108 protein-coding genes and 1 tRNA gene (1 of these 109 running past the window's edge) are annotated in these 111137 nt (G+C 68.0%); 51 read left to right on the top strand and 58 right to left on the bottom strand.

Annotated features, from left to right (window positions below):
* A partial coding sequence (locus tag CEF10_RS05380; protein ID WP_198586149.1) for a transglycosylase domain-containing protein occupies positions 1–633 on the bottom strand: 633 nt, incomplete at its 3' end.
* Positions 634–649: 16 nt separating this feature from the next.
* Positions 650–6112 carry an alpha-2-macroglobulin family protein gene (locus CEF10_RS05375; protein WP_101067094.1) on the bottom strand — a complete coding sequence of 1821 codons (5463 nt, stop codon included), beginning with the start codon at positions 6110–6112 and terminating at the stop codon, positions 650–652.
* A 137-nt stretch (positions 6113–6249) separates the two neighbouring features.
* Between CEF10_RS05375 and CEF10_RS05370 the strand changes: the two genes are divergently transcribed.
* Positions 6250–8448, top strand: coding sequence for a response regulator (locus CEF10_RS05370; RefSeq protein ID WP_101067093.1), 2199 nt, complete (start codon positions 6250–6252; stop codon positions 8446–8448).
* On the opposite strand, the gene yaaA is transcribed toward CEF10_RS05370, so the two are convergent.
* From yaaA to CEF10_RS05355, 3 genes are all read right to left on the bottom strand, one after another.
* Positions 8433–9197, bottom strand: a complete 765-nt coding sequence (gene yaaA, locus CEF10_RS05365; RefSeq protein ID WP_101067092.1) for a peroxide stress protein YaaA — start codon at positions 9195–9197, stop codon at positions 8433–8435. The two genes, CEF10_RS05370 and yaaA, sit on opposite strands and share 16 nt — an antisense overlap.
* A 35-nt stretch (positions 9198–9232) precedes the next feature.
* The gene (gene recQ, locus CEF10_RS05360) at positions 9233–11272 is read right to left on the bottom strand and encodes a DNA helicase RecQ (protein WP_101067091.1); all 2040 of its coding nucleotides are present in this window, start codon (positions 11270–11272) and stop codon (positions 9233–9235) included.
* 71 nt (positions 11273–11343) lie between these two features.
* Positions 11344–11631: a YggT family protein gene (locus CEF10_RS05355; protein ID WP_101067090.1), complete on the bottom strand. Its 288-nt coding sequence runs from the start codon at positions 11629–11631 to the stop codon at positions 11344–11346.
* Between the two features lie 127 nt (positions 11632–11758).
* Here CEF10_RS05355 and CEF10_RS05350 point away from each other — a divergent pair, with 127 nt between their 5' ends.
* The 8 genes from CEF10_RS05350 (at position 11759) to CEF10_RS05315 (ending at position 19903) form a co-directional block, all read left to right on the top strand.
* Positions 11759–12295: a thioesterase family protein gene (locus CEF10_RS05350; protein WP_101067089.1), complete on the top strand. Its 537-nt coding sequence runs from the start codon at positions 11759–11761 to the stop codon at positions 12293–12295.
* 54 nt (positions 12296–12349) lie between these two features.
* The gene (locus tag CEF10_RS05345; RefSeq protein WP_101067088.1) at positions 12350–13735 is read left to right on the top strand and encodes an MFS transporter; all 1386 of its coding nucleotides are present in this window, start codon (positions 12350–12352) and stop codon (positions 13733–13735) included.
* Positions 13714–14640, top strand: a complete 927-nt coding sequence (gene mepA / locus CEF10_RS05340; RefSeq protein WP_101067087.1) for a penicillin-insensitive murein endopeptidase — start codon at positions 13714–13716, stop codon at positions 14638–14640. Before CEF10_RS05345 ends, mepA begins: the two co-directional genes overlap by 22 nt.
* Before the next feature lie 322 nt (positions 14641–14962).
* Complete coding sequence (arfB, locus tag CEF10_RS05335) at positions 14963–15385, top strand: alternative ribosome rescue aminoacyl-tRNA hydrolase ArfB (RefSeq protein ID WP_101067111.1); 423 nt, start codon at positions 14963–14965, stop codon at positions 15383–15385.
* Positions 15386–15450: 65 nt separating this feature from the next.
* Positions 15451–16377 (top strand): methylenetetrahydrofolate reductase, encoded by a 927-nt coding sequence (locus CEF10_RS05330; RefSeq protein ID WP_157932961.1) that lies wholly within the window; start codon positions 15451–15453, stop codon positions 16375–16377.
* Between the two features lie 150 nt (positions 16378–16527).
* Positions 16528–17508 carry a membrane dipeptidase gene (locus tag CEF10_RS05325; RefSeq protein WP_101067085.1) on the top strand — a complete coding sequence of 327 codons (981 nt, stop codon included), beginning with the start codon at positions 16528–16530 and terminating at the stop codon, positions 17506–17508.
* 44 nt (positions 17509–17552) lie between these two features.
* Positions 17553–19253, top strand: coding sequence for a hypothetical protein (locus CEF10_RS05320; RefSeq protein WP_101067110.1), 1701 nt, complete (start codon positions 17553–17555; stop codon positions 19251–19253).
* Positions 19250–19903, top strand: a complete 654-nt coding sequence (locus tag CEF10_RS05315; RefSeq protein WP_101067083.1) for a DUF3726 domain-containing protein — start codon at positions 19250–19252, stop codon at positions 19901–19903. Before CEF10_RS05320 ends, CEF10_RS05315 begins: the two co-directional genes overlap by 4 nt.
* A gap of 14 nt (positions 19904–19917) precedes the next feature.
* Here the strand turns inward: CEF10_RS05315 and CEF10_RS05310 are convergent, their stop codons facing one another.
* Positions 19918–20307, bottom strand: coding sequence for a carboxymuconolactone decarboxylase family protein (locus CEF10_RS05310; protein ID WP_101067080.1), 390 nt, complete (start codon positions 20305–20307; stop codon positions 19918–19920).
* 247 nt (positions 20308–20554) lie between these two features.
* Here CEF10_RS05310 and gmd point away from each other — a divergent pair, with 247 nt between their 5' ends.
* Genes gmd through CEF10_RS05295 form a run of 3 tightly spaced genes read left to right on the top strand, consistent with a single transcriptional unit; the run spans position 20555 to position 23118 of the window.
* Positions 20555–21595 carry a GDP-mannose 4,6-dehydratase gene (gene gmd / locus CEF10_RS05305; protein WP_101067078.1) on the top strand — a complete coding sequence of 347 codons (1041 nt, stop codon included), beginning with the start codon at positions 20555–20557 and terminating at the stop codon, positions 21593–21595.
* On the top strand, positions 21588–22541 hold the full coding sequence (gene fcl / locus CEF10_RS05300; RefSeq protein WP_101067076.1) for a GDP-L-fucose synthase: 954 nt from the start codon (positions 21588–21590) through the stop codon (positions 22539–22541). Before gmd ends, fcl begins: the two co-directional genes overlap by 8 nt.
* Positions 22542–22563: 22 nt before the next feature.
* A complete protein-coding gene (locus tag CEF10_RS05295; RefSeq protein WP_101067074.1) occupies positions 22564–23118 on the top strand; it encodes a methyltransferase domain-containing protein in 555 nt (184 codons plus the stop codon).
* An 83-nt stretch (positions 23119–23201) separates the two neighbouring features.
* Here CEF10_RS05295 and CEF10_RS05290 read toward each other — a convergent pair whose 3' ends face one another.
* Entirely contained in the window at positions 23202–24314 is a 1113-nt protein-coding gene (locus CEF10_RS05290; RefSeq protein WP_232796408.1) for a polysaccharide biosynthesis/export family protein, read from the bottom strand.
* 276 nt (positions 24315–24590) lie between these two features.
* Here CEF10_RS05290 and CEF10_RS05285 point away from each other — a divergent pair, with 276 nt between their 5' ends.
* Entirely contained in the window at positions 24591–25271 is a 681-nt protein-coding gene (locus CEF10_RS05285) for an NAD-dependent epimerase/dehydratase family protein (RefSeq protein ID WP_232796406.1), read from the top strand.
* Complete coding sequence (locus CEF10_RS05280) at positions 25268–25891, top strand: sugar transferase (protein WP_101067070.1); 624 nt, start codon at positions 25268–25270, stop codon at positions 25889–25891. Before CEF10_RS05285 ends, CEF10_RS05280 begins: the two co-directional genes overlap by 4 nt.
* A 5-nt stretch (positions 25892–25896) precedes the next feature.
* Here the strand turns inward: CEF10_RS05280 and CEF10_RS05275 are convergent, their stop codons facing one another.
* From CEF10_RS05275 to CEF10_RS17050, 7 genes are all read right to left on the bottom strand, one after another.
* The gene (locus CEF10_RS05275) at positions 25897–26856 is read right to left on the bottom strand and encodes a KpsF/GutQ family sugar-phosphate isomerase (protein WP_101067068.1); all 960 of its coding nucleotides are present in this window, start codon (positions 26854–26856) and stop codon (positions 25897–25899) included.
* A 96-nt stretch (positions 26857–26952) separates the two neighbouring features.
* Positions 26953–28137 carry an amino acid aminotransferase gene (locus CEF10_RS05270; RefSeq protein WP_101067066.1) on the bottom strand — a complete coding sequence of 395 codons (1185 nt, stop codon included), beginning with the start codon at positions 28135–28137 and terminating at the stop codon, positions 26953–26955.
* Positions 28137–28994, bottom strand: a complete 858-nt coding sequence (gene sseA, locus CEF10_RS05265) for a 3-mercaptopyruvate sulfurtransferase (protein WP_101067064.1) — start codon at positions 28992–28994, stop codon at positions 28137–28139. Before sseA ends, CEF10_RS05270 begins: the two co-directional genes overlap by 1 nt.
* A 71-nt stretch (positions 28995–29065) precedes the next feature.
* Entirely contained in the window at positions 29066–29329 is a 264-nt protein-coding gene (locus CEF10_RS05260) for a hypothetical protein (protein WP_101067062.1), read from the bottom strand.
* Positions 29330–29357: 28 nt separating this feature from the next.
* Positions 29358–29834, bottom strand: coding sequence for an SsrA-binding protein SmpB (gene smpB, locus CEF10_RS05255; protein WP_101067060.1), 477 nt, complete (start codon positions 29832–29834; stop codon positions 29358–29360).
* Positions 29835–29880: 46 nt separating this feature from the next.
* Positions 29881–30507, bottom strand: coding sequence for a TetR/AcrR family transcriptional regulator (locus CEF10_RS05250; protein WP_101067058.1), 627 nt, complete (start codon positions 30505–30507; stop codon positions 29881–29883).
* 80 nt (positions 30508–30587) lie between these two features.
* Positions 30588–30761 carry a hypothetical protein gene (locus CEF10_RS17050; RefSeq protein ID WP_198586148.1) on the bottom strand — a complete coding sequence of 58 codons (174 nt, stop codon included), beginning with the start codon at positions 30759–30761 and terminating at the stop codon, positions 30588–30590.
* Between the two features lie 176 nt (positions 30762–30937).
* Between CEF10_RS17050 and mbfA the strand changes: the two genes are divergently transcribed.
* The 12 genes from mbfA (at position 30938) to zapE (ending at position 41338) form a co-directional block, all read left to right on the top strand.
* Positions 30938–31915, top strand: a complete 978-nt coding sequence (gene mbfA, locus CEF10_RS05245) for an iron exporter MbfA (RefSeq protein ID WP_101067056.1) — start codon at positions 30938–30940, stop codon at positions 31913–31915.
* Between the two features lie 58 nt (positions 31916–31973).
* Positions 31974–32906, top strand: a complete 933-nt coding sequence (locus tag CEF10_RS05240; RefSeq protein ID WP_101067054.1) for an AEC family transporter — start codon at positions 31974–31976, stop codon at positions 32904–32906.
* Positions 32907–32936: 30 nt separating this feature from the next.
* On the top strand, positions 32937–33770 hold the full coding sequence (fghA, locus tag CEF10_RS05235; protein WP_101067052.1) for an S-formylglutathione hydrolase: 834 nt from the start codon (positions 32937–32939) through the stop codon (positions 33768–33770).
* 3 nt (positions 33771–33773) lie between these two features.
* Positions 33774–35231, top strand: coding sequence for a Si-specific NAD(P)(+) transhydrogenase (gene sthA, locus CEF10_RS05230; protein WP_101067050.1), 1458 nt, complete (start codon positions 33774–33776; stop codon positions 35229–35231).
* Between the two features lie 129 nt (positions 35232–35360).
* On the top strand, positions 35361–35639 hold the full coding sequence (locus CEF10_RS05225; RefSeq protein ID WP_157932960.1) for a hypothetical protein: 279 nt from the start codon (positions 35361–35363) through the stop codon (positions 35637–35639).
* Positions 35640–35727: 88 nt separating this feature from the next.
* Entirely contained in the window at positions 35728–36126 is a 399-nt protein-coding gene (locus CEF10_RS05220; protein ID WP_157932959.1) for a hypothetical protein, read from the top strand.
* 20 nt (positions 36127–36146) lie between these two features.
* Entirely contained in the window at positions 36147–36596 is a 450-nt protein-coding gene (locus tag CEF10_RS05215; RefSeq protein WP_101067045.1) for a YaiI/YqxD family protein, read from the top strand.
* Positions 36597–36684: 88 nt separating this feature from the next.
* Positions 36685–37647: a DMT family transporter gene (locus CEF10_RS05210; protein ID WP_101067043.1), complete on the top strand. Its 963-nt coding sequence runs from the start codon at positions 36685–36687 to the stop codon at positions 37645–37647.
* Positions 37648–37656: 9 nt separating this feature from the next.
* On the top strand, positions 37657–38277 hold the full coding sequence (locus tag CEF10_RS05205) for an HAD family hydrolase (RefSeq protein WP_101067042.1): 621 nt from the start codon (positions 37657–37659) through the stop codon (positions 38275–38277).
* Entirely contained in the window at positions 38274–39191 is a 918-nt protein-coding gene (locus CEF10_RS05200) for an ornithine cyclodeaminase family protein (RefSeq protein WP_101067040.1), read from the top strand. The genes CEF10_RS05205 and CEF10_RS05200 overlap by 4 nt, the downstream gene beginning before the upstream one ends.
* Positions 39188–40129: an alpha/beta fold hydrolase gene (locus tag CEF10_RS05195; protein ID WP_101067037.1), complete on the top strand. Its 942-nt coding sequence runs from the start codon at positions 39188–39190 to the stop codon at positions 40127–40129. The genes CEF10_RS05200 and CEF10_RS05195 overlap by 4 nt, the downstream gene beginning before the upstream one ends.
* Positions 40130–40273: 144 nt before the next feature.
* On the top strand, positions 40274–41338 hold the full coding sequence (zapE, locus tag CEF10_RS05190; RefSeq protein WP_101067035.1) for a cell division protein ZapE: 1065 nt from the start codon (positions 40274–40276) through the stop codon (positions 41336–41338).
* Between the two features lie 4 nt (positions 41339–41342).
* Here zapE and CEF10_RS05185 read toward each other — a convergent pair whose 3' ends face one another.
* The 5 genes from CEF10_RS05185 to CEF10_RS05165 form a co-directional block, all read right to left on the bottom strand.
* Complete coding sequence (locus CEF10_RS05185) at positions 41343–42743, bottom strand: TRAP transporter large permease (protein WP_101067033.1); 1401 nt, start codon at positions 42741–42743, stop codon at positions 41343–41345.
* A 12-nt stretch (positions 42744–42755) separates the two neighbouring features.
* Positions 42756–43388, bottom strand: a complete 633-nt coding sequence (locus tag CEF10_RS05180) for a TRAP transporter small permease subunit (protein ID WP_101067108.1) — start codon at positions 43386–43388, stop codon at positions 42756–42758.
* Between the two features lie 89 nt (positions 43389–43477).
* A complete protein-coding gene (locus CEF10_RS05175; RefSeq protein WP_101067031.1) occupies positions 43478–44494 on the bottom strand; it encodes a C4-dicarboxylate TRAP transporter substrate-binding protein in 1017 nt (338 codons plus the stop codon).
* Positions 44495–44638: 144 nt separating this feature from the next.
* Positions 44639–45199 (bottom strand): 16S rRNA (guanine(966)-N(2))-methyltransferase RsmD, encoded by a 561-nt coding sequence (rsmD, locus tag CEF10_RS05170; RefSeq protein WP_101067029.1) that lies wholly within the window; start codon positions 45197–45199, stop codon positions 44639–44641.
* A complete protein-coding gene (locus tag CEF10_RS05165) occupies positions 45196–46407 on the bottom strand; it encodes an NAD(P)/FAD-dependent oxidoreductase (protein ID WP_101067027.1) in 1212 nt (403 codons plus the stop codon). The genes rsmD and CEF10_RS05165 overlap by 4 nt, the downstream gene beginning before the upstream one ends.
* Before the next feature lie 98 nt (positions 46408–46505).
* Here CEF10_RS05165 and CEF10_RS05160 point away from each other — a divergent pair, with 98 nt between their 5' ends.
* Complete coding sequence (locus tag CEF10_RS05160) at positions 46506–46994, top strand: peroxiredoxin (protein WP_101067025.1); 489 nt, start codon at positions 46506–46508, stop codon at positions 46992–46994.
* A 10-nt stretch (positions 46995–47004) separates the two neighbouring features.
* Here CEF10_RS05160 and CEF10_RS05155 read toward each other — a convergent pair whose 3' ends face one another.
* The 5 genes from CEF10_RS05155 to pdxR all read right to left on the bottom strand — a co-directional run bounded on the left by CEF10_RS05155 (position 47005) and on the right by pdxR (position 55053).
* Positions 47005–47871: a dimethyl sulfoxide reductase anchor subunit family protein gene (locus CEF10_RS05155; RefSeq protein ID WP_101067023.1), complete on the bottom strand. Its 867-nt coding sequence runs from the start codon at positions 47869–47871 to the stop codon at positions 47005–47007.
* 2 nt (positions 47872–47873) lie between these two features.
* Positions 47874–48626 carry a 4Fe-4S dicluster domain-containing protein gene (locus CEF10_RS05150; RefSeq protein WP_101067107.1) on the bottom strand — a complete coding sequence of 251 codons (753 nt, stop codon included), beginning with the start codon at positions 48624–48626 and terminating at the stop codon, positions 47874–47876.
* 103 nt (positions 48627–48729) lie between these two features.
* The gene (locus tag CEF10_RS05145; RefSeq protein ID WP_101067021.1) at positions 48730–51570 is read right to left on the bottom strand and encodes a molybdopterin oxidoreductase family protein; all 2841 of its coding nucleotides are present in this window, start codon (positions 51568–51570) and stop codon (positions 48730–48732) included.
* 124 nt (positions 51571–51694) lie between these two features.
* Positions 51695–53470 (bottom strand): sulfoacetaldehyde acetyltransferase, encoded by a 1776-nt coding sequence (gene xsc / locus CEF10_RS05140; RefSeq protein ID WP_101067019.1) that lies wholly within the window; start codon positions 53468–53470, stop codon positions 51695–51697.
* 128 nt (positions 53471–53598) lie between these two features.
* Positions 53599–55053 (bottom strand): MocR-like pyridoxine biosynthesis transcription factor PdxR, encoded by a 1455-nt coding sequence (gene pdxR, locus CEF10_RS05135; protein ID WP_101067017.1) that lies wholly within the window; start codon positions 55051–55053, stop codon positions 53599–53601.
* Between the two features lie 125 nt (positions 55054–55178).
* Between pdxR and CEF10_RS05130 the strand changes: the two genes are divergently transcribed.
* Entirely contained in the window at positions 55179–55526 is a 348-nt protein-coding gene (locus CEF10_RS05130) for an antibiotic biosynthesis monooxygenase family protein (RefSeq protein ID WP_101067015.1), read from the top strand.
* A 91-nt stretch (positions 55527–55617) separates the two neighbouring features.
* On the opposite strand, the gene CEF10_RS05125 is transcribed toward CEF10_RS05130, so the two are convergent.
* The 4 genes from CEF10_RS05125 to gpmI form a co-directional block, all read right to left on the bottom strand.
* A complete protein-coding gene (locus tag CEF10_RS05125) occupies positions 55618–57000 on the bottom strand; it encodes an aminotransferase family protein (protein ID WP_101067013.1) in 1383 nt (460 codons plus the stop codon).
* Between the two features lie 197 nt (positions 57001–57197).
* A complete protein-coding gene (locus tag CEF10_RS05120; protein ID WP_101067011.1) occupies positions 57198–58538 on the bottom strand; it encodes a S41 family peptidase in 1341 nt (446 codons plus the stop codon).
* A 3-nt stretch (positions 58539–58541) separates the two neighbouring features.
* Positions 58542–59672, bottom strand: a complete 1131-nt coding sequence (locus CEF10_RS05115; protein ID WP_101067009.1) for a murein hydrolase activator EnvC family protein — start codon at positions 59670–59672, stop codon at positions 58542–58544.
* The gene (gene gpmI / locus CEF10_RS05110; protein WP_101067007.1) at positions 59669–61186 is read right to left on the bottom strand and encodes a 2,3-bisphosphoglycerate-independent phosphoglycerate mutase; all 1518 of its coding nucleotides are present in this window, start codon (positions 61184–61186) and stop codon (positions 59669–59671) included. The genes CEF10_RS05115 and gpmI overlap by 4 nt, the downstream gene beginning before the upstream one ends.
* A 182-nt stretch (positions 61187–61368) precedes the next feature.
* Here gpmI and CEF10_RS05105 point away from each other — a divergent pair, with 182 nt between their 5' ends.
* A complete protein-coding gene (locus CEF10_RS05105; RefSeq protein ID WP_101067005.1) occupies positions 61369–62352 on the top strand; it encodes a hypothetical protein in 984 nt (327 codons plus the stop codon).
* Between the two features lie 9 nt (positions 62353–62361).
* On the opposite strand, the gene CEF10_RS05100 is transcribed toward CEF10_RS05105, so the two are convergent.
* The 4 genes from CEF10_RS05100 to CEF10_RS05085 all read right to left on the bottom strand — a co-directional run bounded on the left by CEF10_RS05100 (position 62362) and on the right by CEF10_RS05085 (position 66185).
* Positions 62362–63249 carry a DMT family transporter gene (locus tag CEF10_RS05100; protein WP_101067002.1) on the bottom strand — a complete coding sequence of 296 codons (888 nt, stop codon included), beginning with the start codon at positions 63247–63249 and terminating at the stop codon, positions 62362–62364.
* A 78-nt stretch (positions 63250–63327) separates the two neighbouring features.
* On the bottom strand, positions 63328–63615 hold the full coding sequence (locus tag CEF10_RS05095; protein WP_101067000.1) for an HU family DNA-binding protein: 288 nt from the start codon (positions 63613–63615) through the stop codon (positions 63328–63330).
* Between the two features lie 132 nt (positions 63616–63747).
* Positions 63748–65199: an AMP nucleosidase gene (locus CEF10_RS05090; protein ID WP_101067106.1), complete on the bottom strand. Its 1452-nt coding sequence runs from the start codon at positions 65197–65199 to the stop codon at positions 63748–63750.
* A gap of 110 nt (positions 65200–65309) precedes the next feature.
* Positions 65310–66185: a LysR family transcriptional regulator gene (locus CEF10_RS05085; RefSeq protein WP_101066998.1), complete on the bottom strand. Its 876-nt coding sequence runs from the start codon at positions 66183–66185 to the stop codon at positions 65310–65312.
* A gap of 113 nt (positions 66186–66298) precedes the next feature.
* On the opposite strand from CEF10_RS05085, the gene CEF10_RS05080 reads away from it, so the two are divergent.
* The gene (locus CEF10_RS05080) at positions 66299–67054 is read left to right on the top strand and encodes a class II aldolase and adducin N-terminal domain-containing protein (protein ID WP_101066995.1); all 756 of its coding nucleotides are present in this window, start codon (positions 66299–66301) and stop codon (positions 67052–67054) included.
* A gap of 28 nt (positions 67055–67082) precedes the next feature.
* Positions 67083–68204: a TauD/TfdA family dioxygenase gene (locus tag CEF10_RS05075; RefSeq protein WP_101066993.1), complete on the top strand. Its 1122-nt coding sequence runs from the start codon at positions 67083–67085 to the stop codon at positions 68202–68204.
* A gap of 16 nt (positions 68205–68220) precedes the next feature.
* Here the strand turns inward: CEF10_RS05075 and CEF10_RS05070 are convergent, their stop codons facing one another.
* On the bottom strand, positions 68221–68709 hold the full coding sequence (locus CEF10_RS05070; RefSeq protein WP_101066991.1) for a lytic transglycosylase domain-containing protein: 489 nt from the start codon (positions 68707–68709) through the stop codon (positions 68221–68223).
* A 124-nt stretch (positions 68710–68833) separates the two neighbouring features.
* Here CEF10_RS05070 and CEF10_RS05065 point away from each other — a divergent pair, with 124 nt between their 5' ends.
* From CEF10_RS05065 to CEF10_RS05045, 5 genes are all read left to right on the top strand, one after another.
* A complete protein-coding gene (locus CEF10_RS05065) occupies positions 68834–69694 on the top strand; it encodes an SDR family oxidoreductase (RefSeq protein ID WP_101066989.1) in 861 nt (286 codons plus the stop codon).
* Between the two features lie 95 nt (positions 69695–69789).
* The gene (gene pstC / locus CEF10_RS05060; protein ID WP_101066987.1) at positions 69790–71166 is read left to right on the top strand and encodes a phosphate ABC transporter permease subunit PstC; all 1377 of its coding nucleotides are present in this window, start codon (positions 69790–69792) and stop codon (positions 71164–71166) included.
* Complete coding sequence (pstA, locus tag CEF10_RS05055; RefSeq protein WP_101066985.1) at positions 71159–72466, top strand: phosphate ABC transporter permease PstA; 1308 nt, start codon at positions 71159–71161, stop codon at positions 72464–72466. Before pstC ends, pstA begins: the two co-directional genes overlap by 8 nt.
* Positions 72467–72471: 5 nt before the next feature.
* Positions 72472–73284 carry a phosphate ABC transporter ATP-binding protein PstB gene (gene pstB, locus CEF10_RS05050; protein WP_101066983.1) on the top strand — a complete coding sequence of 271 codons (813 nt, stop codon included), beginning with the start codon at positions 72472–72474 and terminating at the stop codon, positions 73282–73284.
* Positions 73285–73335: 51 nt separating this feature from the next.
* Positions 73336–73884: a manganese efflux pump MntP gene (locus CEF10_RS05045; RefSeq protein ID WP_101066981.1), complete on the top strand. Its 549-nt coding sequence runs from the start codon at positions 73336–73338 to the stop codon at positions 73882–73884.
* On the opposite strand, the gene CEF10_RS05040 is transcribed toward CEF10_RS05045, so the two are convergent.
* Positions 73881–74807, bottom strand: a complete 927-nt coding sequence (locus CEF10_RS05040) for a histone deacetylase family protein (protein WP_101066978.1) — start codon at positions 74805–74807, stop codon at positions 73881–73883. The two genes, CEF10_RS05045 and CEF10_RS05040, sit on opposite strands and share 4 nt — an antisense overlap.
* 205 nt (positions 74808–75012) lie before the next feature.
* Here CEF10_RS05040 and rsfS point away from each other — a divergent pair, with 205 nt between their 5' ends.
* Entirely contained in the window at positions 75013–75420 is a 408-nt protein-coding gene (gene rsfS / locus CEF10_RS05035) for a ribosome silencing factor (protein WP_198586147.1), read from the top strand.
* On the top strand, positions 75421–75891 hold the full coding sequence (rlmH, locus tag CEF10_RS05030; RefSeq protein WP_101066976.1) for a 23S rRNA (pseudouridine(1915)-N(3))-methyltransferase RlmH: 471 nt from the start codon (positions 75421–75423) through the stop codon (positions 75889–75891). It abuts the gene before it with no gap.
* Positions 75892–75901: 10 nt separating this feature from the next.
* On the opposite strand, the gene aroC is transcribed toward rlmH, so the two are convergent.
* The 3 genes from aroC to CEF10_RS05015 form a co-directional block, all read right to left on the bottom strand.
* Entirely contained in the window at positions 75902–77005 is a 1104-nt protein-coding gene (gene aroC, locus CEF10_RS05025) for a chorismate synthase (protein ID WP_101066974.1), read from the bottom strand.
* Between the two features lie 106 nt (positions 77006–77111).
* Positions 77112–77187, bottom strand: a tRNA-Ala gene (locus CEF10_RS05020).
* An 84-nt stretch (positions 77188–77271) separates the two neighbouring features.
* Entirely contained in the window at positions 77272–77598 is a 327-nt protein-coding gene (locus CEF10_RS05015) for a TIGR02300 family protein (protein WP_101066972.1), read from the bottom strand.
* A gap of 121 nt (positions 77599–77719) precedes the next feature.
* Between CEF10_RS05015 and CEF10_RS05010 the strand changes: the two genes are divergently transcribed.
* From CEF10_RS05010 to CEF10_RS05000, 3 genes are read left to right on the top strand one after another with little or no spacing between them, the layout of a single operon-like run.
* Positions 77720–78412 (top strand): M48 family metallopeptidase, encoded by a 693-nt coding sequence (locus CEF10_RS05010; protein ID WP_101066970.1) that lies wholly within the window; start codon positions 77720–77722, stop codon positions 78410–78412.
* 31 nt (positions 78413–78443) lie between these two features.
* Positions 78444–79091: a GntR family transcriptional regulator gene (locus CEF10_RS05005; protein WP_101066967.1), complete on the top strand. Its 648-nt coding sequence runs from the start codon at positions 78444–78446 to the stop codon at positions 79089–79091.
* Between the two features lie 35 nt (positions 79092–79126).
* A complete protein-coding gene (locus CEF10_RS05000) occupies positions 79127–80290 on the top strand; it encodes a cation:proton antiporter (RefSeq protein ID WP_101066965.1) in 1164 nt (387 codons plus the stop codon).
* Between the two features lie 9 nt (positions 80291–80299).
* On the opposite strand, the gene CEF10_RS04995 is transcribed toward CEF10_RS05000, so the two are convergent.
* On the bottom strand, positions 80300–81262 hold the full coding sequence (locus CEF10_RS04995; RefSeq protein ID WP_101066963.1) for an acetyl-CoA carboxylase carboxyltransferase subunit alpha: 963 nt from the start codon (positions 81260–81262) through the stop codon (positions 80300–80302).
* Between the two features lie 76 nt (positions 81263–81338).
* Entirely contained in the window at positions 81339–81947 is a 609-nt protein-coding gene (locus CEF10_RS04990; RefSeq protein WP_101067104.1) for a LysE family translocator, read from the bottom strand.
* Between the two features lie 82 nt (positions 81948–82029).
* On the opposite strand from CEF10_RS04990, the gene CEF10_RS04985 reads away from it, so the two are divergent.
* Positions 82030–82473: an Lrp/AsnC family transcriptional regulator gene (locus CEF10_RS04985; RefSeq protein WP_101066961.1), complete on the top strand. Its 444-nt coding sequence runs from the start codon at positions 82030–82032 to the stop codon at positions 82471–82473.
* Between the two features lie 70 nt (positions 82474–82543).
* The gene (locus tag CEF10_RS04980; protein WP_101066959.1) at positions 82544–83800 is read left to right on the top strand and encodes a M24 family metallopeptidase; all 1257 of its coding nucleotides are present in this window, start codon (positions 82544–82546) and stop codon (positions 83798–83800) included.
* A gap of 20 nt (positions 83801–83820) precedes the next feature.
* Here the strand turns inward: CEF10_RS04980 and CEF10_RS04975 are convergent, their stop codons facing one another.
* Positions 83821–84522: a response regulator gene (locus CEF10_RS04975; protein ID WP_101066957.1), complete on the bottom strand. Its 702-nt coding sequence runs from the start codon at positions 84520–84522 to the stop codon at positions 83821–83823.
* Entirely contained in the window at positions 84519–85016 is a 498-nt protein-coding gene (locus CEF10_RS04970) for a MarR family winged helix-turn-helix transcriptional regulator (protein WP_101066955.1), read from the bottom strand. Before CEF10_RS04970 ends, CEF10_RS04975 begins: the two co-directional genes overlap by 4 nt.
* Before the next feature lie 166 nt (positions 85017–85182).
* On the opposite strand from CEF10_RS04970, the gene CEF10_RS04965 reads away from it, so the two are divergent.
* Entirely contained in the window at positions 85183–86049 is an 867-nt protein-coding gene (locus tag CEF10_RS04965; protein WP_101066953.1) for a branched-chain amino acid aminotransferase, read from the top strand.
* 136 nt (positions 86050–86185) lie between these two features.
* On the opposite strand, the gene CEF10_RS04960 is transcribed toward CEF10_RS04965, so the two are convergent.
* From CEF10_RS04960 to eutB, 10 genes are all read right to left on the bottom strand, one after another.
* The gene (locus tag CEF10_RS04960) at positions 86186–87361 is read right to left on the bottom strand and encodes an ABC transporter permease (protein WP_101066951.1); all 1176 of its coding nucleotides are present in this window, start codon (positions 87359–87361) and stop codon (positions 86186–86188) included.
* A gap of 5 nt (positions 87362–87366) precedes the next feature.
* Positions 87367–89145 (bottom strand): ABC transporter permease, encoded by a 1779-nt coding sequence (locus CEF10_RS04955; protein ID WP_101066949.1) that lies wholly within the window; start codon positions 89143–89145, stop codon positions 87367–87369.
* Positions 89142–89432 carry a DUF1330 domain-containing protein gene (locus tag CEF10_RS04950; RefSeq protein WP_101066946.1) on the bottom strand — a complete coding sequence of 97 codons (291 nt, stop codon included), beginning with the start codon at positions 89430–89432 and terminating at the stop codon, positions 89142–89144. Before CEF10_RS04950 ends, CEF10_RS04955 begins: the two co-directional genes overlap by 4 nt.
* A 96-nt stretch (positions 89433–89528) precedes the next feature.
* On the bottom strand, positions 89529–90650 hold the full coding sequence (locus tag CEF10_RS04945; RefSeq protein ID WP_101066944.1) for an extracellular solute-binding protein: 1122 nt from the start codon (positions 90648–90650) through the stop codon (positions 89529–89531).
* A 107-nt stretch (positions 90651–90757) separates the two neighbouring features.
* A complete protein-coding gene (locus CEF10_RS04940) occupies positions 90758–91861 on the bottom strand; it encodes an ABC transporter ATP-binding protein (RefSeq protein ID WP_101066942.1) in 1104 nt (367 codons plus the stop codon).
* A 229-nt stretch (positions 91862–92090) separates the two neighbouring features.
* The gene (locus CEF10_RS04935; protein WP_101066940.1) at positions 92091–93461 is read right to left on the bottom strand and encodes an aspartate aminotransferase family protein; all 1371 of its coding nucleotides are present in this window, start codon (positions 93459–93461) and stop codon (positions 92091–92093) included.
* A gap of 111 nt (positions 93462–93572) precedes the next feature.
* Positions 93573–95048 carry an NAD-dependent succinate-semialdehyde dehydrogenase gene (locus CEF10_RS04930; RefSeq protein ID WP_101066938.1) on the bottom strand — a complete coding sequence of 492 codons (1476 nt, stop codon included), beginning with the start codon at positions 95046–95048 and terminating at the stop codon, positions 93573–93575.
* A 120-nt stretch (positions 95049–95168) separates the two neighbouring features.
* Positions 95169–95651, bottom strand: coding sequence for an Lrp/AsnC family transcriptional regulator (locus CEF10_RS04925; protein ID WP_101066936.1), 483 nt, complete (start codon positions 95649–95651; stop codon positions 95169–95171).
* Between the two features lie 2 nt (positions 95652–95653).
* Positions 95654–96646: a cyclodeaminase gene (locus CEF10_RS04920; protein ID WP_101066934.1), complete on the bottom strand. Its 993-nt coding sequence runs from the start codon at positions 96644–96646 to the stop codon at positions 95654–95656.
* On the bottom strand, positions 96636–97637 hold the full coding sequence (eutB, locus tag CEF10_RS04915; protein WP_101066932.1) for a hydroxyectoine utilization dehydratase EutB: 1002 nt from the start codon (positions 97635–97637) through the stop codon (positions 96636–96638). The genes CEF10_RS04920 and eutB overlap by 11 nt, the downstream gene beginning before the upstream one ends.
* Positions 97638–97804: 167 nt before the next feature.
* On the opposite strand from eutB, the gene CEF10_RS04910 reads away from it, so the two are divergent.
* Complete coding sequence (locus tag CEF10_RS04910; protein ID WP_101066930.1) at positions 97805–98989, top strand: M24 family metallopeptidase; 1185 nt, start codon at positions 97805–97807, stop codon at positions 98987–98989.
* On the opposite strand, the gene modC is transcribed toward CEF10_RS04910, so the two are convergent.
* The 6 genes from modC to CEF10_RS04880 all read right to left on the bottom strand — a co-directional run bounded on the left by modC (position 98979) and on the right by CEF10_RS04880 (position 104226).
* The gene (gene modC / locus CEF10_RS04905) at positions 98979–100088 is read right to left on the bottom strand and encodes a molybdenum ABC transporter ATP-binding protein (protein WP_101066928.1); all 1110 of its coding nucleotides are present in this window, start codon (positions 100086–100088) and stop codon (positions 98979–98981) included. The two genes, CEF10_RS04910 and modC, sit on opposite strands and share 11 nt — an antisense overlap.
* Positions 100085–100762: a molybdate ABC transporter permease subunit gene (modB, locus tag CEF10_RS04900; RefSeq protein WP_101066926.1), complete on the bottom strand. Its 678-nt coding sequence runs from the start codon at positions 100760–100762 to the stop codon at positions 100085–100087. The genes modC and modB overlap by 4 nt, the downstream gene beginning before the upstream one ends.
* Positions 100763–100766: 4 nt before the next feature.
* Positions 100767–101519 carry a molybdate ABC transporter substrate-binding protein gene (gene modA / locus CEF10_RS04895; protein WP_101066924.1) on the bottom strand — a complete coding sequence of 251 codons (753 nt, stop codon included), beginning with the start codon at positions 101517–101519 and terminating at the stop codon, positions 100767–100769.
* A 60-nt stretch (positions 101520–101579) separates the two neighbouring features.
* Positions 101580–101978 carry a winged helix-turn-helix domain-containing protein gene (locus CEF10_RS04890; RefSeq protein WP_101066922.1) on the bottom strand — a complete coding sequence of 133 codons (399 nt, stop codon included), beginning with the start codon at positions 101976–101978 and terminating at the stop codon, positions 101580–101582.
* A gap of 46 nt (positions 101979–102024) precedes the next feature.
* A complete protein-coding gene (locus CEF10_RS04885; RefSeq protein ID WP_101067103.1) occupies positions 102025–103422 on the bottom strand; it encodes an aspartate aminotransferase family protein in 1398 nt (465 codons plus the stop codon).
* Positions 103423–103518: 96 nt separating this feature from the next.
* Positions 103519–104226, bottom strand: a complete 708-nt coding sequence (locus CEF10_RS04880; RefSeq protein ID WP_101066920.1) for a GntR family transcriptional regulator — start codon at positions 104224–104226, stop codon at positions 103519–103521.
* A gap of 132 nt (positions 104227–104358) precedes the next feature.
* Between CEF10_RS04880 and CEF10_RS04875 the strand changes: the two genes are divergently transcribed.
* From CEF10_RS04875 to CEF10_RS04855, 5 genes are read left to right on the top strand one after another with little or no spacing between them, the layout of a single operon-like run.
* Positions 104359–105444, top strand: coding sequence for a polyamine ABC transporter substrate-binding protein (locus tag CEF10_RS04875; protein ID WP_101066917.1), 1086 nt, complete (start codon positions 104359–104361; stop codon positions 105442–105444).
* Between the two features lie 59 nt (positions 105445–105503).
* The gene (locus tag CEF10_RS04870; protein ID WP_101066915.1) at positions 105504–106628 is read left to right on the top strand and encodes an ABC transporter ATP-binding protein; all 1125 of its coding nucleotides are present in this window, start codon (positions 105504–105506) and stop codon (positions 106626–106628) included.
* 3 nt (positions 106629–106631) lie between these two features.
* Positions 106632–107522, top strand: a complete 891-nt coding sequence (locus CEF10_RS04865) for an ABC transporter permease subunit (RefSeq protein ID WP_101066913.1) — start codon at positions 106632–106634, stop codon at positions 107520–107522.
* Positions 107519–108337, top strand: a complete 819-nt coding sequence (locus tag CEF10_RS04860) for an ABC transporter permease (protein WP_101066911.1) — start codon at positions 107519–107521, stop codon at positions 108335–108337. The genes CEF10_RS04865 and CEF10_RS04860 overlap by 4 nt, the downstream gene beginning before the upstream one ends.
* The gene (locus CEF10_RS04855; protein ID WP_101066909.1) at positions 108334–109662 is read left to right on the top strand and encodes an NAD(P)/FAD-dependent oxidoreductase; all 1329 of its coding nucleotides are present in this window, start codon (positions 108334–108336) and stop codon (positions 109660–109662) included. Before CEF10_RS04860 ends, CEF10_RS04855 begins: the two co-directional genes overlap by 4 nt.
* A gap of 5 nt (positions 109663–109667) precedes the next feature.
* Here CEF10_RS04855 and CEF10_RS04850 read toward each other — a convergent pair whose 3' ends face one another.
* Positions 109668–110594: a DMT family transporter gene (locus CEF10_RS04850; protein ID WP_101066907.1), complete on the bottom strand. Its 927-nt coding sequence runs from the start codon at positions 110592–110594 to the stop codon at positions 109668–109670.
* 112 nt (positions 110595–110706) lie between these two features.
* Here CEF10_RS04850 and CEF10_RS04845 point away from each other — a divergent pair, with 112 nt between their 5' ends.
* A protein-coding gene (locus tag CEF10_RS04845; protein WP_101067102.1) for a malonate--CoA ligase crosses the window boundary here: on the top strand, positions 110707–111137 show its 5' portion. It continues 1108 nt past the right edge of the window; 431 of the gene's 1539 nt are visible here — the first part of the coding sequence; the start codon lies at positions 110707–110709; its stop codon lies beyond the right edge, outside the window.

The raw sequence follows: 111137 nt of genomic DNA, 5'->3' as shown, positions 1-111137 counted from the left end.
CTCGGGGGCCTGCGGCAGCGCGACCAGCAGCGCGGCCTGCGCCGGAGTCAGCCGCGCCGGCGGGGTGTCGAACCACGCCAGGCTTGCCGCCCGGACCCCCTCGAGGTTGCCGCCGAAGGGCGCATGCATCAGATAGAGCCGCAGGATCTGCCGCTTGCTCAGCCGCCGTTCGAGCGCAAGGGCCACGCGCATCTGCCGCAGTTTGCCCGCGATCGTGCCGGTCGTGCCGTCCTCCAGCAGCCGGGCAACCTGCATGGTCAGCGTCGACCCCCCCGAGACGATCCGCCCGTGCCACACCGCCTGCGCCGCCGCGCGCATCAGCGCCACAGGATCGACGCCCGCGTGATCGTGGAACCGCTTGTCCTCGTAGGCCAGCAGCATGTCGATGTAGCCCGGATCGACCGCCTCGGGCGCGACCGGAAGCCGCCACAACCCGTCCGCCACGGTGTAGACGCGCAGCAGCGTGCCATCGCGGTCGCGCACCTCCGTCGAGGTCTCGGCCACCAGAACCGGCAGATCCGTGGCCGCCACCCAGCGATCGAGCGTATCCCGCGCGAGGGCCGCCGAGAACAGCACCAGCGCCACCGCGAAGATGGGCCCCGCACGCAGGCGCGGCGTGCGGCTGGCCGTCATGGCAGCGCCCCGACCTTCATCGCGTGACCTCGATCCTGCCGGTGCCGGTGCGCGCGTGGTAGCGGGGGCGGTACATGTCCTCGACCGTGGCGGCCGGGTGGTGATACCGCCCCGGCGTCACCGCACGGACGATGTAGGCCAGTTCGAACGGCTCCGCCTTGCGCCAGTCCACCGCGGCAATGAACCGGTCGCTGCGGAATTCGCTGTGGCGCGCGCTGGCCGGGTCCAGCCAGCCCAGAGAGGCGATATCGCCCGAGCGCAGCAGGTTGGGATTGTCGATCTCCAGCCCCGCGGGCAGCGGATCGTCGATGATGAGCCGCGATTCGGCCTTCTCGAACGGCGTCACCCGCAGCACGGTAACCAGCCGCGTGCCGGCCTCCACCGTCGCCGGGTCGACCCGGTTGCCCTCCATGTCGAAATACCGCCGGGTGATCCCGAAGCCGTAGCCGCCGGCCTCGGGCGCCACCCGCGGCACGCCCCGCGTGGTCAGCGTGATCCGCGCGGGCCGGGCGCCGGTGTTGCGCAGCGTGCGCGAATCCCCGTCACCGGCCTGCAGGGTCCGCACGAAGGGGCCGGGCACGGGCTGGCCGTCCACCGTCAGCCCCGCAACGGTGACGTCGGAGATGAGTGCGCGCGCGGCCAGCAGCGTCCAAGCCTGTTCCTGCGTGGACATCTCGGGCCCCGCGGACGTAAGCGGCGCGGCCAGCGCGCCGGGGTCCACGGCGTCGCTGCCCGACTGCACGGCCAGGGCAAGAACACCCGCGCGGTCGCGCAGGGCCGTGCCATAGTCGGCGCGCCAGACCGGGCGTTCCCGCGTCGGGCCGTCGCCCAGCATGGCCCGTGCCTGGCGGAACAGCCGGTCGGCGCGCGTGGACTCCCCGTAGGCCGCCAGTGCCGCGCCAAGCTGCGCGGCCGCCAGCGGCGTTGCCAGCGCCTGCGCCTTCACGTCGGCGTAGTAGCGCAGGTCGCCCATGCGCGCCGCACCTTCACGGGCCAGCACCATCAACGCATAGGCGATGTCCTCGCCCCCCTCATCGAAATCGGGGGCATAGTTCACGCGGTTGCGCAGGTTGTCCATCGCCATGGTGAAGGCGCGGTCGGGCACGGCATACCCTTCGGCCCGCGCCCGCGACAGGAAATCTGTGACATACGCGTCGAGCCAGAAGTCGCCCGAGCTTGCCCGCCACAGGCCGAAGGAGCCGCCGGAACTCTGCCGCGTCAGGATTCGGTCGATGGCCTGCTGAACGCGTGTCTCGCGCGCCTGCGCGTCACCGATCCCCAGCGCCTGCGCCACCTGCCCGAAGTAAAGCAGCGGCATCGCCTGCGAGGTCACCTGCTCGGTGCAGCCATAGGGAAACCGGTCGAGCGCGCGGATCAGCGCCGGCGCGTTCATCCGCGCAAGGGGACCGGCGGAAACGACGGCCGAGCCGGTGCCCGGCCGCAGCCCCGCGAACACCTCGTCGTCCAGCGTGAAACCGTCGCCCGGGGCAAGGGTGAAGCGGCGCGTCTGCGCCACCTCGGGGTCGTTGCGCCGCACCGGAAGCGTCAGCGTCTTGAGCAGCTGCTTGCCCGCGGGCGTGGTCAGCGCCACGCGCACCGCGTGATCGCCCGTGGCCTCGGCGTGCAGCGGCACGCTCAGGCGGTGCGTCTCGCCCTCGGCCAGATCAATCCGCGGCGGGATGCCCGCGCCCAGCGTCACGCCCGCGCCCGCCGTCACGTCGATCCCGACACGCCCCGCGGGGCCGTCGGCATGGGTGATCTCGAGGGTCAGCCGGCTTTCATCGCCGGGTGCCAGGAACCGCGGCAGCGTCGCGGTGGTCACCACCGGATCGCGCACCAGAACGTCACGGTCCGCTTGCCCGACACCCCCCCGGGACCACGCCACGGCCATGAGCCGCACGGTGCCGTTGAAATCGGGGATATCGAACCGTGCCGTCGCCGTGCCGTCGGGGCCCACCGTCAAAGGTCCTTCGAAAAAGGCGACGAGTTCCTCGGTCGGTGGCGGCGATTGGCGCTCCATCCGGCTGCCCGCGTCACCGCCGGAGCGCACGCGCCCCTCGGCGCCGCTCATGCCGTCGATCAGGCGGCCGTACAGGTCGCGGATCTCGACGCCCAGCCGGCGCTGGCCGAAGTAGTGGCCCGCCGGATCGGGCGCCTCGAACCCGGTGAGGTTGAGGATGCCCACATCCACCGCCGCCAGCGTGACGTGGCCGGTGTCGCCCTCGGTCAGCCCGTCGACCTCGACCGTCGCCTCGAGCGGGCCGCGCGGCCGGATACTGTCGGGGGCGTCGATCGACACGTCGAGTCGTTTCTCGCCCGGGGCGATCTTCGCGTGCGACAGCCCCAGCGACCGTGCCGGGTTGCGCCCCTCGGCCACGTCCATGGGGCGGATCACCTGCGCCGTGACATAGGCGCCGGAGCCCCAGTCATCGGTGACCGGCAGTTCGATCCGGTTCTCGCCCTCCGTGACCTCGACGGCGGTCATGTCGATGACCCGGTTGGACAGCACCGTCACCAGCGCGGTGCCGGCGTGGCGCGGCACCATGCGCAATGTCGCGGTTTCTCCGCCGCGATACCGCGGCTTGTCGAGCGACATCTCGAGCGTGTCGGGCGTGCGGGTGGCGTCGGCGGGCGCATGCCAGCCGGCGTGGAAATCGACCGAGGCCGCGGCATAGGGGCCGTCGACCCGTTCGACCACCAGTTCGTAGCGGCCCCAGTCCACCGGGGCGGACACCCGCGCCGCGCCCTCGCCCAGCGTGGTTTCGCCGGTGGCGACACGGCGGCGGGTCGTCACCGGCTCCCAGTTCCAGTTGCCGTAGCGTTCGTACCACTGGTAGCGCGTCTCGATCCGGTTGAGCGTCCACTTCACCCGCATCGGCACCGGCGCGAGATCCGGCCCCAGCGCGCGCAGGTCGAAGGCGGCCTCGGTGCCCTCGGGCACCACGCCGTCGAATCCGGGCCTGATCCCGATGACCGGGGCCGCGGGCGCCAGCATCCGCGTGATCTCGCGCTCCACGGGACGGCCCGATCCCTCCTTCACGCGCAGCACCACCTGCGCCTCGTAGGGGCGGGCGGGGCCGTCGGCCTCGGGGATCTGCACCGGAAGGGTCAGGCGGCCGTCGTCGCCCGTTTTGCCGCCCTGAAGGTATTCCACCCGCGGTGTCTCGGCGTCATCATGCCGGCCGAAGAGATACCCCGGAAACTGTTCGAGCTTCCGCCTGGGCCGCAGCGTCACCGAGCCGTCGGCCTTAAGCCCCGCCCCCGGGGCGCCGAAAAGATACCGCGCCTCGACCGTCAGCGGCGGCGTGTCACCGGGGCGGATCGCGCCCTCGGGCAGCGACATCTCGAAGTCGATGCGCTCGGGCAGGAAATCCTCCACCAGGATCTGGCGGCTGGCCAGCGCGGGGGCGTCCACGTCGCCCTTGACCTGCAACTGCCATGTGCCGCGCGGCGCCGTTTCGCCCACCGGCATCTCGAAGACATGGCCGCCGGCGGTATCCTCGGCCGACAGGTGGCGCGAATACTCCACCCCGTCGGGGCGCGTCAGGATCGCGGTCAGCGGCATGCCCGAGACCGCCTGCGCCTGCCCGTCGCGCGCCAGCGCGGTGGCGCGGATCACCTCGCCCGCACGGTAGGCACCGCGGTCGGTGGTCAGGAACACGTCGACCGGCGGCGCGGGCGCGCGGCCCGAGACCCCCCGATCGGACAGGTCGAAGGCCGGATCGGTCAGCGACAGGAAGGCAAAATCCTCCGCGCCATCACGCTCATCACCGTCCGCACCGTCCGTGCCCGCGCGCGCCAGCACCATCGCCGGCGCCGCGCCGCCCGTGCCCCGCGTCAGGCCGGGGGCGAAACGCGCGTGGCCCCGTGGGCCCGTCCGCGCCGTGGCCAGTTCCCGGTTGGAGCGCGACAACAGGGTCAGCGTCACCCCCTCGCGCGCTTGCGCGTCCGCGAGCCCGCGCACGAAGACGTGCAGCCCGTCGGTGCCCTTCATCGTCGTCAGCCCGAGGTCGGTGAGCACGAACCACTGCGTCGCCCCGCGGCTGTCACGGCGCGCACGCCCCGGAACCCGCGCGGTCAGCGCGTAGATGCCGGTGGGCTGGTCCGCCAGCGCGGACTCCAGAGGCAGACGGGTCGTCATCGTCTTGTTGAGCGTGTTCTCCACCTGGCCCGTGCCCGTCCAGACCGTTTCGGCGATCTCTCCGTCGAACAGGTCGGACTGGTACCGCGACAGCGGCCGACCGAAAAAATCCTCCTGGATCGTGCGCAGCAGGTTGCGGTCGCTGATCCGGCGCAGGGTCAGCGCGACCTCGTCAATGTTGACCGTCTCCACCGGCACCGCGGCGCCGGCCGCACGCGGCAGAACATAGGTGCGGCCCGGAAAGCGGACCTCGGGCGCGCGGTCGCGCACGTAATGGGTGATCTCGACGTCCTCGTGCAGCTTTTCGCCGCTCGCCGCCGGCAGCCCGCTGCGGAACGTGAACGAATAGCGCTGGCCGTGCTCGACCCCGTCGATGCACAGCTGGCGCTTTTCGGCCTGCACCACCAGCCCGGCGTCGGGCAGGCGCACGTATGGGGTGTAATCGGTGCCCGCGCGGACGAGCGGTTCGGAGAATTCCGCGCAGATGCGCGGCGTGGCACTGTCGCTGTCCACACGGCTGTCGGTGGTGCGGAAGCCGTACTTGGCCACGGCCTCGTCCAGCGCCTCTGCGACCTGCTGGCGCGGCTGGATGCTCTGGGCAAGCCGCAGTGCGTCGATCATGTCGCGCCCGCGGTTGCGCCGCTCCAGCGCGCGGGCCATGACGGTCAGCGCGTTGACCTGCGCCGGCCCGCCCGGGGCGCGCAGGTAGCCGTTGACCGACGCCGACAGCGCGCGCGCCGCATAATTGCGCTTGTCGCGCGACTTGTCGGTCTTGATCGCCAGCGAAAGGCGCCCGTATTCGACCCATTGGTCGGCGGCGTCCGTCCGGGCCACGGCCGCGCCCATCCAGCGCATCGCGTTGCGCATGTCGCCCTTGGCGCGCCGGTCCTGCGCGGCCCTGAGAAGCGCATCGGCGTCCCAGTCCCCGCCCGGGTGCCGCGCCCCGATCCCGCGGGCCTGCGACATGGCCGCCTCGATGTCACCGTCTGACAGGAAATCGAGCTCGGCCGCGCGCGTCTGGCCCCGCGACACCACCTGTGGATCGGTCCGCAGCACGACCGCCGACAGCGCCCCGTCGTAGGGCTTGCGCTCGGACACGCCCTTCTTGGGGAAACAGGCGTTCTTGCGGGTGTTGAAGGTCAGCGCGCGGCACTTCGGGTTGCTCAGGCAGGCGCGCTGGCAGGCCTCGAAACTGGTGTCGAACAGCGGCTGCAGGTCGGCGCCGAAGAAATCCACGTCACGCGAGACAACCAGCCGTCGCTCGGGCACGGGCGATTGCGCGGCGGCCTGACCGGCAAGGGCGCAAAGAACGAGGGGAAACAGAAAACGGCGGAGCATGGCAGCCTCCCTTGACACCGCGAGCATCGTGCCACGCCCCCGGCGGGCTGGCAACGATTCCGGATTAAGCGGTTCTTCACCGCGATGGCGCAACCTGCGCCGCGATCTGCCAGCGCGCCGCATTCGGGGGACCCGGCATGAGCCTTGCCAACAAGCTTGCCGAGGAACGGCGCGGACGCCTTGCCGCCGAACGGCTGCTCGAGCAGAAACAGGCCGAGCTGCAGGCGGCAAACCGGAAGCTGGGGCTGCATGCGCGCGCGCTGTCCGAGGAAATCGTCGAGACGCGCGCCGAGGTGCAGACCGTCCGCGACGAGAACCAGCGCGTGAAGTCCGACCTCACGGAGGCCCACCAGAAGGTCGAGATCGCCGAGCGCCGGCTTTGGCATTCCATCCAGACGATCCAGGACGGTTTCGCCGTCTTCGACGCCGACAGCCGCCTGATCGCGGCCAACGATGCCTACCTTTCGGTGTTCGACGGGCTTGAAGCGGTCAAGCCCGGCGTCCGCTATGTCGAGATCCTGCAATTGCTGACCGAGGAGGGCATCGTCGACATCGGCGACACGACACCGGCCGAGTGGCGCGAGATGATGCTGGACCGCTGGCAGGGCGACGCCCCCGGCCCCCGTGTCATCCGTCTTTGGAACGGCCAGTACATCAAGCTGATAGACCGGCGCGGCCACGGCGGCGACGTCGTGACGCTGGCGCTGAACATCACCGACACCGTCCACTACGAAAAGGAGTTGAAGGCGGCCCGCCGCAAGGCCGAGGCCGCCAGCCGCGCGAAATCCGCCTTCCTCGCCAACATGAGCCACGAGATCCGCACGCCCATGAACGGGGTCGTCGGCATGGCCGAACTGCTGGGCGACACCGAACTGACCGGTGAGCAACGCATGTACGCCGACACCATCAGGAACTCCGGCGAGGCGTTGCTGGCGATCATCAACGACGTGCTGGACTATTCGAAGATCGAGGCCGAGAAACTCGTTTTGCATCCCGAACCCTTCGACCTCGAGCGGTGCATCCACGAACTGGTCATGCTGCTCCAGCCCAGCGCACGGGACAAGGGGCTGGACCTGCTGGTGGATTACGACATGTTCCTGCCCACCCGGTTCGAGGGCGACCCGGGGCGCATCCGGCAGGTGTTGACCAACCTGCTTGGCAACGCGGTGAAGTTCACGACGGAAGGCCACGTCCTGGTCCGCGTGGTCGGGATGGAACGCAACCCGGGCGATCCGGCACAGGTGCATGTGACGGTCGAGGACACCGGCATCGGCATCCCGCCCGACAAGCTCGATCACATCTTCGGCGAGTTCAACCAGGTGGACGGCGACCATTCGCGCGCATTCGAGGGCACGGGGCTCGGCCTGGCCATCTCGAAACGGCTGATCGACCTCATGGGCGGGCGAATCTGGGTCGACTCGCGCGAGGGGCACGGCACCTGTTTCGGCTTCTCGATCCCGCTTCCCGTGGCCGAGGAAACAGCGCCGGAAGACATGAGCCTGCCTGACTGGCTGCGCCGCGCGATCGTGGTCGACGACCAGCCGGTCAACCGTGCGATCCTCGAACGCCAGCTCGACGCGCTGGGCATCCAGGTGACCAGTTGCGCGGAAGGGTCCGACGCGCTTGACCGTCTGGAAGACACGGACCTGGTGCTGACCGACCACAACATGCCCGGCATGGACGGGTTGGAGCTTGCCGCCGCGATCCGGGACGCGGGCCACGACGTGCCCATCGTGATGCTCAGCTCCAACACCGGCTTTGCCGAGCAGGACCCGGCCCGCCGCCACCTTGCCGCCTTGCTGCAGCGCCCGGTGCCCCGCCGCACCCTGTTCGCCGCGCTGCGCGGCATCGGCAGGGCGGGCACGCACGAGCAAACCGCCCCACCGCCCGAGGTTCCGGCGCCGCACACCGTCCCGACGGTGCAGCGTGCCATGCGCGTGCTCGCGGCCGAGGACAACAGGACCAACCGGCTGGTGTTCTCGAAAATGGTGAAGGACCTCGACATCGAGCTGGAATTCGCGGCCGACGGGCAGGAGGCCGTCGCGCTGTTCCAACGCCTCGCGCCGGACATCGTGTTCATGGACATCTCGATGCCCGGCATGGACGGCTGCGAAGCGACGCGCCGGATCCGCGCGCAGGAAACCGGCGGCCGACGGGTGCCGATGGTGGCGATGACCGCACATGCCATGGACGGCGACGCCGACGACATCCTCGCCGCCGGCCTCGACCATTACCTGACCAAGCCCCTGCGCAAGGAAGCGATCACCGAGCGGATCCTCGCGGCCTGCCCGGCAGATACCCGCCCGCCGCTGCCGGCGGTTCAGACCTCGGGCTGACCTCGGCGGAACACCAGCGTGTCACCCTCCGACATGCCGGGGTCGAAACGGTAACCGCCGGTGTCGAAATCCTTCAGCGCCTCGGGGTCGGTCAGGCGGTGCTGGATGATGAACCGTGCCATCGCGCCGCGTGCCTTCTTCGCCCAGAAGCTGACGATCTTCGGGCCGCCGGCCTTCTCTTCCATGAACACCGGGGTGATCACCCGCAGGTTCAGCGCGTCGGGCTTGACCGCGCCGAAATATTCCTGGCTGGCACAATTGACCAGAACATCGCTGCCCAGCGCCTCGGCCTGCGCGTTCAGGGCCCGCGACAGTCGGTCGCCCCAGTAGTCGTACAGCGTCCTGCCCCGGTCGGTCCGCAGCCGGCTGCCCATCTCGAGCCGGTAGGGCTGGATCGCGTCGAGCGGGCGCAGAAGGCCGTAAAGCCCCGACAGGATGCGCAGGTGGTCCTGCGCCCAGGCCATCTCGTCGGCGTCGAGCGAGCCGGCCTCCAGCCCCTGGTAGGTGTCGCCGGCGAAGGCCAGGGCCGCCGGTTTCGTTTCCATCTCGCCGAACCGCGCGAACCGCTCGGCGTTCAGGTTGGCCAGCGAATCGCTGATCTTCATCAGCTTGCCCAGCTCGTCCACCGACAGCCCGCGCGCCACCTCGGCCAGCGTGCTCGCGTCGTCGGCGAAGGCGGGGCGCGTGGCCTCGATCCCCTCGACCGGGTCCATCTGGAGTTTCTTGGCGGGCGACAGGACGACGAGCATCGCGATTCACCTTTGGTTGCGCAGACCCGTGTTACCTAGTCCGCCGTGCGCAGAACGTCCAGAAAGGCCGGGCCGAAGCGTTCGGCGCGCTTCTCGCCCAGCAGACGGGCAAGCGCCTCGGCGTCGGCCGGGCGGGTGGCGGCGACGCGGGCCAGTTGCGACGCCGAACAGCTCAGCGGTTTTTCGGTGCCATCCGATCCGCGCGCCAGATCGGCCTGCGCGGCCAGCAACTGGTCGTAAAGCGTGCCCGCCGCCCGGCCCGCCAGCCGTCGCCGGGCCGGGTGCACCGCCTCCTGCGCACCGTTGATGACCTCCAGGAACGCCGCACCGTATTGTTCCAGCTTCTTCTGCCCGACACCCGAGATGCCCGCCAGCGCATCCAGGCTGTCGGGCCGACGCTCGGCCATCTCGATCAGGGTGCGATCGTTGAAGACGATGTAGGCGGGCACGCCCGCGGCCTCGGCCAGCGCGCGGCGCTTGGCCTTGAGCGCGGAAAGCAGCGGCGCGTCCTCCTCCGAAACAAGCTGCCTGGCCGCGGGGCGGCGCGGGGCGGGCGCCAGCGTGTCGCGCCGCAGCGTGATCCCGGCCTCCCCGCGCAGGATCGGGCGGGCGGCTTCGGTCATGCGCAGGGCGCCGCGACGATCGGGGTCGGGGCGGGCGAGGTCGCGGCCCATCATCTGCCGGAACACCCCCTGCCAGCCCGCGCGATCGAGTTCGCCGCCCACGCCGAAGGTGGGCAGATCGTCGTGGCCGCGCGCGCGGACCTTCTCGGTCGCCTTGCCGGTCAGTATGTCGATCAGGTGCCCGGCGCCGAAACTTTCACCGGTGCGCAACATGGCCGACAGCGCCTTGCGCACCGCCTGCGTCGCGTCGAAGGCCTCGGGCGGCGCCGCGCAAAGATCGCAGTTGCCGCAGGGTTCGGCCGCTTCCCCGAAGTATTCCAGCAAAGTGGCCCGCCGGCAGGTCAGCGCCTCGGCCAGCCCCAGCAGCGCGTTGAGGCGCGCGTGATCGGCCGAGCGACGTTCGGGCGGGGCGAGGCCCTCGTCGATCTGGGTCCGGCGCAGGCGGATGTCGTCGGGGCCGAACAGCGTCAGCGTCTCGGCGGGCGCCCCGTCGCGGCCCGCGCGCCCGATCTCCTGGTAATATGCCTCGATCGACTTGGGCAGGTCGGCGTGCGCCACCCAGCGGATATCGGGCTTGTCCACGCCCATGCCGAAGGCGACCGTGGCCACGACGACAAGCCCGTCCTCGGCGTTGAACCGTGCCTCCACGTCGCGGCGGTCACCGGCCTCCATCCCGCCGTGGTAGGCGCAGGCGTTGTGGCCCGCCTCGCGCAAGGCCTGCGCCAGCGTCTCGGTCTTGGCGCGCGTGCCGCAATAGACGATGCCGGGCTGGCCCTTGCGCGCCGCCGCAAAATCGAGGATCTGCCGGCGCGGCCCGTCCTTGGGCCGGAAGGCGAGGTGGATGTTGGGCCGGTCGAAGCCGCGCAGGAACTGCCGCGGCGCCGCGCCGTCGAACAGCTTTTCCACGATCTCGGCGCGCGTTTCGGCATCCGCCGTGGCCGTGAAGGCCGCCAGCGGCACGCCCAGGTGGCGGCGCAGCTGGCCGATGCGCAGATAGTCGGGGCGGAAATCGTGGCCCCACTGGCTGACGCAATGCGCCTCGTCCACGGCGATGAGGCCCACGCCGGCGCGCCGCAGCATCGCCGGCACCGCGCCGGAGGCCAACCGCTCGGGCGCCATGTAGAGCAGCGACAGCCGCCCGTCGGCCAGGGCATCGTGCACCGCCGCGGTTTCGTCCTCGGTGTTGGCCGATGTGAGCGCACCGGCGGAGACACCCGCCGCCCGCATCGCCGCCACCTGGTCGCGCATCAGCGCGATCAGCGGCGAGATCACGACCGTCAGGCCATCGCGCATCAGCGCGGGCAGTTGGTAGCACAGCGACTTGCCGCCGCCGGTGGGCATGATCGCCAGCACGTTCTCACCCGCCGCGACGGCCTCCACGATCTCTTCCTGCCCGGGGCGGAAGGCGTCGAATCCGAAGACATCGCGCAAGATACGGTGGGCGGCGCGCATGGAACCTGCAAGATATCGCTGAACTGCTCGTGCGCGGACAGTCCCACAGTCCGCGCGGCGGGGCAAGCCCGTCAGTAGAACGCGGCGGCGTTGTTCATCAGGATGATGCGTATGATGTAGACCCCGATCAGCGCGATCAGGGGCGCGAGGTCGATCCCCGACATCGGCGGCAGGATGCGCCGGATCGGTTCGTAGAGCGGCTCAAGCAGCCGGTTGAGCGCGTACCAGATCTGCGCGACGAGCTGCTGGTGCAGGTTGAGCACCTGGAAGTTGATAAGCCAGCTCATGATGACATGCGCGATGATGAAGAACCACAGGATGTCCAGCAGGAGCATCAGGATCTGGAAAAGCGACTGCATCGGGAATCCTCCGGCCGTGACCGCCCGATACCTAGGGCCGCGCGGGACCGAGCGCAAGCCTGACGCGGGGTCGCGGTTGACCCTCCGGCGCGCAACCCCGACAAGCGCGCGGGAAAGGAGCTTGCGCATGTATCCCTTCGTTCGCATGGCCTGGCAGCTCTGGCGGCACCGCAACGACCCGGCGCTGCCGCTGACCGGCTGCCACGTGTCCCGTCACATCTGCATGCCGTGGGATCTCGATATCTGGATGGAACTCAACAACGGCCGGGCGCTTACGCTCTATGACCTCGGCCGCATCCCGCTGGCGCAGCGCACCGGGCTCGTGGCGACGCTGCGGCGCAAGCGCTGGGGGCTGACCATGGCCGGGGCCAGCGTGCGCTACCGCCGCCGGGTGCGCGTGTTCGACCGGGTCGAGATACGTTCGCGCGCGGCGTGCTGGGACGACCGTTTCGTCTATATCGAACAGTCCATGTGGAACAGCCGCGGCGACTGTACGAGCCACGTGCTCTACCGCTCCGCCGTGACAGGCCCCGGCGGCATCGTGCCGCCCGCGCAGGTGATGCAGGAAATGGGCCTCGACGCCGCGTCGCCGCCCGCACCGGACTGGATCGCGGCCTGGATCGCGGCAGAGGCGCAAAGGCCGTGGCCGCCGATGCAGGAATGACTTGCCTCGCGCTACGGCCGCCTGTCATATCGCCCCGGAACCGGGGGGCAGGACATGGCTGAACCGTCGCGGCGCAAGCGGATCTGGGGCTGGTATTTCTTCGACTGGGCCAGCCAGCCCTACCACACGCTTCTGCTGACCTTCGTCTTCGGGCCGTTCTTCGCCGGCGTCGCCACCGAATACTTCATGGCTCAGGGGATGGCCGAACAGGCCGCCGACGCGCGCGCGCAAAGCCTGTGGTCGCTGGGTCTGACGGTGACGGGGCTGATCATCGGGTTCGGCGCGCCGATCATGGGCGCCTTCGCCGACACCACTGGGCGGCGCCTGCCCTGGATCGTGGTCTTTTCGCTCATGTATGTCGCGGGCGCGGGCGCGCTCTGGTGGACCGACCCCTCGGGCAGCAACATGTGGCTGGCGCTCACCGCGTTCGGCGTGGGTTTCATCGGCGCCGAGTATGCGCTCATCTTCATCAACTCTCAGCTGCCGTCCCTGGGCGACTCCCGGCAGGTCGGACAGATCTCGGGCAGCGGTTTCGCCTTCGGCTACATCGGCGGCCTGACGGCGCTGGCGATCATGCTGGTGTTCTTCATGGAACAACCGTCGGGCAAGACGCTGGCGGGCCTCGACCCGGTCTTCGGCCTCGATCCCGAGCGCAAGGAGGGCACGCGCTTCGTCGGCCCCTTTGCCGCCCTGTGGTTCGCCGTCTTCATGATCCCCTATTTCATGTGGGTGCGCGACACCGGACCGGGTCGCAAGGGGCACGGCGTGGCCGACGCGCTGGGGCTTCTGGCCCGGTCGATCAAGGGGCTGCGCCACCGGCTGAGCCTGACGGCCTATCTCGGCTCCTCGATGTTCTACCGGGACGCGCTCAACGGGCTGTACGGCTTCGGCGGAACCTATGCCAAGCTCGTGCTCAACTGGGACATCACCTCGATCGGCATCTTCGGCATCGTCGGCGGCATCTCGGCCGCGCTGTTTTCGTGGGTGGGCGGCAAGTTCGACCGCGCGCTGGGCCCCAAGCCGGTGATCATCGCCGCCAACTGGGGGCTGATCGCCGTCTGCGTCACGGTCGTCGGCATGGATCGCACCCAGTTCTTCGGCATCCCGCTGGCCGGGGATTCGGCGCTGCCCGACATCGTTTTCTTCGGCTGTGGCGTGCTGATCGGGGGGCTTGGCGGCACGTTGCAGGCGGCCAGCCGGTCGCTGATGGTGCGCCACACGAGCCCGGAGGCCCCGACCGAGAACTTCGGCCTTTACGGGCTGTCCGGGCGCGCCACGGCCTTCATCGCGCCGGCGCTGATCGGCATCGTCACGGCCGCGAGCGGCAGCGCGCGCCTGGGGGTGTCACCGCTCATCGGGCTTTTCCTTCTGGGCCTGCTCCTGCTACGCTTCGTCCGGGCGGAGGGAGACAGGGACCGATGGCACATCCCCTCAGACTGATCGGGCTTGCGCTTGCACTGGCCGGCTGCACCGTGACCACCGCAGGCGACGGCCCGGGCAATGCGGTGCTGTCGACGCAAAACATTCCCGAGGAAATGCGCGGCGTGCCCGCGAAGCGGTTCTTCGGTGGCCAAGACCACGGATCGCGGCAGGGGGCCGAACCTTTCGGCGGCTATTCCGAAGGATGCCTTGCCGGCGGCGCGCCATTGCCCGAAAGCGGACCGACATGGCAGTCGATGCGGCTGTCGCGCAACCGCAACTGGGGTCACCCCGCGCTGATCGATTTCGTCAAGACGCTCTCGGCCAAGGCCGCGCAGCAGCCCGGCTGGAACGGGCTCTACGTGGGCGACATCAGCCAGCCGCGCGGCGGCCCGATGACCAGCGGCCACCGCAGCCACCAGGTGGGCCTCGACGTGGATATCTGGATGCGGCCCGCGGACGACCTGACCCTGAGCCGGGCCCGGCGCGAAAACATCTCGTCCATTTCCACGCGCCGCCAGCGCGGTGCCTTCACCAACGGCAACTGGACGCGCGCGCACCACGAGATCATCAAGGCTGCCGCACAGGATCCGCGCACCGCGCGCATCTTCGTCTTTCCCGGTGCCAAGGTGCGCATGTGCAAGAACGCACCGGCCGGCGACCGGGCCTGGCTGCGCAAGATCCGGCCGTGGTGGGGGCATCACTACCACTTCCACGTGCGGCTGAAATGCCCGGCCGGCGCGCGCGACTGCGTGAACCAGGACGCCCCGCCGCCAGGTGACGGCTGCGACGACGCGCAGGAGTGGGTGAACAATATCCTGGATCCTCCGCCGCCCGACCCGGATGCGCCCCCGCCCAAGCCCCGCAAGGCGCTGACGATGGCCGACCTGCCGCGCCAGTGCGTGGCCGTTCTGCAATCGGAATGACGCCGCGTGGTGCATCCCGCAGCATCCTGCGGCCGGAGCGCGAACTGACACATGATTTTGTTTTGACTTCTGCCGAATCTGTGGCACGCTGACCCCGAGTTCAACAAACGAAAGGAGGTGGTCCAGTGTCTATAGAGGTATTGGAGCGAGGTGCCGGAACAGTCCGGGAGGGGCGCACCTGAGGCAGCCCTCGGGTGAGATGCCCGACCGGATTGGTGCGGCCTAACCGGCCCCACCTCCGCAACTTCTAGGGGGCCGCGCCAAGACTTGGCGCGGCCCTTTGGTTTGCGCGGCCCCGCGCCCGGCGTCTATGATCCGGGGCATGCTGCGCGTCACCGACGACATCGCGATCGAGGACTGGGAAATCACCGAGCAGTTCACCCGCGCCGGCGGCCCCGGCGGGCAGAACGTCAACAAGGTCGAGACCGCGGTCGAACTGCGGTTCGAGGCCGAACGCTCCCCCAACCTTCCCGACCCGGTGAAACGGCGGCTGAAGCGGCTGGCCGGCAAGCGCTGGACGACCGACGGCGCGGTGGTGCTGCGCGTGGCCGAAACCCGCCACCAGGCCCGCAACCGCGAAATCGCGCGCGAGCGGCTGGCCGCATTGATCGCGAAGGCCACTGAAAGCCCCAAGCGGCGCATCCCCACCCGCGTTTCCCGAAACCAGAAGCGCAAGCGGCTGGCCGCGAAGAAGAAGCGCGGCGAGGTCAAGGCGCTGCGCGGATCGGTCGACCCCGAAGACTGAGCCGCTGACCGGACAGGGCCGAGGTTCCCCCTTGCCACACGATGCGCGGCCCTTATCCTGCTCTCATGGCCGAGGACGCATCATTCCCGGGACAACCGACCGCCGCATTGCTGCGTGACCTTTTCGAAACCGTCACGCCCCCGCCGCTGAGCTTCGAACTTTTCCCGCCGCGCAGCGAGGCCGGGCATGACGTTCTGCGCGAAACCGTGGGACGCCTTGCCCCGGTCGCCAGCGACGGGTTTTCCGTGACGATGGGCGCGGGCGGCACGGCGCGCAGCGGCACGATGGAGACCGTGCAGGAAATCGCGCAGACCACGGGAAAGCCGGTGACGGCGCACCTGACGGCCATCGGACACGACCGCGCCACGGTCATGAACATCGCCGACGCGCTGTGGAACAGCGGCATCACCCGCGTGCTGGCCCTGCGCGGCGACATGCCCCGCGACGAACTGCAACCGGCCGAACCCAGCTTCGAACACGCCTCCGACCTCGTCGCGGCCCTGCGCGACCGGCACGACTTCGAAATCTCGGTCGCCGCCTACCCCGAGAAACACCCCGAGGCGGAGGACCTCGACGACGACATCGACCACCTCAAGGAAAAGCTCGACGCCGGGGCGAGCAGCGCGATCTGCCAGTTCGTCCTCAACCCCGAGTCCTACGCCCGGTTCCTGGAACGCTGCGGCCAGCACGGCATCGATGCGCCCATCGTGCCGGGAATCATGCCGCTTGATGACTGGCCGCGCGTGCGCAACTTCGCCCTTCGCACCGGGGCGAGTGTGCCCGGCTGGCTGGACCGGCTGTTGACGGAGCGCGACGGCGAAGGCCCGGTCACCCCGCTTCTCGCCGCGGCGGCGACGCTGGAACAGACCCGGCGGCTGATCGCCTATGGTGCGCCGGCGCTGCACATCTACACGCTCAACCACTGGCATCTGCCCCTGGCACTGGCCCGGCTGATGGGCGCCGGGCAGGATGCCGCCGCTGCGGGCGCGTAGCGCCGCCGCGACGGCGCGGTTTTCCTTTGACTGGAATCGCTTTGCAGTGTCCCCTGCCCGGAACCGGGATCGACAAGGGCGAGAGGGTGACACGATGACGGGCCTGCGCGCGGGGCGCGTGCGCATCGGGAACGCGGCGGAGGCGCGGGCATGACCCCGCGCATCGACGCCCTGCAATACGCGAACTGGTCGGAAAAGGTCTTCCGCCAGATGCGCGAAGGCCGGGTCGACGCGGTGCATGTCACCATCGCCTACCACGAGACCTTCCGCGAAACCGTGCGCAACGTCGAGCGCTGGAACCGCTGGTTCGAACGCCACCCCGACCTGATCTTTCACGGCAAATGGGCCAGCGACGTCGCCCGCGCGCGGGCCGAGGGACGCACGGCCATCTTCTTCGGCTTCCAGAATCCCGGCCCGATCGAGGACGACATCGGGCTGGTGGAGGTCTGGCACGCCCTCGGGGCGCGGTTCATGCAGCTGAGCTACAACAACCAGTCCTTGCTGGCCACCGGCTGTTACGAGGCCGAGGACGCCGGCATCACCCGCATGGGCCGCGCGGTGATCGCCGAGATGAACCGGGTGGGCATGGTCGTTGACATGAGCCATTCCGCGGACCGTTCGACCATCGAGGCGGCGGAAATTTCCACCCGCCCCATCGCGATCACGCATGCCAACCCGCACGACTGGGCCCCGGCGCTGCGCAACAAGAAGGCGGATGTGATCCGCGCGGTAACCCAGGCCGGGGGCATGATGGGGTTTTCGCTCTATCCCCATCACCTCAGGGACAAATCCGACTGCACGCTGGAGAGCTTCTGCGAAATGGTGGCGCGCACGGCGGAAACCCATGGCGTGCACCAGTTCGGCATCGGCAGCGACCTGTGCCAGGATCAGCCCGACAGCGTGGTCGAGTGGATGCGCACCGGCCGCTGGACGAAGGACATCGACCATGGCGAAGGCTCCGCCGACGCGCCCGGATTCCCGCCACAGCCCCCTTGGTTCCGCGACAACCGCGATTTCGACAACATCGCCGATGGCCTGCGGCGGGTCGGTTTCGACGAAGCGGAAGTCGCCGCGCTGATGGGGGGCAACTGGTTTCGGTTCTTCGAGGAAAGCTTCGAGCCACGCGGTTAGGCGGGCCGACGTGCACGGGCCGCCAGGGCCGGGGGAGGGCCATGATGCAGCCGAAAGAAACCACCCGCGACGGTCCGCTTCGGCCGCCAGAAACCGTGATGCGGCTTTCGCGACTGGGCGCGTTCCACCAGTCGCGGCTGTCGTTCATGCGGGTGCTGCTGCGCCGGCTGAAGGCCGAGGCGTGGCGTTTCGACCGCCCGGTGTTCGATATCGACGCGCGCGGCGTGGGCCGCGCGGTCTATTGCGCCCACGGCCCCCGGCGCAGCTATTCCCTGGTCGCCTTCGCACACGACCTGCCGCCCGAGGAACGCTCGGACCGGGTGATCGCCACCGCGTGGGATGCGACCTTTGCCTTGTTCGACGGCGTGCCCGGCACCGACGACCTTGACCGCCTTGCGCGCAACGTGCCGCTGCAGGAGGCCGGGCGCGTCAGCGAACGGGAACTGTCGCTGAGCCGCGCCAACCGGTCGGTCCGCTTGTGGGATCACGTGGTCGACAGCCTCGCCGTCGGGCACCAGCCCGACGCGGACCGCGTGGACGCGGTGGGCTACCTGATGCGCACCACCGCAGTCTACGGTTCGGGCAAGTTCGGCGCCGCCGACCGCGAGGCCGTGGCCGACCGCCCCGAATGCCGGCCGCCCTTCCAGGTCGAGATGCTGTCGGTCTGGCTGACCCGCGCCTTCGTCATGGATCTGGCCGAGCACATGGCACGCATGCGCGCGCCCGCCACGGCGGTGCCGCTGGACCCCGCGCTGCGGCGCCGCTTCGGCATCGGCAATTCCACGGGGCTGGGCATGGCCCCCTTCCTGATGACGCACCCCGCGCTGATCCACAACTGGATCGCCGCGCGCGAAACGGCGCTGGCGCGGATGCGGGCACTGCCGCGGGCCGGGGCCGAAAGCGTGGCGGCATTTCACGGCATCCTGGCCCGCGCCCGCCGACATGCGGCCGACTGGCGCTCGGATCACCCGGTGCAGGTGAAAAAACTCGTGGCGCTGCGCGCCGACCTCGACCGCCTGGCGGCGTATCTGGAGGCCGAGGGCCTGACCGGCGATCATCCCTGGGATCGCCTGTGGCGCTGGGCCGAAGGCGCGCTTTCCTTCGAGGGGCAGGAACAGCTCGTGTCGCTTATGCTGGAACCCCATGGCGCGCTGGTGGATGACCTGGCGGACACCATGGCCGCCGACGAGGCACGGGGCTGGCGCATCGACGGCGCGATGACGGTGGGAACGCTGCGCGGGATCATCGAGGATGTCTATGCCTGGGCCCTCGGCGTCGACTGGGCGGCGCCCGAGGCACAGGCACGGGTCTGGTACGTGTCCGAGGAAAAGCTGGAACCGCGCCTGGGCGAGCGAGAGGCCGAGGGCCTCGAGCCCTACGAACAACCCCTGTGCCCCGGGCGCGACGCCGCGCGGCTGCACGCCGACCTTGCCGCGTTTTCCGACAGCGACACCACGGCGGCCGTGCTGCTGCGCCACCCCGAGCACCGCCATCTCGTGCGGCGCGCGCAGATCGCGGCCGGCTGCCCCTATTCGGAAATCCGCGACAACACCATCGCGGCCGGGGTCCTTCCCATCGACCTTCTGCGCGCCAAGCTCAGCTTCTTCGGCGCCTGCCACTTCGATCCGCGTTCGGACCGCTGGGTGCGCATCAACATGTTCCAGCACGCGCCCTTCCCGCACGAGCTGGCGGACGGTGCGGCCGACGACTGGACCTACCCGCCGCCGGGGGACGGGGCCGCATGAGCCATTCGCTTTACGAGGTCGAGGCACTGGCCCGCCGCGCCGCCCGGGGCGCGGGGCTGAGCTGGGGCCTTGCCGAGGAAGCGGGCAGGTCCACCCGCTGGCTCGCGGCGGCGGGGTTGCCGGGGCCGGAGGCCCTGGCCGACTGGCTGTCGCGCAGCGAGGGTCTGCCCCACGACCTGCTGTGCCCCGCCGATGTCGGGGCGACCTGGACAGCCCGCGGCGGCACGCTGTGCCCGCTGATCGCCGGCGCCGCGTTGAGCGACATGGCGGCGGAGCTGGCTGCGCGCGGCGGCGTCACGCTGGGGCCGACGGGCGCGCCGCTGTTGATGCTGCCCTTCGTGGCCGCCGCCGCGCGGGCCGGCGGGGCGGCGCTGGCCGTGGAGTGGGCTGGGCTGTCAGCGCATTTCGGGGAACGCGTCAGCCTTCGTGCAACCGACGCCGGATTGCATGCCGCGCAGGCCACGGGTATCCGTGTCGCGCGGCGGGTGCACCCTCCTGGCGGTGCCTGCGCGGTGCGCCCCGGGTCACGCGGGCACATTCCGCCCCGGGCAGCCGAGACGCTGGATGCCTTCGCCCACCGCACCTATGCCCCGGCCACGCCCGAAAGCCGGCTGGGCGGCGCGGGCGCGGGGCTGACCGACAACGACTGACCGACGCGCGGCCCTTACAGCAACTCGCGTTCCTCAAGGACCTTGCGCGCGGCGCGGAAGCACTCCAGCCCCTGCGGCACGCCGGCGTAGATCGCGACGACATGCACGATGGCGCGGATCTCCTCCGGCGTGACGCCGTTGTTGATCGCACCGTGGCAATGCAGTTCCCATTCGTGCATCTTGCCCAGCGCCCCGATCATCGAAAGGTTCATCATCGAGCGTGTGCGGGCGTCGATGGCCTCGTCGCCCCAGCCGAACCCCCAGCACCAGGCCGTCATCGCCTCCTGGAAGGGGCGCGTGAAATCGTCGGCCGCGGCAAGGTTCTTTTCCACGTAGTCGGCGCCAAGCGTCGCCTTGCGCTGTGCCAGCCCCTTGGCGAAAAGGTCTTCGTCGAATGCACTCATCGGCCTGCCTTTCGGATTGATCAAGCGCGACCGACCCGGCGGTCGCCCGGGTCATTGTTAGGCAGGGTGGCGGCGTCGGTAAACACGGGGCCTCTGGCCGCCGGGCCGTCGCATCTTGCAACTTTGCGCCGCCGGCCGCAGATTCCGGCATGCCGCCCCCTTTCGCGGCGCGCCGTATGCGGCTATCGCTGCCGCGGCGCGGCCGGCCACGGGCGACGCGCCATGACCAAGCTCGAGGGACGAAAGCGTGAAAACGGCACTCATCACCGGCATTACCGGGCAGGACGGCGCCTATCTGGCGGAATTCCTTCTGGACAAGGGTTACGAGGTGCACGGCATCAAGCGGCGGACATCGCTGTTCAACACCGAGCGGATCGACCACCTGATCGAGGGCGCGCCCGGCGCCAACGGGCAATTCGTGCTGCACCACGGCGACATGACCGACGGCTCCTCGCTGACGCATATCCTTCAGAAAACGCAGCCCGACGAGGTCTACAACCTTGCTGCGCAAAGCCATGTCGCGGTGTCCTTCGAGGAACCGGAATACACCGCCAACTCCGACGCGCTGGGCGCGCTGCGGCTGCTGGAGGCGATCCGGTTCCTCGGCCTCGATACCAGGACGCGGTTCTACCAGGCCTCCACCTCCGAACTTTACGGGTTGGTCCAGGAAACCCCGCAGTCCGAGACGACGCCGTTCCACCCGCGCTCACCTTACGCGGTGGCCAAGCTCTATGCCTACTGGATCACGGTGAACTACCGCGAAGCCTACGGGCTTTATGCCTGCAACGGCATCCTGTTCAACCACGAAAGCCCGATCCGCGGCGAGACATTCGTGACCCGCAAGATCACCCGCGCGCTGGCCCGGATCAAGCTGGGGCTTCAGGACGAGCTGCACCTGGGCAACATGGACGCGCTGCGCGACTGGGGCCATGCCCGCGACTATGTCGAGATGATGTGGCTGATGCTCCAGCAGGAACGGCCGGAGGATTTCGTGATCGCCACCGGCCAGCAATATTCCGTCCGCGATTTCGTGCGCCGGGCCGGCGCGTGCCTCGGGCTCGACATCACCTTCGAGGGCGCGGGGCTGGAGGAGGTCGGCCGCGACGCGCGCGGCCGCGTGATCGTGCGCGTCGATCCGCGGTATTTCCGGCCCGCGGAGGTGGAGACGCTTCTGGGCGACGCGACCCGCGCGCGCGAGCGGCTGGGCTGGCAGCCGCGTACCAGCTTCGACGACCTGGTGCGCGAAATGGCCGAGGCCGACCTCGAGGAGGCGCGCCGCCATGCCTGAGCGCCTGTTCGAGCTTGCCGGCAAGCGCGTGTATGTCGCGGGGCATCGCGGCATGGTCGGCTCGGCCATCGTGCGGCGGCTGGAGCAGGAGGCTTGCGAGATCCTGACGGCCACGCACGCCGAGCTCGACCTGACGCGGCAGGCCGACGTCGAGGCATGGATGACCGCCCGGAAGCCCGATGCCGTCTTCGTCGCCGCCGCCAAGGTGGGCGGGATCCTCGCCAACGACAGCTACCCGGCCGATTTCCTCTACGACAACCTGATGATCGAGGCCAACCTGATCCACGCCGCGCACCGGGCGGGGGTGGGCAAGCTGATGTTCCTCGGGTCCTCCTGCATCTACCCCAAGATGGCCGAGCAGCCGATGCGCGAGGACGCGCTGCTCACCGGCCCGCTGGAGCCCACCAACGAATGGTACGCCATCGCCAAGATCGCGGGCATCAAGCTCTGCCAGGCCTACCGGCGCCAGCACGGGGCGGACTTCATCTCGGCCATGCCCACCAACCTCTACGGCCCCGGCGACAACTTCGACCTGGAAACCAGCCACGTGCTGCCCGCGCTGGTGCGCAAGATCGTCGAGGCGCGCGATGCCGGCGCGGGCGAGGTGGTGATGTGGGGCTCCGGCACGCCGCTGCGCGAGTTCATGCATGCCGACGACCTGGCCGACGCGCTGGTGTTCCTGATGGAGCGCTACGCAGGGGAAGAGCACGTCAATGTCGGCACCGGGCAGGAGGTGTCGATCCGCGCGCTGGCCGAGGCGATCGCGTTGCAGGCGGGGTTCGAGGGCCGGATCGTCCACGACACCACCAAGCCCGACGGCACCCCGCGCAAGCTGATGGACAGCACGCGCCTGCTGTCCATGGGCTGGGCGCCGCGCATCGGGCTGGAGGACGGCCTCCGGCGCACCATCGCCGACTACGAGGCGCTGCGCAACGCGCAGGCCTGATACCGGGAAAGGGAACGGAAGAATGGGCCAGTACGACAAGATCCACCTCGGCTGCGGGGTCAAGCACATCGAGGGTTGGTTCCACGTCGACGCGCTTGACATGCCGCACGTCGACCATGTCGGCCCGGTCGAGGACCTCACCTTCATCCCCGATGACAGCGCGCAACTTGTCTATGCGTGCCACGTGCTCGAACACTTCGGGCGCCAGACCTACAAGGACGCGCTGGCCGAATGGTTCCGCGTGCTCGCGCCCGGCGGTGTCCTGCGCCTTGCCGTTCCGGATTTCGAGGCCGCCGCGCGGCTCTACCTCTCGGGCGATCTGCCGCGGGGTATCGAGGATATCCGCGGGCTCGTCTGCGGGGGGCAACGCGACCAGTACGATTTCCACGGCATGATCTTCGATGCCCCCTCTCTGACCGAAGCGTTGCGCAGTGTCGGCTTCGGCGAGGTCCGCCCCTGGGACTGGCGCGAGACCGAGCACGCCCACATGGACGACTATTCGCAGGCCTACATCCCGCACATGGACAAGGAAAACGGCACGCTGGTGTCGCTGAACCTCGAGGCGGTCAAACCCTGAACCGCAGCCGCGGCGAACGAAACCCGCAAAGCGCCCGAAAACCGCACGGTGCCTGCCGCCTTGAAGGCGGCGGGCTCTCGGCGTCAGTCGTCCTCGATACGGTTCTGAAGTCCGACGAGCGATCCGATCAGGTCGAACACGGTCTCCACGGCGGTGACCGGCGATTCGGTCGCAACGACAGTATCCTCGGGGTTCACGTGGAAATTGCGGGCCGCGAAGAGCCCGTCGGCCGTCGTCAGATTGATGGTGAAGACCATCTTCTTCTTCTGCGGTCCCGTCGTGCCGTCACCGAGCTGGTCCTTCGCGTATTCGCGCAGCACCAGCACCCCGCGCGGGTTCGCCCGGTTGTCAGACAGACCGCCCATCGCCGAGATGGCGTCCATCGCCGTCATGTATTCCTTCTGGAAATAGATGATCTCTTCGCGCCCCGAAGCGCCGAAGGCGGTGAAACTGCGATCATCCTCGACCACGGCGACCTTGTCGCCGCCGCGCAGGGTGACGTTCTTGCCGGCGTCGGCAACAAGGGCATCCGCCCGGATCTCGTAGGTGTTACCACCACGGTGAAGCCGCACCAGCGGATTGCGCAGTTGCGACGATATCCCGCCCGTCTTGGCGAACACGCTCAGGATCGTCGTGTTCCGGTCGGGCAAGGGCACGCTGCCGGGCTGGCCGACCCCGCTGACCACGTCGACGGCGTTGTTGTGTCCGGGCCGGACCGCAAGCTGTACCTGCGCGGAGGGTGCGATCTCCGACATCGCGGATTGCAGACGGTCCCGCGCGCCCTCTTGCGTCATCCCGCTGATCTTGATCTTGCCCATGTAGGGCAGGAACACCTCGCCGGCGGCACCAACCTCCATCGGCGGCAGCTCCGTCTGCTTGGTTCCCGCCGCCGCGATCAGGGAGTTTTCCTGGTTGTCCCAGATCACGATCTTCACCGTGTCGCCGGGCCGGATGATCCCCGATGCCGGGCCGCGCCGGGCCTCGAACCAGCGGTATTCCCCGCTCCAGCCGGTGGCGGGCCACTGGCTGACGATGGGGGTGGTATCGCGCGTGACCTCGACGACCGCGAACTGCGACGACCTCGCGTCCTTGCCGACCAGTATTTCACGATCAACCGCCGCGCCGCGCGGCAGACTGCAGGCCGAAAGCAGAACCAGAATTGCAATAAACCCGGCGAAACGCCTGCCTGTACGCACGTCCAACACCCCCCACGGGTTCCCGTCAATTGCCAACTTCCTAGCCTTTCCGGCCCGTGATAGACAAACAGAAAATGAATTCGTGGAAGAGGCAGCCGGGAATTGTCACATAAATCGCAACAGGACCGTCCGAGCACCGTTCTGGTCCTGGGGTCCGGGGGGCGTGTCGGGCGCCTTCTTCGCGCCATCTGGCATGATAGCCCGCCACCGCGCCTCGCGGCTGCCTTTCAGTCACGCGACGGCGGCACCGGCCTGACCTGGCAGCCGGGGCAGGACATGCACGAGCTGCCACGCTGCGACACGGTCATCGCGCTCTGGGGCCGCACGGCCGGCACCCCGGAACACCTCGCGGACAACACGGTGCTGGCGCACGTCGCGCGGGACATCGCGCGCGCCCGCGGGGCGCGGCGGGTGCTGCATTTCTCGTCGATGGCCGTCTACGGCCCCGGAACGGACTGGAAGGAAACCGACGCGCCGGCCCCTGCGGCAGACTACGCCCGCGCCAAGCGGGCGATGGAGCAGGCCGTGGCGGAATTCGCGGATGACGGGATCGCGCATTGCTGCCTGCGCATGGGCAACCTGGCCGGGGCGGACAGCCTCGCCGCCGCGATGTCCGGGCGCGCGCGCGTCACGCTGGACCGTTTCGCCGAAGGAACCGGCCCGGAACGCAGCTACCTTTGCCCGGCCGACCTTGCCCGCGCGCTCGCGGCGCTGGCGGCGCTGCCGCATGAGGCGTTGCCGGGTCTTCTCAACCTCGCCGCACCCACGCCGGTTGCCATGGAAAACATCCTGGAAGCAGCGGACCAATCCTTTGCCTGGCGGCCGGCGCCCGACGGGGCCGTGCAGCGCCTCACGATGGACACCACGCGCCTTCGCGGCCTTCTGCCCGGCCTCGAATTGTCAAGCGAGCCGGCCGATATCGCGGCGGCCATGCATGCCGCGGGGGGCGCCGGATGACCCCCGTGAAACGCGTTTTCGATATCCTGCTCGCGCTGGCGCTCGGGATCGTCCTGGCGCCGCTGATTGCCGTGATTGCGATCGTGATCCTGCTCCGGGACGGCCGGCCCGTGTTCTACCTGTCCGAGCGCATGACAACGCCCGAGCGCGGGTTTCAACTTTGGAAGTTCCGGACCATGACGGTGGTGGAGCGTGATACCGGTGTCTCGGGCGGCGACAAGGCGGCGCGTATCACACCGACCGGCCGCGCGCTGCGCCGCTACCGTCTCGACGAGATCCCGCAGCTTCTCAACATCCTGCGCGGCGACATGAGCTTCGTCGGTCCGCGTCCGCCGCTGCGCCGCTACGTCGAGATGTGCCCGGAAACCTACGCGCGCGTGCTGCGCAATCGCCCCGGTGTCACCGGGCTGGCCACACTGGTCTTTCACGGGCGCGAGGCGCGGCTGCTGTCGCCCTGCCGCACGGCCGAGGAAACCGAGGCCGTCTACCTGCGGCGTTGCGTGCCGGCCAAGGCCCGGCTTGACCTGATCTGGGCACGCAACCGCACGCTGTGTTACGACTTCTGGCTGATGCTTGCCACGGTGATCCGGGTGATGCCCCCGCGCTTGCGCCGGCGCTGAGGGGGTCAGGCGACACCGGCGCGCAGCGCATCGTGGATGTGCACCAGCCCCACCAGGCGGTGCGTGTCGTCCACCACCAGAAGGGCTGTGCGCTTGTTGGCATTCATCGTGCCCAGCGCCTCCGTCAACAGCGCGTCGGGACGCGTGACCAGGGGCTGACGCGTGGCCACCTCGCCGGCGCGCCGATCCATCAGCCCGTCCATGTTCCGGCGCAGGTCACCGTCGGTGATTATGCCCTCGAGCCGCGGCCCGTCTACGAGCGCGGCCACACCGAATCCCTTCTGGCTCATCACCACGAGCGTTTCGCTCATCGGCGCGTCGGGCGCCACGACGGGCAGCTCGTCGCCCGTGTGCATCACGGCGGACACCGTGAGAAGTTGCGCGCCAAGCGTGCCGCCGGGGTGGAAGGCGAGGTAGCTTTCACGGTCGAACCCGCGCAGGCGCATCAGCGCGACCGCCAGGGCATCGCCCAATGCCATGGTCACCGTCGTCGATGTCGTGGGCGCCATGCCGATGGCGCAGGCTTCCGGGGCCTGCGGCAGAACCAGCAGGTGATCGGCCTGCCGGCCCAGCGCGCTGTCGGTTTTCTTCGTGATCGCCACGAGCGGGATCGCGAAGCGGCGAGTGTGGCCGATCATGTCGGCCAGTTCGCGGGTTTCGCCCGAGTTGGAGATCAGGATCACCGCGTCGTCCGAGGTGATCATGCCGAGATCGCCGTGGCTGGCCTCGGCCGGATGAACGTATTGCGCGGGCGTGCCGGTGCTGGCCATCGTCGCGGCAATCTTGTTGGCCACGTGACCCGACTTGCCGATGCCCGAGACGATCACCCGGCCGCGCACCTGCACCAGCAACCGCGCGACCGGATCGAAACCCGCGGGCAGCGCGTCGCGCAGGCCGAGCAGGGCCTCACCCTCGATCGCGAGAACGTCGCGGGCGATCTGCGCGGGATCGGGCGGGGCTGTCATGGGGGGCCTCCGGTCGGTTTCGCGCGCGTCATAGCCCTTTGGCCGAACCGGCGCAAACCGCCGCCCCGGCCCGGCGGACCGCGGCGGCGCGGGGGGTCATCCCCCGGCCTCGACGATGGCACGGGCCAGCTTGGGCACGCTATCGGCGTTCAGACCGGCGATGTTGATGCGGCTGTCACCCACCATGTAGACGCCGTGCTCGGCGCGCAGCTTCTCGACCAGGTCCGGGCTCAGCCCGAGGCGAGAGAACATCCCGCGATGCTGGGCGATGAAACCGTAGCGGTCCGAGCCGGTCAGCTCGCGCAGGTCGTTGGCAAGCTGCTCACGCAGGCCCAGCATGCCGGTGCGCATCCCTTCCAGCTCGGCCTGCCAGTCGGCCCGCAGGTCGTCGCTGTCGAGCACCAGCGACACCAGCCGCGCGCCGTGATCGGGCGGGAAGGAAAAGTTCTGCCGGTTGAGATGTGCCAGATTGCCCTGCGTGACCGTCTGAAGCCCGCTGTCCTGCGCAACGGCCATCAGGACGCCGGTGCGCTCGCGGTAGATGCCGAAGTTCTTGGAGCAGCTCGCCGCGATCAGTGTTTCCGGGCACCCGGCGGCCACGGCGCGCGTCGGCGCGGCGTCGGCATCCAGCCCGTCGCCGAACCCCTGGTATGCGATGTCGATCATCGGAACCGCGCCGGTTCGGTTCACGAGCGCGATCACGTCGTCCCACTGCGGCCCCGTCAGGTTGGCGCCGGTGGGGTTGTGGCAACACCCGTGCAGCAGGATCACGTCACCCGCGCGCACCTGTTCGAGATCGGCCATCATGCCGTCGAAATCCACGCCGCCCGTCGTGCTGTCGAAGTAGCGGTAGGCGACCGTCTCGATCTTCAAGTGCTTGAGGATGCTCAAGTGGTTGGGCCATGTCGGGTCCGACACGAAGACCCGTGCATCCGGATTGGCCAGCAAAAGCAGTTCGAATGCCTGACGCACGGCCCCGGTGCCCCCCGGGGTTGCCACGGCCGCCACGGTATCCCGGGCAACGGCATCGCCCAGAACGAGCCCGGTCATTGCCTCGGTAAAGGCCGGGTCGCCCGCGAGGCCGGTGTAGGCCTTGGTGGTCTCCTCCTCCCACCAACGCTTCTCGGCCTCCTTGATGGCACGCATGATGGGCGTCACGCCCTCGGCGTTGCGGTACACGCCCACCCCGAGGTCGATCTTGTCCTCGCGGGGGTCGGCGCGGAACGCCTGCATCAGCGCGAGGATCTTGTCGGCGGGTTGTTCCTTGAGGTTCGTCAGCATCAGCCGTCTCCGGTTTCCACGGGCAGGGTGGCGAAGGCGCCCCATTCGCTCCAGGACCCGTCGTACAGCGCATGGTCGGTCTTGCCCAGCCGGGCCAGCGCAATGTTGATGATCGCCGCCGTCACGCCCGACCCGCAGGTGGTGATGGCCGGTTTGTCGAGCTCGACGCCGGCCGCGTCAAAGGCCGCGCGCAGCGCCTCCGCGTCCTTCATCGTGCCGTCGTCGTTCAGCAGCATCGCGTAGTGCACGCATTTCGAACCCGGGATGTGCCCGCTGCGCAGCCCCTCGCGCGGCTCGGGCTCGGAGCCCGCGAAACGCCCCGGCGCCCGGGCATCGAGGATCTCGTGGTTGCCCAGCTTTGCGGCCTGCGACACCTGCGTGACGTCACGGACAAGGTGGTTCTGCATGCGCGCGGTCATGTGCCGGTCGCGCACGACAGGGGCCAGGTCCTCGGTCTCGCGGCCCTCAGCCACCCATTTGGGCAGCCCGCCGTCGAGCACCGCCACGTCCGTGTGCCCCATGAGCTTGAAGAGCCACCAGACCCGGGCCGCCGAGTAAATGCCCTTGGTGTCGTAGACCACGACCTGGTGGCCGTCGCCCACGCCCATCGCCCGCATCCGCGCCATGAACTTCTCGGGCGGGGGCGCCATGTGCGGCAGCTCGGACCGGTGATCGCTGATCTCGTCGATGTCGAAGAACCGCGCGCCGGGGATGTGCGCCGCCTCATAATCGGCACGCGCGTCGCGGCCCTCCTGCGGCATGTGCCAGCTTCCGTCGAGCACCCGCAGGTCCGGATCCTTCAGATGCGCGGCCAGCCAATCTGTCGACACGAGAGTCTTGGGATCATCGTCGGTCATGCAACCCCCCGGAAGAACGTCGCGTCCTGCCTACTACCCGGGGGTCGCGGTGGCAAGTGCGGCCCGTCCGCCTAGCCGCGCGAGCGCGCGACCAGACGCCCGAGTGCCGCCACCACGATGGCTCCGCCCGCGACCGCAACGCCCGCCTGCACGGCAAGCCCCGCCGGACCCGGCGCCGGGTCGATCCCGAGCATGCCCAGCCCGCGGCCGGCAAGCCCGCCTCCCGCGATCCCACCGGCCGAGGCGAGAAGGAAGCCGGGGGCAGCCCGCCGTGACAGACCGGCCGCGAGGTTTCCGCCCACGGCGCCCGAAATCAGGTGAATCAGGAGTTCCATGCCAACGCTCCGTCCCGGCCGGCCCGGTCTAGCCCTGCTCTTTCAGCAGCCTCTGCTTCTGGCGCTGCCAGTCGCGCTTGGCCTCTGTGGCGCGCTTGTCGGCCTTCCTCTTGCCCTTGCCGATGCCGACCTTCAGCTTGGCGATGCCCTTGTGGTTGAAGTACAGCACCAGCGGCACCAGCGTCATGCCCTTGCGCGCCGACGCTTGCCAGAGGCGGGCCAGTTCCTTTTTCGACACCAGCAGCTTGCGGCGGCGCCGTTCCTCGTGGCCGAAGGTCTTGGCCTGTTCGTAGGGGCCGATGTAGCTGTTGACCAGCCAAAGCTCGCCGTTCTCCACGGCGGCGTAGCTTTCGGCGATGTTCGCCTTGCCCTCGCGCAGCGACTTGACCTCCGACCCCTCGAGGACGATCCCGCATTCAAGATCGTCCTCGATGGCATAGTCATGCCGCGCGCGCCGGTTTTCGGCGACAACCTTGTAGTTCGGGGTTTCCTTGGGCTTGGCCATTGGCGTGTGGTAATTCCCGGTCCCGGGCTTGTCCAGCCGCGGGGACTCAGGCGCGGTAACGGGCGAGAAACATCTCGACCGCACCCGTGACCACGCGGTCGATCTCGGCCTCGGAGGGGTCGGGGCACAGCCCGCAGAGCCCGCGCACGAAAAGGTCGCTCTTGCACAGCTCGCCGAACTGATCGGCGGCGAGGTCCATGTCCTCGATCTTCAGCTCGCCCGCGACGACGTAGTCCGACAACACCTGCCTGAGCCGCTGGCGCAGCAATTGCGGCCCGGATTCGTAGAACCGCCTGCCCAGTTCCGGAAAGCGGTAGGATTCGGACACGCATATGCGATAGACCTGCTGGCCGAAATCGGACAGGAAGAACCGGACGATCCGGTCGGCGGCCTCGCGCAGAACCTGTTCGACGGGGGCGTTGGCGCCGATCACGTCGAGCGCCTCGTCGGCCTGGCGGTTGCATTCGAGCCGCGCCACCTCGGAAAACAGCAGCCGCTTGTCCGGGAAATAGCTGTAGAGCGTCGCCTTGGACACGCCCGCGGCGCGGGCGATCTCGTCCACGCTGGCCCCTTCGAAGCCGTCGCGCATGAAAACGCTCCGGGCACCTTCAAGCACCTGGTCGAACTTGCGCCCCTTCTTGATGGCTTCCGCCGTGCCGGTCGCTGCCGTCATGCCTGTCCTCCCGGTTCCAATCTAGTCACCCGGTCCGGCATCCCGCAAGCACGACGGCGCGGAAAGGCGCGCAGCGGCCGTCAATCGGCCGGCGTGGTTGAATCGCGGGTCACCGGTGCGGGATCGGGGGCGGGCTCGGGATAGGTCAGTGTCGGGGTCAGCGTGCTCATGTCCGTGCCGAATGCCATCGCGGGCAGGGCCAGCAAGGCAAAGACGAGCACGGCCGGAACAAGCGTCTGGGTGAAATCGATCATGGGAACGTCCTTGTTGACCGGAGGCTTGGAAAGATGAATCAAGACATAAACCGAACGGTTCAGTTTATCAATTCAAAACCGAACTGCTCCGTTCACTTTTCCTCGAAACGCTGGCAAGCCGCTTGAACCCGCCGCCGAAGGGCGTAATTTAGAACCATTCTAAATTCGAGGCCTGCATGATACCTGCAATATCAAATCGCCGCCGGTTCGCGGACCTGTCCGAACAGGAAATCCTCGCGCTGGCGATCTCGTCCGAAGAGGACGACGCGCGCATCTACCGAACCTATGCCGAGATGCTGCGCACCGACTACCCGGAAACCGCCAAGGTCTTCGATGGCATGGCCGAAGAAGAGGGCAAGCACCGCCAGTCGTTGATCGAGTTGCACGAAAAGCGCTTCGGCAAGGTCGTGCCGCTGATCCGCCGGGAACACGTGGCCGGCTTCTACGCGCGCCGGCCCGTCTGGCTGGTCGAGAACCTCGGGATCGAACGCATCCGAGCCGAAGCCAGGCTGATGGAACGCGACGCCGAGCGGTTCTATCACAAGGCCGCACAGCGCACGGCCGACACCGACACGCGCAAGCTGCTGGGCGATCTCGCGGCAGCCGAGGCGGGCCACCGTGAAAAGGCCGCCGAGCTGGAGGAGACACATCTTGACGAGGAAACCCGCGAGACTGAGGCGCTGGCGTCAAAGCGGCAGTTCGTGCTGACCTGGGTTCAGCCCGGTCTGGCCGGGCTGATGGATGGCTCCGTCTCCACGCTGGCGCCCATCTTTGCCACGGCCTTCGCCACGCAGGACACCTGGACCACCTTCCAGGTGGGGCTTGCCGCGTCGGTCGGCGCCGGCATCTCGATGGGCTTCACCGAGGCCGCCAGCGACGACGGCGAGATCTCGGGCCGTGGCAGCCCGCTCAAGCGCGGGGTGGCCTCGGGCGTGATGACCACCATGGGCGGGCTGGGCCACGCCCTGCCCTATCTGATCCCGGATTTCTGGACGGCCACGATCACCGCGATCATCGTCGTCTTCGTCGAACTCTGGGCCATTGCCTGGACCCAGAACCGCTACATGGACACGCCGTTCCTGCGCGCGACCTTCCAGGTGGTGCTGGGCGGCGCGCTGGTCTTCGCCGCGGGCGTGTTGATCGGCGGCGGCTAGACCGCCCCCGGCGCCGCGGGGCAATTGACCCCTTGGGGAAACCTGCTACCAAGCGGCAATGCTTGAGGTTTTCTTCAAGACCCTGCCGTTCTTCCTGATCGTCGGGCTGGGCTACGGCGCGGGGCGCACGGGTTTTTTCACGCAGCAGGCGACGTTCTGGCTGACCAAGTTCGTTTTCTACTTCGCGCTTTCGGCGATGCTGTTCCGGTTCGCCGCGAACCTGTCGCTGGCCGAGATCTTCGACCTGCGCTTCGTGGTGGCCTACCTCTGGGCGACCGGGTTCGTCTACGCGCTGGCTTCGGTGGTTTCGTTCTTTCGCGGCCTCACGGTCGAGGAGGCGGCGGTCGAGGCGCAATGCGCCGTGATCGGCAACGTGGGGTTCCTCGGCTTGCCTATGCTGGTGCTGCTGCTGGGCGAGGCCGCCATCGGGCCGGTGATGCTTGTGCTCGCGGTCGACCTGATCGTCTTCGGCTCGCTGATCGTGATCCTGATCACCGGCGCGCGCGACGGCCGCATGCACCCGGGTATCCTGAAGACGGTGGGGGGCGGGCTGATCCGCAACCCGATGATCGTCTCGATCGTGCTGGGGCTGGCGTGGGCGGGGCTGCGCCTGCCGATCCCGGCGCCGATGAACGATTTCCTGTCGATCCTCGGGGGCGCGGCCACGCCCGGTGCCCTTTTCGCGATCGGCGCCTCGCTGGCCGACAAGTCGGCCGAGCGCCCCTTCGCCGCCGGCTGGCTTTCACTGTGCAAGCTGGTGATCCACCCGGCGGTGGTGGCCTTCTCGGCGCTGATGCTCTTTCCGGTCGATCCCTACCCGGCCGCGGTCATGATCGCCGCGGCGGCCCTGCCTGTCGCCGGCAACGTCTACATCCTTGCCCAGCACTACGGCGTGGCCCCCCAGCGTGCGTCTGCCGCGATTCTGATCTCGACGGCGGCGGCTGTCGTCACTGTGTCGCTTGTGATCGGCTGGGTCGGCACGCTTTACTGACATACACGGACCCAACAAGGAGAGACAGAGATGGATACGGTTTCCGAAAACGCCTGCCACGGCGGAGTTCAGGGTGTCTACCGGCACCAATCCGAGGCGACGGGATGCGACATGACCTTCGGCCTGTTCCTGCCGCGGGAGGCGCGCGACGGGCCTGTCCCGCTGCTCTGGTATCTCTCGGGGCTGACCTGCACCCACGAGAACGCGATGACCAAGGCCGGCGCGCAGGGCTGGGCCGCCGAGCACGGGGTCGCCCTGGTCTTTCCCGACACATCCCCGCGCGGCGAGGACGTCGCGGACGACGACGCCTTCGACCTCGGGCAGGGCGCGGGGTTCTACGTCAACGCCAAGCGCGACCCCTGGGCGCCGCACTACCGCATGTGGGATTACATCGCCGACGAGTTGCCGAAGATCGTGACCCGGAACTTCCCGGCGGACGAGGCGCGCCAGGCCATCACCGGCCATTCGATGGGCGGGCACGGCGCGCTGACACTGGCGATGTCCCTGCCGGGGCGGTTCCGGTCCGTCTCGGCGTTCTCGCCAATCGCGCACCCCACGCGCAGCGACTGGGGCCGCAAGCAGTTCGCGGCCTACCTGGGCGACGACGAATCCGGCTGGGCGGGGCATGACGCGACACTGCTGATGCGCGAGCACGGCTTCGATGGCCCGGTTCTGGTGGATACCGGCACCAATGACCAGTTCATCGACCTTCTGATGCCCGAGGCCCTGGCCGAGGCGGTCGCCACGCGCCGCCAGCAGGCCACGCTGCGGCTGCAACCGGGCTACGACCACAGCTATTTCTTTGTCTCGACCTTCATGGAAGAGCACATCGCCTTCCACGCCGAGGCACTCTACGCGGGGTAACCCATGAGCACCCACTATGACCTCATCATCATCGGCTCGGGTCCGGCCGGCCGGGCCGCCGCCATCCAGGCGGGCAAGCTCAAGCGCCGCGTGCTGGTCGTCGACCGCAAGGACCGGCTGGGCGGGGTATCGGTGCATACCGGCACGATCCCCTCGAAAACCCTGCGCGAGACGGTGCTGAACCTGTCGGGCTGGCGCGAGCGCAGCTTCTACGGCCGCTCGTACCGGGTCAAGCAGGACATCCACGCCGGCGACCTCAAGGGACGGCTGCACCAGACGCTCGATCACGAGGTCGACGTGCTGGAGCACCAGTTCACCCGCAACCACGTGGAAACGCTCAACGGGCTGGCGCGCTTCACCGGGCCGCACGCGCTGGAGGTGGCGACCGAGGCCGGCGAGGCGACGCGGCTCACCGCGGACAAGTTCCTCATCTCGACGGGAACGCGGACATACCGCCCCGGCTACGTGCCCTTCAACGGGCAAACGATCGTGGACAGTGACGAGGTTCTCGACCTCGAGGACATCCCGCGCAGCCTGATCGTCGTGGGCGCGGGGGTGATCGGGGTGGAATACGCCACGATCTTTTCCGCGCTCGACGTTCGCGTGACCCTGATCGAGCCGCGCGAGACCTTCCTCGATTTCATCGATCGCCGCACAATCGAGGAATTCACCCACCAGATCCGCGAGAACGGAGTTGACCTGCGGCTTGGGTCGGCGATCGACAAGATCGAGGACGCCGGCGAGCACGTCGAGGTTTCGATGGCCAACGGTCGCCACGTGCGCGCAGAGATGCTGATGTTCGCCGCCGGCCGCATGGGCGCGACCGACAAGCTCAACCTGGCCGCCGCCGGGCTGGAGACCGACCACCGCGGCCGGCTCGACGCGGACCGGCAGACCTACCAGACCGATGTGCCGCACATCTATGCCGCCGGAGACGTGATCGGGCACCCCAGCCTTGCTTCCACGTCGATGCAGCAGGGCCGGGTCGCCGCCTGCCACGCGCTGGAGACGCCCACGCTGCCCGAAAGCCCTTGGTTCCCTTACGGCATCTACTCGGTCCCCGAGATTTCCACCTGCGGCATGTCCGAGGAGGAAATGCAGGACCGCGGCATCGCCTACGAGGTCGGCGTCGCCCGCTTCCGCGAAACCAGCCGCGGCCACATCATGGGGCTGGAACACGGGATGCTGAAGATGCTGTTCTCGCTCAAGACGCGGCGGGTGCTGGGCGTGCAGATCGTCGGCGAGGGCGCGACCGAGCTCATCCACATCGCGCAGGCGGTGCTCGACCTCAAGGGCACGGTCGACTATTTCGTGCGCAATACCTTCAACTACCCCACGCTGGCCGAAGCCTACAGGATCGCCGGCCTCGACGCCTTCAACCGCATGCCGATCCCGAAGGAATACAAGGTCAAGCGCGAGGACAACAACACGCAACTGTCAGCGTCCAAGGAGGCGAATTGACGTGAGGCCAACATCGCAACGGGTGTGACATCCGGGATTCAAGTCTTAACTGAATATTCACACCGTGCCTGCACCCACTGGTCCATCGCCGCAGGTTGGTGCAATATCTGCCTGATGGGAGGCCGCGAAATGCAAGTCGACAACGATCTCAAGGAACGGGTCAGGCACGCGATCATCGACCGCTTCGAGCCGGGCGTGATCCGGGATGTTCGGCTGGAGTCCATTGAAATCGACGAGGATGAAGAGGAAATCCGGCTCATTTTCACCATCGAGACCGACGCGGACCCGGGAATGATCGGCAGACGTTTCTTCGGCCTGACCGACAAGGTGCGCAAGGCCCTGGGCGAGGACTGGCGCGGATACTTCCCGATACTGCAGTCGGAAATCGACCGTGGCGTCGCGGCCTGACGGGAAACTCGCCGACGGTTTTCTCAGGACCGCGCGCCGTCTGATCCCGCAAGGCCAAAAGCCCGATCAGGCGCGCCTACGGCGAAGCGTGAGCAGCAGCTATTATGCGATGTTCCACGCGTTGGGGCGCATGTGCGCTGACAGTCTGGTCGGCACCCAACCGGCAAGACGTCCCAACAAGGCATGGGTCGAGGTGTATCGCGGGTTGGCGCACTCCGCTTGCCTAGATGCTTGCAAGAACGCTCACGCAGTAGAATTTCCCCAAGAAGTCAAAGACTTTGCAGACGCTTTCAAGCAGCTTCAAGAAGCAAGGCACATCGCTGACTACGACCCAACGACAAGATTCAACAAGGAAACGGCCGAGGAAAAGCTCGCTCTTGCCGAAACCTCCATTACCGCACTCAAAAACGTCCCGAGCAGACACAAGAAAGCTTTCGCCACGTGGGTCTTGATCACAAGCCACGGCGCCAAGCAGGCACGGAAGTAAATGCGGCGAGCAGGAGGTCAATGACGATCTACGTCGATGCCGATGCCTGCCCCGTCAAGGCGGAAGTGGAGCGGGTCGCCACGCGGCACGGGGTGCCCGTCAGGATGGTGTCCAACGGCGGGCTGCGGCCCGCGCGCAACCCGCTGGTGGAGACGGTGATCGTGCCCGAGGGCCCGGACGCCGCCGACATCTGGATCGCCGACCGGGCCGGACCGGGCGACGTGGTGGTCACAGCCGACGTGCCGCTTGCCGCGCGATGCGTGGCGACGGGCGCGCGGGTACTAAAGCCCGACGGCGAGGCGCTGACCGAGGCGAATATCGGCAACGTCCTGGCCACGCGCGACCTGATGGCCGACCTGCGCGCCGCCGACCCCTTTCGCCGGGGCGGCGGGCGCGCGTTCACGAAGAGCGACCGGTCGCGGTTCCTCGACGCGCTGGAACGCGCGGTACGCGCGGCCGCGAGGGGCTGAGGGGCGCGGGACTTTACAACCGCCCGTGCCGCGCGTTTCCTGCTCCGGTCGGCGCTTGCCCGCCAGCGCCGCCGCACCCGGAGGCGCCATGACCGTCACGAATGTCGACCGCAACAACCTGGCCGGCGCACTCTGCGCGCTGGTGGCGGTGGTCTGTTTTTCCATCAACGACGTGGGCATCAAGTTCCTGTCGGATCGCTACGCGCTGCACCAGGTTGTCATGATCCGCTCGATCATCGGCATGGCCGCGTTCCTTGCCGTCATCATGCCGCTCAATGGCGGGTGGCGCGTTGTGCGCACGCGGCGGCCCGGCGCGCATTTCATCCGCGGGCTCTGCGTGGTTGTTGCCAACATGTGCCTGTTCCTGGGGCTGGCGGCGATGCCCATCGCCGACGCCATCGCGGTGTTCTTCGTCTCGCCGCTGATCATCACCGTGTTCTCGGTGATCTTCCTGCACGAGCGGGTGGGCCCGCGCCGCTGGGCGGCGGTGGCGGTGGGGTTCGCCGGCGTGCTCGTGATCGTCAAGCCGGGCACGGCCGCCTTCCAGGTCGCCTCGCTCCTGCCGATCGCGGCGGCAACGCTCTATGCGACGCTTCACATGTTCACCCGCAAGATCGGCGGCACCGAAAGCGCGGCGACGATGGCCTTCTACATCCTCGTGACTTTCCTGATCGCCAGCGGGATGTTCGGCCTCGTGCTGGGCGACGGAAAGTTCGCAGGGCAGGGCCACCCCGCCCTGGCATTCCTGCTGCGGGCCTGGGCGCCGGTGGCACCCGGCGACTGGCCGCTGCTGGCGCTGCTGGGCGTGAGCGGCATCGCCGGCGGCTTCTTCATCAGCCAGGCCTACCGGTTGAGCGAGGCCGCCTTCGCCGCGCCCTTCGAATACGTCGCCATGCCCATGGCGGTGATGTGGGGCGTGACGGTCTTCGGCACGTGGCCCGCCCCCTCGGCCTGGGCGGGGATTGCATTGATCCTGGGCTCGGGGCTTTATCTGCTGTGGCGCGAATCCGGCAAGGGGCGCGCCGGCGCGCGGCCCCGATACAGGCGATAGGAGAGGCGAATGCAGCCACAAGCCGTGGTTTTCGACATCGGCAACGTGCTGATCGAATGGAACCCCGAACACTTCTACGACGCGCGGATCGGCCCCGACCGGCGACGCCGCCTGTTCGCCGAGGTCGACCTGCACGGCATGAACCTGGAGATCGACCGCGGCGGCGGTTTCGCCGCGACCGTCGAGGACGCGGCGCGCACCCACCCCGACTGGGCGGAGGAGATCCGGATGTGGCACGACGACTGGCTGCAAATGGCCAGCCCGGCGATCGACCACTCGGTACGGCTGATGCGGGCACTGCGGGCACGCGGCGTCCCCGTCTTCGCGCTGACGAATTTCGGGGTCGAGACCTTCGCGCAGGCCCGGGGGGCCTACGACTTCCTGCACGAGTTCGACCGCCTCTACGTCTCGGGGCACATGCGCGCCGTCAAGCCGGAGCCCGAGATCTATGCCCGCGCCGAGGCCGATTGCGGCGTGCCCCCCGCCGCGCTGCTTTTCACGGACGACCGGCCCGACAACATCGCCGCGGCGCGCGCGCGCGGCTGGCAGACGCATCTGTTTGACGGGCCGGACGGATGGGCGCAGGCTCTGGTCCAATCTGGGCTACTGGACAAGGAGGCGGCGGCATGAGCATCACCATCATTCCCTTCGAGGAGGGCGAGGCCAATCTCGACTGGCTGAAACTCTGCGAGGCGTTCGAGGCGGGCCACCGCATGCCGAAAGCGGAAATCGACGACAGTTTCCTTTATCGCGCCGATGACACCCTGCTGTCGCGCGCGGCCTGGATCGACGGGATGGGGATCGCCGTGAAATCCGCCACGATCTTCCCCGGCAACCCCGACGCGGGCAAGCCGCGCATCAACGGCGGCGTCAGCCTGTTCTCGGACACCGACGGATCCCTCGAGGCGGCGGTGGATTTCCACCTTGTCACCAAGTGGAAGACCGCCGGCGACAGCCTGTTCGCCGCGACGAAACTCGCCCGCCCCGACAGCGAGACCATCCTGATCGTGGGCGCCGGCACCGTGGGCCGCTCGCTGTTCGAGGCCTACAGCGCCGCCTTCCCGAGGGCCCGTTTCCGCGTGTGGAACCGCACGCGCGCCAACGCCGAGGCGATGGCGGACGATTGCCCCGGGCTGCGCGTCACCGACGACCTGGAACGCGCGGTGAAGGACGCCGACATCATCACCTGCGCCACCATGTCGACCGAACCTCTTCTGAAGGGCGCCTGGCTGCGCCCGGGGCAGCACGTCGACCTGATCGGAGCCTTCCGCCCCGACATGCGCGAAGCCGACGACGAAGCGTTGAAACGCGCCCGCATCTTCGTCGACAGCCACGACACCACCAAAGGGCACATCGGCGAAATCAGGATCCCGCTGGAACAGGGCGTGATCCGCGAGGCCGACATCCTCGCCGACTACTACGCACCGGACGATTTCCGGCGCGGGGCGGACGACGAGATCACGCTGTTCAAGAACGGCGGCGGCGCACACCTCGACCTGATGACCAGCCGCTACATCCTCGACGCCTGGCGGGGCGCGGCATGATCTGGTGGGCGCTGGCGTCGCTGGTCGCGCTCGCGGCCGCCGCGCCCTTCCTGCGCGAGGCGATGCGCCCGCGGCTCGGGGCGGCCACGCGGCGGCAGGCGCCGGGCCGCTTCGTGCACCTGCCCCGCGGGGTGACGCATTACCGCTGGCTGGGCGCCGATGACGGCCCCGTCGTGGTCTGCGTGCACGGGCTGACCACCGCGTCCTACGTGTGGGAGGCCATCGCGCCGGCGCTGGGCCGGCTGGGTTACCGGGTGCTGGTCTACGACCTTTACGGGCGCGGCTTTTCCGACCGGCCGCGCGGCGAGCAGGACAGCACGTTCTTCGTGGGCCAGCTGGAGGCGCTGCTGGACGCCCTGGACATCGCGGACGCGATCACGCTTGTGGGGTATTCGATGGGCGGGGCCATCGCCACCGCCTTCGCGGCGCGCCACCCCGGCCGGGTGGCCCGGCTGGTGCTGCTGGCACCGGCGGGGCTGGGCCATGACCTCGGGCCCGTGGCGCGGCTGGTCACGCGGCGCTCGTTCTTCGCGGACTGGCTGATGCGCGCCTTCTACGCGCGCTCCTACCGCGGCGCGCTGGAGGCAGAACGGGCGCTGGACAGCCACGTGGAGGACATCGTCGACCGCCAGCTCGGCGAGCTGCGCCACCGCGGGTTCGTTCCGGCGGTTCAGGCCTCGCTGCGCGGTATACTCGACGAGGACATGGCGCCCGCGCACCGCGCGGTGGCCGAGGCCGGCGTGCCGGTGCTCGCGATCTGGGCGGCCGAGGACGAGGTGATCCCGCTGGAGGCGGGCCGCGCGACGCTGGCGCACTGGAACCCGCAGGCCGAACAGGCCGTCATCGAAGGGGCGGGCCACGCGCTGGCCTACACACACGACGCCGAGGTCGTTGCGCACGTCACCGCCGGAAATGCGGACGCTGGCGCCAAGCAATAGCTCCCGTGGCCGCCGGCAGCAGGCGGGCCGCCGCCCCTCTTGGCACAGCGCGCCAATCAACCCGGTGCATGTCGGGCAAGATCAAGACGGGTGCCCGAACCCTGCCGGGTTGGCAGCCGGGCGCGCGCGCGGTATCGGGACGGGATGGAAACGCTGCCCGAGATCCACGCGCGCCTTGTCAGCGACGGCACCCTGACGGCGGACCCCGCGCAGGAAGCCGTCCTGCCTGAGTTCGAACGCATCCGCGCCGGGCTTGCGGCCCGTGCCGGGCGCAGCTGGTTCCGGCGCGCGCCGCCCCCGCCCAAGGGGCTTTACCTCTGGGGCGGGGTCGGGCGCGGCAAGTCCATGCTGATGGATTTCTTCGTGGAGCACGTCGACATGCCCAGGCGGCGCGTGCATTTCCATGCCTTCATGCAGGAGATCCACGCCGGCATGCACGCGGCACGCAAACGCGGCGAGGAAGACGCGCTTGCCCCAGTGGCCAAGGGCGTGGCCCGCGACGTGCAGCTGCTGGCCTTCGACGAGATGCAGATCACCGACATCACGGACGCGATGATCGTGGGCCGGCTGTTCGAGTCGCTGTTCGACGCGGGCGTCGTCGTGGTGACCACCAGCAACCGACCGCCCGACGACCTTTACAAGGACGGGCTGAACCGGCAGCTCTTCCTGCCCTTCATCGCGCTGATGAAGGAGCGGATGGTCGTGCACGAACTGGCCGGGCCGACCGATTACCGGCAGGACCGGCTGGCAGGCAGCCCGGTCTATTTCACCCCGGCCGACGCCGACGCGCACGCCCGAATGGACGAGATCTGGGGCCGGCTGACCGGGGGCGCGGCGCCGGCCCCCCATGTCCTCCATGTGAACAAACGGCAAGTCGAGATCCCGGCCTTTCACAACGGTGTTGCCCGGGCCACTTTCCACGAACTCTGCGGCCGTCCGCTTGGGCCGGCAGACTACCTGGCGCTGGCCGACGCCGCGCGCGTGCTGATGCTCGAGCGCATCCCGCAACTGGGACGCTCGAACTTCAACGAGGCCAAGCGCTTCGTGACGCTGGTCGACGCGCTTTATGAAGCCGGCGTTCGGCTGATCGCGTCGGCCGCGGCGAAACCGGAATACCTCTACCTCGAGGGCGAGGGCAGTTTCGAGTTCGAACGCACCGCCAGCCGCCTGCGCGAGATGCAGGCGGCCGACTGGGGCGGCGACACCTGAACGGTCACATCTGCCCGGGCAGCCACAGCACGATCGCCGGGAAGGCCACCAGGAGCGCGATGGTGATCGCGTCCGCGATGAAGAAGGGCAGGACGCCGCGGAACACGTCCTGCACGCTCAGGTCGGGGCGCACGCCGGCCACGACGAAGCAGTTGAGCCCGATCGGCGGGGTGATCAGGCAGAACTCGGCCATCTTGACCACGAGGATGCCGAACCAGACCGCACACATCGGCCCGGACATGCCGAAGGTGCTGTCAGCGGCCGAGACGAACTCGCCCCCGTTGAGCGCCATGACCGCCGGGTAGACCACCGGCAGGGTCAACAGCAGCATCCCGATGGCGTCCATGAACATCCCCAGCACGGCATAGGCCAGCAGGATGCACACGAGGATCAGCATCGGCGAGACCGTGAGCGAGGTGATCCAGGCGGCGAAGGCGCCCGGGAGATCCGCGAACCCCAGGAAGCGCACGTAGATCAGCACGCCCCAGATGATCGTGAAGATCATCACGCTGAGCTTGGCGGTTTCCAGGAGCGCGTCCTTGAGCTCGGCCCAGCGCATGCCGCGCCACAGCGCCATGAGGAACACGACGAAGGCGCCGATCGCGCCACCCTCGGTCGGCGTGCCCCATGCGTCACCACCGAAGGGGTTGTAGACGAAGAAAATGATCGTGACGACGACGAAGACGATGGGCAGTGCGGGGGGCAGGGAGACCAGCCGCTCCTTCCACGAAAACCCGCCGACGGGCGGGCCGAAGCCCTTGATCGCCAACGCCAGCCCCACGATGAGCGAGCCATAGACCACCGCCGAGAAGGCGCCGGGAATGAACCCCGCCAGCAGCAGCCGACCCACGTCCTGTTCCACGATGATGGCGTAGATCACGAGGATCGCCGAGGGCGGGATGAGCGAGGCCAGCGTGCCGCCCGCCGCCACGACTCCCGCGGCAAACCGCTTGTCATAGCCGATCCTGAGCATCTCGGGGATGGCGATGCGCGCGAAAACCGCCGAGGTCGCAACCGACGCCCCCGAAACGGCAGCGAAGCCCGCGGTGGCGAAGACGGTCGAGACGGCCAGCCCGCCGGGCACCCATGCGATCCAGCGCTTGGCGGCCTCGAACAGCGCGCGTGTCAGCCCCGCGTAATAGGCGAGATAGCCGATCAGGATGAAGGTCGGGATCAGGCTGAGCGCCTGCGCGGTGACCTTGGAGTGGGGCACCTGGCCGGCGGTCTTGGCCGCCACCGTCAGCGCCCAGCCGAATTCGTCACCGGCGTAACCCTTCTTGGACCAGAAGATCCAGATCAGCCCGACCACGCCGGCAAGGCCGGCGGCGAAGGCCACCCGCATGCCCAGCACGACGAGCACCAGCAGACCGCCGGTGACGTAGAGGCCGATGTCGATGGGATCCATTGTGCCGCCCCCTCAGCGATCGTGGCCGGAGACGTGCTCGGCCTCCTGGGCCGCCTGGGTGGCGGCGTCCACGACCAGCGGCACGGCGACGGGGCGGTCGGTCCCGACCCGGAGCGCACGGGCGAAGCCCCAGACCTGCAGAACCAGCCGCAAGCAAAGCACCGAGAACGCGACTGGTACCAGCAGCTTGGCCGGCCACAGCGGGATGGCGATGTCCATCGAACTGTCGCGGCTCCACAAGGGCGCGGCGAAATCGAAGCTGCGCGCGAAATGCGCCCAGCTGCCCCACACCAGCAGCACCATCAGCACGAGGATCAGCAGCGTGGTGATCAACTCCACGGCATGAAGCGCGCGGCCCCGCAGCATTCCCACGACGATGTCCATGCGGATATGCGCGCCGTCGCGTTTCACATAGGACACGCCCATGAAGGCGATCAACGGCATCGCCTGCTCGATCCAGTCGACATATCCCGGCAGCGGCTGGTTCAGGAAGTTGCGCCCGGCCACGGAAATGACCGCAAGGATCATCAGGGCGAAAACGGCGAGCCCGCTGACCAGCGCCAGACCCCGTTCGAGCCGGTAGAGCTTCCGGTCGATCCGGCTGAGGCGGCTGTCGTCCGTCAGGATATGTGCGGCGCCGGCCATGGCCATCCCTCGTGTCGGTCGGGCATCACGCCCTTTCGTGGTTGGAGGCCGCCCCGAACGCGCGGGGCGGCCCTGTCCGGCAACGGGGCTTACATGCCCTTCAGCTCGTTCAGCTTCCCGGTCACGAAGTCATAGAGGTCCTGCGCCGGCAGACCGCGGGCGGCGTTCTCCTCGATCCAGCTCTGCGCGGCGGGCGTGGCGACGGCGGCCTCGAAGCTCTCGATCGCCTCGTCGGAATAGGTGATCCGCTCGATCCCACGCTCGTCCAGCGCCGGGCCCCAACGCTCCATCGTGTTGTTCATGTAGTTGTCGATGTAGTGGTCGAGCGATTCGTCGATCGAGCCCATCAGGATCTCGCGATGCTCATCCGGCAGCCCTTCCAGCGCATCGGTATTCGCCACGACGGGGCAGTTCACCGTCCCGGGGTTGAGGTTCGTCGTCCACCAGTCGCCCGTTTCGATGGTGCCGAAGGCCATGTGCGCGTGCGGCGCGAAGGCCACCGCCTGTACCACGCCGCTGTCCAGCGCCTGGCGCACCTCCGTGGCCGACATAGACGTCGGCACGGCGCCCAGCGCTTCCATCGCGGCCCCGATCCCGCCGGTGGCCCGCACGCTGAGCCCCTCGAAATCGGAAAGTTCGCGGCGCGGTTCGCCGGTGCCCACCAGGTTGTATTGCGGCAGCGGCGAGGGCATCAGCAGCGTCGCGTTCCACCGTGCGAGGTCCTCCTGCGCCGCCGGGTGATCGTACAGCGCCATCGACAGCTTGCGTTCGTGCTGCAGCGTCTCGACGCCGAGGAAAGGCAGCTCCAGCACCGTGATCGAGGGGTTCTTGTCGCGGTGGTAGCCCGCGCAGAACTGCGCCATCTCGAAGGCGCCGATGGAAATGCCATCGAGGTTCTCGCGCGGCTTCGACAGGCCACCGTAGCTGATGTTGAGGGTGAAGTCGCCGCCGCTCTTCTCCTCGACAAGCTCGGCGAGTTTCTCGACGTGCTCGGTGAAGGCGCGGCGCTTGCCCCAGAGCGAGACGTTCCATTCGGTGGCCATCGCTTCGGTCGCGAAAGCCACCGTCAGGGCGGCGACGGCCACCCGGCCAAACATCCGTTGCATGTGTATCCTCCCTTGGTCTCGTGCATTTTTGCGTGGCTGGCATCATGGCGGATTCCCCGCGCTCTGCCAACGCCCGAATACCCGTGCATCGCCTTCATGCCCACGATCCGACCTTCCTTGCACAATTCGTGGGCAGCATTCGCGTCATGGCATGTTCTCGAGGATCGCGATCCGCGTGTCGCCGAAACGGCGCACCTCGTGCAGGATCAGCGGCGGCGGCGGGGCGATCTCGGCGCTTTCCTCCCAGACGACCAGCGCGCCGGGGGCCACCCAGCCGCCGGCCAGCGCCGCCTTGAGCGCGGCCTCGCCCAGCCCTCGGCCGTAGGGCGGGTCGAGGAACACAAGATCGAAGGGCGCGCCCTGGTGGCGCGTCAGGCGCCGTGCGTCCGCGCGGATCACCCGTGCCCGGTCGGTCACGCCGCAGATCCGGATGTTGCGCTGCAACAGCGCCAGGGCCTTGCGCCCGTTTTCGACAAATACCGCCGATGCGGCCACGCGCGACAACGCCTCCAGCCCCAGAGCGCCCGTTCCGGCGAACAGGTCGAGCACCCGCGCCCCGCCGGCCGGATCGCCGTAGGCACCGGCCAGAACGTTGAACAGGCTTTCGCGCACCCGGTCCGCCGTCGGGCGCAGCTGTGCCTGCGCATCCCCCTTGCCCAGCCCCGCCAGCGCGCGGCCACGGAAATCCCCGCCGATGATCCTCACGCCTTCAGCAGGGCCTTCAGCTCGGTCCCGGGGTCGGCGATGGTGGCCGGGTCGGGCGATTTGCCCGCCTCGATCAGCCGCTTGCCGACCATGTAGGCGCGCGGCTCGTTCATCGCGTCGACGGCCAGCAATTCGTCGCCCCGGTAGTACCAGTGAGAGACTTGCCCCGCGCCATCGCCGGGGCGCACGACGACACGGTCATACCCGGTGTTCAGCCCCGCGATCTGCAACTTCACGTCGTACTGGTCCGACCAGAACCAGGGCTTGGGCACGTAGGGCGCCTGCGCGCCGAGCATGTTGGCGCCGACGCATTCCGCCATGTCGATGGCGTTCGGCACGGATTCCAGCCGCACCTGCCGCCCGTTCAGCGGGAAGGAGGCGCAATCGCCCGCCGCCCAGATCGCCGGGTCGCTGGTACGGCCGAATTCGTCCGTCCTGATGCCGTCCTCGATCTCAAGGCCGGCCGCCTCGGCCAGCCCGGTCGCCGGCGTGATGCCCACGCCGACGATGACGAAATCCACCTCCATCTCGGTGCCGTCGCCCAGCCGGGCCCCGGCGACCCGGTCCTCGCCCAGAAGGGTTTGCAGCGCGGTGCCCTCGCGGATCTCGACGCCGTGGGACTGGTGAAGCGCGCGGAAGTAGTCTGCCGTCTCGGGCGCGGCGACCCGTTTCAGGATCCGGTCGGCCATCTCGACGATCGTCACCTCGAGCCCCTTTTCGGCCGCCACCGCCGCGGCCTCCAGCCCGATGTAGCCACCGCCGACGATCAGCACGCGCGCGCCGGGCGTGAACTCGGGTGCCATGGTGTCGACGTCCTTCAGGTTGCGGATGACATGCACGCCCTCCAGCTCGCCGCCGACCGAACCCGGCAGCCGCCGCGGAACGGACCCGGTCGTCAGCGCGAGCTGGTCGTAAGCGATCGCGTGCCCGCCGGCGATCACCTGCATGTCGGCCCGGTCGATGGCCGTGACCGTCTCGTTCAGGTGCAGGTCGATCGCGTTGTTGTCGTAGAAGCTTTCGGGCCGAAGGTAGAGCCGCTCGACCTCCATCTCGCCCAGCAGGTATTTCTTCGACAGTGGCGGCCGCTGGTAGGGCGGCACGGGTTCTTCGCCGATCAGCGTGATCGCGCCGGTGAATCCCTGCTCTCGCAGCTTGGCCACGAGCGACGCGCCGGCCTGCCCGGCGCCGATGACGACAATGCTGGGCATCCGCCCCTCCCGGTATTTTTCTTGGTCAGTCCCGATCCGCGACCCTATAACGTGCAAGAACGAACAGGCAATCGTCAGACATGACAAAAGGAGCGACCATGACCATCCAGACCGGCGAGAAACTGCCCGACGCAACGCTGCTGCGGATGGGCGACGACGGCCCCGAGGAAGTCGCGTTGAGCGACCGGCTGAAGGGCCGCAAGGTAGCGGTGTTCGCCGTGCCCGGGGCCTTCACGCCCACCTGCCACTCGGCCCACGTGCCCAGCTTCATCCGGACGAAGGACGGGTTCGCCGAAAAGGGCGTGGACGAGATCATCTGCGTCAGCGTCAACGACCCCTTCGTCATGGCCAACTGGGGCGAGGCCACCGGCGCCACGGCCGCGGGCATCACGATGCTCGGTGACCCCGACGCCGGTTTCACCAAGGCGATCGGCATGGCTTTCTCGGCCCCGCCGGCCGGGCTGATCGACCGGTCCAAGCGGTATGCCATGCTGGTCGAGGACGGCACCGTCACCCGCCTGAACGTCGAGGACAACCCCGGCGCCTGCGAGACCTCGGCCGGCGAGGCGCTTCTGGAAACGCTCTGAGGCGCGGGCCTCAGCGCATGCCGTAGTAGAGGCCGACCACGTGCTCGGCCTCTGCGAAGAACAGCCAGCGCGAGACGGCTATGCCAGCAAGATGCGCCAGCACGGCCACCGCGGCCAGCCAGTGCGCGAAGGGGACGAGCAGCAGCACGACCGGCGCGAGGTAGCCCAGGACAAGGGCGATGCCCCGAAGCTTGAGCGCATGCTTGCGCCCCACCCGGAACACCATCTCGCGCAGCAGGTAGTTCGGGCCGGTGTGCGGCGGCTCGAAGGCGCGCACCCGCCCCGGCAGACCTGTCGCGCTGGACATGTCCGTGCGCGACAGCGCGAGGGCGCCGTCGCCGCGCAGCCACCACGCGATCTGCACCACCGCCGCCAGGGCCAGCAGCGCCAGCGCGGCCGTCACCTGCCCGGCCAGCAGCGCCCCGCCGCCGGCGGACAGCGCGAGGAAAAGCGCCGGCGTCAGCGCCGTGTGCCAGCGCGGCACCGCCGCGATCTGGGTGTAGATCATCGAGGTGGCCAGCACCGTCGCCGCCGCAAGCGCCGCGCCAAGCCAGCCCAGCCACGGCACGCGGGTATCGACGAACACCAGCCCCGCGCCGTACGCTGCCATCGCCAGCAGCGCCGCGACGCTCAGCCATGCCTCGCGCGACAGCCAGCTCGTGCGCCACTGGGTGAAGGCCTTGAGCGCCCGTTCGGGCCGGCCGAGGTGAAGGGTCGACGCCATCAGCCCGCCCGCCGCGAGCAGATAGGCGATCACGAAGAAGGCGAAGGCGCTAAGCCCGCGCACGTCCGGCACCCCGAGGCCCAGCCAGAACAGCAAGCCGAAGCCGGCCCCCGAAAGCGTGGTGAAGACGATGACGGAGGGCGCGGGATGCATTCTCAGAACCTCGACAGGGCGCGGTCGAGCCAGCCGAGCCAGCCCTGCGCGTCCTCGGCCACAGGTTCGAGCGATGGCGCCTGCGCCGCGCGGGCGCCGGTGCCCAGCGTGTCGCGCGGGCGTGGCGGCAGGTACTTGTTCACGGGCGTCGTTCCCTGTTCGGGCATCAGGTCCATGCCGCCCCGCTCGGCCACCAGGCGGCTGACATCACTGTCGGGGTCGCCCAGGTCGCCGAAATGCCGTGCACCCGCTGGGCAGGTGCGCACGCAGGCGGGCACGCGGTCCTCCTGTGCGAGGTTCTCGTTGTAGATCCGGTCGACGCAGAGCGTGCATTTCTTCATGACGCCTTCGGCCGCGTCCATCTCGCGCGCGCCGTAGGGGCAGGCCCAGGCACACAGACCGCAGCCGATGCAGTCGGCCTCGTTGACCAGAACGATGCCGTCCGCGCCACGCTTGAAACTCGCGCCGGTCGGGCAGACCGTGACACAGGGCGCGTCCTCGCAATGCAGGCAGGACTTGGGGAAATGCACGAGCTGCGGCGCCCCCTCTTCGGGCTCGACCTCGTAACTGTGCACCCGGTTGAGGAAGGTGCCCGACGGGTCGGCGCCGTAGGGGTCCCGGTCTGACAGGGGCGCGCCGTAGTTCTCGGTGTTCCAGCCCTTGCAGGAGACCACGCAGGCATGACAGCCCACGCAGGTGTCCAGATCGATCACCAGGCCCAGCTTTCGGTCGGTCGTCTCGGGCAGATCCGTCACGGGCACACCTCGCTGGTTGCCGGGGGGCCAAGGGGGCGCTGCCCCCGTCGCCCTGCGGGCGACTCCCCCGGAGTATTTCGGGCAAGATGAAGGGCGGGGCCGGTCATTCGCCGACCTTCCATGTCAGTTCGGCCGGTCCACGACCCACGGGCGAGGCGATCTCGCCGAAGGCCGGCCGGCTTTCCGCCGGCGGCGCGGCCTTCTCGAGGCGCACGCGCAGGTCGAACCAGGCCGCCTGCCCCGTCACCGGGTCCGAGTTCGACCACCGCATCCCGTCGGCCTTGGGGGGAAGCAGTTCGTGGATGAGGTGGTTGAGCAGGAAGCCCTTCGTGGCCTCCGGCGCGTCCTTGTCGAGCGCCCATGCCCCCTTGCGCTTGCCGATGGCGTTCCACGTCCAGACTGTATCGGGATTCAGCGCCGCCATGTGCGCCACCGGCACGGTGATCTCGCCGTGGGGCGAGGTGACCCGCGCCCAGTCGCCTTCGGCGAAGCCGTGGTCGTGCCAGACCTTCGTGGGCAGGTAGAGCGGGTTCACCCCGTGGATCTGGCGCAGCCAGGCATTCTGGCTGCCCCAGCTGTGATACATCGCCATCGGCCGCTGCGTCAGCGCGTGCAGCGGGTAGGCCCCGGTGTCGGAAGCGGAATGCTCGAACGGCGGGTACCAGATCGGCAACGGGTCGAACGCACGGGCGATCTGCCCGCGCAGGTGGTCGGGCGGCTGGCGGTCGCCGTGGCCCTCGGCGGCCAGCTGGAACCGGCGCAGGGGCTCGGAATAGATGTCGAAGACGTAGGGTTGCGGGCTGTCGAAGAGCCCCAGGTTGACCGCCCAGTCCTGGTAGGCCCTGTTCCACGGCTTGAAGAAGGCCGCCTCGTCGGGGATCGGCTTCACGAAGAACCCGCCGTTGGCGATGTAGCTGTTGAGCTGCGCCGGGTTCGGCGCCCCGCGGCCATGCGTCAGCCCCTTCCGCCCGTGGCGCCAGCCGGCCAGCGGGCCGATGCCCGGCTTGCGCTCGTGGTTGACGATGTAATCGGCGTAATCGGCGTATTTCGGGGCGCCCGCCCCATCGACGAACCCCGGCAGCCCCAGCCGTGCCCCGAGATCGCACAGCACCGACTGGAAACCGCGCACGCCCGCGTGGCCGTCGCGCTCGGGCTCGACCACCGGCCACCGGATGGCGTCGGCGGCGGCGTCCGCCTCGGAAATCGGGCGGTCGAGCAGCGATATGCAGTCATGCCGTTCCAGGTAGGTGGTGTCGGGCAGCACCAGATCGGCATAGGCGACCATCTCGGAGCTGTAGGCATCCGAGTAGATGATGCGCGGGATGCGGTATTCACCGTCCTCGTCGGTGTCGGTGAGCATCTCCATCACGCCGCGCGTGTTCATCGACGAGTTCCAGGCCATGTTCGCCATGTAGAGCATGAGCGTGTCGATCCGGTACGGATCCCCGGCGTGCGCGTTCGAGATGACCATGTGCATCAGCCCGTGCGCACTGAGCGGGTTTTCCCACGAGAACGCCTTGTCGATGCGGGCGGGTTGGCCATCATCGGTCAGCGCCAGGTCCTCCGGTCCCAGCGGGAAACCCAGGTGCGGGCCGTCGAGCGGGCTGTCCGGCGTGGTTTCGGCATGGGGGCGGGGGTGAGCTTGAACGGACTTGGGATAGGGCGGTTTGAACCGGAACCCGCCGGGCACCTCGACCGATCCCAGCAGGATCTGCAGCAGATGCAGCGCGCGCGCCGTCTGGAACCCGTTGGAATGGGCCGAGATGCCGCGCATCGCGTGGAAGCTGACGGGCCGGCCGGTCATCGTCGTGTGCGTCTCGCCGCGGAAATCCGTCCATTCGCGGTCGAGCGTGATCGCCTCGTCGAAGGCCACGCGCGCGAGTTCGGCCGCGATGGCGCGGATCCGGGCCGGCGCCACGCCGCAGCGGTCGGCCACCGCGTCCGGCGCGTAGGCCGCATCGAGATAGCGTTCCGCCAACAGATGCATCACCGGCCGGTGCGTGACGCCATCACGCTCCAGCACACCGTTCAGGTCCGGCTTGACGCCGGGCCGGTCGAAAGGCGCGGGGCGTCCCGTCGCCCTGTCCATCACCAGCGGCGTGCCGGCATCGTCGCGCAGCAGGCACCCGTGCTCGGCCGATTGTCGATCGCCGTTCACCAGCACGGGCGCGTTGGTGTAGCGGGCGAGATAGTCGAGGTCGATCCGCCCCGCGCGCAGCAGTTCGTGTACCAGGGCGAGGATGAAAAGCCCGTCGGTGCCCGGCGTGATGCCGACCCAGTCGTCGGCCACCGCGTTGTATCCCGAACGGATCGGGTTCACGCCGATCACCCGTGCGCCGCGTTCCTTGAGCCGCGCGATGCCCATCTTGATCGGGTTGGAATCATGATCCTCGGCCACGCCGAAGATCATGAAAAGCTTGGTGCGTTCCCAGTCGGGCTGGCCGAATTCCCAGAACGCGCCGCCCATGGTGTAGATACCTGCGGCCGCCATGTTGACCGAGCAGAACCCGCCGTGCGCGGCGTAGTTGGGCGTCCCGAACGCCTGCGCCCAGAAGCTGGTGAACGATTGCGACTGGTCACGTCCGGTGAAGAAGGCGAATTTCTCGGGCGCTGTTTCGCGCAGCGGCCTGAGCCAGTCCGTGGCCGTGCGCAGCGCCTCTTCCCAGGTGATCTCCTCGAACTCGCCCGAGCCGCGCGGCCCTGTCCGGCGCAGGGGCGCGCGCAGCCGCGCGGGCGAATTGTGCTGCATGATCCCCGCCGACCCCTTCGCGCAGAGCACGCCGCGGTTCACGGGGTGATCCCTGTTGCCGTCGATGTAGGCGACCTTGCCGTCCTTCAGGTGCACGTCGATGCCGCAGCGGCAGGCACACATGTAGCATGTCGTCTTGCGAACCTCGTCCGAGACGGGTGGCGAGGTCTCGATCTGCGGCTCTCGGCGGCTCATGCCTGCGGTGATCCCCTTTTTGCGCGCCCGCAGCGGCGCACGGTGGACGGCCGGCCTGCCACACAGGCCCGCCCATCAGGCATAGGCACTTTCCGCCAGCCCGTCAAAACCGGTCTTATCCGGCTCATCCGTCCTGCGGGCGCATGTCGGAGGGGGCGATCCCGGCGACCGCCACCGGCTTCTTCATGGCGTCCCGGCGGAAGGGCTCGCCGAGCTCCTGGTTGATCATGACCTCGATCAGTGTCGTCTTGCCGTTTTCCATCTGGTCGCGGATCGCGGTGTCCAGCGCACCGGTCAGCTCGTCCATCGTGTAGACCTGCACGCCTTTCAGCCCGCAGGCCTTGGCGATACCGGCATAGGACACGCCCTCGTCCAGCTCGGTGCCCACGAAGTTGTCGTCGTACCAGAGCGTCGAGTTCCGCTTTTCGGCGCCCCACTGGTAATTGCGGAACACGATATGCGTGATCGCAGGCCACTCCTTGCGGCCGATGGCCGTGAGTTCCGTCACCGCGATGCCGAAGGCGCCGTCGCCGGCGAACCCCACGACGGGCGTGTCCGGGCAACCGATCTTCGCCCCCATGATCGCCGGCAGGCCGTAGCCGCAGGGGCCGAACAGCCCCGGCGCCAGGTATTTCCGCCCCGACTCGAAACTGGGATAGGCGTTGCCGATGGCGCAGTTGTTGCCGATGTCCGAACTGATGATCGCCTCACGCGGGAGCGCCTGCTGGATCGCGCGCCACGCCATGCGGGGGCTCATCCAGTCGGGCTTGGCGGCGCGGGCGCGCTCGTTCCAGCTCGTGCCGGGGTCGTCGTCCTCGTGGTCCATGCTGGAAAGCTGCTGCGCCCAGGCGGATTTCGTCTCGGCGATGCGGGCTTTGCGGGCCTCGCGGCCTTCGTCGCCGGCGCTGTCGGACAGCCCCTCAAGGATGCCCCGCGCAACCTTGCCGGCATCGCCCACGATGCCGACGCCGATCGGCTTGGTCAGGCCGATCCGGTCGGGGTTGATATCCACCTGGATGATCTCGGCATCCTTCGGCCAGTAATCGATGCCGTAGCCGGGCAGGGTCGAGAACGGGTTGAGCCGCGTGCCCAGCGCCAGCACCACGTCGGCCTGCGCGATCAGTTCCATCGCCGCCTTGGATCCGTTGTAACCCAGCGGTCCGGCGAACAGCGGGTGCGAGCCGGGAAATGCGTCGTTGTGCTGGTAACCGACGCAGACCGGCGCATCGAGACGTTCGGCCAGTTCGATGGTGTCGGGGATCGCCCCCGACAGCACCACCCCCGCGCCGTTCAGTATCACCGGGAACCTTGCCCGCGACAGAAGATCGGCGGCGCGCGCCATTGCGGCTTCGCCACCTCGGGGACGTTCGAACCGGACCGTGGCGGGCAGGTCGATATCGATGACCTGCGTCCAGTAATCGCGCGGCATGTTGATCTGGGCGGGCGCGGAAGCCCGCCAGGCGTTCTGGATCACCCGGTTGAGCACCTCGGCGACGCGGGACGGGTCGCGCACCTCTTCCTGGTAGGCGACCATGTCCTGGAACAGCGCCATCTGCTCGACCTCCTGGAAGCCGCCCTGCCCTATGGTCTTGTTCGCGGCTTGCGGCGTGACCAGCAGCAACGGCGAATGGTTCCAGTAGGCGGTCTTCACCGCGGTGACGAAATTGGTGATGCCCGGCCCGTTCTGGGCGATCATCATCGACATCTTGCCGCTGGCGCGGGTGAACCCGTCGGCCATCATGCCGCCGGCGCCTTCGTGGGCACAGTCCCAGAAGGTGATGCCGGCCTTCGGGAAAAGGTCCGAGATCGGCATGAAGGCCGACCCGATGATGCCGAAGGCATGCTCGATGCCGTGCATCTGCAGGGTTTTCACGAAGGCTTCCTCGACGGTCATTTTCATGGGCGGTTCTCCTGCGGCATGGGCTGGCATCGGGCGCGTCTTTCGCCACGGCGACGGCGCAAGACTACGGCCGGCCGGCTGCCCGGAATAGGGCCAGCATGCCCGGCACGATATGACCAGTTTGGGCCTTACCCGATGGCCGACGCGATCTCCGCGATGCCGTCGGGAATACGCTCGGCCGGGATCGAGGAATAGGCCAGGCGATAGTAGTTCCGCGGTGGCCGCGCCCCGTGGAAGAAGGGGCGACCGGGTTCGATCAGCACACCGCGCGCGCGCAGGTCCGCATCCAGCGCCTCGGTGTCGACACCGTCGGGCGCGCGCATCCAGAAGGCCGAGCCGCCGAACACGCCGCGCCCCGCGATCTCGAGCCCGTTGCGGCCGATGGCATCCTCCATCACCTTGCGGCGTTCGGCGAACACGCGCCCCGTCCGCCGGTTGAGGCTGTCGGCGTGCCCGAGGCTGAGGAAATAGGCGGCGGTGCGCTGGATATGGCCCGGCGGATGGCGCAGCACGCTGGCGCGCAGCGCCCGCGCCTCGCGGATGAAGGGACGCGACCCCACAAGGTATCCCAGCCGCAGACCGGGAAAGACCGACTTGGAGAAACTGCCGACGTAGATCACCCGCCCGTCCGAATCGAGCGACCGGAGCGCGGGCGACGGCGCGGCGAGGAACGACATCTCGAACTCGTAGTCGTCCTCGACGATCAGCGCCTCCATCTCGCGCGCCCGGTCCAGAAGTGCCTTGCGCCGCGCCACCGGCATCGTCGCGGTCGTCGGGCTCTGGTGGCTGGGCGTGGTGAAGATGACGTCCGCCTGCCGTGGCAACGCCTCGGGCGGCAGGCCGTCACGGTCCACCCGCACGGGTGCGACGTGGCAGCGGGTGTGGGTCAGGATATCGCGCAGCGCGTGGTAGCACGGGTCCTCGATCGCGGCCGTGCGCCGTTGCGTCAGCAGCACCTGCGCGGTCAGCCACAGCGCGTTCTGCGCCCCCATCGTCACGAGGATCTCGTCGGGTTCGGCCGAGATACCGCGCCGCGGGAGGGTGTGCCGCGCGATGAACTCGATCAGCTGCGGATCGTCATGGTCGAAGTAATCGGTGGTCAGCGCGCGGAAATCCTTCTGCCCCAGCGCACGCAGTGCACAGTGCCGCCAGTTGGCGTGGTCGAACAGCGCCTGGTCCGCCTGCCCGTAGATGAACGGGTAGCGGTAGTCGGCCCAGTCCTGCGGTTTCTCCGGCACCGCGCCGCCCGTGAACCGCCTGCCCAGCGCACGCGTCCAGTCCACGGTATCACGCCGGGGATGGCGCACCGCGAACTGGGGCGGCTCCGGCGCGGTGTCGGACACGAAGTAACCCGACCGGTCCCGCGCGGTCAGGTAATCGCCGGCCTGAAGCTCGGTGTAGGCTAGGGTCACGGTGATCCGGCTGACGCCGAGATGCCGGGCCAACCTGCGCGACGACGGCAGCTTCTCGCCCTTGGCGAACCGCCCCGACAGGATGCCTTCGGCGATCATCTGCTGGATGCGGGCCTGAAGCGTGCCGGGCGCATCCGGGTCCAGAAAGAAGGTTTCCACGGGTATTGCCATGACGGCAGCCTAGTCTGGCCTTATCGGCCATGCAATCTGGCCCGATACCCGCCGCCGCGGACGTGATGGCTTGCGCCCGTCGGCCAACGGGCCGATGTTGCCGGAAAACGCGATGGGAGGATGCCATGATCGCCGTGATTTTCGAGGTCGTGCCGAAGGACGGATGCCAGCAAGCCTATTTCGACCTTGCCGCGGAGATGCGCCCGTTGGCCGAGGGGATCGACGGCTTCATCTCGGTCGAGCGGTTCCAGAGCCTGACGGACCCGTCGAGGATCCTCTCGATCTCGTTCTGGCGCGACGAGGCCGCGCTGCGGGCCTGGCGCCAACTGGCTGAACACCGCAGCGCGCAGGCCAAGGGCCGTGACGCGCTGTTCGCCGACTACCGGCTGCGTGTCGCGCACGTGATGCGCGACTACGGCATGACCGAGCGCGCGGAGGCGCCCGAAGACAGCCGCGCGGCGCACGGCGAATGACGGGAACCCGACCGGGAAAAACGGCCCGGCCAGGAAAAGGCCGGGCCAGGTCTGGGAGTGTTTCGGACGCCGCTCTGAGCGCGGCGCCGGTTCACGCGAAAACGCGCGTCAACGCCATGTCCGTCGCTTCGACGATCCGGTCGATGTCGTCGCGCGTCGCGATCAGGGCGGGCGAATAGCACAGCGTGTTGTTGAAGCCGGGGATCGAACGGTTCGTCATCCCGATGATGACCCCTTGCTTGTTGCATTCGCCCACGACGGCCTGTGCCTGCGTCTCGTCGACGGGGTCCTTGCTGGCACGATCGGCCACGAGCTCCACGCCCAGGAACAGCCCCTTGCCGCGCACGTCGCCCACCACCGCGTGCCGCTCCTTCAGCTCGCCCAGCCGGTCCAGCATGTAGGCGCCCATCTCGGTCGTGTTGTCCAGAAGGCCCTCTTCCTCGATGATCGCCATGTTCTCCAGCGCGGCGGCCGGCCCGGCGGTGCAGCCCCCGAAGGTCGAGATGTCGCGGAAATAGTCCAGCGGATCGGTCGCATCCTCCTTGAACATCTCGAAGACCGCCTCCGTGGTCACGCAGCAGGCGATGGCCGCATAACCCGAGGCGACCCCCTTGGCCATGGTCACGATGTCCGGCTCCACGCCGTATTGCTGGTAGCCGAACCAGGTGCCGGTGCGGCCCACGCCGCAGACGACCTCGTCGATGTGCAGCAGGATGTCGTACTTGCGGCAGATTTCCTGCACCCGCGGCCAGTAGCCGGGCGGCGGCGGGATGACGCCGCCCCCCGCGGTCACCGGTTCGAGGCAAAGCGCACCGACGGTGTCCGGCCCCTCGGCCAGGATCACCTCCTCGATGGCGTCGGCGGCGGCGCGGCCGTAGTCCTCACCCGACAGGTCCCACTGGGCGCGGTATTCCAGGCAATGCGGCACCCGGACGAATCCCGGCGTGAAGGGGCCGTATTGCGCATTGCGCTCGTCCTGGCCGCCGGCGGACAGGCAGGTGATCGTGGTGCCGTGGTAGTCGCGCTCGCGATAAAGGATCTTGTGCTTGCGTCCGCCGTGGTGCTTCTCGGCGATCTGGCGCACCATCTTGAACGCCTTCTCGTTCGCCTCGGACCCGGAATTGGTGTAGTAGACCCGGCTCAGCCCCGGCATCTTCGAGGTCAGCTTCTCGGCGAACAGGGCGCCGGGGACCGAGCCGGCGGCGCCCGCGAAATAGTTCAGCTGCACCAGCTGGTCGCGCACCGCGTTGGCGATACGTTCCCGGCCATAGCCGACGTTGACCGTCCAGACCCCGCCCGAGACGGCATCGATATGCTCCTTGCCGGTCTGATCCCAGACGCGCATGCCGCGCCCCTCCACGATCACGCGCGGCTCGCCCGTCTCGAAGGGCTTGTGCTGGATCAGGTGGTGCCAGACGTGGGCACGGTCGGCCTCGACCACCTTCTCGATATCGTTGGACAACCTGCCATCCATGGCTCCGCCCTTTCCGTTGCGCCCGGCCTGCCGGACGGGATCCTCTACCGGCCGCACGGGGCCGCTTCACCTGCATTATGACCGCAGATCGCCCGCGCCGCGATAGGGCCAGACCGATGCATTGCGTATGACCAGTCCCCCGATGTGAAAAGGCCCCGGCGATGCCGCCGGGGCCTGTCTTCCGAAAGCGGGGCGGGTCAGCGGACCTGGCCGAGCGCCGTCAGCCCCTTGAGAACATCGACGGCATAGGCGAGTTGATAGTCCTCCTCGCGCAGCTTGGCGGCGGCTTCGGCCTGCGCGCGATCTTCCTCGATCTGGCGCTTCTGGTCCTCTGTCAGGCTCTCGTTGTCGAGCCGGCCGCGCAGGTCGGCCTCGGAGCGGGTGCGGGGACCGTTGCCCTCATCCTCCTCGGTCTCGGCCTCGGCGCTGCGGCGGGGCTGTTCGACCACGATATCGGGCGAGATGCCCAGCGCCTGGATCGACCGTCCCGACGGCGTGTAGTAGCGCGAGGTGGTCAACCGCATCGCCGCCTCGCCGCGCAGCGGCATCACCGTCTGGACCGACCCCTTGCCGAAGCTCTTGGTGCCGACGATGATCGCGCGGCGGTGATCCTGCAGGGCGCCGGCAACGATTTCCGAGGCGCTGGCCGAGCCGCCGTTGATGAGCACCACCATCGGCTTGCCGTTGGTCAGGTCACCCTCGCTGGCGTTGAAGCGGTCGCTGTCTTCGGGGTCACGGCCGCGCGTGCTGACGATCTCGCCCTTCTCGAGGAACGCATCGGCCACCTTGATCGCCTGCGTCAACAGCCCGCCGGGGTTGTTGCGCAGGTCCAGCACGATGCCCGAGACGTTCTCCATCCCGCCGGCGGATTCGACCTGTTCCTCCAGCCCGCTTTCAAGGTTGTCATAGGTCTGGTCGTTGAAGGTGGTCACGCGCAGCACGACCGCGTCGCGTTCGGTGCGCGCGCGCACGGCGGTCAGCGTGATCGTGTCGCGCACGATCGAGACGTCGAAGGGTTCATCCTCGCCCTCGCGCACCACGGTGATGATGATTTCCGAGCCCACCGGGCCGCGCATCAGGTCCACAGCCTCGTCCAGGGTCAGGCCCAGCACGCTTTCACCGTCAACGTGGGTGATGAAGTCGCCCGATTCGATCCCGGCCTCGTCGGCTGGCGTGCCGTCGATCGGCGAGACGACCTTCACGAAACCGTCCTCCTGCGTGACCTCGATTCCCAGTCCGCCGAACTCGCCGCGGGTCTGGACACGCATGTCGGCCGCGTCGTCGGGCGACAGGTAGCTCGAATGCGGATCGAGCGAACTGAGCATGCCGTCGATGGCAGACTCGATCAGCTCGGCCTCGTCGACTTCCTCGACGTATTGCGCGCGGATGCGCTCGAATATGTCTCCGAACAGGTCGAGCTGTTCGTAGACGTTCGTCTTCTTGGCCGCTTCCTGCGCCAGCAGCGGTGCGGCGACCTGCGTGGTCACGATCACGCCGCCCAGAATGCCGGCAGCAGCGGCCATCAGGAATTTCTTCATCGCTCAGTCATCCTTGTCTGTCTTGAACCAGTCGCCGGGATCGACGGGGCTGTTGTCTTCTCTGACCTCTATATAGAGTGTTTGGCTCCGCTCCGCACCCGTAGCTTGCGGAGCCTCCGACACAATCGCATCCCCGGACGGGGATTGCCCGCCCATCAGCCCCACCGGGCTCCCCCCGGGCAGAACCTCGCCCGTGTTGCCGTAAACCTCGTCGAGACCGGCGAATACGAACAACAGACCGGCCTGCGGCTCGAGGATGATCACATTGCCGTAGTCCAGCAAGGGTCCGCGGTAGCGGACGGTCGCCGCCGCCGGCGTGGTCACCAGCGCGCGGGGCCGCGTCGCCACCACGATGCCGGGACGGCGAATGCCCGCGGCATCGGCCTCTCCGGCACGGTGCAGCACCCGGCCCTGCACCGGCATCGGCAGTTCTCCCCTTCGTTTGGAGATATCCGGAAGGCTGCCGGGCGCCTCGTTCACCGCGATCTGGCTCAGGCCGCTGGCGAACCCCTCGAGCGTTTCGCTGCCGGCGATCAACAGCGCCGTCCTGACCGGATCGGCCGTGAAACGGCGCGGCAGGTCCTCGCGGTCGGCGATGGCCTGGCTCAGCGCGGCGCGGGCCTCCTGCACCTGCGTCAGCCCGTCGCGCAACTGATCGGAGGCGTTCTGTTGCAGCGCGCGCAGCACGGCGAGTTCATCGAGCGTCTCGCGCAGCGTGTCCGCCCGCGCATTCAGCGCCGGTGTCACCTCGGCCAGAATCATGCCCGACCGCGCCGTGCCGACCGGGCCGTCAGGGTGCAGCAGCAGAACCGGCGCGGGCGCGCGGCTCATGGTCTGAAGCACGCCTAGGAGGCGCGCGATCTCGTCTTCGCGCGCACGCAGGTCGCGGCGCAGCCCCTCTTCGCGGATCGCGGCCCGGCGCAGCCCTTCGCGCATGGCCTGGAGACCGGTTTCGAAGGCGCGCACGGTTCGGGTCAACGCCTTTACGCGGTTGCGGGCGCCGCGGGCGTCCTCGAGCGCCGCGCTCGCGTCGTCGAGCTGGCGGGCGGCGGCGCGGGCGGCCTCGGCCGGGTCGGACTGTGCAGCGGCGGGCGCGGCGCAGGCAAGCGTTATGGCCAGCGCCGCCCACCTCATGCGATCAGGCACTCGCCGGTCATCTCGTCAGGCACCGGCAGGTTCATCAGCGCCAGCAGAGTCGGCGCCAGGTCGGCCAGCCGCCCATCGCGCAGCCGCGCGCCCTCGGGCCCGCCCACCAGGATCACCGGCACCGGGTTGAGCGTATGCGCGGTGTGCGGCCCGCCGGTGTCCGGGTCGACCATGACTTCGCAGTTGCCATGATCGGCTGTGACGATCATGGCACCGCCTGCGCGATCCAGTGCGCCCAGGGCGCGGCCCAGCCCGGAATCGACCGCTTCGCAGGCCGCCTTTGCCGCCTCAAGGTCACCGGTGTGGCCGACCATGTCGGGGTTGGCATAGTTCACGACGATCAGGTCGTAACCCGATGCGATCGCTTCGACCAGGTGGTCGGTAACCTCGTCCGCCGACATCTCGGGCTGCAGGTCATAGGTGGCCACCCTGGGCGAGGGCGCCATGTAACGATCCTCCCCTTTCTCGGGGGCTTCCTTGCCACCGGCAAGGAAGAAGGTGACATGCGGGTATTTTTCCGTCTCGGCGACATGGTACTGGCTGCGCCCCTGGCCGGCCACCCATTCGCTGAGCGTGTTGCGGAGCTCGCGCGGGGGAAAGACGGTCTCCAGCCACGCGTTGTGCGACTCGGAGTATTCCACCATGCCCAGAAGCGCGGCCCAGTCAGGGCGCCCCGCGACATCGAAGGCGTCGAAATCCGGCTCCGCCACCGCGCGCAGGATCTCGCGCGCACGGTCAGCGCGGAAGTTCAGGCAGAAGAACCCGTCGCCATCCGACGCCCCCGCGTAGTCGCCGACGACCGTGGCAGTGATGAACTCGTCGGTCTCTGACCGGTGATAGGCATTGCGCACCGCCGCCTCGGCCGACGCGGCGTGCTGGCCCTGGCCGCGAATCATCGCGGAATAGGCTTCCTGCACCCTGTCCCAGCGGTTGTCGCGGTCCATCGCGAAATAGCGGCCCGTGACCGTGCCGATGCGCGCGCCGTCCGGCAGACCCTCGGCCAATGACGCGATGAACCTGATAGCCGATTTCGGCGCCACGTCGCGGCCATCCGTCACCGCGTGAACGACGACCGGCACACCGGCGTCCGCGATCGCGCGGGCGGCGGCCCGGACATGCCGGATATGCCCGTGCACCCCGCCGTCCGAGATCACGCCCATCAGGTGCGCCGTCCCGCCCGTGTCCCGCAACCGGGCGATGAAGCGCGTCAGCGCCCCGGATTCGAAAAAGCTGCCGTCCTCGATCGCAAGGTCGATCTGGCCGAGGTCCATGGCCACAACCCGGCCCGCACCGATGTTGGTGTGTCCCACCTCGGAGTTGCCCATTTGCCCCGTGGGCAGCCCCACATCGGGACCGTGCGTCGTCAACGTGGCGTGCGGGCACTGCGCCATCAGCCGGTCGAAGTTGGGCGTGTCCGCCAGCGCCGGCGCGTTGGCCTGCGTGTCCTCCGACAGCCCCCAGCCATCAAGGATGCACAGGACGACGGGTTTGGGTGTGCTCATGTTCTCTCCTGCCTGACGTGCGGCGTATCTAACGCGTCAGGCGGGCGGGGTGAAGCGACTTTGCCGGCACGGCCCCAACGCGAGGACCCGGCGCATGACGCAGGCGGCGCGGGAAGCACCTTTTCATCCGGTCGTGCCTGCGGCACGATGCCGCCCAGACATGCAACAGGGCGGGTTTTCCCATGACGGATTTTTCCTTCGGCAAGTCCCTTACCATCCTTCGGCGCACGGCGCCGTTCCTGGTGTTCCGGATGCTGGTCTATTTCGGCATCGCGGTCGCCTATGTGCTGGTCACCGGGGCGGGCGCGGGGATCGGCTGGGGCATCGGTGCGATGGGCGATGCCGATTTCCAGGCAACGACAACCTTCTGGGGTGGCGGAATCGGTTTCGGCGCGACGGCGGCGGTGCTGTACTTCCTGCGCGAATACATCCTCTACATGGTCAAGGCCGGCCATATCGCGGTGATGATCGAATACATCGACGGCCGCGAGTTGCCCGAGGGGCGCGGCCAGATCGGCCATGCGCAGGCCGTCGTGAAGGAGCGTTTCGGTCAGGCCAACGTGCTTTTCGGCCTCGACCAGTTGGTCAAGGGCGTGGTCCGCGCCATCACCGGACTGGTCGAGGGCATCGCCTCTCTGCTGCCGATCCCGGCGCTGGACGGGCTGATGCGCGTGGTCCGCGCCTTCCTGCGGGTGGCCGTGGGCCTGGTGGACGAGGTGATCCTTGCCCACCTCATACGCAGCGAGGCCGAGAACCCGTGGAGCGGGGCGCGCGACGCGCTGGTTCTTTACGGACAGAACGCGAAGGCGATGCTGGGAAATGCCGCGGTCATCACGCTGGTGACCTATGTCCTGGCATTCCTCGTGTTCCTCGTGATGCTGGCCCCCGCGGGCGCCATCGTCTACCTGATCCCCGGTGCATGGTCGGCGGGCGGTTTCGTTTTCGCCATCCTGTTCGCCTGGGCGGTGAAGGCGGCCGTGCTGGAGCCCTTCGCGCTGGCGTGCCTGCTCCAGGCCTATTTCCGCGTCACGGACGGCCAGACACCCGATCCGGACTGGACCGCCAAGCTCGACAGCGTGTCGTCGAAGTTCAGGGAACTCGGCCAGCGCGCGGTGAACTGGGCCGGCGGCCGGTCATCGGCCCCCGAGGGGCAGCCGGCGTCCTGACCCGCCCGCTCAGGCCCGAGGTCGCGCCGGCGCCGAGCGCTGGCGCGACATCTGCACCGCCAGGATGCCGCCCATGATGACGATCACGCCAAGCAGGTCGCCGGCGCCCAGCGCCTCGCTGAGCACAAGAGCGGCGATCGCCACCCCGAGGAACGGGTTGAGGAAGTGGAACGTCGCCGCCCGCGTGGCCCCGATCCGGTTGACCAGCAGGAACCACACGAGCGTGGCCGCCAACCCGGGCACCAGCGTCGTGTAGGTGAAGGCGGCAATCAGCTGCCAGCTCCAGGTCACATCGACCGTCTCGATGGGCAGCGCCACCAGCGCGAGCACGCCGCTGCCCACCAGCATCTGCAGGCCCACGATCATCAGGAAATTGCCGCCCGACGTCGCCCCGCGCACCGCCAGCGTGGCCAGCGTCAGGGCGAGCACCCCCGCGATGCAAAGCGACAGGCCGAACGGATCCACCCCCGCTTCAAGCCGCGCCCCCATGATGATGACCACCCCGGTGAACCCGGCGACGAGCCCTCCGATCCCCAGCAGACCAAGGCGTTCGCCGAACACCAGCCAGCTGGCCAGCGCCACCAGCAACGGCATGGTCGAGGCGATGATGGCGGCCAGAGAGGCCTCGATCGTCTGCATGGCGACGAAGTTCAGGCCGAGGTAGAGCGCGTTCTGACACACGCCGAACACGACGGTCGCCCGCCACTGGCCGCGCGTCAGCCGCCAGCTCTGCCCCATGGCGCGCGCGACCAGAACACCGAGCATGCCCGAGATCAGGAACCGCAGCGCCAGTGCCGTCAGCGGCGGCGCGTCGGCGACGATCACCCGCGCGGAGGTGAAGGCGCTGGACCACATGACGGCGAACGCCAGCCCCATCGCGATCGCCCGGATGTCCATGCCCGCCTCCCGCTGCAAAGATGAAAAGGGCCGCCGTGGCGGCGACCCTTCCTCAAACCGTCACGATGTGCAAGCCGGTCAGTCGTTGACGCTGTCCTTGAGCGCCTTGGCGATCGTCATCTTCACGACCTTGTCGGCATCCTTGCGGATCTGTTCACCCGTGGCCGGGTTGCGCACCATGCGCTCGGGGCGTTCACGGCAATAGATCTTGCCCACGCCCGGCAGGGTCACCGCGCCGCCCTGCGACACCTCGCGCGTGATGACCGACGTGATGGCGTCCAGCGCGCCACTCGCCGTCTTCTTGTCCGTGCCCATTTCCTCGGCCAGTGCAGCAACGAGCTGGGTCTTGGTCATCGGTTTTGCCATTTCTTGGTCTCCTTCCACTGTCCCGCTTCCTTGGACTTAATTCGCCCAACCTAAGGTCATATCGCAGTTCAACACAACGAATAGTGGCGAAACGCAAGCCATTTTAAGGCGATTTGGCGGCCCGATGCTGCATCACAGGAACGCCGTTTCCTCGAAACTGCGCAGTTTCCGGCTGTGGATGCGCTCAAGCGGCATCTGCCGCAACGTCTCCATCGCGCGGATCCCGATCATCAGGTGGCGTGCCACCTGTGTCTTGTAGAAATCGCTTGCCATGCCCGGCAGCTTGAGTTCCCCGTGCAGCGGCTTGTCGGACACGCACAGCAACGTGCCGTAGGGCACGCGGAAGCGGAAACCGTTGGCCGCGATGGTCGCGCTTTCCATGTCCAGAGCGATGGCGCGCGACTGGCTCAGGCGTTGCACCGGGCCGGCCTGGTCGCGCAACTCCCAGTTGCGGTTGTCGAAGCTCGCCACCGTGCCGGTGCGCATCACGCGCTTGAGGTCGTAGCCTTCCAGCCGGGTTTCGGCGGCCACCGCCTGTTCCAGCGCGATCTGGATTTCCGCCAGCGCGGGCACGGGGACCCATGACGGCACGTCGTTGTCCAGAACGCCGTCCTCCCGCAAATAGGCATGACCCAGCACGAAATCACCAAGCTGCTGGCTGTTGCGCAGGCCCGCGCAGTGGCCGACCATGATCCAGGCATGCGGGCGCAGCACGGCGATGTGGTCGGTGGCGGTCTTGGCATTCGACGGGCCCACCCCGATGTTGACCAGCGTGATCCCGGAATGATCGGCCCGCTTCAGGTGATAGGCCGGCATCTGCGGCAGCTTCCCCGGCACCTCCAGCGGGGCGTCCGCCCCGGTGATCCGTGCGTTCCCGGTCGCCACGAACGCGGTGTAGCCGCTTTCGGGATCGGCCAGCATGCGCCGTGCGTAGGCCTCGAACTCCGAGACGTAGAACTGGTAGTTCGTGAACAGGACGTGGTTCTGGAAATGCTCTGGGTCGGTCGCCGTGTAATGCGAAAGCCGCGCCAGCGAATAGTCGACCCGCTGCGCGGTGAAAGGGGCCAGAGGGCCGGTGCCATCCGGGCCGGGCACGTGGGTGCCGTTGACGATGTCGTCGTTGGTGGTGCCAAGGTCCGGCACGTCGAAGACATCCCGCAAAGTGAACTCAGCCGCGCCCTCCTGCGGCACGCTGACCGAGGCGTCGTTCGCCACGGCGAAATGCACCGGCATGGGCGTGTCCGACACGCCTATGCGCACGGGCACCCGGTGGTTTTCCAGCAAGAGTCCGAGCTGCTGCACCAGGTAATCCCGGAACAGATCGGGTCGCGTGACAGTCGTGGCATGCGTGCCCGGCTGCGAGACGTGACCGAAGCTCAGGCGGCTGTCGACCTGGGCGAAGGTCGTGGTCGAAACCCGGATCTCGGGGTAACAGGCGCGGATGCGCTCTTTCGGCGGGCCGTTGCGCAGCGCATCCGAGAACGCGTCGCAAAGAAACCGCGCAGAGGCATCGTATAGCGCGATCAGTCGATCGACAGCCGCCTCGGCGTCGGAGAATTCCTCGGCCGCCGGCAGCGCGGGCATCGTCGCACCGCCGACCGTGACGCTGTCCTGCGTATCCGGCTTGTCGTTCCTGGCCATGGCGCACGGTGGCACGGCCCGCCCGGCGGATCAACACAGCGGGCGGCACGCGCTCAGGCTTCTGCCAACTCGGATTTCACCCACGCGATGAACGCGCGTGACGCCGGCGTTTCCGCATGGCGCGGCGGTGGCAGCAGGAAATACCCCTCGGACAGGCGCGGGGCATGATCGAAAGGCCGGACGAGATCACCACGCGCGATCATGTCGCCCACCAGCGTGTCGTGCGCCATCGCGATCCCCGTACCCTGAAGCGCCGCGTTGATCCCGATGCCGAAGGTGGAGCCGATCATCACCTCGGCACCGCGCGTGAAGCTCTTGCCCTGCGACTTGAACCAGGCCTCCCAGCTTCCGGTGATGCCGGGGCAGTCGAACAGCACGGCGGTGTCGAGGTCCACCGCCCCGCCCTGGTAATCGGGGCGGCACACCGGGAAGAACCGGTCCCGCGTCAACCGCTCGGCTTGCGACGAGATATCGCTTTCGCGGGCGAAGCGGATCTCGAGCGCCGCCTGGTCCGCCTCGCGTTCGGGGTTCCAGATCGGCGTCACGATATTGAGCGTCAGCCACGGATAGGCGGCCTTGAGCCGGCCCAGCCGCGGCGTCAGCCAGAACAGCGAGAACCCGAGGTTGCACTGCACGATGATCGACCGTCCCGGCGCCCCGCCGATGAACGAGCGCGTGCCCTGCGCCAGCAGGTCGAATGCCTCGCGCACCGTGGGCAGGTAGTTCGCGCCGGCCTCCGTCAGCTCCAGCGCCCGCGTGCGCCGCTCGAACAGTTCCCGGCCGAGGAAGGATTCGAGGTTGCGAACGTGCTGGCTGACGGCGGACTGCGTGAGATTGAGCTCCCGCGCCGCCAGCGTGAACGACAGGTGCCGCGCGGTCGCCTCGAAGGCGCGCAGCCACGTCAGGTGCGGCAGGGTGGAAAACGCCATGGCATACCTTCAAGCGGCCAATAAGCTTTTCTAATGGAATGCCAGCGAATCCGTTTCTTGTAAACGCGGCCCGGCCCTGCGACCCAATGGGCAACCCAAGCACGGAGCCGAGAATGCCCGAGGACATCCGAACCGCGAACATCACCCACTGGGCCGAGCGCGTGGACCTCGCCGCCGCTTTCCGCTGGACGGCCCGGATGAACATGCACGAGGCGGTAGCCAACCACTTCAGCCTTGCCATCAACGAGGATGGCACGCGCTTTTTGATGAATCCCAACCAGATGCATTTCGCGCGCATCAGGGCCAGCGACCTGATCGAGGTGGACGCGAACGATCCCGACACGCTGGAAAAGCCCGGTGCGCCCGACCCCACCGCCTGGGGCCTGCACGGCGGGCTGCACCGGCATTGCCCCCACGCGCGCTGCGCCATGCACGTTCACTCGATCCACGCCACCGTGCTGGCCTGTCTTGCCGACAGCACCCTGCCGCCGATCGACCAGAACTGCGCGACCTTCTTCAACCGTTACGTCATCGACGACGGCTACGGCGGGCTGGCCTTCGAGGACGAGGGAGAACGCTGCGCGCAGCTTTTCACCGACCCCAAGCAGAAGGTGATGATCATGGGCAACCACGGTGTCATGGTGATCGGCGACACGGTCGCCGACACCTTCAACCGGCTCTATTATTTCGAGCGCGCCGCCGAAACCTACATCCGCGCGCTGCAGACCGGCCGGCCGCTGCGCGTTCTGTCCGACGACGTGGCCGAAAAGACCGCCCGCGAACTGGAGGACTATCCCGGCCAGGCCGAACGCCACATGGCGGAGCTAAAGGCCATCCTCGACGCGGAAGGCTCCGACTACGCCGCCTGAAACACACTGGAAAACCACGGAGACGACCATGACGCAGACCGAGGTCCGGCTTGCGGACAACGGGCTTTTCGCACCGCTGTCGCGCGGCGAAACCTATTTCAATTACCACTGGCTGCGCGATGCCTGCCCCACCACGATCGACCCGCAGACGCGCGAACGGGTCTTCGACGTCACCTCGCTGGACGCCGCGCCGTCGGCCCGGCGAGCACGCGTCGCCGAAGGGGTGCTGGAAATCGACTGGGCGAACGAGGATCACGTCACGCGCCTGCCGCTCGAGCGACTGGAGGCCTTCGCGACCCACGGCCAGAAGCCTGACCCGGCCGACCTGCCCCGCATCCTCTGGTACGCCGGGCACGACGCGGATTTCCGGCGCATACCGCAGGCCGAGATCGAGACCACCGAAGCGGGCCGCGCCCGGCTTGCCCGCGCGCTGATCGAGGAAGGCGTCGCGCTGGTCACCGGGATGGAGGACAGCGACGCAAGCCTCACCCGGCTGGTCAACTGCCTCGGCCCCGTCACGCCCACGGCCGAGGGGCATTACTTCGAGGTCCGGCTGGAGATCGCGCCGACGAACCTGGCCTTCACCGCCGGGCCGCTGGAGATGCACACCGACCTGCCGGGCGAGGAGATGGCGCCGGGCGTGCAGTTCCTGCATTGCCGCGCGAACACCGTCGAGGGCGGGCGCAGCCTGTTCCTCGATGGCGCGGCGGTGGCCGAAACCCTGCGCGAAGAGGATCCGGTGGCGTTCGACTTGCTGGCCACCCATGCAATACCGTTCTTTTACCGGCACGACGGCTGGGACTACCGCGCGCACCAGAAGGTGATCGAGCTCGACGCGAACGGCAACGTCTCGGGCGTGACGATCTCGCAGCACTTGCAGGAGGACATGGACCTGCCGCAGGGGGTCCTCGACAGCTATTACCCCGCCTTCTGCAAGTTCATCCGCATGATGCAGGACGATCGCTTCGTCTGCCGGTTCCGGCTGAACGCGGGCGAATGCATCGTCTTCGACAACCACCGGATCGTCCACGGCCGTGAAGGGTTCTCGGCAGACAGCGGACAGCGCCACCTGCGCGGCTGCTACACCGACCGCGGCGCGACCTGGAGCACCTACCGCACGCTGGCGGGCCGGGAACGGCAGGCCGCATGACCGGTGCGGCCCGGTGTCAGCCGGGCCGCAGCCCCGTTTCCACCAGCAGGCCCTTGCGCTTGGCCTCGTAGTAGTAGCCGCGCGCATACCACATGATGGCATCGTCGGGGTCGCCGTCGGCGACCATGTAGGCGCCGCGCAGGTATTTCACCGCGTATTTCAGGTTGGTCTCGGCATCCAGCAGGTCCGCCGGGTCGCCGCGGAACCCCATCGTGCGCGCCGTGGTCGGGTGGATCTGCAAGAGCCCGTAGTAGGGCCCGTTGCGGGCGCCGGGCCGATGCGTGCTTTCGCGAACGGCGAGCCGGTGAACCAGCGCGCGCGGCACGCCGTAGCGGTCGGCGTAGCTGTTGATCAGGCGCCGCAGTTCCGGCGTCTCGTTGGGAAAAAGCGGCGGGTCCGCGACCGCGCCGCTGGTCGAGACGGCGGGCCGGTCGCCACCGCCGCATGCGGCGACCACCGCCGCACCGGCCAGCACGAGAAGGGATCGGCGGGAAAAACCTGTCATGGAACCTCCGGGCCAGTTGTTGCGGAGTATGCCACCGAAGCGCGAAAGCCGCCAGATACCCCGATCGTACCGGCGGAAGCCCGCCCGCCTTGCCAACGCCAGTGCCTGCCTACATTAAGGGGCCATGAGCAAGACACTTCTTTCTTTCGGTCACGGGTATTCCGCCCGCGCGCTGGCGAATCTCCTGTTGCCCCGGGGCTGGACGATCCACGGCACGACCCGCAGCCCCGACAAGGCCGAGGCCCTGCGCGCAGAGGGCATCCACCCCGTCATCTGGCCCGGCGGCGACCTTGACCCGGCTTTGGCAGCGGCCAGACATGTGCTCGTGTCCGCCGGCCCGGACGCCGAGGGCGACCCGGTGCTGCGCCGGTGTGGCGATGCCATCGCCGAAATCGCCCCGCGGCTCGAATGGGCCGGTTACCTGTCGACCACGGGCGTCTACGGCGACCACGGCGGCGGCTGGGTGGACGAATCCACGCCGCTGGCGCCCTCCACCGACCGTGGGCGCGCGCGCGTCGCGGCCGAAGCGGAATGGCAGGCGATCACGGGCCTGCCGCTGCACATCTTCCGGCTGGCGGGCATCTACGGCCCCGGGCGCGGCCCGTTCGAGAAGGTCCGCCGCGGCACCGCGCGCCGGATCGTCAAGCAGGGCCAGGTGTTCAGCCGGATCCACGTCGATGACATCGCTCAGGTGCTCGCGGCCTCCATCGCGCGGCCCGACCCCGGCGCGGTCTACAACCTGTGCGATGACGACCCGGCCCCGCCGCAGGACGTGATCGCCCATGCAGCCCAGCTTCTGGGCGCGCCGATGCCGCCCGAGGTTCCCTTCGAACAGGCCGAGATGTCGCCGATGGCGCGCAGTTTCTACGCCGAGTCGAAGCGCGTCGCGAACGACCGCATCAAGACGGAACTGGGGGTGAAGCTGCTTTACCCCAGCTACCGCGACGGTCTGCCGGCGCTGCTGGAGGCCGCGCAAGAGACGTGACCTGCCCCGCCGGGCCACGCTGACGCACCCTGGCGGGCTGTTACAAAACCGTAAAGAACGATCGTTAACGGTTGTCGGGAGTTCGAGGGACTTCGATGACACCGGCAATCGCGACCTACGGCGTTCTGCTGCTTTCCGTGTTCGGCTACTTGCTGGGGCTGCGCTGGGCGCTCCGGCTCGAAGCCGGACGTGTGCGCGCCATGCATTCGCGCCCCTATTACCACGGCATGTGGGTCGCGCTGTGCATGTTGCTGCCCGCGGTGATCTTCCTTCTGGCGGGCCTCGCGCTGAAAAGCTTCGTGCCGGAATGGATCGTCGTGCGCGGGCTGCCCGCCGATTACATGGAGGGCAAGCGCGCCTCGCTCGTGGCGGCGCGGTTGTGGTCCATCGCCAACGAACAGTTCGGCGTCAGCAACGTGCAGCCGCTGGAGCAGGCGGCGGCCGACCGGCTGGTGTGGCTCAACAAGCTGGCCGACTGGATCATCGGGCTGGGTGCGCTGGTGATCTCGATCCTGATGGGCCTCTATGCGCTGCGCCCGATCGACCGCGCCTTCCAGGCGCGCAACGCGACCGAACGGATCTTCCTGTGGATCCTCATCGCCTGTTCGGCCGTGGCGATCCTGACCACCGTGGGCATCGTGTTCACGCTGATCTTCGACTCGCTGCGGTTCTTCGCGATGGTCTCGCCCACCGAGTTCTTCTTCGGCCTCAACTGGCGTCCGATCACCGCGATCCGCGAGGGCCAGCTGGGCCAGGAAGGTTCCTTCGGGTTCATCCCGGTCCTCGTCGGCACCACGCAGATCGCCATGCTGGCGATGCTGGTGGCTGGGCCGATCGGGCTGTTCTCGGCCATATACATGGTCGAATTCGCACCCCACGGGGTGCGCTCCACCGCCAAGCCGGTGATCGAGGTGCTCGCCGGGATCCCCACGGTCGTCTACGGGTTCTTCGCCGCGACGCTGGTCGCGCCGCTGGTACGCGATTTCGGCGAAAGCCTCGGGATTCCATCAAGTTCCGAGTCCGCGCTGGCCGCGGGCGCGGTGATGGGCATCATGATCATCCCCTTCGTCAGCTCGTTGTCGGACGATGTCATCAGCTCGGTGCCCGGACGGCTGCGGCAGGCGGCCTATTCGCTGGGCGCGACGAGGGGAGAGACGATCGTGCGCGTGGTGCTGCCCGCCGCATTGCCGGGGCTGGTCAGCGCCATGGTGCTGGCCACCAGCCGCGCCATCGGCGAGACGATGATCGTGGTGATGGCCGCGGGGCTGGCGGCGAACCTGACGCTCAACCCCTTCGAGGCGGTGACCACGATCACCGTGCAGATCACCACCGTGCTGACCGGCGACCAGCCCTTCGACAGCCCGATGACCCTGTCGGCCTTCGCGCTGGCGCTGGCGCTGTTCGCGATCACGCTGATGCTCAACCTCTTCGCCCTCCAGGTGATGGAGAGATACAGGGACCAGTATGACTGACCGGCCCGAAAACTTCACCGAATGGTATACCTCGGAACGGTTCAACGTCGGCGTGCGGCGCCGGCGCACGCGCGAGGGGGTGCTGCGTGGCCTCGGCATGGTGTCGATCCTGCTGGCGGTCACCATGCTGGTCACCTTGTTCGGCAGCATTTTCTACCAGGCGCGAACCGCCTTCGTGCAGACACAGATCGGGCTCGAGGTCGCGCTGCCCGCGGCAGAGTTCGACGGCGGCACTCAGGCCGGCGCGGACGCGATCAAGGACGTCAACTTCCGCGGCCTGGTGGCGGACGCGTTGTATGCAAGCCTCGGCGGGCGCCCGGACAGCCGCGGCGCACGCCGCGAGATGCTGGCGCTCATCAGCGCCGACGCGAGCTTCCAGTTGATGGAACGCGTCATCGAGGAACCGTCGCTGATCGGGCAGCAGTCACGCTTCTGGCTGCCGGCCTCCGACGACATGCACAACATCGTGCAGGGCGTGGTGGACCGTGACGTGACCGAGGACGACCGCCGCACCAGCGATGCACAGATCAACTGGATCGAGCGGTTGGAGGATCAGGGCATGGTCCGCTCGGCCTTCGCCTGGGACCTGCTGCTGCGCAACGACAGCCGCGACCCTGAAGTGGCCGGCATATTTGCCGGCGTCGTCGGCTCGGCGCTGATGCTGACGGTCACGCTGGTGGTCAGCCTGCCGCTGGGCGTGGCCGCCGCGGTCTACCTCGAGGAATTCGCGCCGAAGAACTGGTTCACCCGGCTGATCGACGTGAACATCCGCAACCTCGCCGCCGTCCCCTCGATCGTCTTCGGCCTGCTGGCGCTCGCCGTCTTCATACGCGTCTTCGGCATGCCGCGCTCCAGCCCACTGGTGGGCGGGCTGGCGCTCTCGCTGCTGACGCTTCCCACCATGATCATCGCCGCGCGCGCGGCCATCGCCGCCGTGCCGCCCTCGCTGCGCACCGCCGCGATGGAACTGGGCGCCTCGAAGATGCAGACGGTGTCGAAGGTGGTCCTGCCCAATGCGCTGCCGGGGATCCTGACGGGCACCATCATCTCTATGGCCGAGGCGTTGGGCGAGACCGCGCCGCTGCTGATGATCGGCATGGTGGCCTTCGTGGCGGATGCGCCCAGCAGCTTCCTTGACCCAGCGGCGCCGCTGCCGGTGCAGATCTACACCTGGTCGACGAGCCCCGAACGCGCCTTCGCCGCCAAGACGGCGGCGGCGATCATCGTCCTGCTTCTTTTCCTCTTCCTGATGAATGCGGCGGCGATCTACCTGCGCGACCGCGTGCAAAAGAAATGGTGAGCCCGATGGAAACCACGCTGGAGAAACCCGAAACCGCCCCGGACCGCGCCGCGGCGGGGCATGAAACCAAGATGGAATGCAGCGAGGTGAACGTCTTCTACGGCGACTTCCACGCCATCAGGGACGCCACGCTGAACGTCCATGCGCGCGAGGTGCTGGCACTGATGGGGCCGTCCGGCTGCGGCAAGACCACCTTCCTGCGCTGCCTGAACCGGATGAACGACGCGATCGAGAATTCGCGCGTCACGGGCCGGATCCTGCTCGACGGGCAGGACATCTATGCCCCCGCCATCGACCCTGTGCACATCCGCACGCGGGTCGGCATGGTCGCGCAGGCGCCCAACCCGTTCCCCAAGTCGGTCTATGACAACATCGCCTTCGGTCCACGGCTGCACGGCTTCGTCAAGGGCCGCGCGGAAATGGACCAGCTGGTCGAGCACAGCCTGCGCCGTGCCGGGCTGTGGGACGAGGTCAAGGACAAGCTGGACGAACGCGGCACAGACCTGTCGGGCGGCCAGCAACAACGGCTTTGCATCGCGCGCGCCATCGCCAACGACCCCGAGGTCCTGCTGATGGACGAACCCGTCTCGTCGCTGGACCCGAACGCGGCGGCCATCATCGAGGACCTGATCACCGAGCTGTCCGAGGATTATTCCATCGTCCTGATCACCCACTCGATGGAACAGACAAGGCGGGTGGCCGACCGGACGGCGTTCTTCTATCTCGGAGAGATCGCCGAGATCGGCATCACCCAAGACGTCTTCGACAATCCGCGCGATCCGCGGACGGTCGACTTCATCCGCGGCGCCTTCGGCTGACGCCCACAAGACGCTTGCCGCCGGCCCGGCCATCGGTCAAGGACAGGCCACATGTGGCTGCAACTGGCGATTCTCGGCGCGGTGATCGGCGCCAACAACTTCTCGGCGGCCCTTGCACTTGGCGCGCTGGGGCAGGCACGACGCCGCTGGCGCATCGCCGGAACCTTCGCCGCCTTCGAGTTCACGGTGCCGCTTCTGGGCATCTGGCTGGGGCAGGCCACCGCGGAGTTCGTCGCGGGGCGGGCGGACTGGCTGGGCCCCGCGCTGCTGGCAGGGCTGGGCCTGTGGACCCTGTTCGAGACGACGCGCGACACGCGCGACCGCGAGGCGCTTGGCGCCTGGCTGACCGGCTGGCGCGAACTGGTGCTTCTGGCCGCCGGGCTGTCGGTGGACAACCTCGTGGTCGGGGTGAGCCTCGGCCTGGAAGGCATCCCGCCACTGGCCATGGCGGCCACCATCATGGGGTTTTCCGTCACCTTCACGCTCATCGGTCTCGAATTGGGCGGGCGCGTGCGCCACAGCTACGAGACCGCCAGCGAACTGGTCTCGGGCGGTCTGCTTCTGGCCGTCGCCTGGGCCGTCTGGAGCGGCTGGCTCTAGCCTCCGGCGGCGATCAGCGCGTCGACATGCGTCGCGGCGCTGGCCGCCAGCGCATCAAGGTCGTAGCCGCCTTCGAGGTTCGAGACGAGCCGCCCGTCGCAGTGATGCGCGGCAACTTCGCACAGCCGCTCGGTCACCCAGGCGAAATCCGCCTCGGTCAGCTCCATCCCGGCCAGCGGGTCAGCGGCATGGGCGTCGAACCCCGCCGAAACGAGCAGCAGCTCGGGCGCGAAATCCCGGACCCGCGGCAGCACCTTGTCCTCGATCGCCGCCCGGAACGCCTCGGAGCCGTCACCGGCAGCCATGGCCACGTTGACCACCGTGTTGTGCGGCCCGGTGTCGCGCGGATCGCCGGTACCGGGAAACAGCGGCATCTGGTGGGTGGAACAGAACAGGACACGCGCATCGTCCTCCAGCAGGTTCTGCGTGCCGTTGCCGTGGTGAACGTCGAAATCCACGACCGCCACGCGCGACAGCCCGTGGTGGTCCAGCGCGTGTTTCGCCGCCACCGCGAGCGTCCCGAACAGGCAGAATCCCATCGCGGTCTCGTATTCCGCGTGGTGTCCCGGCGGACGGCAGGCGACGAAGGCGTTGGTCGCCTCGCCGGCCATGACCATGTCCACTGCGCGCACCGCCCCGCCCGCGGCGCGAAACGCCGCGGTGAGCGATCCGGGCGACATCCATGTGTCCGGATCCAGCGCAACGCGGCCATCTTCGGGCGCCGCCCGGCGCAGCGCGGCAAGGTGTGCCGGCGGGTGCACACGCAGGATGTCGTCCTCGGCCGCCAACGGCGCCTTGATGCGCAAAAGGTCGCGGCCCTCCAGCGCGGGCAGCAACGCCTCCAGCCGCGCCACCCGCTCGGGGTGCCCCGGCGGGGTGACGTGATCGAGACAGTCCTCGTGGGTGATCAGCGCAGTCGTCATCCGCCCCTCCTCGGTTCTTGCCGCCAGAAGATCGCAATCGCGCAGGCCTGTCCAGTGGCACCGCGCAGACGCGCCTTGTCGCAGCGCCTTCAAACACAACCGGGCCGCGACATTGAGATTTCACACGCGCGATGCTACCTTGAAACCATGCCCGGCACCGGGGCACGGCCGGTGCGCAACCAAGGAGGACAATGTCCTGTCTGTTATGGCTGATGCGGCAGGAACTGCCGAGCAAGGTGCGCCCATGATGGGCGCCGCACAGAACGCGACCAGCGAAGACCAGCTTGCGCGTGTCCTATCCTCGCTTTCCGAAGACAAGGCCGAAGACGTCGTGCAGATCGACCTGCGCGGCAAGTCGCCCATGGGTGACTACATGATCATCTGTTCCGGCCGGTCCTCGCGGCAGGTGACATCGATCTCGCAGAAACTGGTCGAACGTCTCAAGCAGGATCTGGGCGTACTCGCCCGGATGGAAGGCGGCGAGGCCGGCGACTGGGTCCTGATCGACACCGGCGACGTGATTGTCCACGTCTTCCGGCCGGAGGTGCGCGAATTCTACCAGCTCGAGAAGATGTGGCTGCCCGCGCAACAGGCCGCGGCGACACAGGGCTGAATGCGCATCCACCTTTGCGTGGCGGGGCGGCTGCGGTCCGGCCCCGAGCGCGATTTGACCGAAGATTACCTCGCCCGGTTCGAGAAGACGGGCCGGGCTCTCGGACTGGGGCCCGCGCAACTCCATGAAATCGAGGCCCGCAAGGGCAGCGGCCCGGCCGCCGAGGCGACGTTGCTGCGCCGTGCCATTCCCAAGGGGGCTGTCACCGTCGCACTGGACGAACGCGGAAAAGCGCTGTCGTCACGGCAGTTCGCGCAGAGACTGGCCCAGTGGCGCGACACCGGCCGCAACGATACAGCCTTCTTGATCGGGGGCGCCGACGGTTTGGACCCGGGCCTGCGCGCGGCGGCGGATCTCAGGCTTTCTTTCGGGCCGATGGTCTGGCCGCACATGCTGGCGCGCGTGATGCTGGCCGAACAGCTCTACCGCGCCGCAGCCATCCTTGCCGGCACACCCTATCACCGCGATTGACAGGGGTGTCTCAGCCGATGCTGCCGCGCGGGCCGTCGCCGACCTGCCCGCGGTGCAGCAGCATGTGATCGAGCAGAACGCAGGCGGCCATCGCTTCGCCCACCGGCACGGCGCGGATGCCCACGCAAGGGTCGTGCCGGCCCTTGGTCACGACCTCGGTCGCGCTGCCGTCGGTCCGGATCGAGCGGCGCGGCGTCAGGATGGACGACGTGGGCTTCACGGCGAAACGCACCACTATGTCCTGCCCCGTCGAGATGCCGCCGAGGATACCGCCGGCGTGGTTCGAGGTGAACTCGGGCCCGTCGTCGCCCATCACGATCTCGTCGGCGTTGTCGGTGCCTTTCAGCCGCGCGGCGGCCATGCCCTCGCCGAGTTCCACGCCCTTGACGGCGTTGATGCTCATCATCGCGGCCGCCAGGTCGGTATCGAGCTTGCCGTAGACCGGCGCGCCCAGTCCCGCCGGGACACCGCGCGCGGCAACCTCGATCTCGGCCCCCACGGAATCCTGCGCCTTGCGGATCTCCCGAAGGTAAGCGGCCCAGTCCGCCGCCGCCTGCGCATCCGGCACCCAGAAATCGTTGGCCGCGATCTGGTCCCAGTCGAAGCGGGTCCGGTCGATCGCCATCTCGCCCATCCGGGTCATGTAACCCCGGATCTCCAGCCCCGGCGCGAGGTCGGCCAGAACCGCACGCGCGACGCCGCCGGCCGCCACCCGCGCCGCCGTCTCGCGCGCGCTGCTGCGTCCGCCGCCGCGGTAATCGCGGTGGCCGTATTTCAGGTGATAGGTGATATCGGCATGGCCCGGCCGGAAGGTGCGCGCGATCTCGCCGTAGTCGCGCGACCTCTGGTCGGTGTTCTCGATCATCAGCTGGATGGGCGTGCCGGTCGTGCGCCCCTCAAACACCCCCGACAGGATGCGCACCGCGTCGGGTTCCTGTCGCTGGGTGGTGTGCTTGCTCTGCCCCGGACGGCGCCGGTCGAGCCAGTGCTGCAGCATGGCCTCGTCCAGCACCACGCCGGGGGGGCAGCCGTCGACCGTGGCGCCCAGCGCGGGCCCGTGGCTTTCGCCCCATGTGGTGACGCGGAACAGGTGACCGAAAGTGTTGAGGCTCATGCGCGGGCTCCTTTGCCCGTGGGTCTAGTGCGGGCCGCGTTCCGCCTCAAGCCGAAACGCGTCGCCGCCGGGCCCGCGCCCCGCATGCAATTGTCGAATTGGGAATTGGTGGAGCCTAGGGGGATCGAACCCCTGACCTCTTGCATGCCATGCAAGCGCTCTCCCAGCTGAGCTAAGGCCCCGATGGACACGGACCCGCCGGTCCGCCGCCGCTGTCTAGGCAAAGCCGCCGACGGGATCAAGCGGAAAATCCCGCCGTCCGCCGGTCAGCTTTCGCTGTCGTCCGATGCCACGTCCGTGATGTCGTCGAGCGAGACGTTGTCGTCCTCGTCGTCTTCCAGAACGTCATCGCCGAGATCGACATCGACCGAGTCGCCCTCGTCGATCACCTCGCTGCTTTGCGTGGACTCTTCCTGCTTGTTCTTCTTGGTCTCGGCGTCCTCGGTATCGGCCGTGATCGTCCGGCTCTTGCCGGTGTCCAGCTCGACGATCTCGCCGGTGTATGGGCTCACGATCGGGTCCTTGTTGAGGTCGTAGAAACGCTTCCCGGTGGTCGGGCAAACACGCTTTACGCCCCATTCTTCCTTGGGCATGGGCAAGTCCCTTTGCATCTTTGTCTTGTCGACGGTTCGCGCCACCTGCCATAACCGCCCACAGGTGTCAAAACCTTTGAATCGACGGCGCGCACGGGCGCGCGGCAACCTGCGGAACGGCATGCGCGACCATCTTCTTCCCGGCGAACCGCCCGTGGCGCTGACGCTGCGCCGATCCTCGCGCGCACGTCGGATTTCGTTGCGTGTCTCGGGCCTTGACGGCCGGGTGACACTGACCGTCCCGACGGGCGTGCGCGAGGCCGAGGCACTTGATTTCGCCCGCTCCAAGGCCGGCTGGCTGCGCGACCGGCTGCGCCGTCAGCCCGGACGGGTGCGCGTGGCCGCCGGTGCGGAGGTGCCCTATCGCGGCGAGGGTGTGCGAATCACGCCGGCCGACGGGCGGCGCGTGCGCCTGCATGGCGACACGCTGCTCGTGCCCGGTGATGCTGACGGCACCGCGGCGCGCGTGCGTGCCTTTCTGCGCGAACAGGCGCGCGCCCGCCTTGCCGCGGCCTCGGACCGGCATGCCAGCGCGCTGGGCCGCGCGCATGGCCGGATCACCCTGCGCGACACAAGATCGCGGTGGGGGTCGTGTTCGTCGGCCGGGCGGCTGATGTATTCGTGGCGTCTCATCATGGCGCCCGATCCGGTGCTCGACTATGTCGCCGCCCATGAGGTCGCGCACCTGGAGGAAATGAACCATTCGCCGGCCTTCTGGCGGATCGTCGCCGATCTTTGCCCCGGCTTCGACGGCCCCCGCCGGTGGCTGCGCGAGAACGGCGCGGCGCTGCACCGCTATGATTTCGGAGATTGACCGCCACGCCTTTCGTGATCACAAATGATCCATGCTGCTCAACCCGAAACCCGATCCGGCGCCCGTCGCACATGACCGTGTCTATCGCGGGTTGCGCACGCGCATCATGCACGGCGAACTGGCACCCGGCACCGCGCTGACCCTGCGCGGAGTGGGCCGCGATTTCGATGTCTCCATGACGCCGGCACGCGAAGCCGTCCGCAGGCTGGCAGCCGAGGGGGCGCTGACGCTGTCAAGCTCGGGCCGGGTCTCCACGCCGGAACTGAGCCACGAACGGATCGAGGAACTGGCGGCGCTGCGCGCGCTGCTGGAGGTCGAGCTGGCCAGCCGCGCCCTGCCGCGCGCGCACATCGCCCTGATCGAGCGCCTGCAACGCATCAACACGAAGTTCGGCGAGGAGATCGCCCGCCACGACGCCGTGGGCTACATCCGCCGCAACCTCGAGTTCCACCGCACGCTCTACCTGCGGGCGCAGGCGCCGGCGATGCTGGCGATGGCCGAAACGGTCTGGCTGCAACTGGGCCCGACGATGCGCGCGCTTTATGGCCGGCTGGACCGCAAGGAGCCGCCGCACTACCACCGGCTCATCATCTCGGCATTGAAGGCCGGCGACGAACCCGGCCTTCGCCTCGCGGTGCGGTCGGATGTCACGCAGGGCTTGAAGATGCTGACCGGCTAGGCTTCCCTGCCGGTGTATTCGCTGCCGGAGACGCGATGGACCTGCCGGTCATCTTCACAGCGCTGGGTGCGCTCTTTCTCGTGGGCCTTCTCGCGGACGAAGTGGGGCGGCGCACGCGCCTGCCGCGTGTCACGCTTTTGCTGGCCTGCGGCCTTGCCGTGGGGAAATCGGGGTTCGACCTGATCCCGCCCGAGATGCAGGCGCTTTACGATCTGCTGTCGGCGATTGCCCTGACGATGATCGCCTTCCTGCTGGGGAGTTCCCTGACGCGCGACAACCTCGTCCGGCATGGCCGCGCGATCCTGTCCGTTTCCGCGCTGATCGTGGTGGTGACCCTGACGCTGGTCAGCGGCGGGCTGTGGCTGGCCGGCGTTCCCGGGCCGGTTGCGCTTTTGCTGGGCGGGATCGCGACGGCCACCGATCCCGCCGCCAGCCGCGACGTCATCCACCAGATCGGGGCCTCGGGCGACTTCGTCGAGATGGTCAAGGGGGTCGTGGCCATCGACGACGCCTGGGGGCTCATGGCGTTTTCCATCGCGGCGGTGTTCGCCCAAGGCCTTGCCGGCCAGATGGACCTGTCCATGTTCGGCACCGCGGGTCGGGAAATCGGCGGCGCGCTGGGGCTGGGCATCGCGCTCGGTTTGCCCGCCGCCTATCTCACCGGCCGGATCAGCCGCGGCGAACCGTTGCAGAGCGAGGCACTGGGTGTCGTCTTCCTGACTGCCGGACTGGCGAAATGGGCCGAGGTGTCCTTCCTGCTGGCAGGCATGACGGCCGGGCTCATCATCGCCAATCTCGCGCGCCACCACGACCGCGCGTTCCACGAAATCGAACACATCCAGTGGCCCTTCATGATCCTGTTCTTCGTCCTGGCCGGGGCCTCGCTGGACGCCACGACGCTGGCCGATCTCGGGCTCGTCGGCGGGGCCTTCTTCGTGCTGCGGATGCTGGGCCGCATCATCGGTGGCTGGATCGGGGGCGCCGTCGCCGGCGCTCCGCCGGCGCAGCGGCCATGGTTCGGGGTGGCGCTCTTGCCGCAGGCGGGCGTTGCCGTCGGCATGGCACTTGTCGCAGCGCAGGAGTTTCCCGACTCCCGCGACCTGATCCTGACGCTGACCATCGGCACGACCGTGGCCTTCGAGCTGATCGGTCCCCCCGCCACCCTGCTCGCCGTTCGCCGGGTGCAGGCCCGAGGGTAGCGCGCGGCCTCAGCCGGCGAGGCCCTTGGCCCCCATCTTCAGGAACTTGTCGCGCCGGTCCCTGACCAGCTTCTTCCGGCTCTTGGCATCGAGTTCGCTGAGCATGGCATGCAGTGTCTTGCCCACCGCGTCGATCGTGGCGTCGCGGTCGCGGTGGGCCCCGCCAAGGGGTTCGTCCACGATCCGGTCGGCCACGCCCAGACGGGTGAGGTCCTGCGCGGTCAGCCGCAGCGCCTCGGCGGCCTCGCGCATCTTCTCGGAGTCCTTCCAGAGAATGCTCGCGCAGCCCTCGGGCGAAATCACCGAGTAGACGGAATGTTCCAGCATCGCGACACGGTTGGCGCTGGCCAGCGCGACGGCGCCGCCCGAGCCGCCCTCTCCGATGACGACGCTGACCAGCGGCACGCCGATCTCGAGGCAGGTCTCGGTGCTGCGCGCGATCGCCTCGCTCTGGCCGCGTTCCTCGGCGCCCTTGCCGGGATAGGCGCCGGGCGTGTCCACCAGCGTGATGACCGGAAGACCGAACCGGTCGGCCATTTCCATAAGCCGGATCGCCTTGCGGTAGCCTTCGGGCCGGGCCATGCCGAAGTTCCGTTCGATCCGGGACTTGGTGTCGTGGCCCTTTTCCTGACCGATCACCACGACGGGCCGGTCGTCCAGGCGGGCCAGCCCGCCCATGATCGCCTGGTCGTCGGCGAAATTCCGGTCGCCGGCCAGCGGCGTGAACTCGGAAAACAGCGCCTTGATGTAGTCGCGGCAATGCGGGCGCTCGGGATGCCGCGCGACCTGGCATTTCCGCCAGGGCGTGAGATCCTTGTAAAGCTCGCGCAGCATCTCGTCGGCCTTCTTGTCCAGCGCGCTGGCCTCGGTCTCGACGTCCATCTCGGGGCTCTGCCGCGCCATCGCGCGCAGCTCCTCCGCCTTGCCTTCGATCTCGGCCAGCGGCTTCTCGAAGTCGAGATAGTTGGTCATGGTGTGCTCCGCGTGTGTCGCGTCGCGTTATGGCTGGATGGCGGGCTTTTTGCAATCGCTCGCGTCGGCGCTGCGGTCAGCCGCCCCCGGGCCAGAGAACGGGAATCAGCGTCGCCACGAGAAGCGCGGCCATCGCCCGGTTGAACATGCGCAGCCGCGCGGGACGATCGAGCAACCGGCGCAGTTGCTGGCCCAGCACGGTCCAGCTTGTCGTGCTGATGGCCGAAACGCCCACGTAGGTGCTGGCAACCCACAGAACGGCGGCGACATCCCGGCTGGCTGCATAAAGCGTGATCGCCGAAAGCGCCATGCTCCATGCCTTGGGATTGACCCACTGGAAAGCGGCAGCCTGCAGGAAGGTCAGCGGATGTCCCGCGGCCGCCGTGCCATCGGTCTCGGGCGGGGCGGCGTTGGCAATCTTCCAAGCGAGATAGAGCAGATAGGCCACGCAGGCGGTCTTGAGCAGCGTGTAGCTCAGCGGCCAGAGGTCGAACACCTGCATGACCCCTATTCCCACCAGCACCACCATCGACGGAAAGCCCAGCCCGATGCCCAGCATGTGCGGCACCGTCCGGCGAAACCCGAAGTTCGCGCCCGAGGCCATGAGCATCAGGTTGTTCGGCCCCGGCGTGATGACGGTCACGAGGGCGAAGGTGGCCAGCGCGGTGAAAAGCTCGAGTGTCATGCGTGCAAACCTATGCGCCGAGACGCGCAGCGTTGTTGCGAAATTTTGCGATTCGGGCCGGAAGATGCAATCAATCGTCGTCATGGACGATATCGATCACCGGATATTGCGCGCGCTGTCGCGCGACGGGCGGATGAGCAACCTGCAACTGGCCGAGACCGTCGGTCTTTCGCCCTCGGCCTGTCTGCGGCGGGTGGCGGCGCTGGAACGGGCGGGCGTGATCCGCGGTTACCGCGTGGTGCTCGACCGCGGGGCGCTCGGCGTGGGCTTTACCGCCTATGTCACCGTGGGGCTGAATTCGCACACCAAGGCCAGCCAGGAGGCGTTCGAGCGCGCGATGGACCGCGCCCCCGAGGTCGTGGAATGCCACAACATCACCGGGGCGGTGGAATACCTGCTTCGGGTCGAGGCGGCGGACCTGTCCGCCTACAAGAGTTTCCACACCGACGTGCTCGGCACGTTGCCGCAGGTCAACGCGATCACCTCCTACGTGGTCATGGGGTCCCCGAAGGACGACCGTGCCTGACGTCGCGGGGATTGTGCGACCTCTCCATCCGCATTAGCGGTTGTTCCGAGCGCCGAACCGGGGGGAAGGCATGGCGGAATTCGACTGGCACGCCGATCGCGGCGATCTGGAAGGTCTGGCGCAGCTTGATCGCGCGCCGCAGGACGAGGGCATCGATCTGGGCGCGGTACGGCGCTATCGTCAGGCGCGCGTGCGCGCGCAGATGGCCCGGCGCGGCATCGATGCCGTGATCCTGAGTGACCCCGTGAACATCCGCTACGCCACGGGAACGCGCAACATGCAGGTGTTTTCGCAACGCAACGCGCCCGCGCGCTACCTGCTGATGACGGCCGACCGGGCGATCCTGTTCGAATTCACCGGCTGCGCACATCTGGCCGAAGGCTTCGAAACGGTGGACGAGGTCCGCCCGGCCAAGACCGCCAGCTTCGTCGCGGCCGGCCCGGAGATCGCGGAGCGTGAGCGCGCATGGGCGGCAGAGACGGCGGAGCTCGTGACGGATCTGGCGGGCAAGGGCGCGACGCTGGGGCTAGAACGGCTGAACGCCGGCGTGGCCATCGCCCTGCACGACCAGGGCCTGCGGATCGTGGACGCGCAGGAACCCGTGGAAATGGCGCGTGCCGTCAAGTCGCACGAGGAGATGAAATGCGTCATGGCCTCGCTGCGCGCGACCGAGGTCGCCGTCGCCAAGCTACGCGCGGCGATCCGCCCGGGGCTGACCGAGGCCGAGCTCTGGTCGGTGCTGCACCAGTCGGTGATCGCGCAGAACGGTGATTACGTGGAAACACGCCTGCTGAACACGGGCACACGCACGAACCCGTGGTTCCAGGAGACGTCCGACAAGCTCATAGGGAAAAACGAACTGATCGCGCTGGATACGGACGTGGTGGGCTGCCACGGATATTACTCCGACTTCTCGCGCACGTTCCACGCGGGCCCCGACGCGCCGACGGCCAAGCAGCGCGAGCTTTACAAGGTGGCCCACGAACAGGTGAACCACAACATCGACGTTCTGCGCCCTGGCATGAGTTTCCGCGACTACGCCGACGCCGCCTGGGACATCCCCGAAAAGTACTACGCCAACCGCTACTACCTGTCGGCGCACGGCTGCGGGATGACCGGGGAATACCCGTATCTCTATCACCACGGAGATTTTCCCGACGCGGGCTATGACGGGGTGATCGAGCCGGGAATGACCCTTTGCGTTGAAAGCTACATCGGCGAGGACGGCGGCGCCGAGGGCGTGAAGCTGGAACAGCAGTTGCTGGTCACCGAAACGGGCACCGAGCTTCTTTCGCGCTTTCCCTTCGAGGACGATCTTCTGGCCTGACCCAGTGCACTTGCAAAAGGTCAGTCCGGCGCCAGCATGTAGCCTTCGCCACGCACGGTCTGAAGATACCGGGGCTGCTTGGGGTCCGCCTCGATCTTGCGCCGCAGGCGGGTGATCTGCACATCCACGGCCCGCTCCTGTGCCTTGCCCTTGTCACGGCCGAGATCCTCGACCAGCCGGCCACGGCTGACGGGTTCGCGCAGGTTCTCGGCAAAGATGCGCATCAGCTGGGCCTCGGTCGCGGTAAGCGGGATCGGCTCCGATCCGCGCAGAAGTTCGGCGCGCGATATGTCGTAGCGTACCGTCCCGAGGTTCAGGATTGTCGGCGCGCCCTCGCCGTTTTCAGGCTCCGGCATGCGGCGCAGGATGGCGTTGATCCGCAGAAGAAGCTCCTTGGGCTCGAAAGGCTTGGGAAGGTAATCGTCGGCCCCCGCTTCGAGGCCGGCTATCCGGTCGTCGGTTTCGCCCTTCGCCGTCAGAAGAAGGACCGGTGTCGCGTCGGTTTCGCGCAGCGCGCGGGTCAACGCGATCCCGTCCTCTCCGGGCATCATCACGTCGAGCACGATCATGTCGAACTCGAGCCCGGACAACAGGCGGCGGGCCTGCGCGGCATCGCGCGCCACGGAAACAAGGAAGCCGTTGCGCGACAGGAACTTCTGCAGCAACCCGCGGATTCGTTCGTCGTCGTCGACGATCAGGAGGTGCGGCGCGGGCTCGGTCATGCGCCTGCATCCCGAATGGCGTGATACTGGCGCCGCATCTCCGGGTCCATCATGGCCTCGAGGACCTGCCGAAAGCCCGAAACGGCCTCGGGGCCGGCGGCGCGATAGGCCGCGCGCATCCGTGCGCGCTGCGCATCCGACAGCCTTTGTTCCAGCGCGGCGCCGTTCTCGGTCAGGAACAGGTTGCGCTCGCGCTTGTCCGACGTGCCGACACGGCTTTCGACAAGGCCATCCTCGATCAACGTGCGCAGAACCCGGTTGAGCGACTGTTTCGTGACACCGAGGATTCGCATCAGGTTGTTCACGGTCGTTCCCGGCAGGCGCGCGATGAAATGCATGGCGCGGTGATGCGCCCGGCCATAGGACATGTCCGCGAGAATCCGGTCAGGATCGGCCGTGAACCCTCGGTAGGCGAAGAACATCGCCTCGATCCCCTGCCTGAGCTGTTCGTCGGTCAGGAACAGCAGGTTCTCGCCACCTTGCATTTCCGGCATTTTCCGGCCTCCGATGGTGTCTTCTGCCCGCCCTGTGAACTTAAGTCAGCTTTATTGACATTCCAAGACCGAACTGGTAGCGATTCGCAGTTTTTGCGCAACTTTATGTCCGGTTCGGACGCAACCAGCGCAACAAACGCAAATATTGGGCCGAAAGGAGCATGCGATGGCCGGATACGACGACCGCGACGGCAAGATCTGGATGGATGGCGCCCTTGTCGACTGGCGCGATGCGAACGTGCATATCCTCACGCACGCGCTGCACTACGCCAGTTCGGTATTCGAGGGCGAGCGTGCCTACGGCGGCCGGATCTTCGAAAGCCGTGCGCACTCGGAACGGCTGATCAACTCCGGCACGGCCATCGACATGCCGATCCCCTGGACGATCGACGAGATCGAGGCCGCCAAGCTGGAGGTCATGAAGGCCAACGGGTTGGGCGATGCGTATGTCCGTGCGGTCGCCTGGCGCGGCGCGGGCGAGGACATGGGCGTAAGCTCGATGCGCAACAAGGTGCGGCTGGCGGTCGCCGCCTGGGAATGGGGCGCCTATTACGGCGACGCCAAGACCAGGGGCGCCAAGCTGGACATCTCGAAGTGGAAACGCCCCAGCCCCGAGACGATCCCCAGCCACGCCAAGGCCGCCGGGCTTTACATGATCTGCACGATGTCCAAGCACGCCGCCGAGGCGAAGGGCTGCGGCGATGCGCTGATGATGGATTACCGCGGGTACGTGGCCGAGGCGACGGGCGCGAACATCTTCTTCGTCAAGGACGGCGAGGTGCACACGCCGCTGCCCGACTGCTTCCTCGACGGCATCACGCGGCAGACGGTGATCGGCATGCTGAACGACCGTGGCTTCACCGTGCACGAACGGCACATCATGCCCGGCGAACTCGAAGGATTCGAACAGTGCTGGCTGACGGGCACGGCCGCCGAGGTGACACCCGTGGGCCAGATCGGCGACTACAATTTCGAGGTGGGCGCGCTGGCGCGCGAGATCTCCGACGCCTACGAGGCGCGCGTGCGGGCGTAATCACGCGGTGCGCGCCTTCGGCGCGCGCACGATGTCTCGGCCGCGGCCTGCCGGCCTTGGCCTGCGCGCGCCTCCGGCGGGAGTAGTTGAAGCAAGATGAAGGGGCGGCACGGGGCCGCCCCTTTCGTTCGGGCCCTCAGCCGGGCGTCATGCCGCGCAGGCGTTCCGATCTGCGTCTCAGCAGTTCGACCGTCGTCAGCAGCAGGATCGAGATGGTCACCAGGATCGTGGCCACGGCAAGGATCGTCGGCGAGATCTGTTCGCGCAGGCCCGTGAACATCTGCCATGGCAGCGTCTTCTGCCCCGCCGAGCCGACGAACAGCACGACGACCACCTCGTCAAAGGAGGTGATGAAGGCGAAGAGACCGCCGGAGATCACGCCGGGCAGGATGAGCGGCATCTGCACGCGCCGGAAGGTGGTGACCGGGTTCGCGCCGAGGTTCGCCGCGGCGCGGGTCAGCGACCGGTCGAAGCCCACCAGCGTGGCCGTCACCGTGATGATGACGAAGGGAATACCCAGTGCCGCGTGCGCCAGCACCACGCCCCAGTAGGTGCCCTGCAACCCGAGGCGGGAGTAGAAGAAATACATCCCCGCCGCCGAGATGATCAGCGGCACGATCATCGGCGAGATCAGGATCGCCATGATCGGGCGGCGGAAGGGGACGTGTTCGGAGCTCAGCCCGATGGCCGCCAGCGTACCGAAGCTTACCGCCAGCAGCGTCGCCAGGGGCGCGATCGACACCGAGTTCCAGAGCGCCTGCTGCCAGTCGTCGTTGGTGAAGAAATCGCGGTAATGCTTGAGCGAGTAGCCTTCCGGATCCAGGGCCAGCATCTCGGGCGTGAAGGTGAAGAAGTTCTCGGCGTTGAACGACAGCGGCATGACCACGATGATCGGCGTGATCAGGAAGAAGAAGACGAGCCCGCAGATCACCCGGAAGCCGTAATGGTAGAACACCTGGAGGCCCGTGGTGTAGGGTGGCAGCTTGGCGCGGTGGCGGCCCTCGCCCAGCCAGAAGATGAACCAGCCGAAGAACAGGCCGAAGAGCACCCCGACGATGGCGCCGGCGGGGCCTCCGAGCAGGAAGGCGGCGATCGTGAAGACGATCACGGTCGCCCAACGCGCCGTGCGCTCCTGCCGAAAGTAGTCAAGGAAGACATAGGCCATCGCGGCGGCGATCACGGCACCGGCCACGAGCCCGATCAGGCTGGAACCCTGCGCGGTGCCCACCAGGAGGCCCGCGAAGGCCCCGGCGATCGCCGTGACGCCGGCGACGAAGGGGGTGGGTTTCGGTTCGATGATGGCGATGGTCATGTCCCTTACCCCAGCTTCACGTTGTCGATGCCCACGATCTTGTCATAGGCCCAGTAGAGGATCAGCACGACGGCCAGCAGGATCGATCCGAGCGCCGCCGCAAGGCCCCAGTTGAGCGAACTGGAGATGTGGTAGGCGATCCGGTTCGAGATGAAGGTGCCGGTGGTCCCGCCGACGATCTCGGGCGTGATGTAGTACCCGATCGACAGGATGAAGACGAGGATCGACCCCGCGCCGATGCCCGGCACCGACTGCGGGAAATAGACCCGCCAGAAGGATGTCCAGTTCGTCGCCCCCAGCGAGCGCGCCGCGCGCACGTAGGACGGCGGGATCGTCTGCATCACCGAATACATCGGAAGGATCATGAACGGCAGCAGGATGTGGGTCATGGCCACGATGGTGCCGAACTGGTTGTTGATCATGATCAGGCGGCTGGCATCGTCCACCAGCCCCAGCCAGACCAGCGTGTCGTTGATGACGCCCTGTTGCTGCAGCATGACCTTCCACGCGCTCGTGCGCACCAGCAGCGATGTCCAGAACGGCAGCAGCACCAGGATCATCAGAATGTTGGCGGTGCGCATCGGCAGGTTCGCCAGCAGCCAAGCCACCGGGTAGCCCAGCATGATACAGCAGCCGGTGATCACGAGGCTCATGAACAGCGTTCGGTTGAAGAGCAGGCCGTAGATGCGTTCGTCCTCGTCGCGAAGGGCCGGCCCGTCGGGCGTTTTCTCCATGTCGACGGCGTTGAGGAAATAGCCCGAAGTGAAGGGCGGGCTGTACATCTTGATCGTCTGCCAGTTGTCGACGTTGCCCCAGTCCTCGTCGATCTCCAGGAAGGTCTGCTTGAAATCGATTTCCTCGAAGCCCCCGGACAGATCCGCGGCCGCGCGCAGCTCCTCGGCGCCCGGTCCGTCGTAATCGGCCAGCGCCTGCACGGTCGCGGGGTCGCGCAGATCCTGCGTGAGGGCGATCTTGACACGTTCCCAAGGCTCTTCCTCGGCGACGATGTCCTCGTCCTCGACAACCGTATAGAGCGCGAAGGCGGCATAGGCGCGGGCGGTGCGGGGCAGCAGCTCGGAAATCGCCTGGCCCGGCACGAAGCCGATGTCCGCCGCGTAGCTGTCGCCGGTCAGCGCCTCCAGGCGGTCTCTCTGCTCGTCCAGCAGCGCGGTGTTGCCCGCCGCGCCCTCGCCGCCGGTCATCAGCGTGTACCAGAAGCCCTCTTCCTCCCAGGCTTCGTTGGCATCTTCCAAGGCGTCGATACGGTCCTCGCCGATGTCGTCCATGTCACGACCCGAGGACCGGAACAGCGATGACAGGCCCGTTTCCTCGTAGTTCAGACGGGTGCCCAGCCGCGTGTGCTCCTTTGCCTCGGCGGCAAGGAAAAGATCGACGTAGAGCGCTTCGTAGGCCGCCTCGGGCGGGGCGCTGTCGGCGCCCTCGGCCTCCCAGCCCGCCAGTGCCTGCGTCGTGCGCGGCAGGGTGTTGGAAACGATCTGGTTCTCGACCGAGCGGAACAGCATGTCCGCGATCGGCGCGATGAAGGTCACCAGCACGAAGATCAGCAACGGCGCGATCAGCATCAGCGCGCGCAGCTTCTGCATGCGCAGCGCGCGGTTCAGGCTGCGCTTGAGCGGCGTGCCGTCGGCCGAAAGTACGGGGCCGTCGGCCTTGCTGCCCCTGGGGGCCGAGGGGTGATCCTCCAGCGCGGCGGCCTCGTGAAAGGCGTCTTCGGGGGTGGGTGCGTCGGCCGTCTGCTGGCCGCTGCTCTTGAGTTTGCTCATTCCGTGCCCTCCACCACGATGATGACGCTCTCGGCGGTGCTGCGCCTGATCTCGGCGACCTCCTGGTATTCGGGGTCGTTGTAGGCCGCGAGCGCGGCCTCGTACGTCGGGAACTCGATGACGACGTGGCGGTCCTCGGTTTCACCCTCTGGGCATTCGCTGCGGCCGCCGCGGACGATGAACCGCCCGCCCAACCCTTCGAGGATCGGCGTGTCGCGGCGGACGTATTCCTGATAGGCGTCCGGGTCCGTCACGGTGATATGGCCGATGATATAGCCCTTGGGCATGGCCTGCGCTCCGTCGTTCGTCCGTCGGATGGACCGGGCGGCCACAAGGGGCCGCCCGGAACCGGTCACGCGGGCGTCAGCCGCCCGCGCGGACCCTTATTGCGCCAGCCAGGCCTGGAACTTCGCGTCGATGTCGTCGCGATAGTCGGCCCAGAACTCGTAGTTGTAGACGAAGACGTTGCCGGCATTGTCCGGCGCGGTCGGCATGTGCGGTGCCATGTCGATGCCCAGTTCGGCGTGCTTGCCGACCAGCGGCGCCGAGCTTTCGCGCGCCGGGCCGTAGGAGATGTAGGCCGCCTGGTCGGCCAGACGCTGGGTATCGGTGGCGAACCGCACGAAGTCCTTCGCGCGGGCCAGACGGTCATCGGGCAGACCCTCGGGAATGATCCAGCCGTCCAGGTCGAAGACCTGCGCGTCCCACATCATGCCCACGGGCTGGTCCTGCTCCTCGATCACGCTGAACAGGCGGCCGTTGTAGGTCGAGCCCATGAAGATCTCGCCGTCGGCCAGAAGCTGCGGCGTGTCGGCGCCGGCGGACCACCAGATCACGTCGTCCTTGATCTCGTCGAGCTTGGCCAGCGCGCGGTCCTGCCCTTCCTCGGTGGCCAGCACGTCATAGACGTTCTCCTTTTCCACGCCGTCGCACAGAAGCGCCCATTCCATGTTGTTGATCGGGCGCTTCTCGAGGCTGCGCTTGCCCGGGTAGGTCTCGGTGTCCCAGACGTCGCAGATGTCGTCGGGCGCTTCGGTGCCCTCGGGCACCATGTCGGTGCGGTAGCCGAAGGTGGTCGAGTAGACGATCTGCGGGATGAAGCAGTCGCTCACGATCAGGTCGCCGAAATCGTCGCTGGCCTCGGTGCCGTCCGGCGCGGGCTTGAGCAGCTCGTCATGGTCGATCTCCATCGCCAGGCCTTCGTCGCACAGGCGGATGGCATCGGAGGCCACCACGTCGACAACGTCCCAGGTGATGTTGCCGGCCTCGTCCATCGCGCGCAGCTTGGCCACCGCCTCGTTCGAGCTTTCGTCCCAGGTCGCGCTGACGTCGGGGTTCATCTCGAGGTAGGGTTCGACATAGGCCTTCTGCTGGCTGTTCTGATAGGCGCCGCCCCAGGACACCAGTGTCATGCTGTCGGCCATGTCGCCGTGGCTTTCCGCCGCGGCGGCGCCGGCGGCAACGGTCAGCGCCGTCGAGGCCATGAGTGTCGTCGCAAGTTTCATAACGTACTCCCTAGTTGCTTCCCGTTTTGGATTGTTGGATTTCGCGTTACGGGCAGAACGGCGAAATCTCAGAAGGTCGCGCCCGCAGCGGCGCGACCGAGGCGAAGTCAAACCGCATCCAGTGCGCGGCAATCCTGCGGCAGCCAGCCGATCTCGATGTTCTCGCCGGGCTGCAGGCGTCTCTGGTCGGCCGAGTTGCGCGTCTTGATGATGAAATCTTCCTTGCCGGCCACTTTCAGCCGGGTGCGGAAAACGTCACCCATGTAGATGAACTCGGCCACCTGCGCCTTGAGGGTATGGGCGTTTTCACCCAGGCGCTCGACGTTCGTTTCCACCCGTTCGGGGCGGATCGAGATCAGCGTCCGGTCGCCCGGCTTCTCGACGTTCACGGGCTGGGCGTCGATCAGCTCTCCGTCGTCGAGCTCGACGATGCACCGATCGCCCTCGATTTCCTTGACGGTGCCGGCCAGCGTGTTGTTCTCGCCAATGAACTGCGCCACGAAGCTGTTGTCGGGGCTTTCGTAAAGCGTGTCGGGCGCGGCAAGCTGCTGGATCCGGCCGTCGTCGAAAACGGCCACGCGGTCGGACATCGTCAGCGCTTCGGTCTGGTCGTGGGTGACGTAGACCACGGTGATTCCCAGTTCGTGCGCGAGGTTCGTGATCTCGAACTGCATGTGCTCGCGCAGCTGTTTGTCGAGCGCGCCCAGCGGTTCGTCCATCAACACCAGCTCGGGCTCGAACACCAGCGCGCGCGCCAGCGCGATCCGCTGCGCCTGGCCGCCCGAAAGCTGCGCCGGCCGGCGCCCCGAGAAATCGCCCATCTGCACCATGTCCAGCGCGCGGCGGATCTTCTCTTCCCGGTCGGACTTGCCGATCTTGCGCACCTCCAGCGGGAAACTGAGGTTCTCGGCGACGGTCATGTGCGGAAACAGCGCGTAGTTCTGAAAGACCATGCCGATCCCGCGCTTGTGGGGCGGAATGTTGTTGATGGGCCGGCCGTTGAGGCGAATTTCGCCGTGGGTGGCGGTCTCGAACCCGGCAAGCATCATCAGGCAGGTGGTCTTGCCCGACCCGGACGGCCCGAGCATCGTCAGGAATTCGCCCTTGGGCATGGAGAGGTTGAGATCCTTGACGACGAGCGTTTCGCCGTCATAGCTCTTCTGCACGCGTTCAAAGGCAACGAACGCATCGTTGTTGTCCGTGTCTGCCAAATGCAGCTCCCTGTTTTCGTTGCTCGCGCGGCTTCCGGCGCGTTTGCGCTAAACTAAAACGTCTAAGTCCACGCGTTGCAAGCGGTCATGCCGCTTTTTTTCGCAATGGCTGGCACTGCCGGCCGCCCAGGTGCCCAATCTGCGCGCAAATGGCGCGGCGGCGCTGCGCTTGCGCGCGCAACGCCACCCACGAAGACAACCTGTGCGTGCTCGGCGACAGCCGGCGCCGTCACCCGAGAACAGCATCAACGGCCTTCACCGTCTTGCCGGCAATCTCGTCGGCCTCGGCCCGCGTGAGGCAGAACGGCGGGGCGAAGCCAAGGATATCACCCTGCGGCATGGCGCGCCCGATCACCCCTTCCTTGGCCAGCGCGGACGCGATGGCCGGACCCACCTTGTCGTCGGGGCCGAAGAAGGTGCGGCTGCCCTTGTCCTTCACGAACTCGACGGCCGCCAGCATGCCCTCGCCCCGGATCTCGCCCACATGGGGGTGATCGCCCAGCGCATCGGCGAGCACCTTGTTGAAATAGGCGCCGGTGTCGCGGTTGTTGGCGATAAGGTCGAGGTCGTCCAGAAGCTTCAGGTTGGCCACGCCGGCCGCCGCGCCGACGGGATGCGCCGAATACGTCCAGCCGTGTCCGATCGGGCCGTTCTCGTCGGTGCCCTGTTCGAGCACCTTCCACATCTTCTCGCTCACGATCGATCCGGAAAGCGGGGCATAGGCGCTGGTCAACCCCTTGGCGATGGTGATCAGGTCGGGTTTCAGCCCGTAGTGCTGCGACCCGAACATGCTGCCCAGACGACCGAAGCCGGTAACCACCTCGTCGGCGATCAGCAGGATGTCGTGCTTCTCGAGGATCGGCTGGATCGCCTCCCAGTAGCCCCTGGGCGGCGGGACGATGCCGCCGGTGCCCAGCACCGGCTCGCCGATGAAGGCCGCGATGGTATCGGCGCCCTCGCGCTCGATCAGCGCTTCCAGCTCGGCGGCGCAATGCGCCACGAAGCCGTCCTCGCTCTGGGCGACGTCGTCGCGACGGAAGTAGTACGGCGCCTCGGTATGGATCACCTGTTCCATGGGCAGGTCGAACTTCTTGTGGAACATGTGCAGCCCGGTCAGCGAGCCGGTCATCAGCCCCGAACCATGATAGCCCCGCCAGCGGCTGATGATCTTTTTCTTCCGCGGCAGCCCGCGGATGTTGTTGTAGTACCAGACCAGCTTGATGTTCGTCTCGTTCGCGTCAGAGCCCGAAAGCCCGAAATACACCTTGCTCATGTTGTCGGGCGCGCGGTCGAGGATCATCTTCGACAGCGTGATGCTGGCCTCGGTGCCGTGCCCCACGTAGGCGTGGTAATAGGCCAGTTCGCGCGCCTGTTCGGCGATCGCGTCGGCGATTTCCGTGCGGCCGTAACCCACGTTCACGCAATAGAGCCCGGCGAAGGCGTCCAGCAGCCGATTGCCGTCACGGTCCTCGATATGGCAGCCCTGCCCTCCGGTGACGATACGGTTGGGCGCCTCGCCACGCGCGAACTGCGCCAGATGCGTCGAGGGGTGAAAGAAGTTCTCCCGGTCCCACTGGTCGAGCTGATCGTTCTTCAACATCGGTTTTCCTTCCATGTCGTCGGGGCGCGCCGGCGCGCCCTCTTCATCTTGCGCCCAAATACTCCCGCCGGAGGCATCCCGGCACCGGCCATGGCGCCGGGCGGTCGATCTTCACGCCCAGTCGCGGCAGACGTACTTGATCTCCATGAACTCCTGCATCCCCAGCCGGGCACCCTCGCGGCCAAGTCCCGATTGCTTGACACCGCCAAAGGGAATGGGGGCACCCGTGACCTTGGTGCGGTTGACGGCCACCATGCCGAATTCCAGCGCCCGCGTCACGCGGTAGATGCGCCGCGGGTCGTGGCTATGCAGATAGGCGACCAGCCCGTATTCGGTGGCGTTCGCGCGCGCGATCACCTCTTCCTCCGTGTCGAAGGGCGTGATCGGGGCAACGGGGCCAAAGGTTTCATCGCACATGATGGCGGCGCTGTCGGGCACGTCGGTCAGCACAGTGGGCTGGTAGAACAGCGCGCCTTGCGCGTCGCGCGCGCCGCCACAGGCCAGCTTGGCGCCCCGTTCCAGCGCGTCGGAAACGTGATCTTCCTGTTTCTTCACCGCCGCTTCGTTCATCAGCGGGCCGATGTCGGGGTCATCCATCCCCGGCCCGAGGGTCATCGCCCTGGTGGCCTCGGTGAACCGTGCACAGAACTCGTCATAGATGGCGCGTTCGACATAGATCCGGTTGGCGCCCAGGCAGTCCTGCCCCGAGGTGGCGAACTTGGCCTTGATGGCCTCGTCCACCGCCGTATCCATGTCCGCGCCCTTGAAGACGATGACCGGCGCGTGACCGCCCAGCTCCATCACCAGCTTCTTCACGGTGCCCGCGGACTCGCGGTAAAGCAGCCGGCCCACCTCGGTGGAGCCGGTGAACGACAGCGCGCGCACCCTTGAATCCGCGGTCCAGGGCGGCACCACGGTCGAGGCGCGGCCCGTCACCACGTTGAACACCCCGGCCGGCACGCCCGCGCGTTCGGCCAGCTCGGCCAGCGCCAGGGCGGAATAGGGGGTTTCGTGCGCGGGATGGGCGACCACCGTGCAGCCCGCGGCCATGGCGGCCGCGGCCTTGCGCGTCAGCATGGCCGAGGGGAAGTTCCACGGCGTGATCATCGCCGCGACGCCCATCGGCTCGAGCCACAGTTCGACCTCGGCATCGGGCAGGTGACTGGTGACACCTTCGATGTCGGGGCGCTTGGATTCCTCGGCGTAGTATTCGACAAAGCTCGCGGCGTAGTCGATCTCGCCGCGCGCTTCCGACAACGGCTTGCCCTGTTCAAGGACCATGATGCGGGCAAGATCCTCGCGGTTGGCCATCATCAGGTCGAACCACCGGCGCAGGATCGTCGAGCGGTCCTGCGGCAACAACCCCGACCACGCCGGGAAGGCCGCCTGCGCCGCATCGACCGCCGCTGCCGACTGGTCGGCGCCGAGGCTGGCCACCTCGCCCAGGCGTGCGCCGTCGGCCGGGTTGGTGACGGCCAGGGTTTCACCGGCGTCGCCGCCCGTCCATTTCCCGTTCACGTATGAAAAGCTGCGGACAAGCCGCGCGTCATCGACCCCGTTGCGGGTCCAGATCGCTGAATCGGACATGACACCTCCTTTTGACGAAGATGTAACGGAGCGCGCCAGAAGACGGGGCTGAATTTCCCTTGGTTATCAGAAGAATCTTCTGAATTTTGCCCCAATTGCAGTCGAAACGACTGCCGCCGGTCAGTCCGCAGTGTCCGTGAGCAAGGCCAGCGGCGGCGCAACCGGCCCCTTCACGCGCTTCGTGACGATGTAGGTGAAATAGCGTGCCAGCCCGATCCGCGACTCCAGAAGGTGGTCGATAAGCCGCTGGTAGGCGTCAATGTCCGTCGTCACGATCTGCAGGAGATAGTCGAAGCCGCCGCCCAACGCCCAGCACGCCGTGATCTCCTCGTAGTGCTGCACCGTGTCCTCGAAACCGTGGAAGCTGGCCGGCGTGTGATCGGCCAGCTCCGCAGCGACAAAGACGGTCACATGCGGCCCCAGTTTCCGCAGGTTTATGCGCGCGTGGTAGCCCTCGATCAGCCCTGCCTGTTCCAGCCGCTTCAGGCGTTCCCAGCACGGGCTGGCCGACAGGCCGACGCGCGCGGCCAGCTCCGCCTTGGTGATCCGGCCCTCGGCCGAGAGCACGCGCAGGATCGCGATATCGCGCGAATCCAGCCGCATGCTCAGGCCGAGATGACGGTGCCGGCCGCGCTTCCCTCGAGCAGCTTGAACACATGGCTGGCGATCGCCGTGTCCTGCGCGCCCGTGCCCGTGAGATCCGCGATCGTCACGTCATCCGCCCCGCGCCGCCCCGGTGCGTCGCCGGTGATGACCTGCCCCAGCTCCGCCGGCAGGCCAGCCGTCCACAGGCCGGCGGCCTTGGCGCTGCGCAGTTCGCCGATCACCTCGGTCTGGCTGGCCCGGTCGGCCACGTAAAGGTCGGCCCGGTCCAGCGCGGCCGGCTCGATCTCGTTCTTGCCTTCCTGGTCCGAGCCCATGGCCGTCACATGCAGGCCCGGATGCAGCCAATCGGCCTGAAGCACCGGTTCGCGTGCGGGCGTCGTGGTGACGACAAGCTGGCTGGCCATCACCAGATCCGCCGCGCTGTCGACGACGCGGGCCTCGACGCCCAGGCTTTCTGCCAATTCATCGGCACAAGCCCCGGCCTTTTCCCGGTCGCGCCCCCAGACAAGCAGGGTCTTGAACGGGCGCACCAGGTGGGCGGCCTGCATCTGAAGCCGGGCCTGCACACCCGTGCCGATGACGCCGGCCGTCTCCACGGTCTCGGGGGCAAGGTGGCGGGCGGCCACGGCGCCGGCGGCCGCGGTGCGCAGGTCGGTCAGGTATCCGTTGTCCAGGAACAGCGCCTGCACCAGCCCCGTGCGCGCCGAGAACAGGATCATCAGCCCGTTGAGCGACGGCAGCCCCAGCTTGGGGTTGTCGAAGAACCCCGGGCTGACCTTGATCGCGAACCCGTCGAAGCCGGGCAGATAGGCCGTCTTCACGTCCACCTCGCCGTTCGCCTCGGCCAGTTCCATCGACATCACCGGCGGCATCACCACCCCACCCTTCGCCAATGCCGTGAACGCGGCCTCCACCACGTCGACGGTCGGGATGTCGAGGCCCACCGCCGCGCGCAGCTCCGCCTCGGTCAGTATGCATACGTCATGTCCCATAGGCTTGCCCCTTCACGATCTTGTCGCCCAGCGTCACGTCCTGCCCCGTCACGACGCGGGTGAATACCTCCATGTCGAGGTTGCGACCCGTCACGATCGTGGCCACCGGCGGTTTCGGTGCCAGTTTGCCCGACAGGACCGCCGCCAGCCCGACGACGCAGGCGCCTTCGGCCACGAGCCGGTCCTCGTAATAGAGCACCTGCATCGCGTGATAGATCTCTTCCTCGGTCACGAGCATCGTGCCGTCCAGCAGGTCGCGGCACATCGGATAGGTCAGCCTGTTGTCCGCCCCGATCCCGCCGCCCAGGGAATCGGCGAGGCTCGGCACCTCCTCCACGTCCACCGGATGTCCGGCACGCAGGCTTTGGTACATCGCCGCGCCGCGGTCCATCGAGATGCCGACCACCCGAACGTCGGGCTTGATCGCCTTGGCCGCCAACGCAACCCCGGCGGCCAGGCCACCGCCCGACAGCGGCACCAGCAGCGTCTCGATGTCCGGACGGCGCGACATGATCTCCAGTCCGATGGTGCCCTGCCCGGCGATGACACGCGGATCGTCGAAAGGCGAGATTTCCACCAGCCCCTCCGCCTCGACCAGCCGCCGCGATTCCGCCAGCGCCTCGTCCTGGCTGCGGCCGGTGATGCGCACCTCGGCGCCCAGCGCGCGGATGCCGTCCACCTTGACCTGCGGCACCAGCTCGGACATGCAGATCACCGCCCGCAGTCCGCGCTGGCGCGCCGCATAGGCCACGCCGCGCCCGTGGTTGCCGGTGGAACAGCACGTCACACCGGCGGCATCCGGCACGCCGGCCACGGCGTTCAGCGCACCGCGCAACTTGAACGCGCCGATCGGCTGCATGTTCTCCAGCTTCAGCAGGAAATCCCCGTTGCAGCGCGCGCCCATGAATGGTGAGGGCACCAGTGGCGTGGCGTCGGCCACACCCGCGATCGCGTTGGCCGCGGCATGAATATCGGCAAGCGTGGGCTGCATTTGTACCCCTTCACGGATCGCTGTCACTGTTGAGGCCGGATCAGGCTACCGTCAACTCTGCGACATGCAATTTGCCAAAAACGACACCGGCGCGACGTATTTGTTGGGGCAGCCCCGCCGGGATATCCCTCTAGTGGCGCCATCCGCGCAACGACAAGGACAGCTACATGATCCGGAAAGACCTCCCCTTCTCGCATGATGAATTCCGGCGGCGACTGGACAGGACGAAACGCGCCATGCAGGCCGCGGGGCTCGACGTTCTGCTTGTCACCGACCCGTCCAACCAGAACTGGCTGACAGGCTATGACGGATGGTCGTTCTACGTGCACCAGGGCGTGATCGTCTTCGCGGAGGACGACCCCGTCTGGTGGGGTCGCCGGCAGGACGGCAACGGCGCGCTGCGCACCGTCTGGATGGGCGATGACCGCATCTGGACCTACGCCGACAATTTCGTGCAGTCCACCGTGCGCCACCCGATGCAGGATCTTGCCGCCAGGCTGAAGGATGCCGGCGCCGGGCAGGCACGCATCGGCGTGGAGATGGACAACTATTACTTCTCTGCCAAGGCGCACCAGGTGCTGCTGGCCGAACTGGGGGATGCCACCATTGCCGACGCGACGGCCCTGGTGAACTGGCAGCGCGCCGTGAAATCCGAAGAGGAGCTGGCCTTCATGCGCAAGGCCGCGGCCATTTCCGAAAAGATCATCGATGGCCTGATGGAGCGGGTGGACCCCGGCGTGCCCAAGCACGAGGTGGTGGCCGAGGTCTTCCGCGACGGCATCCGCGGGGTCGAGGGCGCCTGGGGCGACTACCCTGCCATCGTGCCGCTGATGCCCTCGGGGACCGATGCCGCCGCGTCCCACCTGACGTGGAACGGCCGCCCCTTCGAGACGGGCGAGGCGACGTTCTTCGAGATTTCCGGCTGCTACCGGCGCTACCACGCGCCGCTGTGCCGCACGATCTTCCTGGGCCGGCCGCCCGCCTTCATGCGCGAGGCGGAAAAGGCGCTGGTCGAGGGGCTGGAGGCCGGCCTCGAGGTCGCGCGCGCCGGCAACCGCGCCTGTGACATCGCCAACGCCCTGGCCGCGCCGCTGGAACGCGCCGGCATCGAGCGCGGCGCGCGCTGCGGCTATCCCGTGGGGCTGAGCTACCCGCCCGACTGGGGCGAGCGAACGATCTCTCTGCGGCCCGAGGACGAAACGGTGCTGGAGCCGGGCATGACATTCCACTTCATGCCGGGACTTTGGATGGACGACTGGGGGCTCGAGATCACCGAGTCGATCCTGATCCGCGAGGACGCGCCGGCCGAGACCTTCTGCAACCGTCCCCGCGCCCTGTGCGTCAAGGACTGAGCGACGCGGTGCCGAGGCCGATGTCGGCCGCGGCGACCGAAACGGTCTTGGCCACGGCGTGGCAGGCCAGCCCTTCGCGCAGGCCCAGGGCATCGGCCGACCGCCGGGTGACGCGCGCCAGAAGGTCCGCGTCGCCCACCCGCAACCGCACGATCACGCCCGGCCCCGGGCCGCGGCGCAGCTCGGCGATGGTCCCCCGCAGGACGTTGAGCGCCGACAGCCCCTCGGGCCGGTCACGCGACAGGATCACGTCATGCGCCGCGATGCGCGCGCGTATCGGTTGGCCCGGCGCGGCCGCGACGCGCGGCAGGAACAGCGTCTGCCCGTCGGGCAGGGCCATTTCCGTCAGCCCGTCGTCGTGTTGCACCGTGACCCGCGCGGTCAGAATGGACCCCACCTCGCGCACCCCGAAGCTGGGTGCAAGCGCCGGATCGGAAAGCACCTCCTCGGCGGAACCCTGGCCTGCCACCTGCCCGGCCTTCAACAGCACCACGGTGTCGGCCAGCCGCGCGACTTCGGGCACGGAATGGCTGACGAACAGGATCGGTACGCCCAGCCGGTCGCGGATCGCCTCGATGTAGGGCAGGATCGCGTCCTTTCGTGCGGCATCCAGCGCGGACAGCGGCTCGTCCATCAGCATCAGCTTCGGGTCGGTCAGAAGCGCGCGCGCCATGGCCACGCGCTGCGCCTCGCCGCCCGACAGCTGCGCCGGCCGCCGGTCCCGAAGCGGCCCTAGGTCGAGACCATCCTCCACCCTGGCGCGGTCGGGCCGCCGCCCGGCGCGGCGCGCCCGGCGTTCGGCATAGGCCAGGTTCCCGGAAACGCTCAGGTGCGGGAACAGCCGCGGCTCCTGGAACACATAGCCAACGCCGCGCCGATGCGGTGGCACGAACCGCCCCGGCCCCTGCCAGAGCGCGCCGTCGAACCGCACGGTGCCGCGTGCACCGGGCTCGAACCCGGCGATCACGCGCAGCAGCGTGGTCTTGCCACTGCCCGAGGGGCCGAACACCGCCGTCAGCCCCGCCGCGGGAAAGGCATGCGTGACCGACAGCGCGAAGTCCGGCCGCTCCAGCGTGATATCGAGCGACAGCGTGCTCATCCCACGTGCACCGGGAAACGGCGGTTGACGGCATAGACACCCACCAGAACCGCGAAGGAAAACGCCAGCAGCACCGCCGAAAGGGCGTGCGCCTGCGCGTAGTCGAGCGTCTCGACGTGCTCGTAGATCGCGATCGAGATGACCTTGGTTCGCCCCGGGATGTTGCCGCCCACCATCAACACCACGCCGAACTCTCCGACGGTATGGGCAAAGCTCAGCACCAGCGCGGTCAGGTAGCCCCGCAGCGCGAGCGGCGAGGCGACCGTGAGGAACCGGTCGAGCGGCCCCGCACCCAGCGCCGCTGCGGCCTCGAGCGGGCGGCGGCCGATGGTCTCGAACGACGCCTGCAACGGTTGCACGGTGAACGGAAGCGAATAGAGGACCGACGCGACCACAAGCCCGGCGAACGAGAACGTCAAGGCCGCGCCGGTCACATCGCGCCAAGCCGCGCCCAGCGGTGCCTCGGGGCTGAGGAACACGAGAAGATAGAAACCCAGAACGGTGGGTGGCAGCACCAGCGGCAGCGCCGTGATCGCCTCGGCCACCGGTTTCAGGCGGCTTCGGGTGTGCGCCAGCCACCACGCCAGCGGCGTGCCCAGAACCAGCAGGATGCCCGTGGTGACGGCCGCCAGCCGGACCGTGAGCCACAGCGGGCCGAGCTCGGGCCATTCCATCGCCTCAGCCGTCCCCGTAGCCGAAACGCGCGATCACGGTGCGCGCGGCATCGCCCTTCAGGTAGTCGAGGAATGCGCGCGCGGCGGCGTTGTCGCCATCCAGCAAAACGGCATCCTGCCGGATCGGCGCGTGCAGGTCGGCGGGCACCGCCCAAGCGCTGCCGCGGGTATCGTTGCGCGGCGACACGGCCTGCGATTTCGCCACCAGCCCCAGCTCGGCGTTGCCGGTGGCGACCATCGAGAACGCCTGCCCGATGTTCTGGCCCATGACGATGTTCGGCTGCACGGCCTCCCACAGGCCCAGCGCGGTCAGCGCCTGCCGCGCGGCCAGCCCGTAGGGCGCAAGATCGGGGTTGGCGATGGCGAGAAAGTCGTAATCCCCGCCGCGCAGCGTCGCGGCGCCGTCCTCGCCCACGCGGCCGGGGTCCGCGCTCCACAGCACCAGCCGACCGGTTGCGTAGGTGAAGCGTGCCCCCGCCACGGCGTGGCCTTCCGCAAGCAGACGTTCGGGGCGTGCCTGATCGGCGGCGAGCAGAACGTCAAAGGGCGCACCCTTGGTGATCTGGGCATAAAGCTTGCCCGTCGACCCGGTTGCCAGGGTCACGCTGTGCCCGGTCCCGGCCTCGAAGCCGGGCTCCAGCGCCTCGGCAACCTCGGCGAAATTCGAGGCCACCGCGACGAGTGCTTCGTCGGCGCGGGCTGGCAGAGCGGCCGTCAACGCCAGCACGACCGCCGCGGCAAGCCGGAACAAGGACATGAATCCCCCGTCGTTATGTTTCGCAGGACATATTGCAAACCGACTTCGCCGGAGCAAGCGTTATTTTTCGCCGGGAATATCGGCCAGCAGCCCGGAAAGCCCGGCGAGATCGGGCGCCGCGGCCGCACCGCAGGCCGCCTCCAGCGCGCGGTAATGCCCGAGAGCCGTCGCGCCCGTCTCGGTCAACCGCGCGCCGCCGCCCCGCGCGCCGCCACGGGTGCTTTCGACCACCGGTGCCGAGAAGCCCGCGTTCATGGTCTCCACGAGGGTCCAGGCGCGTTTGTAGCTCATCCCCATCCGCCGTCCGGCGGCGGAGATCGAGCCGGTGTCGCGGATCAGTTCAAGCAGATCGGCCTTGCCGGGCCCCATCATGAACCCGCCGTCAAAGACCACGCGAATCCGCAACCGGGCGGTCGGGCCTTCGGAGGTTTCGGATGTCACGCCGGTGTCGTCACTCATGCGTCATGTCGTTAACGCCATGACGCCGGGCGCTCAAGGCTGCCCCTCAACTCGCGGCCTTCATCAACCCCTCGTCGCGAAGCCGCGCATGCGTCTGGTCGAGCGCCGCGCGCGCCCGGTGGATCAGCGTGTCGATCTCGGCGGGTTCGATGACCAGCGGCGGCGAAATGATCATCCGGTCGCCGACATGCCGCATCACCAGGTTGTTGGCGAAACAGGCCTCGCGGCAGATCAGCCCGGCGGCCCCGGGGCCGGCGGCGAAGGGCGCGCGCGCCGCCTTGTCCGGCGTCAGCGCGATGGAGCCCATCAGCCCGACGATCTTCGCCTCGCCGACCAGCGGGTGGTCGGTCAGCTCTTCCCATTTCTCCTTGAGATAGGGCCCGGTCCGGTCGCGGACGCGGTCCACGATACCCTCTTCCTCGAGGATGCGCAGGTTTTCCAGTGCCACGGCGCAGGCGACGGGGTGGCCGGAGTAGGTGTAGCCGTGGTTGAATTCCGTGTCGCCGATGACTTCGGCGATCTCGTCGCTGATGATGGAACCACCGATGGGCTGGTAGCCGCTGCTCAGGCCCTTGGCGATGGTCATGATGTCGGGCCGCCAGCCCACCGTCTGGCTTCCGAACCAGTTGCCGGTGCGGCCGAAGCCGCAGATGACCTCGTCGGCGATCAGCAGGATGTCGTGCTTGTCGCAGATACGCCGGATCTCGGGCCAGTAGCTGTCGGGCGGGACGATGACGCCCCCCGCACCCTGAACCGGCTCGGCGATGAAGGCAGCGACGCGGTCCTCGCCCAGCTCCGCGATCGCCTGCTCGAGCTGGCGGGCACGCTCCAGGCCGAATTCCTCCGGGGTCATGTCGCCCCCCTCGGCCCACCAGTTGGGCTGGTCGATGTGGTGGATGCCGGGGATCGGCAGCCCGCCCTGCGCGTGCATTCCGCCCATGCCGCCAAGCGACGCGCTGCCGACGCTCGACCCGTGATAGGCGTTCTTCCTGCTGATGATGACCTTCTTGTCGGGCCTGCCCTTCTGCGCCCAGTAGGTGCGCACGAGCCGGATATTGGTGTCGTTCGCCTCGGAGCCCGAGCCGGCGAAGAACACGTGGTTCAGGTCGCCCGGCGCCAGTTCGGCCAGTTTCGACGCCAGCGCGATGGCGGGCACATGGGTCGTCTGGAAGAAGGTGTTGTAGTAGGGCAGTTCCCGCATCTGGCGCGCGGCCGCGTCGGCCAGTTCGTCGCGGCCGTAGCCGACGTTGACGCACCAAAGCCCCGCCATGGCGTCGAGGATGTCGTTGCCTTCGCTGTCTGTCAGGGTGACACCCCGGGCGCGGGTGATCACGCGCGCGCCCTTGCCCGCCAGTTCCGCGCCGTGGGTGAAGGGGTGCATGTGATGCGCGGCGTCCAGTGCCTGCAACTCGTCGGTCGGCAGGTGGTTGGTGATGGTCGACATCATGGGCCCCTTTTTCTGGCGCGAGGAAGACGGGTGGCCGGAACGCCCTTTCCGACCGATGCCAGAATATGATCAAATTTTTTGGTGTCAATCGAATCACGCGGACACGCCCGGATCCGCGAGCGACCGGCGCACCTGTTCCATCCCCTGGATGACGTCCTCACGGATCGCGCGGGCCGCGGCCTCGGCATCGCGCGCCCGCATGGCATCCAGCATGTCCTTGTGCCTGTCCGGCAGGTTCTGCGTGCCCATCCGCCCGCAGACGACCCGCAGCGACGGCCCGAAGCGCAGCCAGAGTCCCTGCGCGAGATCGGCGAGGATCGGTGAGCGGGCCAGCTCGTACAGGCGCCTGTGAAACCGGTAGTTCTGCTCGAGGTAGGCGCGCAGGTCACCGCGCGCTATGGCGGCGTCGAGCGTGGCATCGATCTCGGCCAGTTCGGTCATGTCCTCGAGCCCGGCGTGCTCCGTCGCCCGAAGCGCGAGATGTGGATCAACCCATTGCCGTGCAAGAGTGATTTCGCTGATACCGTCCGCTCCGAGGATCGGCACGCAAACGCGGCGGTTCCCCTGGAAATCCAGCGCGCCCTCGGCCGTCAGGCGGCGAATCGCCTCGCGGACAGGGGTCATGCCGGCGCCGAGCCGGTCCGCGAGCCCCTTGATCGTCACCGGCTCCCCCGGCGTGAGATCGCCGAACAGCACCATGTCGCGCAGTTGGCGGTAGATCACCTCGTGCGCGGGCAAGCGTGTGGCGCCTTCGGCGCCGTTGTCCACATTTCCTGCAATCTGCTGTCTCGTTCCGGCCATCGCCGAACCCCCGCGATCTCTGAGCTTGCGAGTCTAGCGGCTGCGTGAAAACATTGCCATATTGCCACGGGTGGAAAAATTTGATCAAATCCACCCAGGGCAGGCAAAACTGCCAACCAACGGGAGAGTCACATGAAACACCTGCTACTGACCGCCGCCAGCGCGCTGGCCTTCGGTGCCGCGGCGGCAAGCGCCGAAGAGGTACGCGTCTACAACTGGTCGGATTACATCGACGAGGACCTGCTCGACAAATTCGAGGAAGAAACCGGGCTGGACCTCGTCTATGACGTCTTCGACAGCAACGAGGTGCTGGAAACCAAGATGCTGGCCGGCGGATCGGGCTACGATGTCGTCGTGCCCTCGGGCACCTTCCTCAAGCGCCAGATCTCGGCCGGCGCGTTCCAGAAGCTGGACTATGACAAGCTGCCCAACGCCAAGCACCTGTGGGACGTGATCCGCGAACGGACGGCCGCCTACGATCCCGGCCACGAATACGCCGTCAACTACATGTGGGGCACCACCGGCATCGGCGTGAACGTCGACGAGGTGAAGGCCGCGCTGGGCGAGGACGCGCCGATCGACTCGCTGGAGCTGATCTTCGATCCGGAGAACATGGAAAAGCTCTCGGAATGCGGCGTGCATTTCCTTGATGCGCCGGCCGAGATGATCCCCGCCGCGCTGGCGTATCTGGGCGAGGATCCCGACAGCCACGACCCGGAGGTCATCGCCAAGACCGAAGACGTGCTGGCGCCGGTCCGCCCCCACGTGCAGAAATTCCACAGTTCCGAATACATCACCGCGCTGGCCAACGGCGACATCTGCGTGGCCTTCGGCTGGTCCGGCGACGTGCTGCAGGCGCGCTGGCGTGCCGAGGAGGCGGAAAACGACGTCAACATCGCCTACAACGCCCCGAAGGAGGGCGCGCTGATGTGGTTCGACATGATGGCGATCCCCGCCGACGCGCCCAACCCGGACGGCGCGCACCAGTTCATCAACTTCATCCTGGACCCGAAGAACATCGCGCAGGCGTCCAACTACGTCTATTATGCCAACGGCAACAAGACGTCGCAGCAGTACCTGATCGAGGACGTGATCGGTGATCCGGCCGTCTACCCCGACGAGGACACGCTGGAGAACCTGTACACCACCACGCCATACCCGGCGCGGGTGCAGCGCACGGTCACCCGGCTGTGGACCAAGATCAAATCGGGCACCTGAGGCCTTGCCGGCCCGCGCGCGACCCGCGCGCGGGCCTTATCATACAGGCGGGGAATGCGATGACCCAGACCGTCTTCGAGCCCTGGAACGATCCCGACGCGACACCGCTCATCCAGTTCCAGGGTGTCACCAAGCGGTTCGGCGATTTCACCGCGATCGACGACCAGACACTGGATATCTACGAACGCGAATTCTTCGCCCTGCTGGGCCCCTCGGGCTGCGGCAAGACGACGATGATGCGCATGCTCGCCGGGTTCGAGGCGCCAACGGAGGGGCGCATCCTGCTCGACGGGCAGGACATCGCGCCCATTCCGCCCAACAAGCGCGCGGTGAACATGATGTTCCAGTCATACGCGCTGTTCCCGCACCTGAGCGTCTGGGAAAACATCGCCTTCGGACTGAAGCGCGACCGCATGGAGAAGTCGGCCATCACCGAGCGCGTGGACCGCATGCTCAAGCTCACACGGCTCGAGAAATTCGCCCGCCGCAAGCCGCACCAGATCTCGGGCGGGCAACGCCAGCGCGTGGCACTTGCCCGCAGCCTTGCCAAGGCGCCGAAACTGCTGCTGCTTGACGAACCGCTGGGCGCGCTGGACGCCAAGCTGCGCCAGGACACCCAGTTCGAGCTGATGGACATCCAGGAAAAGACCGGCACCACCTTCGTCATCGTCACCCACGACCAGGAAGAGGCGATGACCGTGGCCAGCCGCGTTGCCGTTATGGACCACGGCAAGATCGTCCAGGCCGACACGCCCGACAGGATCTACGAGCACCCCAGCTCGGTCTACGTGGCGGATTTCATCGGCGACGTCACGATCATCGAAGGCACGGCAACCCCGCGCGAGGCCGGCTACGAGATCGCTTTCGCGGAAGGCCAGCCGCCGCTCTACGCCGAGACGGACAAGACATTCGCCAAGGGACAGGCCTGCCACCTGGCGATCCGGCCCGAGAAGGTCTCGATCACCGCCGAGAAACCCCGGGACAAGCGCAACGCCCTCCAGGGGAAGATCCTCGACATCGCCTACCTCGGCAACATCTCGACCTATCACGTCGAACTGCCCGGCGGTCAGGTGATCAAGGCCCAGACGGCCAACACCCGCCGCCTGTCGCGGCGCACCTTCACCTGGGAAGATACCGTCTGGCTGAGCTGGACGGACACCGCCGCCGTGCTGCTGGAGGACTGACCGATGCGCCGGTTCGCCCTGATCGTCCTGCCCTATGCCTGGCTGCTGGCGCTGTTCCTTGTGCCGTTCATCATCGTGTTGAAGATCAGCCTGTCGGACATCGCGCTGTCGATCCCGCCCTACACGCCGACGCTGGACCTTTCGGCCGGCTGGGAGGGCACAAAGCGCTTCTTCGCCGGGCTCGATTTCGAGAATTTCGTCTTCCTGACCACCGACGACCTGTACTGGAAGGCCTACCTGTCATCGCTGCGCATCGCGGCCGTCGCCACGTTCCTGACTCTTCTGGTGGGCTACCCGATCGCGTACGGCATGGCCAACGCCCCCGATCACTGGCGGCCGACGCTGATGATGCTCGTGATCCTGCCGTTCTGGACCAGTTTCCTGATCCGGGTCTATTCGTGGATGGGCATCCTGTCGGGCGAAGGTTACCTCAACCAGCTGTTGCTGGCACTGGGCGCGATCAGCGAGCCGCTGACCATCCTGAACACCAACATCGCGGTCTACATCGGCATCGTCTACACCTACCTGCCCTTCATGATCCTGCCGATCTATGCCGCGCTGGAGCGCATGGACGCCTCGCTGCTGGAGGCGGCGGAGGACCTGGGCTGTTCGCGGCTGACGGCGTTCTGGCTGGTCACCTTCCCGCTGTCGCGCAACGGGGTGGTCGCGGGCTGTTTCCTGGTCTTCATCCCGACGGTGGGCGAATTCGTCATTCCCGCGCTGCTGGGCGGGTCCAAGACGCTGATGATCGGCAAGGTGCTGTGGGACGAGTTCTTCAAGAACCGTGATTGGCCCGTGGCCTCGGCCGTGGCCGTGATCCTGTTGCTGATCCTGATCATCCCGATCGTGCTGTTCCAGCGCAACGAGCAGAAGCAGCGGGAGGCCGAGGGATGAGGCGGGTGACATGGTTCAACACGACGTCGCTCACGCTCGGGTTCACCTTCCTTTACCTGCCGATGCTCATCCTGATCGTCTACAGCTTCAACCGCTCCGAACTGGTGACGGTCTGGGCGGGGTTTTCCACGAAATGGTACGGCGAGCTGATCCGCAACGAGGCCTTCCTCGATGCGGCCTGGGTCACGCTGCAGGTGGCGGTCGTCTCGTCCACCGTGGCCACCGTCCTGGGCACCATGGCCGCACTGACGATGGTGCGTGCCGGCCGTTTCTGGGGCCGCACCCTGTTTTCCGGCATGATCTACGCGCCGCTGGTGATGCCCGAGGTGATCACCGGCCTGTCGCTGCTGCTGCTGTTCATCGGCATCGGTCTGGACCGGGGCGTGTTCACTATCATCCTTGCGCACACGACGTTTTCCATGTGCTACGTCTCGGTTGTCGTGTCCTCGCGGCTCGCGACCTTCGACCGGTCGCTCGAGGAAGCCGCCTTTGACCTCGGCTGCTCGCCGGGCGAGGCGTTCCGGCTGGTCACGCTGCCGATCATCGCGCCGGCGGTGATCTCGGGCTGGCTCCTGGCCTTCACGCTGTCGCTCGATGATCTCGTGATCGCGAGCTTCACCGCCGGGCCCTCTGCCACCACGCTGCCCATCAAGATCTGGTCGTCGATCCGGCTGGGCGTGAGTCCGGAGATCAACGCGCTGTCGACCATCCTGATCGCCATCGTCGCCACGGGGGTGGTCACGGCCTCGCTGATCACCAAGCGCGCCAGCCTGCGCCTTCAGGCCGAGGAGCGTGCGGCCGAACAGCAGGCATGAGGCGCGTTTTCCCCGACCACGCCTACGGCCCCGGGCCACGGGCACGGTGTTTCTGGGCGACCACGGCCACGGACCCCGCGTTTCCTTCCGCCGGAGGGCGCGTGCGCGCCGATGTCGCCGTGGTCGGCGGCGGGTTCACCGGGCTGACGGCCGCGCTGCATCTTGCGCAGGCCGGGGCGGATGTCGCCGTGTTCGAGGCAGAAACGCCCGGCTGGGGCGCCTCGGGCCGCAACGGCGGATTCTGCTGCCTTGGCGGATCCGCGGCGGGCGATGCGGCAATGCGGCGGCGGTTCGGCGCGGCGGCGCGGCGCGCCTACCGCAGGGCCGAACGCGCCGCGGTGGACCTTGTCGCGGAAACGCTTCAGACGCACGACATCGATGCGGATCGGCACTCGGACGGCGAAACCGTGATGGCCCACACGCCTTCGGCGATGCGCGGCTTCGAGGCCGAGGCCCGCCGGATCGAGGCCGACCTGGGCGTCGCACCCAGGCTGATCGCCCCCGATGACCTGCCCGCCCACGGCATGGGCGGGGGATTTCACGGCGCGATGACGACCCCGGTGGGTTTCGCGATCAACCCGCTGAAGTACACCCTTGGCCTCGCCCGTGCGGGCACGGAGACCGGTGCGCATGTGTTCGCGCACAGCCCGGTGCAAGGCATCGCGAAACAGGGTGGCAATTTCACCCTCACCACGCCGAACGCGACGGTGACGGCCCGGCGGCTGATCGTGGCGACAAACGGGTATTCCTCCGACGACCTGCCCGGCTGGATCGGCGCGCGCTACCTGCCCGCCCAGTCCAACGTGCTGGTCACCCGCCCCTTGACCGACGAAGAGATTGCCGCGCAGGGATGGTCCACGGCGCAGATGGCCTATGACGACCGGTTCTTCCTGCACTATTTCCGCCTGATGCCCGATCGTCGCTTCCTGTTCGGGATGCGGGGCGGCTTGTTCAGCGGTCCGCGCGCCGACGCGGCCATGCACCGCAGGATCCGCGCGCATTTCGAGGCAATGTTCCCGGCCTGGGCGCATGTGGAAACGCCGCACAGCTGGAACGGGCTGCTCAGCCTCGCCCGGGGGCTGACACCCTTCGCCGGCGCGATCCCGGGGATGCCCGGTGCCTTCGCCGGGCTTTCGTATCACGGAAACGGTATTGCCATGGGCAGCTACGCCGGGGCGCTCCTGGCCGACCTCGCGCTCGACCGCGCGCCGCGCCACCCGTATCCCGAGATCCTGGCCACGCCGCCGCGACGCTGGCCGCTGGGCCGTTTCCGGCGCGCGGCGCTCTGGCCGCCCTACCTGTGGGCGACGCTGACGGGCGGCTGAGCCGCTCAGCCCTGGGGCGTGCGCGCGGCGCGCGCCCTGTCGCGGGCCATCCCCAGGCGGTTCTCGCGCCACATGATGACGATGCCGGCCGCGATCACCAATGCCGCACCCCCCAGCATCGGCCATGTCGGCGCCTCGTCGAAGACCGCGTAACCGATCGCAATCGACACCAGCATCGAGGCATAGTCGAACGGGGCGACCACGCTGGCGTGGGCGAAACGGTAGGCCGAGGTCAGGAAAATCTGCGCCACGCCGCCCAGCAGCCCCGCGCCGACAAGCAGCCAGAGCTCGTTGCCAGTGGGCACCACCCAGCCAAAAGGCAGGGTCAACAGCGACAGCACCGCCGAGGTGACCGAGAACCAGAAGACGATGGCGCCAGTGCCCTCGGTCGCCACCATGTGACGGATCGCGATCTGCGCCAGCGCGCGGAAGGTCGCGCCCAGCAGCACAAGCCCCGCGCCCAGCGTTGCCCCGGTGCCGAGCGCGCCCGCGTCAAACGCGCCGATCCGCGGCGACAGCATGATGAGCACGCCCGCGAACCCCACGACCACGGCACCAAGGCGGAACAGCCGCAACCGCTCACCCAGGAAAAGCGCGGCGAAGATCACCGTGAGCAGCGGCGCGGTGTAGCCAAGCGCCGTGACCTCCGGCAATGGCAGCAGGCCCAGCGCGGCGAAGAACATGCCCATCGCGGCGGTGCCGAACAGCCCGCGCAGCAGGTGCGCCCCGGGCGAGGCCATGCGCAGACCGGTGGAGAACTCGCCGCGCACACGCAGCCAGACCAGGATCACGGGGATCGCCAGCGCCGAGCGGAAGAACACCGCCTCGCCCGGCGGCACGTCGTGGGCAACCGCGGCCTTGACCATCGCGGCCATGACGACGAACAGCGCCACCGAGGCGAGCTTGAGGAATATTCCCTTGAGGGGATGCATCGCGCGTCCTTTCACACACTGCCTGCATCGGCCCGGCCGAAAGGTCAATCGGGCCCTTGCGTTCACCGCGCGCGCCTTGGACAACGGGGCGCAGCGCACGCAGGAGAACGCGATGTACGACGGCAATCACCTCGCTCACCGCCTTGCCGCGGCCGGCGCGCCGGACAAGGTCTTTGCCACGCAGCCCGCACGGCCGGATATCACCTATGCCGCGCTGTTCGAGGGCGCCGAGCGCATCGCCGGCGTGCTTGCCGGCGCCGGGCTCGCCGCCGGCGACCGCGTCGCGGTGCAGGTCGAGAAATCGATCGAGGCGCTTCAACTCTACCTTGGCACGGTGATGGCAGGCGGCGTGTTCCTGCCGCTCAACACCGCCTATACCGGCGCGGAGGTCGACTACTTCCTGACCGATGCGACACCGCGCGTCGTTGTCTGCGACCCGGCCCGCGAAGCCGAGATCGCCCCGCTCGCCGGCAATGCCCGGCTGTTCACGCTGGGCGCCGACGGTTCCGGCACGCTGTCGCAGGCAGCCGAGGCACGAGAGCC

Source organism: Roseovarius salinarum, from assembly GCF_002834145.1.
GTDB lineage: Bacteria > Pseudomonadota > Alphaproteobacteria > Rhodobacterales > Rhodobacteraceae > Roseovarius > Roseovarius salinarum.
This window is presented reverse-complemented; position numbering and strand designations above follow the sequence as displayed.

What these genes read in the sequence shown, in the direction of transcription:
- CEF10_RS05375 (WP_101067094.1), bottom strand. Translation starts at nt 6,112, where the DNA reads ATGCTCCGCCGTTTTCTGTTTCCCCTCGTTCTTTGCGCCCTTGCCGGT.
- CEF10_RS05370 (WP_101067093.1), top strand. Translation starts at nt 6,250, where the DNA reads ATGAGCCTTGCCAACAAGCTTGCCGAGGAACGGCGCGGACGCCTTGCC.
- yaaA (WP_101067092.1), bottom strand. Translation starts at nt 9,197, where the DNA reads ATGCTCGTCGTCCTGTCGCCCGCCAAGAAACTCCAGATGGACCCGGTC.
- recQ (WP_101067091.1), bottom strand. Translation starts at nt 11,272, where the DNA reads ATGCGCGCCGCCCACCGTATCTTGCGCGATGTCTTCGGATTCGACGCC.
- CEF10_RS05355 (WP_101067090.1), bottom strand. Translation starts at nt 11,631, where the DNA reads ATGCAGTCGCTTTTCCAGATCCTGATGCTCCTGCTGGACATCCTGTGG.
- CEF10_RS05350 (WP_101067089.1), top strand. Translation starts at nt 11,759, where the DNA reads ATGTATCCCTTCGTTCGCATGGCCTGGCAGCTCTGGCGGCACCGCAAC.
- CEF10_RS05345 (WP_101067088.1), top strand. Translation starts at nt 12,350, where the DNA reads ATGGCTGAACCGTCGCGGCGCAAGCGGATCTGGGGCTGGTATTTCTTC.
- mepA (WP_101067087.1), top strand. Translation starts at nt 13,714, where the DNA reads ATGGCACATCCCCTCAGACTGATCGGGCTTGCGCTTGCACTGGCCGGC.
- arfB (WP_101067111.1), top strand. Translation starts at nt 14,963, where the DNA reads ATGCTGCGCGTCACCGACGACATCGCGATCGAGGACTGGGAAATCACC.
- CEF10_RS05330 (WP_157932961.1), top strand. Translation starts at nt 15,451, where the DNA reads ATGGCCGAGGACGCATCATTCCCGGGACAACCGACCGCCGCATTGCTG.
- CEF10_RS05325 (WP_101067085.1), top strand. Translation starts at nt 16,528, where the DNA reads ATGACCCCGCGCATCGACGCCCTGCAATACGCGAACTGGTCGGAAAAG.
- CEF10_RS05320 (WP_101067110.1), top strand. Translation starts at nt 17,553, where the DNA reads ATGCAGCCGAAAGAAACCACCCGCGACGGTCCGCTTCGGCCGCCAGAA.
- CEF10_RS05315 (WP_101067083.1), top strand. Translation starts at nt 19,250, where the DNA reads ATGAGCCATTCGCTTTACGAGGTCGAGGCACTGGCCCGCCGCGCCGCC.
- CEF10_RS05310 (WP_101067080.1), bottom strand. Translation starts at nt 20,307, where the DNA reads ATGAGTGCATTCGACGAAGACCTTTTCGCCAAGGGGCTGGCACAGCGC.
- fcl (WP_101067076.1), top strand. Translation starts at nt 21,588, where the DNA reads ATGCCTGAGCGCCTGTTCGAGCTTGCCGGCAAGCGCGTGTATGTCGCG.
- CEF10_RS05295 (WP_101067074.1), top strand. Translation starts at nt 22,564, where the DNA reads ATGGGCCAGTACGACAAGATCCACCTCGGCTGCGGGGTCAAGCACATC.
- CEF10_RS05285 (WP_232796406.1), top strand. Translation starts at nt 24,591, where the DNA reads ATGCACGAGCTGCCACGCTGCGACACGGTCATCGCGCTCTGGGGCCGC.
- CEF10_RS05280 (WP_101067070.1), top strand. Translation starts at nt 25,268, where the DNA reads ATGACCCCCGTGAAACGCGTTTTCGATATCCTGCTCGCGCTGGCGCTC.
- CEF10_RS05275 (WP_101067068.1), bottom strand. Translation starts at nt 26,856, where the DNA reads ATGACAGCCCCGCCCGATCCCGCGCAGATCGCCCGCGACGTTCTCGCG.
- CEF10_RS05270 (WP_101067066.1), bottom strand. Translation starts at nt 28,137, where the DNA reads ATGCTGACGAACCTCAAGGAACAACCCGCCGACAAGATCCTCGCGCTG.
- sseA (WP_101067064.1), bottom strand. Translation starts at nt 28,994, where the DNA reads ATGACCGACGATGATCCCAAGACTCTCGTGTCGACAGATTGGCTGGCC.
- CEF10_RS05260 (WP_101067062.1), bottom strand. Translation starts at nt 29,329, where the DNA reads ATGGAACTCCTGATTCACCTGATTTCGGGCGCCGTGGGCGGAAACCTC.
- smpB (WP_101067060.1), bottom strand. Translation starts at nt 29,834, where the DNA reads ATGGCCAAGCCCAAGGAAACCCCGAACTACAAGGTTGTCGCCGAAAAC.
- CEF10_RS05250 (WP_101067058.1), bottom strand. Translation starts at nt 30,507, where the DNA reads ATGACGGCAGCGACCGGCACGGCGGAAGCCATCAAGAAGGGGCGCAAG.
- CEF10_RS17050 (WP_198586148.1), bottom strand. Translation starts at nt 30,761, where the DNA reads ATGATCGATTTCACCCAGACGCTTGTTCCGGCCGTGCTCGTCTTTGCC.
- mbfA (WP_101067056.1), top strand. Translation starts at nt 30,938, where the DNA reads ATGATACCTGCAATATCAAATCGCCGCCGGTTCGCGGACCTGTCCGAA.
- CEF10_RS05240 (WP_101067054.1), top strand. Translation starts at nt 31,974, where the DNA reads ATGCTTGAGGTTTTCTTCAAGACCCTGCCGTTCTTCCTGATCGTCGGG.
- fghA (WP_101067052.1), top strand. Translation starts at nt 32,937, where the DNA reads ATGGATACGGTTTCCGAAAACGCCTGCCACGGCGGAGTTCAGGGTGTC.
- sthA (WP_101067050.1), top strand. Translation starts at nt 33,774, where the DNA reads ATGAGCACCCACTATGACCTCATCATCATCGGCTCGGGTCCGGCCGGC.
- CEF10_RS05225 (WP_157932960.1), top strand. Translation starts at nt 35,361, where the DNA reads ATGCAAGTCGACAACGATCTCAAGGAACGGGTCAGGCACGCGATCATC.
- CEF10_RS05215 (WP_101067045.1), top strand. Translation starts at nt 36,147, where the DNA reads ATGACGATCTACGTCGATGCCGATGCCTGCCCCGTCAAGGCGGAAGTG.
- CEF10_RS05210 (WP_101067043.1), top strand. Translation starts at nt 36,685, where the DNA reads ATGACCGTCACGAATGTCGACCGCAACAACCTGGCCGGCGCACTCTGC.
- CEF10_RS05205 (WP_101067042.1), top strand. Translation starts at nt 37,657, where the DNA reads ATGCAGCCACAAGCCGTGGTTTTCGACATCGGCAACGTGCTGATCGAA.
- CEF10_RS05200 (WP_101067040.1), top strand. Translation starts at nt 38,274, where the DNA reads ATGAGCATCACCATCATTCCCTTCGAGGAGGGCGAGGCCAATCTCGAC.
- CEF10_RS05195 (WP_101067037.1), top strand. Translation starts at nt 39,188, where the DNA reads ATGATCTGGTGGGCGCTGGCGTCGCTGGTCGCGCTCGCGGCCGCCGCG.
- zapE (WP_101067035.1), top strand. Translation starts at nt 40,274, where the DNA reads ATGGAAACGCTGCCCGAGATCCACGCGCGCCTTGTCAGCGACGGCACC.
- CEF10_RS05185 (WP_101067033.1), bottom strand. Translation starts at nt 42,743, where the DNA reads ATGGATCCCATCGACATCGGCCTCTACGTCACCGGCGGTCTGCTGGTG.
- CEF10_RS05180 (WP_101067108.1), bottom strand. Translation starts at nt 43,388, where the DNA reads ATGGCCGGCGCCGCACATATCCTGACGGACGACAGCCGCCTCAGCCGG.
- CEF10_RS05175 (WP_101067031.1), bottom strand. Translation starts at nt 44,494, where the DNA reads ATGCAACGGATGTTTGGCCGGGTGGCCGTCGCCGCCCTGACGGTGGCT.
- CEF10_RS05165 (WP_101067027.1), bottom strand. Translation starts at nt 46,407, where the DNA reads ATGCCCAGCATTGTCGTCATCGGCGCCGGGCAGGCCGGCGCGTCGCTC.
- CEF10_RS05160 (WP_101067025.1), top strand. Translation starts at nt 46,506, where the DNA reads ATGACCATCCAGACCGGCGAGAAACTGCCCGACGCAACGCTGCTGCGG.
- CEF10_RS05155 (WP_101067023.1), bottom strand. Translation starts at nt 47,871, where the DNA reads ATGCATCCCGCGCCCTCCGTCATCGTCTTCACCACGCTTTCGGGGGCC.
- CEF10_RS05145 (WP_101067021.1), bottom strand. Translation starts at nt 51,570, where the DNA reads ATGAGCCGCCGAGAGCCGCAGATCGAGACCTCGCCACCCGTCTCGGAC.
- xsc (WP_101067019.1), bottom strand. Translation starts at nt 53,470, where the DNA reads ATGAAAATGACCGTCGAGGAAGCCTTCGTGAAAACCCTGCAGATGCAC.
- pdxR (WP_101067017.1), bottom strand. Translation starts at nt 55,053, where the DNA reads ATGGCAATACCCGTGGAAACCTTCTTTCTGGACCCGGATGCGCCCGGC.
- CEF10_RS05130 (WP_101067015.1), top strand. Translation starts at nt 55,179, where the DNA reads ATGATCGCCGTGATTTTCGAGGTCGTGCCGAAGGACGGATGCCAGCAA.
- CEF10_RS05125 (WP_101067013.1), bottom strand. Translation starts at nt 57,000, where the DNA reads ATGGATGGCAGGTTGTCCAACGATATCGAGAAGGTGGTCGAGGCCGAC.
- CEF10_RS05120 (WP_101067011.1), bottom strand. Translation starts at nt 58,538, where the DNA reads ATGAAGAAATTCCTGATGGCCGCTGCTGCCGGCATTCTGGGCGGCGTG.
- CEF10_RS05115 (WP_101067009.1), bottom strand. Translation starts at nt 59,672, where the DNA reads ATGAGGTGGGCGGCGCTGGCCATAACGCTTGCCTGCGCCGCGCCCGCC.
- gpmI (WP_101067007.1), bottom strand. Translation starts at nt 61,186, where the DNA reads ATGAGCACACCCAAACCCGTCGTCCTGTGCATCCTTGATGGCTGGGGG.
- CEF10_RS05105 (WP_101067005.1), top strand. Translation starts at nt 61,369, where the DNA reads ATGACGGATTTTTCCTTCGGCAAGTCCCTTACCATCCTTCGGCGCACG.
- CEF10_RS05100 (WP_101067002.1), bottom strand. Translation starts at nt 63,249, where the DNA reads ATGGACATCCGGGCGATCGCGATGGGGCTGGCGTTCGCCGTCATGTGG.
- CEF10_RS05095 (WP_101067000.1), bottom strand. Translation starts at nt 63,615, where the DNA reads ATGGCAAAACCGATGACCAAGACCCAGCTCGTTGCTGCACTGGCCGAG.
- CEF10_RS05090 (WP_101067106.1), bottom strand. Translation starts at nt 65,199, where the DNA reads ATGCCCGCGCTGCCGGCGGCCGAGGAATTCTCCGACGCCGAGGCGGCT.
- CEF10_RS05085 (WP_101066998.1), bottom strand. Translation starts at nt 66,185, where the DNA reads ATGGCGTTTTCCACCCTGCCGCACCTGACGTGGCTGCGCGCCTTCGAG.
- CEF10_RS05080 (WP_101066995.1), top strand. Translation starts at nt 66,299, where the DNA reads ATGCCCGAGGACATCCGAACCGCGAACATCACCCACTGGGCCGAGCGC.
- CEF10_RS05075 (WP_101066993.1), top strand. Translation starts at nt 67,083, where the DNA reads ATGACGCAGACCGAGGTCCGGCTTGCGGACAACGGGCTTTTCGCACCG.
- CEF10_RS05070 (WP_101066991.1), bottom strand. Translation starts at nt 68,709, where the DNA reads ATGACAGGTTTTTCCCGCCGATCCCTTCTCGTGCTGGCCGGTGCGGCG.
- CEF10_RS05065 (WP_101066989.1), top strand. Translation starts at nt 68,834, where the DNA reads ATGAGCAAGACACTTCTTTCTTTCGGTCACGGGTATTCCGCCCGCGCG.
- pstC (WP_101066987.1), top strand. Translation starts at nt 69,790, where the DNA reads ATGACACCGGCAATCGCGACCTACGGCGTTCTGCTGCTTTCCGTGTTC.
- pstA (WP_101066985.1), top strand. Translation starts at nt 71,159, where the DNA reads ATGACTGACCGGCCCGAAAACTTCACCGAATGGTATACCTCGGAACGG.
- pstB (WP_101066983.1), top strand. Translation starts at nt 72,472, where the DNA reads ATGGAAACCACGCTGGAGAAACCCGAAACCGCCCCGGACCGCGCCGCG.
- CEF10_RS05045 (WP_101066981.1), top strand. Translation starts at nt 73,336, where the DNA reads ATGTGGCTGCAACTGGCGATTCTCGGCGCGGTGATCGGCGCCAACAAC.
- CEF10_RS05040 (WP_101066978.1), bottom strand. Translation starts at nt 74,807, where the DNA reads ATGACGACTGCGCTGATCACCCACGAGGACTGTCTCGATCACGTCACC.
- rsfS (WP_198586147.1), top strand. Translation starts at nt 75,013, where the DNA reads ATGGCTGATGCGGCAGGAACTGCCGAGCAAGGTGCGCCCATGATGGGC.
- rlmH (WP_101066976.1), top strand. Translation starts at nt 75,421, where the DNA reads ATGCGCATCCACCTTTGCGTGGCGGGGCGGCTGCGGTCCGGCCCCGAG.
- aroC (WP_101066974.1), bottom strand. Translation starts at nt 77,005, where the DNA reads ATGAGCCTCAACACTTTCGGTCACCTGTTCCGCGTCACCACATGGGGC.
- CEF10_RS05015 (WP_101066972.1), bottom strand. Translation starts at nt 77,598, where the DNA reads ATGCCCAAGGAAGAATGGGGCGTAAAGCGTGTTTGCCCGACCACCGGG.
- CEF10_RS05010 (WP_101066970.1), top strand. Translation starts at nt 77,720, where the DNA reads ATGCGCGACCATCTTCTTCCCGGCGAACCGCCCGTGGCGCTGACGCTG.
- CEF10_RS05005 (WP_101066967.1), top strand. Translation starts at nt 78,444, where the DNA reads ATGCTGCTCAACCCGAAACCCGATCCGGCGCCCGTCGCACATGACCGT.
- CEF10_RS05000 (WP_101066965.1), top strand. Translation starts at nt 79,127, where the DNA reads ATGGACCTGCCGGTCATCTTCACAGCGCTGGGTGCGCTCTTTCTCGTG.
- CEF10_RS04995 (WP_101066963.1), bottom strand. Translation starts at nt 81,262, where the DNA reads ATGACCAACTATCTCGACTTCGAGAAGCCGCTGGCCGAGATCGAAGGC.
- CEF10_RS04990 (WP_101067104.1), bottom strand. Translation starts at nt 81,947, where the DNA reads ATGACACTCGAGCTTTTCACCGCGCTGGCCACCTTCGCCCTCGTGACC.
- CEF10_RS04985 (WP_101066961.1), top strand. Translation starts at nt 82,030, where the DNA reads ATGGACGATATCGATCACCGGATATTGCGCGCGCTGTCGCGCGACGGG.
- CEF10_RS04980 (WP_101066959.1), top strand. Translation starts at nt 82,544, where the DNA reads ATGGCGGAATTCGACTGGCACGCCGATCGCGGCGATCTGGAAGGTCTG.
- CEF10_RS04975 (WP_101066957.1), bottom strand. Translation starts at nt 84,522, where the DNA reads ATGACCGAGCCCGCGCCGCACCTCCTGATCGTCGACGACGACGAACGA.
- CEF10_RS04970 (WP_101066955.1), bottom strand. Translation starts at nt 85,016, where the DNA reads ATGCCGGAAATGCAAGGTGGCGAGAACCTGCTGTTCCTGACCGACGAA.
- CEF10_RS04965 (WP_101066953.1), top strand. Translation starts at nt 85,183, where the DNA reads ATGGCCGGATACGACGACCGCGACGGCAAGATCTGGATGGATGGCGCC.
- CEF10_RS04960 (WP_101066951.1), bottom strand. Translation starts at nt 87,361, where the DNA reads ATGACCATCGCCATCATCGAACCGAAACCCACCCCCTTCGTCGCCGGC.
- CEF10_RS04955 (WP_101066949.1), bottom strand. Translation starts at nt 89,145, where the DNA reads ATGAGCAAACTCAAGAGCAGCGGCCAGCAGACGGCCGACGCACCCACC.
- CEF10_RS04950 (WP_101066946.1), bottom strand. Translation starts at nt 89,432, where the DNA reads ATGCCCAAGGGCTATATCATCGGCCATATCACCGTGACGGACCCGGAC.
- CEF10_RS04945 (WP_101066944.1), bottom strand. Translation starts at nt 90,650, where the DNA reads ATGAAACTTGCGACGACACTCATGGCCTCGACGGCGCTGACCGTTGCC.
- CEF10_RS04935 (WP_101066940.1), bottom strand. Translation starts at nt 93,461, where the DNA reads ATGTTGAAGAACGATCAGCTCGACCAGTGGGACCGGGAGAACTTCTTT.
- CEF10_RS04930 (WP_101066938.1), bottom strand. Translation starts at nt 95,048, where the DNA reads ATGTCCGATTCAGCGATCTGGACCCGCAACGGGGTCGATGACGCGCGG.
- CEF10_RS04925 (WP_101066936.1), bottom strand. Translation starts at nt 95,651, where the DNA reads ATGCGGCTGGATTCGCGCGATATCGCGATCCTGCGCGTGCTCTCGGCC.
- CEF10_RS04920 (WP_101066934.1), bottom strand. Translation starts at nt 96,646, where the DNA reads ATGGGACATGACGTATGCATACTGACCGAGGCGGAGCTGCGCGCGGCG.
- eutB (WP_101066932.1), bottom strand. Translation starts at nt 97,637, where the DNA reads ATGCAGCCCACGCTTGCCGATATTCATGCCGCGGCCAACGCGATCGCG.
- CEF10_RS04910 (WP_101066930.1), top strand. Translation starts at nt 97,805, where the DNA reads ATGATCCGGAAAGACCTCCCCTTCTCGCATGATGAATTCCGGCGGCGA.
- modC (WP_101066928.1), bottom strand. Translation starts at nt 100,088, where the DNA reads ATGAGCACGCTGTCGCTCGATATCACGCTGGAGCGGCCGGACTTCGCG.
- modB (WP_101066926.1), bottom strand. Translation starts at nt 100,762, where the DNA reads ATGGAATGGCCCGAGCTCGGCCCGCTGTGGCTCACGGTCCGGCTGGCG.
- modA (WP_101066924.1), bottom strand. Translation starts at nt 101,519, where the DNA reads ATGTCCTTGTTCCGGCTTGCCGCGGCGGTCGTGCTGGCGTTGACGGCC.
- CEF10_RS04890 (WP_101066922.1), bottom strand. Translation starts at nt 101,978, where the DNA reads ATGAGTGACGACACCGGCGTGACATCCGAAACCTCCGAAGGCCCGACC.
- CEF10_RS04885 (WP_101067103.1), bottom strand. Translation starts at nt 103,422, where the DNA reads ATGTCGACCATCACCAACCACCTGCCGACCGACGAGTTGCAGGCACTG.
- CEF10_RS04880 (WP_101066920.1), bottom strand. Translation starts at nt 104,226, where the DNA reads ATGGCCGGAACGAGACAGCAGATTGCAGGAAATGTGGACAACGGCGCC.
- CEF10_RS04875 (WP_101066917.1), top strand. Translation starts at nt 104,359, where the DNA reads ATGAAACACCTGCTACTGACCGCCGCCAGCGCGCTGGCCTTCGGTGCC.
- CEF10_RS04870 (WP_101066915.1), top strand. Translation starts at nt 105,504, where the DNA reads ATGACCCAGACCGTCTTCGAGCCCTGGAACGATCCCGACGCGACACCG.
- CEF10_RS04865 (WP_101066913.1), top strand. Translation starts at nt 106,632, where the DNA reads ATGCGCCGGTTCGCCCTGATCGTCCTGCCCTATGCCTGGCTGCTGGCG.
- CEF10_RS04860 (WP_101066911.1), top strand. Translation starts at nt 107,519, where the DNA reads ATGAGGCGGGTGACATGGTTCAACACGACGTCGCTCACGCTCGGGTTC.
- CEF10_RS04855 (WP_101066909.1), top strand. Translation starts at nt 108,334, where the DNA reads ATGAGGCGCGTTTTCCCCGACCACGCCTACGGCCCCGGGCCACGGGCA.
- CEF10_RS04850 (WP_101066907.1), bottom strand. Translation starts at nt 110,594, where the DNA reads ATGCATCCCCTCAAGGGAATATTCCTCAAGCTCGCCTCGGTGGCGCTG.